The sequence below is a fragment of the Streptomyces sp. I05A-00742 genome (genome assembly GCF_013055795.1).
In the GTDB taxonomy this organism is placed as follows: Bacteria; Actinomycetota; Actinomycetes; order Streptomycetales; family Streptomycetaceae; genus Streptomyces.
Map to the genome: position 1 here is coordinate 111,058 of NZ_JABETO010000009.1, position 106,123 is coordinate 217,180.

Genomic DNA, 106,123 nt, shown 5'->3' on the forward strand with positions numbered 1-106,123 from the left:
GCCTGTGGGCCGTGCTCGTCCTCTACCTGACGCGCGACCTGCACTTCTCGCCCGTCACCCTGGGCGTGGTGATGGCCATGACCGGCATCGGCGCCTTCCTGGGGAGCCTCGTCGCCGGGCGGCTGGGCCGCCGGTTCGGCATCGGCCGCACCGTCATGGTGACGATGGTGATCGCCTGCGCCGCGCCCCTGCTCATCCCGGCGGCCGGCGGCGGGAAGGTGCTCACCGCGACCGTCGTCGCGCTGGCGCTGATGACCAACGGCATGACCGTGGTCATCAGCAACATCCAGGTGATGAGCCTCCGGCAGACCGTCGCGCCGCCGGAGATCCTGGGCCGGGCGAACGCCGGCTACCGCTTCCTCGTCACCGGCACCGCCGCCCTGGGCGCCCTCCTCGGCGGCTGGCTCGGCGGCTTCATCGGCCTGCGGGCCACCCTGGTGGTGACCGGCCTGGGGACGTTCCTCGCACCGGTCTTCCTCACCCGCTCCCCGCTGCCGCGGCTGCGGGACCTGTCCGAGGTGGTGCCGGACGGCGGCGAGGGGCGTGCGGAGGCGCGGGCCGTCGGCCCCGCCGCCGCGGCGGAGGCGGGAACGGCCGCCTGACCCGCGCCCGGGCCGGTGCGGACCGCGCCCTCCGCCGGTGCCGACCGCGTCCTTCGGGGGAGGCCTGTGGCGGGAGACCTGCCCGGCCATGCCCGGAACGCGGTGGTGTGGGCGTACGTCCGTGTGATACGCACGGACGTGCGCCGCGGTCCGGACGCCCCGTCAGCACCGCGGGCGGACGGCCCGCCGGCGTCGCTCGGACGACCAGCACCGCCCGGAAGACCTGGAAGGGAACTTCGCCCGTGAACGACAACCACAGCACCACCGGCGACAACAGCCTCTGGATACGCAGGTTCCAGCCGCGGCCCGACGCCGACCTCCGGCTGGTGTGCCTGCCCCACGCGGGCGGTTCGGCGAGCTTCTACTTCCCGATGGTGAAGGCGCTGCCGGACTTCGCCGACGTGTTGTGCGTCCAGTACCCCGGCCGTCAGGACCGTCGGAGCGAACCGCTCATCGACAACATCCCCGAGCTCGCGGACCGGGTGTTCTCCGTCCTGCTGCCCTGGGCCGACCGGCCGCTCGCCTTCTTCGGCCACAGCATGGGCGCCTCGCTCGCCTTCGAGGTCGCCCGGCGCTTCGAGCAGGAGAAGGGGATCATCGCGACGGCCCTCTTCGCCTCCGCCCGGCGCGCGCCCTCGACCCACCGTGTGGAGACCGTGCACCTCCAGGACGACGACGGCATCATCGCCGAGACCAAGCGGCTGAGCGGCACCGACTCCCAGGTACTGGAGGACGACGAGCTGATGCGCATGGTGCTCCCGGTGCTGCGCGCGGACTACCGTGCCGCCGAGACGTACCGCTACGAGCCGGGGCCGCCGCTGCGGTGCCCCGTCGTCGGCCTGGTCGGCGACGCGGACCCCAAGGTGACGCTCGAAGAGGCGGCGGCGTGGGCCGGTCACACGGAGGGGACCTTCGACCTGCACGTCTACAGCGGGGGCCACTTCTACCTGACGCACCATCAGGATGCGGTGGTGCGCGAGGTCGTGGACAGGCTGCGGACGGCGTAGACACGGCGGCCGGGTGGTCCGGACCCGGTCACCCCGCGTCCGGACCACCCGCCACACCCTGCCTCGCCCTGCCCCGCCTCGCCCTGCCCCACCCCGGGCCGCGCGGGCCCGGGGCGAGGCGTTCACGCCGACGGAGCGGCGCTCCGGGTACGGCCGTCCTGGCCCGCCCAGGCGGTGAAGGGATACTTGCCCGTTGACTGGGTACGGGCGCTGCTCAGCTTCCCGTCCGTCCCCAGCACGACGACGGTCGTGCGCCCCCGGGCGTCCTTGGCGATCCCCGGCGTGGCACGGTACGGAACGCCTCCGCCCTGCCAGGGGCCCGGACGTCCCGACCCCTTCGACAGCCGCACGCGGCCCTTGTCGTCCCGGGCGGCGAGGACCACCGTCCGGCCGTCGTGGGCCAGCGCCACCCGGCCGTACCCGCCGATCGGCGGCAGCTCGGACGTCATCCGCCACTTGCCGCCCCCCGGGCGCTCCGCGACCAGCACCCGCGCGGTGCCGGGCTGCCGGGTGACCAGCCGCATGCCGCCCCCGGAGAGCGGGGCCAGCGACAGCGGGCCGCTCGCGGTCGGCAGCCGGGTCGGGCCGGTGGGCTGCGGCGGTTCGCCGTCGCCCTCGGACATCCAGTGGTAGACGGTCTTGCTGTCGGCGGCCACCACATGGACGCGGCCCTGGTCGTCCAGGGCGGCGTCCAAGCCGTCCAGGACGACCGGGGGCTGGCCCTCGTCCACCGCCAGGTGCTCCCAGTCCGTCCAGTCCTTGCCGCCCTCGCCCGTACGGAACATCACGCCACCGGCCCAGTCGCGGGCGAAGACGAACACCTTGCCGTCCTTGTCCGCGACGGCCACCGGGTAGCCGACCTCCATCGACCGCGCCGGGTCGGCCTCCGGCGAGCCGAGGGACTCCCAGCCGCCGAACGCCGGGGCGCCGCCGCCGGTCACCTTGCCGGTCTGCCGGGCCGTGACGATCTCCCGGCGGTGTGCCCTGCCGCGCCCGGGCAGCTCGGTGCGCATGCCGAACAGCTGGAGCGTGCCGTCGGCGTGGCGCAGGACCTCCACCTGGCCCTCCAGCATCGAACCGCCCACCGTGGCGGGCCGGGACCAGACGCCCGTCCCGGCCTTGGTCTCCGTCCAGCAGTGCACGGTCCCGTCGAGCAGGGCGAAGGCCGACAGCCGCCCGTCGGGCAGCGGCTGCACCCAGCGCTGGGTGCCCGGCGCCCGGTGCCGGCAGTTGTTCGACCAGCGGACGTCCTTCGAGCGGGCGCCGACCTTGCGGTCGCCGCAGCCCGACGGGTCGCCGCAGTCCTTGCCGTCGGCCCAGCCGTAGGTGTCGAGGATCTTCACCTTGTGCCGGGTGGTGGCCGCGTCGAGGTTGGAGGGCAGGAGGGAGACCTCGTACCCGACGAAGCTCTCGACGGCCGTGGGGCGGCTGTGCCGCCGACCCCAGTACTCGGCGAGCGCCGCCTGGGCGAAATGGGCGGAGGTGGTGTGGTCCTGGTGGTCGTAGTGGGATATGCCCGCCAGGTCGTGCGGCACACCGGGGAACTGCTGCTGGACCGCCCGGTGCGTCGGGTTCGGGTCGAGGGTGCGGACGACCGTCGGCCGGTACCGGTCCAGCACGGCGACCAGCGAGTCGATGACGTGCCGGCGCTCGTACAGGTAGGTGCGCTTGACCGGGCTGTCGGCCGGCACGAGCGTCGTCAGCTTCGGCGTCGCCCCCAGCCACAGCCCGCGCAGGCTCTCCTTGCGCGGCACCCGGATGAACCGGGCCTCCACCAGCTCCATGAAGATCAACTGGACCTGGGGGGCCGCCTTGAGCGTCTGCAGCTCGACCTGGAAACCGGGGATGAGCGTCGTCGTCTCCACCTTCCACGGGCTGAGCCAGTCACCGGTGGCCATCTGGGCGGTCGCCTCGCGCAGGCCGTTGATGCGCGCGCGGACGAACTCCGGCCGGCGCTCCGGCAGCCTCCCGTAACCGGGCGTCTGCGAGAGCGCGTTGCGGCCGTCCGACTCGCCGCCGGTGAGGCACACCGTGACGGTCGGGGCGCCGCTCCGGATGGACTGTTCCAGCTCGGGGTTCATGAAGTACAGCGAGTCGTCGGGGTGCGCGATGATGTGCACGAACGACTCGGTCGTCACGGCTCTCGCCGGCCGCACGGGGAACTCGCCCGCGTGCCCGCTGCCCTGTGCCGAACCCGGGGCCAGCCACTGCCAGGCCCCGACCGTGCCCGTCCCGACGACCAGGCCCGCGCCGCCGACCTGGAGCACCCGACGGCGCGACAGTCGTGATATTCGCCCCGGCACAGGGGTCTCCCATCTCCTGCGCCCAAAGCGCGGTAGAGCAAACGCGGACATGCTGGACAAAGTCGAACCAACCCCCCTTAGTTGACCGTAAGATCTTACGACTCGTGGGGCGCGGTTTTCCGTCTGTCGTGTAACAGCCGTGCCTCGGCGAGACATAGATTGCGATGCAATCGCGCGTCATGAGCACGGGGAATGGCTGTGGGGCGGCTGTGAAGCCGTGGGTTCAGTGCGGCGCCCGGTTGTCAAGAATCCTCTGAAAGAGGTAGTGATCGCGCCAGGCCCCGTCGATGTGCAAGTAGTCCCTGGCGGTGCCGATCCGCTCGAAACCGCACTTGGCCAGGACCCGCTGGGAGGCCGCGTTGGTCGTCACGGTCCCTGCCTCGACCCGGTGCAGCCCGAGCTCGTCGCGCGCGGCCCGGCAGACGGCCTCCACCGCGGCGGTCCCCAGCCCGCGGCCGGCCCGCCCCGCGGAGATCCAGTAGCCGAGTGAGGCGCTGTGGAAGGCTCCCCGCACCACGTTGTTGAGGTTGACGGCGCCGACGATGCCCTCCCGCTCGTCGACCAGCACCCAGGGCACCACCCGCCCCGCCCGGCTCAGGTCGAGTAGTTCGGCCAGCCGGGCCGCCTGCCCTCCGGCGGTGAAGAACTCCTCGCTCCGCCGCGGCTCCCAGGGCCGCAGGTGCGCGCGGCTCTCGGAGTACGCCCTGGCCAGGTCGGCCGCGTCGTCGGCGGCCACGAGGCGCAGAACGACGCCGGGGGTCACGGTGCGGGGCTCGATGATCATCCTCGTAGCCTAGGACGGCCGGGGCGATGGGGCGAACGCGTGTCCCGGGAGGGCGGGTACCGAGACCCTCCGTACCCCTCGCCCACGGAACCCCCCGGAACCACCCCCTACCCCGGTATGACCTCCGAGTTGGCCCCGGAGTGTGACGCCCGGCCGGACGCCGTCTCCTTAGCGTCCCCTCGCCACCGCACAGGACGAGGGAGAACCGATCATGCGCCGCTTCAAGCGCACACTGGCCGCCGTCGCACTCACGACGACCGTGGTCGCGGGAACGGCGGGCTGGGCCACCGCACACCACCAGACCGCGGTCACCGGCCCGCCGCCCGGCACCGCGGCCTGGCGCGCGGACCACTCCCTCCACCGCACCCTGCCCGACCCGGCCACCGCCTCCCCCGCCGAGGTCGCGCGCTTCTTCGCGGCCCTCCCCGAGGACGGCCGGCGGCGGCTCGTGCTCCGCCACCCCATGGTCGTGGGCAACCTGGACGGCGCCCCCGTGGCCCTCCGGTACGAGGCCAACCGGCGCGCGCTCGCCGCCGAGCGCGCCGAGCAGCGCGCCCGGGCCGACGACGCCGCGCTCCCGGAGTACGAGCGCACGCAGGCCGCCGGCCTCGCCGACCGCTACCGCGAGCTGCTCGCCCCCGGCCGGCAGATCCTGGCCTTCGACCCGCGCGGCCGCGGACAGCTCGCCGAGGTGTACGGGGACCTGGCCACCGCACGGCGGACGGCGGTCGTCGTCCCCGGCTCCGACATCGACCTGTCCTCGTTCGACCGGCGCACCGACCGCTACGGCACCCCCGCGGGCATGGCCACCTCCCTGCGCGAGGAGATGGGCCGTCAGGCGCCCGGCGCCCGTACCGCGGTCATCGCCTGGGTGGGCTACACCACCCCCGTCGGCATCGGTCCCGACGCCGCCACGGGCCGTCTCGCCGGGGCCGGCGCGCCCCGGCTCGACCGGTTCCTCGCCGGGCTGGCCGCCTCCGGGGCCGTGCCACCCGCCGTCTTCTGCCACAGCTACGGCTCGGTGGTCTGCGGCCTCGCCGCCCACGCCATCGGCCGCGGCGAGGCGTCGGACCTCGTTGTCCTCGGCAGCCCCGGCGTCCGGGCGGACTCCGCCGCCGGTCTGCGCACGACCGCCCGCGTCTGGGCGGTCCGCCGCAACGACGCCGACTGGATCGGCAACATCCCCAACGTCGAGCTCTTCGGCCTCGGTCACGGCACCGACCCCACGTCGACGGCCTTCGGCGCGCGCCCCGTCTCCTCGACGGGCTCCCACGGGCACACCGGCTACTTCGCACCCGGCACGGAATCGCTGCGGCACTGCGCCGAGATCGCCCTGGGCGTGTACGGCGCCGTGCGGTGACGGAGCAGGGGTGCGGGAATAGCCAAGAACTTCCTACGAACGCGTCCCCCGCCACCTCATGGGCCGCGTACGCGCCCTCGTCGGCGCCCTCGCCTGGGTCGGCATCCCCTTCGGCGGCCTGCTGGCCGGCGCGATGATCGCGGCCACGGGGCTGGTGCCGGCGCTCCTGGCGGCGGGGGCCGGGCACTTCACCGCGGTGATGGCGGGCGGGATGCGGCGGGAGTGGAAGGAGATGGGAGGGGCGGGGGAGAGGGCACGTAGGGCTCAACCCTGTCGATCTATCTACTTGTCGAGGGGAGAGAGCGTCGGTGCCCTTCCACTCCGCCGAGAGCCGCCGAGAGCCGCCGCGTGCTCCGCGAGGACGGCGAAGTCGCGGCTCCGGAGCCCGATCCGCGGGTCGACGTGGTGGAGGAGGGCGGAACCCTGGTGACGGGCGGTCACATACGCGTCGTCCGCGTCGGCCTGCGGGCGGGCAGAAGCGCCTCCCGGTAAGGCCCTTCCCGGCGTGGCCGGATGCGGTGGGCCCGGGTTCCCCCGTCGTTTCGGCGCCGGTTCCGGGCGGGCACAGGGCGGGTGGAGTGTGCCGACGGCATCATCCACCAGGGGAGGGCCCATGCCCGGTGACACCAGGATCCGCTTTCCCGACGGCTTCCGCTTCGCCGTCAGCCCGGACCTCGCGGAGGCGCGGGAGGGCAACCGGGAGTGGGCCAGGGCGTACGGGATCGCCGTCGGGCCCGAGGCCGTGGCCCTCTACGACTCCTGGGACCTCGCCAGGGTGTCGGCCTGCATGTACCCGTACGCGACCGGGTCCGATCTGCGGCTGGTGACGGACCACATGGGGTTCTGGTACCCCTTCGACGACCAGTTCGACAGCCCGCTCGGACTCGACCCGGCCGGGACCGCCCGGGCCTGCGAAGAGCTCATCGCCGTCGTCCACCTCGGATCCGCCGGCCTGCGCCCCCGGCCGACGGTCGTCGCGCGGGCGTTCGCTGACATTTGGGAACGCGGCGCCGAGGGCATGTCACCGGCCTGGAAGGCACGCGCCGCGCACAACTGGGAGTACTACTTCGCCTCCTACGCCCAGGAGTCGGCCGCCCGTAGGGAGGGGATCGTCCCCGATCTGCGCACGTTCCTGCGGCTGCGGATCGGGGTCAGCGCCATGAGCGTCGTGTGCGACCTCTGCGAGAGAACCGGCGGCTACGAGGTGCCCGCCGTCGCCTTCCACAGCCTGCCGCTGATCGAGATGCGGCGCCTGACCGAGGAACTGCCCTGCCTGGCCAACGACGTCTACACGCTGGACCGTGAGGAGCCGCGCGGCGACGTCGTCAACCTCGTCCTGGTCCTGGAAAAGGAAAGAGGCTGCTCGCGCGACGCGGCGATCGGCATCGCCTACGAGCTCGTCGACGAGCGGCTGCGGCGCTTCGACGCGCTCAAGCGGACCGTCCCCGCCCTCGGCCGCACCCTGGGCCTGGACGCCCGGCAGCGCGCCGACGTCGAACGGTACGCCCTGGCCCTGGAGTACCTCGTCTCCGGCTATATGACCTGGGGCATCGACACCGGCCGCCACTTCCCCGAGACCGTCGTGCCCCCGGACCGGCCCGGCTACCCGGAGGATCTGCTGCTCCCCGCCGGCCGGTGAACGTGCCGCCCCGGGGCGGCACGGCGGGCCGGCCGGGCGGCCTGAGGGTGTGGGACAGCGCCGAGGACCTGCGCAGGACGGGTCTCGCCCGGGACCCCGAGCCGTGGGAGGACGGCCTGCGTGAGACCCCGCGCCCGGGCACCTTCGAATGGTGGTACTTCGACGTCGCCTGCGACGACGGCACGTGCGTCGTCATCGTCTTCGAGACCAAGGCGCTCTCCGCGTCGGCGGGGCCCCTCGCACCACGGCTGTCCCTGACGATCCGCACGCCCGACGGGCACGTCCAGGCGAGCCGGACGCCCTACGGCCCGGGGCAGTTCCGCGCCTCCCGCGACCACTGCGACGTCGCCCTCGGCCCGCACCACGTACGGGGCGACCTCGACCGGTACCGCATCCACGCGCGGACCCCCCTGGCGGCCGTGGACCTCACCCTCACGGCGATCGCGCCGCCGTCGCGGGTCGGTACGGGGTTCGTCGGACTCGCCGGGGACCCGGGCCGGTACCTGGGGTGGCTGGTGGCCGTCCCGCGCGGCACGGTGGAAGGACGTCTGACGGTGCGAAGACGGAGCTGGGAGGTCCACGGGCTGGGGTACCACGACAAGAACTGGGGGACCCTGGACCTCGGCGGCGCCCTGGAGGAGTGGCACTGGGCCCGCGTCCACGCCGGCGAGTTCACCGTCGCCTGCGCCGAACTGCGCGCCCCGCCCGACCGAGGCCGGAGCCGCGCCCCGCTGTTCGTCCTCACCCGGGGAACGGAACGGCTCGCCGCCACGGCGACGGGGGCCGCCTTCACCCCTCACACCACCGCACACCCGCACCACGCGGAGATCCGGTGGGCCGACCGCGTCCGGGTCACCCTGGGAAGCCCCAGGGACCTGAACACCCGGAAGGGCGACGGGCCGACGCCCTACCGCAGGTTCTCCGCACCGGCCGAGATCACCACCGGGCTCGCCCCTGCCCGCCGGAAGGCGGTCGGCACCGCCATCGCCGAGCACGCGGTCTTCCACCCCACGGCGGGACGGCCGCCGGCCGCACCCCCGGAACCACCGGCCACCCCCTCCCCCCACGTCCCACGGCCCCGGCCGGGCGGATCCACCATGGAGGCACCGCGCATGACCGACCTCACCACCGCACCCGCCCGACTGGCCCACGCCTGGTCCTCCCCGGACTCCGGCGCGTTCGGCTCCCTGTTCACCCAGGACGCCACCTACGCCGACATCGGAGCCGGACGGACCCACCGGGGACGGGCCGCCATCACGGAGTGGCACCGGAGCATGCGCACCGCCGTCCCCGACCTCACCGCGCGCGTCGACGACAGCTTCACCACCGCCACCGGCGACGCCTGCGCCCTTCTGACCTGGACCGGAACCCACACCACGGAGTTGTTCGGCCTGCCGGGCACCGGACGACGCTTCACGGTCGGCGCGGCGTCCGTGTTCACCCTGACACCCGACGGCTCGATCGTCCGGTGCGCCGACTACTACAACCTGTCCGACCTCGAACGGCAACTGGGTCACCGGCTCGCTCCCCGGGGCCGGTGAGCCCTCGACGGCCGGCTCAGTGATCAGCTCCGGGGAGCCGCCGTCCCGGCCCCGGCGGCGCCGAGCCGTTCGAGGTGGTAGTCGAGGGTGCGGCGCACCTCGGCCACGCTGCGGCGGCCGTGGAGGACGTCGATGCCCAGGCCGGTGACCCCGGACACCAGCAGGTCGGCCTCGCGGCGCGGGTCGACCGGGGCCAGGTCCCGGGCGCCGGTGGGGAGTTGGGTGATGAGGGCGGTGACCAGATCCTCCATGGGCTGGGCGTCGTGGAGGAAGATCTCCGCGAGCGCGGGGTCGGTGAGACTCCGCGCGTAGTACGCGGCGTGGACACGCAGGGCGACGCGGCGTTCCTCGTCCAGGGGCAGGAACTCGTCGAGGAGCGCGCGCAGCACCACCCTCGGGTCGGACGCGTCGCGCAGCGCCTCGATACGGGCGCGGGCCTGGCGCTCGCTCCTCTCGTGGAGCATGCGCAGCGCGGTGACCAGCAGTTGGTGCTTGCTCTCGAAGTGGTACTGGACGACCCGCAGGGACACTCCCGCCTCGGAGGCGATCTCGCGCATGCTCGCGGCATCGAGCCCCCGGTCGGCGGCGATGCGCCACACCGCCTCGGCGATTTGCCGCCGCCGCCCGGACGGGGGAGCCGAGGGCGCGGTCCGCGGGGCGGGCCGCGGCGGGTTCTTCCGCCGCCGGTAGGCCCTGGCCTGGCAGCCGCGCGAGCAGTACACGGGTGGGCGGCCCTTGCCGGCCGGGGTCAGCCGGGCGCGGCACTCGCGGCACACCGACGGTGTTTCGTCACGCATCCTCTCAGCGTAGCTTCAAAGATGTGTGACGTTAAGCGTGGTTGACCTGCGGGACTCGGCTCTTTCGACGCGAGGCGACGTTACGCTCGTAACGTAAATCGCCAGAGAAAGCAGGGGAGTGGCAATGGATGAGGGCTGGTACCGGCTGGGCATGGTGGTGACGCTCGCGCTCGGTGTCTGGGAGGGTGCGCTGGCGATCGCCTTCCGCGCGTTCAGTGACAAGAAGCCCAATGTGATGACCGCGGTCAACTACCTGCCGAGCCCCTGGTGCTACGTCGCCGGAGCGGTCGTCGTCGTGGCGGCCGTCGCCGTGATCGTGGCGCTGGACGCCGGGCGGAAGCAGGTCCTGGCGCGGCGGAACGAGCCGAGCGGCGCCTGAGGCGCTCCAGGAACGGGATGGTGCCCGCTCCAACGGGCGCCATCCACCATCTCTCCGGTGCCGGACACCCGCCTCACCGCAGACGCCGGACCCGCAGTACGTGGTCCGTACGGATTCCCACCTGCCCCTCCGGTCCGGTCTCCTCCCGCCGGGGCGACTCCCGGACCTCGACGCGCCAGTCCGGCGACGGCAGGCCCATCGCCTCCATGAGCTCCTCCGGGGTGGGGTACCGCACGTCCTCGTGAGCGTGGCGCCGGCCCGGGAACTCCCCGTGGCCGACGAACAGCAGGACGCCGCCGGGCGCCACCGCCGCCGCGGCCGACCGCAGGATCCGCTCGACCGGCAGCTCCACGGGGGAGTGCAGGAACTGGAGGGAGACGAGGTCGTACGTGCCCGCGGGGAACGACGTGGACAGGTCGTGCCGACGCCACTCGATCCGGTCCTCGCACCCCGCCGCGACGGCGTGCTCGGCGGCCCGTTCGAGAGCCGTCGGCGAGACGTCCACCGCGGTGACGTTCCACCCCTCCGCCGCGAGCCACACCGCGTCGGCGCCCTCGCCGCACCCGAGGTCCAGGGCCGAGCCGGCCGGCAGGTCGGCCGCCTCCCGGACCAGCAGCGGATTGGGCCGCCCGCTCCACACGCGGCCGCTCCGCCCGTAGTACTCCTCCCAGAACGCCTGGGGCGTGGGCTGCTGCTGGATGTCGGTCATGACGGCCGTCCTTCTTCTCGCCGGGTCGCCGGCGCCGCTGCGCCCGCGCAGTCCGCATGGTCGGCCGACGCGGGCGAAGAAGGCAATCATCTTTGCCGGAACCGCAAAACGCCGGAGCGTGCGCCGGGGCCCGCCTCGGGCGCCCCCTGCCGGGCCGCGGCGGGCCCTGGTAACTTCTGGACAGTTGATCATCTGTGCGTCAATCGGACGTACGGCCGTCAACGGGTCACCCCTGACAGATCGTCACTTTCCTAAGGACGCACCTTGCTCCGCCGTTTACCCCGCCTCACCCGCTCCGCGACGGTCGCCGCCGTCGTCCTCGCCGTCCTGCCCGCCGGTCCGGCGCTCGCCGCCGGGGACGCCCCCGGCACCCCGCACCTCGACGCCGTCGAGCGGACCCTGCGTCAGGTGTCCCCCGGCCTGGAGGGCGACGTCTGGCAGCGCACCGAGGGCAACAGACTGGACGCCTCCGCCGCCGACGCCTCCGACTGGCTGCTCCAGACCCCCGGTTGCTGGGGCGACGACACCTGCGCGGAGCGCCCCGGGACGAAGCGGCTGCTCGCCAAGATGACCGAGAACATCTCCCGGGCGCGGCGGACGGTGGACATCTCCACCCTCGCGCCGTTCCCCGACGGCGCTTTCCAGGACGCCATCGCCGCCGGGCTCAAGGCGTCGGCCGGCGCCGGCCACAAGCTGGGCGTCCGCGTCCTCGTCGGCGCCGCGCCGCTCTACCACCTCAACGTGCGGCCGTCCGTCTACCGGGACGACCTCCGGAAGCGGCTCGGTGCGGCGGCTGACGCCATCACGCTGAACGTGGCGTCGATGACCACCTCGAAGACCGCCTTCTCCTGGAACCACTCCAAACTGGTGGTCGTGGACGGCGAGTCGGTGATCACCGGCGGCATCAACAACTGGAAGAACGACTACGTCGACACCGCCCACCCGGTGTCCGACGTCGATCTGGCCCTGACCGGGCCCGCGGCCTCCACGGCAGGCCGGTACCTGGACACCCTCTGGGGCTGGACCTGCCGGAACAAGGGCAACGTGGCCAGTGTCTGGTTCGCCGCCTCCGCGGGCGCGGGCTGCATGCCCGCCATGGAGAAGGAGGCCAACCCCCGCCCCGCCGGGCCGGCCGGCACGGTGCCGGTGATCGCCGTGGGCGGCCTGGGCGTCGGGATCAAGGACAAGGACGCCTCGTCGGCGTACCGGCCGGACCTGCCGTCCGCGTCGGACACCAAGTGCGTCGTCGGCGTGCACGACAACACCAACGCCGACCGCGACTACGACACGGTCAACCCCGAGGAGAGCGCCCTGCGCGCGCTGGTGAACAGCGCGGAGAAGCACGTCGAGATCTCCCAGCAGGACCTCAACGCCACCTGCCCGCCCATCGCCAAGTACGACGTCCGGCTCTACGACGCCTTGGCCGCGAAGATCGCGGCGGGGGTGAAGGTCCGTATCGTCGTCAGCGACCCCGCCAACCGGGGCGCCGTGGGCAGCGGCGGCTACTCGCAGATCAAATCGCTCTCCGAGATCAGCGACGTGCTCCGGAACCGGCTCGCCCGGATCACCGGCGGCCAGGACCGGGCCAAGTCCGCCCTGTGCTCGAACGTCCAGCTCGCGACGTTCCGCAGCGCCAAGAGCGCCAAGTGGGCCGACGGGCACGCCTACCCGGCGCACCACAAGCTGGTGTCGGTGGACGGCTCGGCGTTCTACGTCGGATCGAAGAACCTCTACCCCTCCTGGCTCCAGGACTTCGGCTATATCGTCGAGGACCGCGGAGCCGCCGCCCAGCTCGACGAGAAGCTGCTCGCGCCGGAGTGGGAGTACGCGCAGGCGACGGCGACGGTCGACTACCGACGCGGGGTCTGCTCCCTCTGACGCCGGGGGCCGCTCTGCCGCCGGGGCCCTTCCTTCGGATCCGAAGGAAGGGCCCCGCCATCCCCCCTGCCTCGCAAGCGAGTTCGGCTTCCGGAAAGGGGAGCGCTCACCGCCCTCACCCGTTCGTGGCGGGATTTCCCGTCCCCCGCGGCGGAGTGCGACCATGCGCTCGCCCCAAACCGATCAGCGAGGAATATTGGAGTTTCCATGGAGCGAAGTGGGGGAAGCACGGCCCGCCGCTGGGGAGCGGTGCTCACCGCGTCCACCGCGGCCCTGGCCGTCGCACTCCCGGCCACCGCCCACGCGGCCGCGGGCCCTTCGGGCGTCGGCGCCAAGGGCGCGTTCCTGCTCGACAGCGGTGCGAACAAGGCGCTGTGGGGCAAGGACGCCGACGGCCGGCGGCCGGTGGCCAGCACCACCAAGATCATGACCGCGGTGGTGGTGCTCGACGGTCGCCCCGCCGACCTGGACAAGCAGGTCACGGTCAAGCAGTCCTACCGGGACTACGTGGTGCGCCACGGAGCCAGCACGGCCGACCTCCGGACCGGCGACCGGCTGACCGTGCGGCAGCTCCTCTACGCCCTGATGCTGCCCTCCGGGTGCGACGCGGCCTACGCGCTGGCCGACGCCCTCGGCAGCGGGAGCAGCGAGGCCGCCCGGACCAAGTCGTTCGTCGCGAAGATGAACGCCAAGGCGGACCGGCTGGGCATGAAGAACACCAGGTTCGACTCGTTCGACGGCATCACGGCGGGCTCCGGCTACTCCAGCCCGCGCGACCTGGCGAAGCTCGCCCGGCACGCCCTCGGCAACAGCACCTTCGTCACCGTCGCCCGGGCCATGAGCACCCAGCAGAAGGCGCAGAACGTCAACCGCCGCTACACCTGGTACAACACCAACAAGCTCCTCGGCTCGTACGAGGGCGTGTTCGGCATCAAGACCGGCTCCACCCGGGCCTCGGGCCCCTGCCTGGTCTTCGCGGCCCGGCGGGACGGCAGGACCGTGGTGGGGGTCGTGCTCAACGACGCGGCGAGCCGCTACCCGGACGCCGCGAAGATGCTGGACTACGCGTACCACAAGCACACGCCGCTGAAGCTGCGCCGGCTGCCTCCTGCCGCTCACGAGGACTGAGCCCGCAGGCGGTTCGCCGCCCCTCGGACCGAGGGGCGGCGAACCGCCTTCTCAGTGCTCCCCGGCGGTGCGGGGCGACGGCAGCGCCGTGCGCGTCCGGAGTCCGACGCGCTCCACCGGGTGGCAGTAGTCGAGGCCGGTCAGCGGCTCGCCGCCGAAGAAGCGCAGCAGGAGGTCCACGACCTCCGCGGGGCGCTCCAGATGGACGAGGTGGTCCGCGTCCTTGAGCGCGGTGAACCGGGCGTCGGCGCACCGCGCGGAGACCTCGCGGCTGAGCGCCGGGGTGGTGAGGGGGTCGTGCTCGCCCGTGGTCACCAGCACCGGGACCTCCACCGCGGGACCGCCGGGCAGTTCGGCGTGTTCGAGCAACCGCCGTGAGTTCTCCCGGTACTTGTCCATGCCCTCGGTGGTCAGCTGGTTGAGGGCCTGGGTGAGGCAGCGGATCACGGCCGGGCGGCGCGCGACCGTGACACGGGGATCCCGGCAGACCATGGTGCCGATGACCTGGTCCACGAACTCCGCGTGGCTGCCCCGGTCCAGCATCCGGATGGTCAGCTCCACCTGGGCCCGGACATGGTCCGTCAGATGGGACATGGTGCCCACCAGCGCCAGCCGCTCGGCCCGGCCGGGGTTCCGGCGCACCCACTCGTGGGCCACGGCGCTGCCGTAGGAGGCGCCCACCACGTTGACCGGGTAGGGGGCGATCTTCGAGAGCAGCTGTTCGAGGGCGCCGGCGAGGAAGTCGATGCCGTGGTGGGCGGGGAGGCGGTCGGAGGTGCCCCAGCCCGGCAGGTCCACGGTGATCACACTGGCGGCCGCCAGGACCATGCGCTCCAGCCTGCCCCATCCGCCCTGGTGCTGGAAGGCCCCTCCGACCAGGACGACGGGGGCGATCCTCGGCTCCGGGTGGTGGACGATCCGGCCGCTGTACCCGAAACCGCCGTAAGTGAGCGGAATAACCTCTTCCGAGAGTGCGGTAGGCGTCATCAGGGCCGGTCTCCGTTTCACGATCGTGGCCGCGCGTCCGGGTTGCGTCCCCCGCGGCCCGCGCGGCCGGGATCTCGTGGGTGCCTTCACCAGTGGAACGAGAGCCGATAGGGGGACGTTACTGCTGCCGGGCGGCCGTGGCCGGTGCGGCTCCGCCGGTCATGGGCCCAGCGCCAGGATCTCGTCGCGGACGAGCGCGGGGAGCCGTCCGGCCAGGGCGCGGTGGCCGTGATCGGTCACGGCGGCGAGCGTCGCGCCCGTCGTGTCGCGCGTCATCGTCATGACCAGGGGGTGCCCCGGGCTCAACGGCGGCAGCAGCGAGAGCCCCGTCAGCCGGGCCGCCCCCAGGGCCAGCGGTCCCGTTCGCTCCGTCAGGCTGCTGCACAGCACCGAGGAGTACAGGGGCGAGTCCACGTAGTGGCCGAGCGCGTCCGTGAACGGCCCGTGGCGCCGGGGCGTCCCCTCGACCGCGAGCGCCTGGGCCCGTGCCCGCTCGTGCAGCGCCGCCCGGCGGGTGAAGCCGTCCACGGCCGCCAGCCGCCGCCGCGGCCCGCCGGCCGTCGGGAGCGGGACGCGGATCGTCGCGTAGTGGTTGCCGAGCAGCGACGCGTCCCGGCCCGCGCGGACGTCGACGGGGACCATCGCGCACACGCCGGGCAGGGACGGCCACCGTCCCGCGGCGCCCGCCGCCCGCAGCGCTCCGGCCGCCGCCGCGAGGAAGACGGCGTTGGCGGACGCGCGCCCGGCGGGGAGCGCGGCACGGGCGGCGTCCAGCTCCGCCGCGGTGANGTCCCGGCCCGCGCGGACGTCGACGGGGACCATCGCGCACACGCCGGGCAGGGACGGCCACCGTCCCGCGGCGCCCGCCGCCCGCAGCGCTCCGGCCGCCGCCGCGAGGAAGACGGCGTTGGCGGACGCGCGCCCGGCGGGGAGCGCGGCACGGGCGGCGTCCAGCTCCGCCGCGGTGACCCGGCTCCAGGAGACGGCCCTGCGGGGATCCACCGGCCCGTGGAACGGCAGCCGCCGCGCCCGGGGCAGGACGTCGGACAGGGCGTGGAACAGCGCGCGGCCGCCGCGCGGGGACGCGGCGGCCGACCGCTCCGGCCGGGGCGGGGGCACGGCCGGCGGGCCGTCGAGCAGATCGCGGACGAGGGCGAGCAGCGACCGGCCGTCGAGGAGGGCGTGGTGGGCGCGGAGCAGCAGCGCGAAGCCGTCCGCCCCGGTCAGCAGGTGCAGCCGCCACGGCGGGCGTGCCGGGCCGAGGGGATGGGCGAGCAGCCGGGCGGTGTGTTCCTCCGGCGTTCCCCCCGGCTCGGCGACGACGTGGTGGACGGGGTCGGCCTCCGGCCCGGCGGTCCAGCACGGCCACGCCGGGTGCGGGGCGGCGTCGGGGACGAGCCGCAGCCGCTCGTACCCCTGCCAGTGCTTCCCGGCCAGGGAACGGAGCTCGTCGAGGTCGGGGGCGGGACCTTCGAAACGGGCGAGCAGCCCGACCGTCATACAGACGGCTCCGCTGCTCTGGTGACGGTGGAGCCAGGCGTCGAGGGGCGGCATGAGAGTGCCGGGGTCCGGGGGACGCGTGGTGGGGGAGAGGGACATGGACGGCCTCCGTCCGGTGTGGGGGAACGGCGGGGCAGCGGGGCGTGCGGTGATGAAGGGATCGCGGCGGTGGGGGATCGGGGTGGTGGGGGATCGCGGCGACGGGGGATCGCGGCGGCCGCGCCGCGTCACGGAGCCATCGCCGCCACCGCCCGGGCGACCGCGCCCGCCCCGTCCTCCCGGGCCAGCCGGCCCGCCAGCTCCGTCGCCCGCCCGGCGAACCGGGGCTCCTCCGTCACGCGGGTCAGCGCGTCGGCGAGCCGCCCGGCGGTCAGGTCGGACAGCGGCAGCACCCCGGGGCTGACCCCGAGGCGCACCAGGCGCGCCGCCCACCAGGGCTGGTCGGTGAGGTGCGGCACCGGCACGGCCGGCACCCCCGCCCGCAGCCCCGCCGCCGTCGTCCCGGCCCCGGCGTGGTGCACGACGGCGGCCGTCCGGGGGAGCAGCCAGCCGTGCGGCAGCGGGCCGACCGTGATCACGTCGTCGTCGGTCACGGACAGCCCCGCCCAGCCGGCCTGCACGATGCCGCGCAGCCCGGCCCGGCGCAGGGCGCGGGCCGTGATGTCGCCGATCCGCTCCGGATCACCGGGCATCATGCTGCCGAAACCGACGAACACCGGTGGCGGTCCCGCGGCCAGGAAGTCGGCGACCAGGGCCGGGGGTTGCCACGACGGGCACTCGTGCGGCCACCAGTAACCGGCCACGCGCAGCCCCGGCCGCCAGTCCGGCGGCCGTGGGACGACCGTACGGCTGTAGCCGTGCCAGATGGGCCACTGGCTCTTCTCCCGCTCCCTGCGCAGCAGATGGACGCTCCGGCAGGTCAGGCCGAGGCGCGCGTGCAGCCGCCGGTTGGCCGCCGCGTAGAGGGCGTCGGTCACCGCGTTGACGGCCCGCGCCCGGAGCCGGTTGCCGTACCCGGGGGGCTGCCAGGGCAGGACGCAGGGCGGGAACGCCGAGGTGGGCGCGTCGGGTTGGAGGAAGACCCCCATGCTGCGCACCCGGTGGTACTGGGCCACCACCCGGCCGATGGGCGCGGCGATGGTGGACAGCAGGACGAGGTCGGCCTTGGGGTCGACGGCCGTCAGCATCCCGTCCACGAGCCGGACCGCCGCCCGTTCGGTGGCCCGGGCGAGATCCCGCAGGGCGCGCGGTGAACGGCGGCCGCCCTGGAACCTGTTGTGCGCCGCGAGCAGTTCCTCGAACGGGTCCGGCTCCAGGGGACGCGTCCGCAGTCCGCAGCAGGTGACCGCGTCGGCGAATTTCGCGTGGGTGACGATCTCCACGTCATGCCCCTCGGCGACGAGCCGGTGCCCGAGGCCGGTGTACGGGACGACGGACCCCGTCGTGCCCGCGGTGATGATGTCGATGCGCATTGTTCCGGCCTTCCCTGCTCCCCGGCCCTCCCGCCCGCCGGGACCGCCCGGCGTGTCGCGAGTCGTGTGCCGGTCGGAACAACGACGGGGCACCCGGCCGGATACGGCACGGGTGCCAACCTGGGCGCAAGTGTGCGGTTTACCGCTCGGCCGCCCCCGCGGGAACCGGCAGCGGCCTGCCGGGGCAGGTCATGTCCCGTGCGGGGATCCGGCCGTCGAGGAGGTAGCGGTCCACTACGCCGTCCACGCAGGCGTTGTCGTTCCGGTACTGGACGTGATCGCCGTCGGCCACCGTCACCAGGCGCGAGCCGCGCAGGGCCCGGTGCACCCGCTCGGCCACCCCCCGGGTAAGTGGTGGGCTCGTGCGCCGAGTTGAGCATGAGCACGGGCGGCAGCCCGGCGCCCGTCACCTTCACCTGCGGGGCCGGGGGTGCCGGCCACTGGGCGCCACACGGCGGCGAAGGCGAGGGCCCGGGCCCCGACGAGCGGGTACCGTGCCGTCTCCCGGGCGGAGTGCCGTATCCAGGACCGCGGGTCGCGGCCGCTGCTTTCGGCGATTTCCGGGTGAACTCATCAGGCGGTATCAGCCCTTTGCCTCCGGGACAGCCCGCCGCCGTCATCAGCACGCCGTGGTCGCCGGAGCCGGTCGCCCGGTGCCGGGAGACGGCGATCGAGAGGTCGGGACCGGCGTCCGGGTGGTGCCGGTCGCGGGGGACGGCCATCCGCGCGCGGTCCAGTGACGGCGCGTCGGCGCACGGCTGCCGGGCCGGTCGCCGCCGGGTGCAGCGGGCGGGCACGGCGGTTCCGCCGGCGTGTGCTCCGGGCGGTGGCAGGGCGGTCGCGGCGACCGCCGCCATCGCCGTGCCGGTCAGGGCGGCCGTCGGACGCCGTGATGTGCCGGACGTGAGCATCGAACCTCCGGGTGGAGTGCGGGGACGGAACGATCCTCCGCTCGGGAACGGCCGGCTTCGACGGTGCGGGGTTCCGCTCCCGGGGTGGTGCTGCGGCGCCCTCCCCGGTGACCGGCCGAAACGTATCGCCGGGGCACACCCCCCGCGCCGGACGTTCGAGCTGTCATGTTTGTATGACGTCATGCATGAGAATCAGGTTTTACCGCGGGCCGGGCGCACCTACATCGACCAGATCCTGGAGGTCTGGGAGCAGGACGGTGACACCGAGGCGCTGGTGCAGGGGGACCTGCGGATCAGCCGCTCGGAGGCGCGCGACATGTTGTTCCGCCTCGGCAACGCCCTGCTCGCCAAGGGCCTGCGGCCCGGCGATCCGGTGGGTCTCTTCCTGGCCAACCGCCCCGCCGCGGTCCTCGCCCAGCTCGCCGTGCACCTCGTCGGCTGCCGCGTCGTCTTCCTGCCCCCGGAGCCGGGGATGGGCGAACTCGCCGCGCTGGCGGACCAGGCCGAGGTGAAGGCCGTCGTCTTCGATCCGGTGTTCGCGGAGCAGGCCACCGCGCTGCCGGGGCTCATGGAGAGCACACCGCTGCTCCTGGGCCTGGGCCCGGTCGACGGCGCCGACGACCTCCTCGCGGCCGCGGACGCCGAGCCCGCGCACCGCCCGCCGGCCGGACCGCCCCTGGCGGCGGACGACGTCATCACCGTTCTCTACACCGGCGGCACCCTGGGCCGGCCCAAGCTCGCCGCGCACGGCCGCGGGCCCTACGACCGGCTGATACCGGCGGAGGGCGTGACCACGCCGTGGCCGATGGGCCCCCGCATCATGGTGGCCACCCTCATCACCCACGCCAGCGGTCACCTGACCTCCGTACAGGGACTCGTCTGGGGCTCGACCGTCGTGCTGCTGCCCGAGTTCGAGGCCCGGGAGGCGCTGACGGTGCTGCGCGAGGAGCGGATCAGCGCCGTCTTCTTCGTGCCGCCCATGCTGTACGAGGTCCTGGACCTGCCCGACTGCCGGCCCGGGGAGTACCCCCACCTCCAGGCCATCTATGTCGGCGGCGCGGCGTCGGCGCCCGGACGGCTGCGCCGGGCCGCCGAGGTGTTCGGGCCCGTCATCGGCGAGTTGTACGGCCAGTCCGAGGCCCTGGGCGTCAGCAGCATGACCGCCGACGACCTCCACGAGGACCACCCCGAGCGGTGGGCCAGCTGCGGCCGGCTCATCTCCGGGCTGGAGCTCCAGGCCCGGGACGAGGACGGGCGCGTGCTCCCCGACGGGGAGACCGGCGAGCTGTTCGTCCGCGGCGACACCGTCATGCTCCGCTACTACCGCGACCCCGAGCGCACCGCCGCCGCGCTGGACGACGGCTGGCTCCGCACCGGGGACGTGGGGTACCGCGACGCGGACGGCTTCGTCTACCTCGTGGACCGGGCGAAGGACATCATCGTCACCGGGCGCACCAGCGACAACGTCTACTCCAGGGTCCTGGAGGACTTCGTGACCACGCTCGACGGGGTCCGCAACGCCGCGGCGGTGGCGGTCCCCGACGACCGTTACGGGGAGGCCGTCCAGCTGTTCCTCGCCACGGACAAGGACGAGGACGTGGACCCGGAGGCCGTGCGGACCGCGGTGGTCGCCGAGTTGGGCGAGCTCTACTCGCCGCGCGAGATCGTTCAGTTGCGGTCCCTTCCGGTCACCCGCATAGGAAAGGTGGACAAGAAGGCCCTGCGGGCGACCGTCGTCGGCTGACCTGCGCCGGTACGTGACGTCCCGTCACCGGCCGAGGCGCCATCGGCCTCCTGCCGGCTGACCGGCCAGCACCCCGTCGAGCACGCGTGACAGCGCCCACGAGAAATCGGAGCGCGAGCCGTCGCCGTGCCGGCGGGGTGTGCCGGTGCGGCCTACGGGATGGGCGTTGAGCAGGTGGCCGAGCAGCAGGTTCCAGAGCACGCGGTGGGCGCGTGCGGCGTCGTCCGGGTCCAGCCCGGCCTCGGCCAGCGCGCCGAGCGCGCCGTCGGCGAACGCGGCGGCGGTGCCCACCGCGTGCTCGCCGTCCGCGATGACGCGGGCCGCCCACAGATGCCGGGCCAGATGGTCGTGGGCCGCCAGCCAGTGGTCCCGGAGGCGTTCCCGGGGGTCACCCCGGTCCGCGCAGAGCGGCAGCCGCAGGGCCACGTCCCCGGCCAGCAGGGACAGGAGTTGGCCGCGGTCCGTGATGTGCCGGTACAGGGACGCCTGCCCGGTGCCGAGCCGCCGGGCCACCCGACGCACCGTCAGGGAGCCGAGCCCCTCCTCGTCGGCGATGCGGCGCGCCTCGGCGACGATCAGGGCCCGGGAGAGCGGACGTGGGCAGGGGCCTGGTGGTGTCACGCCGTCACCCTACACAGCGGAGCGTAGCGGGCCCCGGGCGTCCGGAGTGGTCGCCGGGGCGAAACGAGAGCCGGCGAGACGGTCACTCCCCGGACGGCGGCCGGGGCCTGCCCCGTCCCGTTCCGGACCGTCGCCGCCGTGGCCGTGGCCGTCCTCGGCGCGCTGCCGATGCCGGCCGACGGGCGGGCGCGTCCCGGGGACGGGCCGGCCGCCCCCGGGGCGGCGGGAGCGGCCGGCCGGACTCACGCCGCCGCCGGACCGCCCGTCCGACCCAGCCCGTAGACCCGCCGCGCGTTGCCCGCGCCCACCAGCTCCGCCACCCGCCCGGCGTCCCCCGCCGACCAGGCGCCGTCGCTCACCCACCCGGCCAGCAGCCGGTCCAGGCCGCGCCGGAAGAGGGCGGCGCCGACCAGGTACAGCTCCGGGAGCCCGTAGGCGTCGGTGGAGAACATCAGCTTGCCGAACGGGGCGAGTTCCAGGGCCTCCGCCAGGACGGCCTCCGCGCGGGCCCCGCTGTAGGACAGGGCCAGCCCGATGTCGGCGTACACGTGCGGGAAGGCGTGGGCCAGGTAGGCGGCGCTCCGGTGGTACGGGTAGCAGTGCAGCAGCACCAGGACCGAACCCGTGGGGCGCACCGCGCGGGCGAAGTCGGTGAGCAGCGCCGGGTCGCAGCGGTGCAGGCGCAGGTCGGGGTCGCCGAAGCCGGTGTGCAGCTGGATCGGCAGGCCCGTCTCGGCCGCCGACCAGAGCAGATGACGCAGCAGGACCGGGTCGGTGAGCCGGCCGCCCGGGGTGCGGCAGGCGAGCCACCGGTCGGCCGCCGCCCGCACCTCCGTCTGGCCGGGCGGGTTGGGCGCGAAGTCGAGCCCGTAGCGGTACGCCGCGACGGACTTGAAGGCGACGGCCCGCCCGGCGGCCGCCTCGACCGCGTCGGCCAGGCCGCCGAGAAACTGGGCCCGGCTGCCGGCCGCGTCGGCGGTCCGTTCGGCGAGCCGCTCCAGCCGGACGACCTCGTGCCAGGCGGCACCGCCCATGCGGGCCAGTTCCTGAGGGGACGTCAGGTCGCCCGGGATGCCCGTGTCCACCACGTAGTCGGTGATCCCGGTGGCGCCGAGCAGCCGCCGGGTGGCTTCGGCCGGTCCCAGATCGCGGCGGCGGGCCAGGTACTCGGCGGGCGGGCAGTGCGGGTCGAGGCCCAGCAGCGGCGGGCACCAGCGCCGGACCGCGTAGCCGAGCTGGCTGTCGAAGAACGTCGTGCCGGGCGCGGCGGGCGCGTCCGACTCGGTGAGGAAGGAGACGAACGCGTCAGGGCCGAGGTCGGAACGGGCCACGCCGTGGCAGTGGTGGTCCACCAGGGCGGGCGACGGCGCGGCGGTGTTGGGTGCGGTCATGTCAGTACCGCCGCCTCGTCGCGTCGGCGACGTCCTGCGGGGCCGCCCCCTCGTACCGCCGGACCTCGCCGCGCCGGACGGCGGCGACGGCCTCGAAGAGCGGGTCGCCGAGCGCCTCGCGGAGCAGCTCCGAGCGGGTGAAGCGGTCCAGCGCCGCGCCCGGCGACTCGGGCAGGCGCTCCTGGCCGCCGCCGTCGGCGGGGTCGCCCGTCACCGGCGGCGGGAGGGTGAGCCCGGCCTCGATCCCGGCGAGCCCGGCGGCGATCACGGCACCGGTCACCAGATAGGGGTTGGCGGCGCCGTCGAAGCATTTCACCTCGGCATTGGCCTGGTCCTCGGCGTCCGGCGGACCCGGAACGAAGCGGATGGCGGCCTCCCGGTTCTCCGGCCCCCAGCAGGCGAAGACCCCGGCCCAGTGCGAGGGCCGCAGCCGCAGGTGGCTCGCGGGGGAGGGGGCGCCCAGGGCGAGCAGTGCCGGCAACTCCCGGAGCACACCGGCGAGGAACGCCGCGCACTCGCTCGTCATCCCGCAGGGACCGTCCCCGTCCCGGCACAGGTTCCGGTCCTCGCGCAGGAGACTGAGGTGAAGGTGTGCGCCGTTGCCGACGGCACCGGCGTCCACGACGGGCCCGAACAGGGCGTCGAGGCCGTGCCCGAGCGAGACCGCGCGGATGGTCTCGCGGACGAGTACGGCGAGGTCGGCCGCACCGACCGGATCGGCGGCGGCGACCGACACCTCGAACTGCCCCGGGGAGTACTCGGGATGGATCTGCAGCACCTCGACGCGCTGGGCGGTGAGCGCGTCCAGCACGTCGCGGAGGTAGTCGGACAGCTCGACCACCCGGGTCATGCCGTAGGCCGGTCCCGAGCACGCGTACCGGGGCTCGCCCCGCTCGGGTCCGTCCCGGGTGACGACGACCCACTCGGTCTCGAATCCCATGCGCAGCCGCAGCCCGCGTTCGGCCGCCCGGGCGGTCATACGGCGGGCGAACTGCCGCTGGCAGGCGGCGTACGGGCGGCCGTCCTGCTCGAACCGGTCGACGGGTGCCCAGGCCCAGCCGCGCTGTCCGGCCAGGACGGTCAGCCGGTCGAGGTCCGGGAAGAGGCGCAGATCGCCGTCCGGGCCGCCGATATGACGGCTCGTCACGGCGAAGTCGTCGGTGAGATAGACGTCGAAGACGGGCGACATCCCGACACCCCACCGCGCGGCGTGCGCGAGCCGGGCGGTGGGGACGGCCTTGACGCGGGTGATGCCGGCGTTGTCCACCCAGGTGAGGGCGACGGCCCGGACGCCCAGCGCGGTGAGCTGCGCGGCCTCCTGGCGTGCGGCCGACTCCGCGCGTTCCCGTTCCGGCCTGTGCATGCTGTGCTCCTCCGCCGGGGGTGTGGGGCGGCGGTGTGCTCCGGACGGCCCGTCCGCCCCGTCGCCCCTGGATTCTCGGCCGGATTCTTCCGCATCACACCGCGGCGCGGGGCCATTCGGGCGAAGCGGGCAGGGTGGCGGAGCCCGGCCGTCCGGGGTCGGTCGGCATCGGTCCGTACCGGTCGACACCGGTCGGCGCGGCCCGCCTCCGGAGCAACTAGCGCGCCCGTGCTATAAAGCCGCATGCCCAAAATCGTCGATCCGGAAGAGCGCCGCCGCGCCGTCGCGGAGGCCGTCCTGCGCGTCGTGGCCCGCGACGGGCTGGAGAGCGCGTCCCTGCGCAACGTCGCCGCCGAGGCGGGACTGGTGATCGGCTCGGTCCGGCACTACTTCGCCGACCACACGGAACTCCTCATCTTCGCCATGGAGGAGCTCGGCCGGCGCATCGGCCGCAGGATCGGCGCGCGCAGCGAGCCGCTCCTCGCCCTGGCGCCCGGCGAGGACGGCAGGGCCCTCACCGAGAACCTGTTCGCCGAGCTCCTGCCGCTCGACGAGACGCGGCACCGGGAGACGGTGGTCTGGCTGGCCTTCACCGCGGCCGCCCGCACCCGCCCCGAACTCCGGCCCTGCGCACGGCGGATGCACGACGGCCAGCGTTCCCTGGCCGCCCACGTGCTGACCGAGGCGCGGCGCGCGGGAAGCCTGCCCGACGGCCTGGACATCGCGACGGAGAGCCTGCGGCTGTCCGCGCTCCTCGACGGGCTCGCGCTCCAGGCCGTGCTCCAGCCCGACGACGTCACCCCCGAGGCGATGCGCGCGGTGCTCCGCCGCCATCTCGCCTCGCTGCGCGCGCCCCGGCCCTGACACCGGTCGGTCCGGACGGCGGACCCATCGGTTGCGGGACCGGAAACCTGCCCCGAGGCTGGTGCCAAGATCACCGATCAAGCTCGGGTGCTTGTCCCGGAGCGGGGCTTCTCCGCGCCTGTGGGCACCGGGCGTGAGGTGACGGACCGGCCGGCCGGTACCGGCCCGGCACCGTCGAGGAGTCAGCATGTCGGAAATCCGTGGCGTCCTCCGGCGCGGCCGCGGACGCCACCGGCGCCGCAAGAAGGTGCCGTTCAAGGCGGCCGCCGCCGCGGCCGTGCTGGTGGCCGGCTCCGCGTTCGCGGTGACCGCGATGGACGACCACCAGGAGTGCGAGCCCCGGGCCCGGGCGGCCGGCGCGCACGACGACCACCGGCGCGGCACGGCCATGGGCACCTGCGGAGCCCGCACGGCCGCCGCCCACGACCACCGGCCCGAGGGCCACGGCGCCCCGGAGGGCGCCGACCACCACCCGGCCGGCGGCCGCCAGGGACCGGCCGTGATGCCGGAACCGGAGGGCGGCTACGACCGGGAGCGGTGCGGGAACACCTCCGGCCGGGTGCTGCTGACCCTGGACGACTGGGCGTACAGCGACCCCGAACGCGCCACCCGGATCGGGGCCCAGCTCCAGGCACAGGGCGTGCGCGCCGCGTTCTTCCTCATCAACAAATACGCCTCGCAGTACCCGCAGATCACCACCGCCCTCCGCCAGCAGGGCCACTGGGTGGGCAGCCACACCTGGTCCCACCGCCAGCTCACCCGGCTGACCGACCAGGAACTCCAGGACGAGCTGCGCAACGGCCTCCCCGGCAACTTCCTGCGGCCCCCCTACGGCGACGTCGGCCCCCGGGAGACGGAGGTCGCCGCGAGCCTCGGGCAGCGCGTGTGCAACTGGACGCTCGACACCTACGACTGGCAGCAGTCCCAGGGGGCGTTCCGGGACGCCGAGGCCATCCGGACCACCGTGCGGGAGGCGTCGCCGGAGGAGAAGAACAGCGGGGTGATCCTCGGACACCTCTTCAGCAGCTTCCCCGACGCGCTCCCCGGCATCATCAGCGACCTGCGGGAACAGGGCTACCAGATGTGCCGCAACACCGGCCCGGTCACCGAGCAGGTCCCCTACCCCCTCCAGTGCTGACCCCCGGCCCCCGTCGCACGGACGACCGCGACAGGGCGCGCGACGGCTCCTTCCCCGTCCGCCGGGCCCGGCAGTCACCGCTCCCTGTCGTCGGTGCCGCGGCCACCGGTCACCCGCTCGGCCGCCGCCCGGCGGCGGGCGCGCAGCACCTCCGCGACGAACGGCAGCAGCGACAGCACCACCACGGCGGCGACGAGCGGCAGCAGGTACCGGTCGACGTCCGGCACGACGGAGCCCAGGGCGTACCCGGCCAGAACGAGTCCGGCCGTCCACACCAGGCCGCCGGCCAGCTGCCAGACGACGAAGGTGCGGTGCGGCACGGCGAGGGCGCCCGCGAGCGGATTGAGGACGGTCCGCACCACGGGCACGAAGCGGGCCAGCACGATGGCGCGGGCGTGCCCGTAGCGGCCGAGCAACTCCTCGGCCCGCGCCGCGCCTTCGAGCAGCCGGCGGTTGCCGGAGCGGGCCAGCAGCGGCCGTCCGCCGCGCCGCCCGATCGCGTACCCGCACTGGGCACCGGCCAGCGCCCCGGCCGCGGCGGCGGCCAGCACCTCCGCGAGGGCGAGGTGCGGCCCGGAGTGCGCCCCGGGCCGGCACAGCAGGCCGGCGGTGAACAGCAGCGAGTCCCCGGGCAGGAAGAAGCCGATCAGCAGCCCGGTCTCGGCGAACAGGACGACGGCGACGCCGATCGCCCCGAAGGACGACAGCAGGGAGGAGGCGTCGAGGAGGTCGACGGCGAGGGCGGTGGGAGGGACGGGCGGAGCGGGCGCGAACGACACGGGTGAACGGCCTCCGGCGGTCGAGGTCGGGACCCTGCCGCCGGGGCGGTGCGGGCCGGCCGTCCACACCGCGGCAGACGGTCCACGCGACTGTAGACGATCCGGGGGAGCGCCAACGGGTGCCCTGGCCGAGTCCCTACGTCGCACGGACGCGCGCCGGGGGCTCCGGCGCCCGTCCGGCGGGTCCGTCCGGGTGGTTCGCGCCGGTCGCCCGAACGGCCGAGGGCCCGCCGGGAAGGAGGCGGGCCCCGGTTTTCCGTCCGTCGCGTCAGCCGATCGTGATGTCGTCCGCGAGGACGGCGCCCTGCCCGAACCAGCCGTGCGTGTACACCGTGACCTTCCCGGTGGAGTCGGTGGTGAAGGGGACGGACAGCCGCGTCCAGTCGCCCGAGGACGCCCAGCGGCTCGCGGTCGCCCCGCCCGAGACACCGAGGAACGCGTAGTCCCCGCGCACCCAGCCGGTCAGCGTGTACGCGGTGGCGGGGGCGAGGGTGAGCGTCTGCCGGCACTCACCGGTGGCGCCGCCCGACGGAGCGGTCCGCAGCGCGTACGACCCGCCGTGCACCGGGCTCTTGACCACCGCGGCACCCGCCTCGCAGGTCCACGGGCCCGTCCCGCCCGACTCGAAGTCACCGTTGACCACGCGCCCCGGCGTGCCGCCGCCCGTGACGGTCAGGGCGAACGAGGTGGTGCGGCCGCCCGAGGGCGCCGTGCCCGTCACGGTCAGCGGGTGGGTCCCGGGCGCGGCGTCCCCGGCGACCGCGACCGTGAGCCGCGCCGACTCGCCCGCGGTCACCGACGACGGGCTGAACTCCGCGGTCACCCCCTTCGGGAGGCCGCTCGCGGACAGCCGCACGGTCTGCGCCGGGCCCGACACCGAGCGCGTCGCGACGGTCGCCGACGCCGAGCCGCCCGGCGGGACGGAGACCGCGCCGGGGGAGACGGCGAGGGAGAAGTCCGGCTCCGCGGGGCCGCCGCTCCCGGTGAAGGGGGCGAAGGCGCGGGTGAAGTACCAGGTGTCCTGGACGATCCCGGAGCAGGTGTCGGACCCCTTGGTACCGGGGCAGCCGCCGTTGTCCCGCTGGAGTGCCCAGAACGAGAGGGTGTTGATGCCCCGGGCGACGGCCCACTCGTAGACCTTGACCGCGTCCTGGGTGGTGAACGTCTCGGCGGGCCCGTAGTCGTCGATGCCGGGCATCTCCGTGACGCCGACCATCGCCCACAGCTGCGCGTCGCTCTTCCCCGGGTACAGCCGCGCCAGCTGGTCGCGCAGGCCCCCGGCGGCGGTGACCGTGTCGGCGGCCATGTCGTGCTGGGCGCCGTCGTAGTAGTCGAACGTCATGATGTTGACGACGTCCACCCGGACGCCGTTGTCGACGGCGTTGCGCAGCACCGCGAGCCCGCTGTCCGCCAGACCCCGCGTCGTCGTCGGCAGCGTGTAGGAGACCTGCACGGTCCGGCCGTCGGCGGCGGCCCGGTCCTGCACCTTCTTGAGCGCCTTGTTGCGGCGGTCGATCCCCGCGGCGTTGTTCAGCGAGTTGTCCTCGATGTCCAGGTCGAGCCGGGTGACGTCGTAGACGGTGATGACGTGCTCGAACGCCTCGGCTATCCGGTCCACGTCGGCGCAGCTGTCGGCGAGTTCGGTCCCGCCGTTGTCCGCGGCGTACCCGCCGAAGGACGGGATGACGTCGCCGCCCCGGGAGCGGATGGTCGCGATGTCGGCTCCGAAGACCGACCGCGCGACCGGCTTGCCGGTGTCGCCGTTCCAGTAGGGCGTACAGGAACCCTTGGCCTCGGTCTGGAGGAAGGCCATCGTGAGGTGCTTGGCCCCCGACCGCTCCGCGAGCTCGGCCGGGCTGTCGGAGCTGTACGTCTGGAAGTAGGGGGCGAAGACCCGGGCGGGCAGCGGCGCGGCGGCGGTCGCCGTACCGGTGCCGCCCAGGGCGAGTCCCGCACCGGCCAGTGCGGTGGCCAGCGCGGCCACCACGGCGCGGACGGACAGGCGTCGTCTCAACGGATGCTCCCGGTGACTGAGATGTGCACGGGGTGGGGGCGGTTGCGCGCTGAACATCGTTGGACTGGACCAGAGTTGCGTCAAGGGGCCGGGCGCCGGGAAGTTTCTTTTTGTCGGGAGAACCGAAAAGCCGGGTACTCGGACGCTCGGCACACAAGAAATCCCCCCGCACCGGCGAAGACGCCGGTGCGGGGGGATTCCCGCAGGACCGCGAGGCTTTCGTCAGCCGTTGGCGGAGCCGTTGCCCGAGATGATCGGGATGTCGTCGAGGATGTGCGACAGCTGGTCGTCGCCGTCGTTGATCGTCGAGTTGTCGGTGCACTGCTGCTGCTGCTGCGAGGTGAGGATCGGAACGTCCTGGATCCCGATGTTGAGCAGCGCGATGAGCGACTGCACGCCGGCCTTCCCGACACCGATGCAGAGCTTGTTCAGTGAGCCCTGGACCAGGCTCATCTGCGGGCTTTCCTTGCCGCCCGTGTGGGTGTTGCCGTAGCCGGTCTTCGCGCCGTTCGCGTTGTAGGTGTCCTGCTCGTCGCCGAATGCCATCGCGGGAGTGGCCATGGCGCCGATCGCAGAAGCCGTTACCGCGGCTGTGGCGATTGCCTTCTTGAGCACGTCTATGCCTTTCGATCGAAGAGGGTTTTTCCCGCTGGGAAGCGAACTGAGTAACTGTGACCCTTTTGGGAAGTTCCGAGATTTCACTCATTCGCGCCATCACCGCTTGTCGGAAGACCGGCGAAGGGGGGCCGCACGGCCGCTCGTGCGGTTTTGCCGGTCCGCCGGCCGGGCGTTGCCGAACACGGCGGGACGCCTGTGAGTGAAGGCGGCGGGCCGGTCCGCACCCGGCTGGTAGCGTGCGGTGCGCGGCGGGTCTTCCGGCCGTCGGCCCGCTCGGACGGCGCCCCCACGCGACGCGTCCGGGCGGGCCCTCCGCCCGCCGGAACCCATCGCCGCGAGCCCATCGCCCCCGGGTGTGACGGGACGGATGTGACGAGCGGGACACCTCGGATCGGCCCAAGGTCGTATACCCTCGTTCGTGTGAATCTGCTTGTAAAGCGACGCCACGTGGACTTCCTGCGCGTCACGAGCATGTCCTGTCGCCACTCCGGCTGACCTCGCGCCCCCTGCTGCCCGTCGTTCTTCCCGGGCCGGGGCGCTCACCGCGCTGACCTCGCGCTTCTTCACATCGCTCGTTCTTCGCACCAGACACGCGCCCGACCCCGCGCCGCCGTGCCCACCCGCACTCCGCCGGCAGCTCGGGGCGCCCGGAGACCCCGGGCGCGTCCGGGCCCCTCACGCTGTGGACACCTCATGAACAACAAGCTCCCCGTCATCGACCTCTCCGCCGCCTCCGGCAGCCCCGAGGACCGTGCCCGCCTCCACGAGACGCTGCACTCCGCCGCCCGGGACGTCGGCTTCTTCCACCTGACGGGCCACGGCATCACCGAGGACGAGACCGCCGCGCTCATGCGCACCCTCCGCGCCTTCTTCGCCCTGCCCGAAGCCGACCGGCTCGCCATCAGCAACCTCAACTCCCCCCACTTCCGCGGCTACACCCGCATAGGCGACGAGCGCACCGGCGGCAATCAGGACTGGCGGGACCAGCTCGACATCGGCGCCGAGCGCGAGCCGCACGTCCCGGCACCCGGCGAGCCCGGCTACTGGTGGCTGGACGGCCCCAACCAGTGGCCCGCGGCCCTCCCCGAGCTGCGCACCGCCGCGCTGCACTGGATCGAGCGCCTCAGCGCGGTGGCCGAGCGGCTGCTGCACGAACTGCTCACCTCGATCGGCGCCCCTGCCGACTTCTACGACGACGCCTTCGCCGACCGCCCCCACCTGCACCTCAAGCTCGTCCGCTACCCGGGCAGCGCCCCCGACGGGGCGGGGCAGGGCGTCGGAGCGCACAAGGACTACGGCTTCCTGACCCTGCTCCTCACGGACGAGGTCGGCGGGCTCCAGGTGGAGAGCCCCGACGGGACCTTCCTGGACGTCCCCCCGCGGCCCGGCGCCTTCGTGGTCAACCTGGGCGAACTGCTCGAAGTGGCCACCAACGGCTACCTCAAGGCCACCAACCACCGCGTCGTCAGCCCGCCCGGCGCCCGGGAGCGCTACTCCGTTCCCTTCTTCTACAACCCCCGGCTGGACGCCCGTATCGACCCCGTGCCGTTCCCCCACGCCGAGCGGGCCCCGGGCGTCACCCAGGACGCGTCGAACCCGCTGTTCGCCGAGTACGGCCGCAACGAGATCAAGGGCTGGCTGCGGGCGCACCCGGGCGTGGCCCGGCGGCACCACCCGGACCTGCTGGCCGCCGCCCCCGTGGGATGAGTTCTTGATCACAGCCAGGGCCCGTTCCGTCCCCTCCCTCGATTTGTAAGGTGATCGGACCGAATCACCCCGGGGCCGCAAGGCCCCGGGCCCTGGGGGTGGGGTCATGGACGTTCCGGAGAAGCTGGGGACGGGGATCGGCTGGCGGCCGGAGATCGCGGACGACATCGCGGCGCTGCCGGGCGTCGACTGGGTCGAGGTGGTGGCCGAGAACCACTGCCCCGGACATCTGCCCGAGCCACTGCGCCGGCTGCGCGCGGGCGGTGTGCCCGTGGTCCCGCACGGCGTCTCGCTCGGGCTCGGCGGCGCCGAGCGGCCGGACCTCGCCCGGCTCGTCGCCCTCGCGGAGCTCGCGGAGGCCCTCGGCTCCCCGCTCGTGACCGAGCACATCGCCTTCGTGCGCTCCGGCGGCGGGCTCCTCCCGTCCCACCACCGCCTGGAGGCCGGGCACCTGCTGCCCGTCCCCCGCACCCGGGACGCCCTCGAGGTCCTCTGCGCGAACGTCCGCATCGCCCAGGAGGCCCTGCCCGTACCGCTCGCGCTGGAGAACATCGCCGGCTATCTCGCCTGGCCCGACGAGGAGTTCACCGAGGGCCAGTTCCTCGCCGAGCTCGTCGCGCGGACCGGGGTGCGGCTGCTCGTCGACGTCGCCAACCTGCACACCAACCACGTCAACCGCGGCGAGGACCCGTCCCGCGCGCTGGACGAACTGCCGCTGGAGGCCATCGCCTACGTCCATGTGGCCGGCGGCCAGGAACGGGACGGGGTGTGGCACGACACCCACGCCCACCCGGTCGGACCGCCCGTGCTCGACGTCCTCGCCGACCTGTACTCCCGCGTCACACCGCCCGGCGTGCTGCTGGAACGGGACGACGACTTCCCCACGGCGGACGGCCTGGCCACCGAACTCGACGCCGTCCGTGCCGTGACCGCGCGGGCGGGCCGCGGTGTCAGCCATGTCCGATGACCTCGACGCGGCCCGCGCACGGCTCGCCCGCGCCCAGCACGGCCTGCTCTCCGCCCTCGTCGAGGGGACCCCGCCGCCACCGGGCTTCGACCCCGCGCAGCTGCGCGTGCAGCGCGGGGCGCTGCTCGCCAAGCGCGCCAGCGTCGTCGCCAAGGTGGCTCCCGGGCCGGCAGAGATCCTGGGGGACCGGTACCGGCCGCTCTACCTCGACTACGCCCGGGGCAGGCCCATGGAGCACGGCTACCACCGGGAGGCCCTCGACTTCGCCCGGCACCTGGTGAGCACCGCGGCCGTGCCCGACGGCCAGGCCCGGCGGCTGACGGAGTGGGCGGCCGGAGCCGCCGCGCCCGCCGCCCGGACCGGATTCCTCCGCCGCCTCCCGGCGGCCCTGCGCGGCCGGCGCGCGACGCGCCGGCCGGAAGGCGGTGACAGATGATCGTTCTCATTGTGGTGGCACTACTGGCCCTGGTCGCCCCCTCGCTCTGGGTCCTGCGGCTGTGGAGCCTGAGCCGCGGACCGGTGGCACCCGAGGCGCCGGTGGAGCTCGGCCTGCTGGACATGGCGTACCTGAACGGCGGCGCGGGCCGCGTCGCGGACACCGTGATCACCAAGATGCACCAGGACGGACGCGTCACCGTGGCCGACGGCACGGTCACGGCGGCCGGCGCGGCCTCGGACAACGCCCTGGAGCGGGCGCTGCTGCGGCACTGCGGTTCCGACTGGGCCGTGCCGCTGGGACGGCTCCGCCGGGAGCTGCGCCGGGACCACGCCGTGCTGACCCTGCACCGGTCGCTGGTCGAGCGGGGTGTCCTGCTGCGGCCGGAGGTCCACCGCTGGTGGCCCCGGGCCCTCGTCGTGCAGCTGGTGGGACTCGCGGTCACGGGCGTCGTCGCGGTCGTGGCGTTCGACGTCGCCTCGTTCCCCGTGCTCGCGCTGGTCGCGTTCGGGATCGTGGTGCAGGTCGGGTGCCGGCCCGGGGGGACGCGGATGCCCTTCACCTCCGAGGGACGGGAGATCGCCCGGCGGCATCTCCGGTCGCCGCACTGGAGCGTCACCAACCCGTACAGCCACCCGGAGGGACTCGCGGGCGTGGTCGCGGCCGGGGGGACCGCGGCGCTGCCCGACGGCGACCTGCGGGAGCAGTTCGAGCGGGCGGCCGCGGAGGACCCGGCCGCTTCCCCCAGCCGGAGGGACGAGGACTCTCCGGGCTGGTCGTCGTCCTCGTCCTCCTCCACGTCCTGCGGTGGAGGGCTGGTCGTCGGCTTCGCCTGTGACAGCGGTTTCGGCGGGGACAGCGGAGACTCCCGTGATTCCGGCGGTTCCGCCGGGCACACGGGAGGGATGATCTGCTCGTCGTCGAGTTGCTCGTCGTCCAGTTGTTCGTCGGGGTCGAGCTGTTCGTCCGGCAGCAGCTGCTCGTCGTCGAGTTGCGGCAGCAGCTCCTGAGCTACGGGCGGCGGCGGCCGAGTACCGTCACCGCCCCGCAGGTCAGGGCCGCCAGGACCGCGCCCGCGCCGAGCAGCGCCGGGGTGCCGACCGTGCCCGACAGCAGGGTGACGACGTACGGCGCGAACATGCCGAGGTAGGCGGCCGTCCAGAAGCGGGACGTGAGCGCCGCGAGCCGCTCGGGCGGGGCGATCGCCGCGACCTCGGTCAGTCCGAAGGTCAGGCACAGGCCATACCCGGCGCCCAGGACCGCCGCCGCGACCAGGGCCAGGACCGCGTGCCCGGCCGCCGCGGCGGGCACCGCCAGCACGAACCCCGCGGCGGACACGCCGAGCCCCGCGATCCCCGTGGCCGAGCGGTGCCGGGCGCTCAGGCGGCGGCCCAGCGGCTGGACGAGGAGGCCGGCGGCGGGGACGACGGCGGTGGCCACCCCGGCGTAGACGGTGTGCCAGCCGGACACGCCGTGCACCAGACCGGGCAGGGTGATGAATCCGACGGTCGGCGCGGCGAACACCCAAGGGGCGAGCGGCAGTACGACGCGCCGGAAGCGCTGTCGGCCGGGCACGGCGGCCGGGACTGCCGGGCCGGTGGTCCGGTCGGGCCGCGTCTCGGGGGCGCGGAACGCGAGGAGCCACGCGACGGACGCCAGCACCAGGTGCGGCAGGTACGCCGTCACCATCGGATGCGGTGCCCACTGGGCGATCAGTGAGGAGGCCAGCCCGCCGGAGGCGAAGCCCAGCGAGACGAAGAGCCCGGACCGCCGGGCGGCGGTGCCCGGTCCGGCGTCGGGGGCGAACGGCGGCGCGGACAGCTCCTTGACCCACGCGCTGCCCGCGGCCAGCAGGGCACCCGCGCCGACCCCGGTGAGCAGCCGCCCGGGCAGCAGCCACCAGGTGGCGGTCGCGCCCGCCATCAGCACACCGGTCGAGACGAGGTTCACCGCGAGCGCGGTGAGCGCGACCGGCCGCCGGCCCAGCCGGTCGGCCAGCGGACCGCCCGCCAGCAGCCCGGGGATCAGCCCGAGGACGTAGACCGCGACCAGCCCGGTGACGGCGGACTCGGTGAGCCCGAGTTCGGAGCGGTAGGCGCCGAGGAGGGACGAGAACTGGTTGGCGCTCCAGCCGGACGCCGTCATCATCCACGCCGCCCGCAGACCGTGACGCGGTCGGGACGGCGCGGCGGGTGCGGCGGCCGGGCTGGAGGGGAACGTGGTGGTGCTCATGGCGGCAGTTCTACGGGCCCTCGGACGGCCGGCGCCGCACACGTTCACGAATCGTGAACGGCCTTCCGGGGCGGGGTGCCCGTCCGCGTAGGCTGGCCGGCATGGATCTCCGTCTGCTGTCCTCCTTCCTGGCCGTGGCGGAGGAGAAACACTTCGGGCGGGCGGCCGCACGGCTCTTCCTCTCCCCGCCCGCCGTCACCCAGCACATCCGCCGGCTGGAGGCGGACCTGGGCGCCCCGCTGCTCCACCGCGGCCCGGTCTCGCTCACCCCCGCCGGGGAACGGCTGGCGGTGCACGCCCGGACGCTGCTCGCCGTCGCGGACGCCGCCCTCGTCGACGTGGCCGAGGCCGCGCGGGAACACCCGCCCGTCCGCCCGCTGCGCGTGGGCATCATGGGGCACGGTTCGGCGGAGCTGACCCCGGCAGCGATCAACGCCTACCGGCGCGCCCGCCCCGAGGTGCCGGTCGAGACCCGGCAGCTCGACTACACCGAGCACGTCAGCGCGCTGGTGGGGGACCGGGTGGACGTCGCGTTCATCCGGCCGGCCCCCGACGACGAGCGGATCACCACCGACGTGCTCACCACCGAGCAGCGCATCGTGGCCGTGCCGGAGAACTCGCCCCTGGCCGACGCGTGCGCCACAGGTGTCACCCTCGCGGATGTCGCGGGCCTGCCCTTCCCCCGGCTGCCCGGGCACACGCCGCGGGTCTTCGCCGACTACCTCTATTTCGGCGGCGAGGCCCCGCGGCGCGGCGGGCCCACCGCGCTGACCCCGCAGGACGTGCTCACCGGGGTGGTCACCGGACGGGGCGCCGGCAGCGGCCTGAAGTCCTTCGCCCGGTACTACGCCTGGCCGGGGGTCGTCTTCGTGCCGGTGCTGAACGCGCCCTGGGAGAGCAGCTACCTCGCCGTCCGCGCGGACGACACCGGCCCCGAGGTCCGGATCTTCCGTGCGCTGGCCCTCGCGCTCGCCCGGGACCGGGGTCCGTACCTGGCCGGCTGATCCGGGCGGGGGCCGGCTGATCCGGGCGGGGGCCGACTGACCCGGGCCGGGCCGACTGACCCGGGCCGGGCCGACCGACCCGGGCCGGGCCGACCGACCCGGGCCGGGCCGACCGACCCGGGCCGGGCCGACCGACCCGGGCCGGGGCCGATTGATCCGAGCCTGGGTCACAGGACGCGGTACGCGCTGTCCCGGACGTCCGTGACGAACATGTGCCCCGGCGCGTGGGTGATCGCGAAGGGCGGTGCCGAGGCCGTCAGCGCCGCCTGCGGAGTGACGCCGCAGGCCCAGAAGACGGGCACGTCGCCCTCGCGGGCCGTGCAGGGCTCGCCGAAGTCCGGCCGCGCCAGGTCCTCGATGCCGAGCTCCGCCGGGTCGCCCACGTGCACGGGCGCTCCGTGGACGGCCGGCATGAGCGCGGTCAGCCGCCGCGCCGTCCCGACGAGGGCGGCCGGGACGGGGCGCATGGAGACCACGAGCGGACCCCGCAGCCGCCCGGCGGGCCGGCACTGACGGTTCGTCACATACATGGCCACGTTGCGGCCCTGCTCGATGTGGCGCAGCGGGACGCCCGCCTCGCGCAGCGCCCCCTCGAAGGTGAAGCTGCACCCGATGAGGAAGGAGACGAGGTCGTCCCGCCAGACCCCGGTGACGTCGGTGGGCTCGTCCACCGGCTTCCCGTCGCGCCAGACACGGTACTGGGGGAGATCCGTCCGCAGGTCCGCGCCCGGGGCGAGCGGGGTCGTGACCGCGCCGGGGTCGGTGACGTCGAGGACCGGGCACGGGCGCGGGTTGCGCTGGGCGAAGAGCAGCACGTCGTAGGCCCAGTCGGCCGGGACGGCGATCAGATTGGCCTGCGTGTGGCCGTCGGCCCAGCCGGCGGTGGGCTCGCGGCGTCCGGCGCGGAAGGCGGCGCGGGCGTCGGCGGGGCGAGTGGTGGCGCGCGTGGTCGTTCCCATGGACACCTCGCTGAGGTGAGGGGTTGGCTGTGCGCCGACCCTAGGGATTGTTGAGCAACATGGCAAGAGAGTCTGCGGGCAAGGGAGTTCAGGATCCGGCTAGCTCCGGATCAACTGGGTCGCCTGCTCGTCCACTCCTCCCGCCGGTTCAGGTGCCGGTCTGCGGGCCGCGTCGCTGATCTTGAGGAGCAGGCCGACGAGCACCCAGGTGGCGACCTGGGACGAGCCGCCGGAGGCGAGGAACGGCAGGGCCTTGCCGGTGAGCGGGATGAGGCCGGTGACGCCGCCGGCGACCACGAAGACCTGGAGCGCGAGGGCGCCCGACAGGCCGGTGGCGAGCAGGGTGCCGAACGCGTCGCGGGCGCCGAGTGCCGCGCGGAAGCCGCGTGCGACGAGGAGGGCGTAGAGCAGCAGAACGGCCATCAGGCCGGCGAGGCCCAGCTCTTCGCCGATGGTGGTGAGGATGAAATCGCTGCGGCCGGCGAAACCGATGAGGTCAGAGTGGCCGTTCCCGAGCCCGGTGCCCAGGACGCCTCCGCTGCCGAAGCCGAACAGGGCCTGGGCCGACTGGTCGGATTTTATTTCCGGGGGGCGGGGGATGTCCCAGAACGCCATCGGGTGCAGCCAGGCGAAGACGCGGGCCTGCACGTGCCGTTCGAAGCTGCCGACCACCGCGGCGCCCACGGCGAACATCAGCAGGCCCGTCACCACCCAACTGCCGCGCTCCGTGGCCGCGTAGAGCACCATCACGAACAGCCCGAAGAAGATCAGCGACGTGCCGAGGTCCCGTTCGAAGATCAGAACCAGCAGGCTCAGCAGCCACACGGCGGCGATCGGCCCGAACTGGCGGCCCCGGGGCAGATGGAAGCCCAGGACGCGGCGGCTGCTCAGGGCCAGGGCGTCCTTGTGCTGGGTGAGATAGCCGGCGAAGAAGACGGCGATGCCGATCTTGACGAACTCGCCGGGCTGGAAGGAGAGCGAGCCCAGCCGGATCCAGCGTTTGGCGCCGTGGGTGTCCTCGCCGAAGAACGCCGGAGCCATCAGCAGCACCAGCGCACCGAAGATCATCACGTACATGTACCGCTGGAGATGGCGGTGGTCCTTGAGCAGGGCCGGGACCGCCACGCAGACGGCGAGCCCGATGGCGCTCCACATCAGCTGGTCGGGCTCGACCGGGTCGGCGTGGTGCCTGATGGCGTACGAGATGTCGAGCCGGTGCAGCAGCACCAGGCCCAGGCCGCTCAGGGCCGCGGCGATCGGCAGGATCAACGGGTCGGCGTACGGGGCGAATCTGCGCGTCATCGCGTTCCCGACACCGGCGGCGGCCGAGAGGCCCACCGCGTACCGGATCAGGTCGCCCGGTACGCGCTCCTCGATGGCCAGCCCCACGCAGACGTAGCCGGACAGGGTGAGGAACACCGCGAGGGCCAGCAACCGCAGTTCGGTTGCGCGTGCTTGTGGCACGGCAGGTCGCGCCACCCTCCTGTCTCCCGTGCCCATCGCATCCCTCGGTTCCCGTACGGCCGCCGTCCGGCGGTGCCTGTCGTCCGGCGGCGCACGGTGGTCGCGCGCCCCATTCGAAGAGTCCGGCGGGCTCCGAACGGTTGCGCAGCGATCACAACTTCCTTGGCAGCGGAGGGGGTTGGCGTGACGGCGATTTACGGTCGTTGTGCGCGGGGGCCGGACAGCTGCCGGAGGTCTGTGCCGGTGGCGGATGCCGGTTCCGGCCGGTCCTCGCGACCTTCGCGAAGAGCGCGCGGCGGCCGGACGCCGCGGGGTCGGCGGGCCGCCGCGGCGCGCCCTGGCGGACGTGGGTGAGGTGTCGAATTTCCCTTGGTTTCGGAGGCGTTGACGGGTGCTGTCTCTTGTGAGGCGGACCGAGGCGGTCCGATACTCGGTCCACGTTTGGCATGGACGCGACGATTTCGTTCGTTCGGTTCGGCCCGTTCGGCACGGTCGTCGCGACCGGCCCCTTGCGTCCTCCGGGCCCGCCCCACGGCGGGCACACCCCCCTCACAGGAGGCACGAGTTGAACAGAGCACGGATATCCACACGCCGCATCGCCCTCGCCGCGAGCGCCGCGGTGGTCATGACGGCGACCGCCCTCGGCGTCCAGGGCGCGGGCGCGGCACCCGCCCCGGCCCCCCGGGACCTGACGGGCACTCAGGCCGGTGCGCTGGCCCAGCGGATCACCGACGACCTCGGCACCCGGACCGTCGGCGCGTACTACGACGCCACGGCCAGGAAACTCGTCGTCAACGTGGTCGACGCCGACACCGCGGCCACGGTGCGGGCGGCCGGCGCCGAACCCAGGACGGTCGCCCGCTCGGCCGAGCGGCTCGCCTCGGCCCGCAGGACCCTGGAGTCGGACGCCCGGATCCCGGGCACCGCGTGGTCCGTCGACCCCCGCACCAACAGGATCGTCGTCAAGGCCGACAGCACCGTGCGCGGTGCGCGGCTGGCGCGGCTCGACAAGGTCGTCGCCTCCCTCGGCGACGCCGTCACCCTCAAGCGGACCTCCGGCACCTTCCGGCCGACCCTGGCCGGCGGTGACGCCATCTGGGCGCCCAGAGCGCGCTGTTCCCTGGGGTTCAACGTCACCAAGGGCGGCCAGCCGCACTTCCTGACCGCCGGGCACTGCGGCAACATCTCGACCACCTGGTCCGACCGGCAGGGCGGCGCCGCCATCGGCAGGACGGCCAAGTCCGTCTTCCCCGGCCACGACTACGCCCTCGTCAAGTACACCGCGAACATCGCCCACCCCAGCGCCGTCAACCTCTACAACGGCCGGCAGCAGAACATCACCGCGGCCGCCGAGGCCACCGTGGGCGAGCAGGTGCGGCGCAGCGGCAGCACCACGCAGGTCCACGACGGCGAGGTCATCGGCCTGGACGCCACGGTGAACTACGCGGAGGGCACGGTCACCGGAATGATCGACACCACCGTCTGCGCCGAGCCCGGCGACAGCGGCGGCGCCCTCTTCGACGGTTCCTCCGCCCTCGGCATCACCTCCGGCGGCAGCGGCGACTGCTCGTCCGAGAGCGAGACCTTCTTCCAGCCCGTCACCGACGCCCTGCGCGACCTCGGGGCCCAGCTGCCCTGACGCCCCGCGCACCGCGACCCGGCCCCCGGACGTCTCCCTTCCCGCGTCCGGGGGCCGTCCGCACGGAGGCGGTCAGATGGTGGCGGTGTCGATGACGAACCGGTAGCGGACGTCGCTGGCCAGCACCCGCTCGTACGCCTCGTTGACGCGGGCGGCGTCGATCACCTCGACCTCGGCGGCGATGCCGTGCTCGGCGCAGAAGTCCAGCATCTCCTGGGTCTCGGGGATGCCGCCGATCATCGAGCCGGCGAGGGACTTGCGGAGCGTGATGAGGGCGAACGGCGAGACGGTCAGCGGCTGCTCCGGACCGCCGAGCTGGACCATGGTGCCGCCCGTCCGCAGCAGGCCCAGATAGCTGTCCAGGTCCAGGTGGGCCGAGACGGTGTTGATGATCAGGTCGAAGGTGCCCGCCAGCTCCTCGAAGGTCTCCGGGTCGGAGGTGGCCCGGTAGTGGTCCGCGCCCAGCCGCAGCCCGTCCTCCTTCTTGCGCAGCGACTGGCTGAGGACCGTGACCTCGGCGCCCATCGCGTGGGCGATCTTCACCCCGAGGTGGCCGAGGCCGCCCAGGCCGACGATCGCGACCTTCTTGCCCGGACCCGCCTGCCAGTGGGCGAGCGGCGAGTAGAGCGTGATGCCCGCGCACAGCAGCGGGGCGGCGGCGTCCAGCGGGATGCCGTCGGGGATGCGCAGGGCGTACCCCTCGTCCACCACGAGCCGGGTGGAGTAGCCGCCCTGCGTCTGCTCCCCGTCCCGCCCGGCGGCCGCGTAGGTGCCGACCATGCCGAGCTCACCCGTGCAGTACTGCTGGAGACCCGCCCGGCAGTTCTCGCACTCCCGGCACGAGTCGACGAAGCACCCGACGCCGACCCGGTCGCCGACGGCGTACCGGGTCACCTCGGAGCCGACCTCCGCCACCACACCCGCTATCTCGTGCCCGGGCACGATCGGGTACACCCGGTCACCCCAGTCGCCGTGGACGGTGTGGATGTCGGAGTGGCAGATACCTGCGTACTTGATGTCGATGAGAATGTCGTGCGCGCCGACGGCACGCCGGGTGATCGTGGTCTTCTCGAGCGGGGCCTTCGGGGCCGGTGCGGCGTACGCGGCGACGGTCGTGTGGTTCATGCCCCCGATCCTGCGCCCCCGCGCGGGGCGCAGCCAGCACCCCGCTCAACCTACGCTCGCGGTGCCTACCACTGGCAGGACCACGTTGCGCCGCGGGTCACCGCGCTTGGCGTCGTCGCCGTCCACTCAGTTCGGCGATGGCCTACTTCTGCCCGACGATCCGGACGGTCGCACCGGGTGCGACGTCCACGGCCTTCACGCCTGCCGCACCGGTCACCAGTTGTCGCAGCGCGTCCAGCTGGGCGGTGTCCAGGGAGAGGTTGAACGGCACCCTCTCCTCGGGAGCGGAGTCCGCCGTGACGGGGGCGAACTCGTAGACGTCCCCGGGATTCACGAAAACGAGGGTCACCTTCTCGCCGACGTTGAGCTTGTCCAGCTTCACACCGTTGAGAGCCTGACCGACAGGCGCCAGGAGTTCGGGAGCGAGACCCAGCTCCGCAACCCTGAACCGGTCCTCGGTGAACTGGCTGACGACGATCAGCCCTGCTTGCACGCTGATCGTCTCGACGTCCGTCTGCGGCGCGGTCATGGTGCCCCTCTCACTGCTCGCGGTGGAGTTCGGTGACGATCTTTACGCCGTTCTTGACCACGTTCTCGTACAGCCGCTGCGGTACGTCGGTGCCGGGGCGGCAGTCCATCGCCGACAGGGAGAAGTCGATCAGGTGACGGATGGCGCGGGCGGTGGACTCGCTCTGCTTGTGCTTGTTGTAGTCGTCCACGTACTTGTCCGGGTCCGAGTTCGAGTAATGGATGCGGGATTCCTGCGTGCGTGCGTGGAACTCCGCACGTGCGGGTTTGTTCCGCAGGTTCAGACCGAATCCGCACACGTCGGTGTACGGCTTGGCCCCCGGCTCGTGCTTGAGCGTGGTCACCTCCACGAGGCGCTGCCAGCGCTCGTCCATGTAGAAGCGGGCCGTGACGTCGAAGCTCTCGGTCGCCGCCGCCTGGGCGCTGCCGAGCAGAGCGTCCGCGAGGATCGACCCGCCATCTCCGGCGGACCCCTTGGATCCGAATACCGCGCGGCTGAGGGAATCCGCCTTGGACGTCATGTAAGCCCTGGCCATGTCCCACTGGGTCCTGCCATGCGCGTCCCGGACCGGCTCGGCCTTGTACGTCCCCTTGTACGTCCCGAAGTAGGACTCGAACCTCTCGCCACACTGCTGCTCCACCACAGACCCCAACCCCTCCTGGTTTCCAAGGTGTTGGCGCGGCCTTCCTTGGCCGAGCCGCAGAAGACCTACCCCTGCCGCATCGCCTTAGGCACTTCGCTTCCGTGAGTAGACGCGAATGAGCCACTCACTCAAGCTCCGCACCGGGGCGGGTGCTGATCGAGTGGTTACTCCGGGTGAAACTCCGGCTTTGGCTAGGGTGGGGGACGTGGCAACCAAAGTGACAGAGCTCAGCGAGTTCCTCCGCTCCCGTCGCGCCCGGCTGCGGCCGGAGGACGTCGGGCTGACGCCCTTCGGCGGTCGGAGGCGGGTGCCGGGGCTGCGGCGGGAGGAGCTGGCGCAGGTCGCGGGGGTGAGCGCCGCCTACTACACACGGCTGGAGCAGGGGCGGGGGCAGAATGTGTCGGCGTCGGTGCTGGACGCCATCGCCGACGCGCTCCGGCTGGACGGGGCCGAGCGGCACCACCTGCACAAACTGGCCCGCCCGGCGAACAGGCCACGGCGTCCGGCCGACCGTCCGCAGCGTGTGCGGCCCGCCGTGCAGGACCTGCTGGACTCGATGGAGAACGTGCCCGCGCATGTGCTGGGCCGGCGGCTGGACATCCTCGCGTGGAACCGGATGAACACGGCGCTGCTGGGCGACTTCGGGGCGCTGCCGCCGCAGCGGCGCAACATGGCGTGGATGGTCTTCCTCGACCCCGCCACCCGGGAGCTCTACGCGGACTGGGACGGCAAGGCGGCCGACATCGTCGCGCTGCTGCGGACGCACGCCGGGTGTTATCCCGAGGACCCCGCCCTGGCCTCGCTGATCGGCGAGCTGTCGATGAAGAGCGAGGAGTTCCGGGGGCTGTGGGCCGCGCACGACGTCCGGGACAAGTGCTTCGGGATCAAGGAGCTGCGCCACCCCGTGGTGGGGCCGCTGACCCTGGCCTGCGAGACGCTGGTGCTGCCCCTGGACCAGGACCAGCGCCTGGTCACCTATCACGCGGAGCCCGGTTCGCCGTCGGCCGAGTCGCTGCGGCTGCTGGCCAGCTGGAGCCTGGAGGCGGCCGGTGGCACGGCGGCGCCCGCGGACGGGCGCGACGCCGTGTCGGGCGAGCGCTGACCGGTCAGCCGGCCCACTTGCCGGAGGTGAAGACGAGGGTGAGCACGGTCGCCAGCGGCGCGGCCACCCCCAGGTAGGCGCTCCGGATCCATGGGCGGCGCACGCTCCACACGGCGAGCGCGACCCACAGCGGCCACCACAGCAGGGTGGCCCGGGGCACGGACATGTACCAGTACGAGGTGCCGAGCGCCCATAGGCTCAGCGCCATGTACACGACCTCGGGCCACTGCCGCCGGCGGATCAGCAGGGCCAGCAGCAGTACGCCGACCACCATGGCGACGAGCTCCGCCTGGAACATCGCGGCGTAGTTGGTGGGGTGGAGGTGGGAGAAGGCCCCGTCCCAGGTGTGCAGCCAGGCTTCCCACGGGGTGTGGAACTGGCGGTACCAGCCGCGTTCCTGCGCGTGCTTCCAGGCCATCCAGTCGCCGGTGTGTGCCTGGAGGTACCAGGAGTAGGCCAGGGCGGGCAGGGCGGGGACGGCCAGCCAGCCGGCCGAGCGCCACCGGCGGCGCTCCCGGCCGGCGAGGAGGAACTGCACGGCCAGCGCCGCGGCCAGGAAGAGGCCGCTGATGCGGACGGTCGTGGCCAGGGCGCCCAGTGTTCCGGCGAGGGCCCAGCGGTCCTTGCGGGCGGCGAGCCAGGCGGGCAGGGCGAAGGCGAGGAAAAGGGCCTCGGTGTAGCCGGCGGCCAGGAAGACCGTGCACGGGGACACCAGCAGGAACAGCGCGGCGCGGGGGCCGACGCGTTCCCCGGTCGCCGCCGGCAGGTGGAGCCGGGCGGTGCGGGAGAGGGCCACGGCGGCCACGGCGCCGGCGGCGAAGGAGATCAGCAGTCCGGCCAGCGTCCAGCTGGGCACCACGGTGTGCACGGCCCGTAGGGCCATGGGCAGGCCGGGGAAGAACGCCTCGCGGTTGTCCGGACGGGCCGAGCCGGGGGCCCCGGGTTCGGCGAAGTAGCCGTTCTCCGCGATGCGCTGGAAGAAGCCCCAGTCCCAGCGGGCCCACAGGGAGAGGAACGAGGGTGCCTGCTTCGCCTCCGGGTCGGGCGTGAACATCCAGGCGGCGCAGTACACGGTGAGCAGGATGCCCACCCGGGTCAGGAGGTACAGCCCGAGTACGGTCCGGTCCGTGGCGTCGAGCCGGTCGAGTCTCAGGAACCGGGCGACGGGGGCGGGGAAGGAGAAGGAACGACCCGGTCCGCGTTCCAGGGGAGGCTCGTCGGGAGCCGCCGCGTCCGCTGGGCACCGCTTCCCCGACGGTGCCTTCGGTATCGGTATCCGGGCCATGCTGGGGCGCCTCCCTGATGTGCGGGTCGAGCGAACGGGACGCCACAGCACATCACAGACGTCGCAGCCCCCCAAAGCCGCGGGTGCCGCCGGGATCGCGGCGGGCTCAGCGCGGTCCGGCCGCCCGCAGGGTCTCCAGCCCGTCCAGGAGGCGGGCCAGCCCGAACTCGAAGCGGCTTTCCATGTCAGGTGCGGTGAGTTCGTCGGCCAGCTCGACGAGGTGGGGGTAGCGCTCGGCGGGCAGGGCGACCAGCCGGTCCCGGGCCAGGGCGGCGGCCTCGGCGGGGGTCGCCCCGCGTTCCTCGGCGGCCGACATGGGGACGGCCTCGTGCAGGACGAAGCCCTGCACCCAGATCATCACCGTGTAGGAGGCCAGGGCCGTGTCCGACGGGCCGAAGCCGAGGCGGCGCAGCAGCCCGAACGTCTCCTCCAGCGGCCCGAAGGCCCGGGCGCCCGGGGCGAAGCGGCCGGCGAGCACCCGTACGGCGGAGGCGTGCGCCAGCAGATGGGTCCGCAGCCGGCGGGCGGCGATGGCGACGCACTCGCGCCAGTCGCCGGGCGTCGGTACGCGGCCGGGCGGGAGCGGCACGTACCCCTCCCAGAGGGCGTCGCCCGCCAGGTCGAGCAGCTCCTCCTTGTTCTGGACGTGCCAGTACAGCGAGGCCGCCTGAACGCCGACCTCGGCGGCCACCTTCCGCATGGACAGCCCCTTGGAGCCCTCCCGCTCCAGCAGCCGCAGCGCGGCATCCGCCAGGTCCTCCCTGGTCAGAGCGGTGGTGGTGGCCGTCCGGCGCGCTGCCATCGTCCTCTGCCCCCTGTGGGTTCCCTTCCGGGCTTGCAATCTAACACCGTTAGTTCGAAGCTAACGCCGTTAGGGAAGTGTCTGACGCGAGCCCTCGCCGTCTTCGGCGCTGGTTCCGCGCTGTGCGCGCTCGCCGGGGGTCCGGCGCGGCTCGTCGCCGGCCGGGCCGTCCAGGGGCTCGGGGCGGCTCTGCTCACGCCGGCCTCGCTCTGGTGCTGGCCTTCCGGGTGCTCCCGGACGTGCCCCGGTCCGGCGCCCGGCCCGACCCGGGAGGTCAGGTCAGCGTCGCCCTGGGCGCGGTCCCGCCCGAACGGGCGGGTATGGCATCGGCCACCGTCACCATGACCCGTGAGGTGGGCGGAGTGGCCGGAGTCGCCGTCATGGGCGCGGTACTGACGGCCCGTTTCGAGTCCGTGCTGCGCGAGCGGCTGCCCTCCGGCGGCGCCGCGGACACCTCGGCGCTGACCCACGCCGTCACGGCCGGCGGCCCGGCCGGTGGACTGCCGGAGCGGACCGGACGGGTCGTCAACCAGGCCTTCGTCATGGGCCTTCACCTGGCGGCACTGGTGTCGGCGGCCGTGCTGTGCGCGACGGCCGCGGCCGTCCTGCTCCTCATGCGACCGCCGCGGCGGGACACCGCGGCCGAAGCGGCCGGGGCGCTGGTGCGCCGCTCCTGACGGCCCGCTAGTGTTCCCCGAACGGAAGCCGGGACCACACACGTTCACCCCTTCTCGGGGCCGCGGGAGAGAACGTGTGGTCCCGGGCGCGGCGGAGGGAACCCTCAGCGGGGGAACTCCCTCTCCCCAACCGGAAACGTGCAGAGGTGGACACAACCCGAATGCGGGGACAGTTGATGACAGGAAGAGTCGCACAGCGACGGTCGTCGGGCGTGCGGAAGGCGGCCAGGGGCGCGGCGGTGGCGCTGACGGCCGGGGTCGTACTCGCGGGCACCGCGTGGTCGGCCGAGGCAGCTCCGGCGGTGCGGACCGCCCCGGACCGAACCGATTGCGGCGGGTTCCGCGCGGCCGCCGCCCCGGCCGTGCCGGCCGCCGACCGTGACCAGGCGCCCGAGGTGCCGCCCACCGCGGCGGGCACCCGCGCCCTCTCCTACTCCGTCGCCTCCGCCCAGGCCCCCATCGGCCTGTGGTCCAAGGCCGGCCTGACCCTGCGCACCCCCGTCACCAAGGGCACCGCGCGCCTCGACCTCAGCAGCCGCGGCTTCAGCACCGACTCGGTGGCGGTCCAGCGCTACGAGCCGGCGAAGCACGCCTGGGTGGACCTCGACACCAAGCCGGGCGGGGGCAGCTGGCCGCAGCGCGGCACCTTCACGTTCCCGGTCTCGGCCCCGAAGGCGAGCGCACGCAACCCGTACGCCGTCGCCCTGCGGTTCCAGGACCTCGACCGTCCCGGCACCCTCACCGTCGACGCGTCCGTCGCCGACGGCCGCGGCCACACCTACCGGGCGCCGTCGCGCACCGTGACCGCCACCCGGCCCAAGGTCGCCGTCACCGGCTGGACGGGCGGCACCGCCACCCTGCGGCGCGGCGGCGAGGCACGGCCGTTCACCATCACGGTCCGCAACACCACCAACCGCAGCTACCCGGCGCTGAACGTCAACTACTTCGCCTACGGCGCCGGAAAGCAGCACGCCCTCACCCCCAAGGACCTGGTCCTCCAGCAGTACCGGCCGGGCCACGGCTGGGAGAAGGTCGCCCTGACGGCCGGCGGCTGCGACCCGGGGATGGGCGCCTCGCTGCGCCCGGCCAGGACCGCCGTCGCCCCCGGCGCCACGGTCGTCTACCGGCTGCGGCTGGCCGTCGCGGCGTCCGCGCCCCGCGACGTGGTCAAGGCGGACAGCGGCTTCTCGGTGAGCAACGGCGACCAGGCGTTCTTCTCCAAGCGGCTGCCCTTCACGATCCGCGGCAAGTAGCAGGACCGCGCGCCGCGTCGGCGTACGGCAGGGGAGCCGCCCGGGACGACCCGGGCGGCTCCACCGGTTTCCGGCGGACAAAAGGTAGCGTTCTGGGCGCTACGTCCGAAATACCCGACTCCAGGAACCGGTTTATGCTCAAGGGATTCAAGAACTTCGTCATGCGCGGCGACATCATCGTCGTCGCGGTCGGCCTGACCATCGCGCTGGCGCTGAGCACCCTCATCAAGGCGTTCACGGATTTCGTCATCAATCCGCTCATCACGAGCATCCAGGGTGATCATGCCCTGGGGCTCGGCTGGCAGCTCGGCCGGGCCGGGAACAAGGCGACCTACCTCGACCTCGGCGCCTTCATCTCCGCGGCCGTGTACTTCCTCATCTTCATGGCCGTCGTCTACTTCGCCATCGTCCTGCCGTACCGGCACATCCAGACCCGGCGCGGCGTCACCGTCTTCGGCGAGCCCGGACCGCTCCGCACCTGCCCGGCCTGCCTCTCCGAGGACCTGCCCGCCGCCGCCTCCCGGTGCCGTCACTGCTGCGCGGACCTGACGGCGGCGGGTGGGCGGGGACATATCTGACGGCGGGTGGGCGCGGGCACCTCTGACGGCGGGTGGGCGCGGGGATCCCTGACGGCGCGTCACGGCCCCGCCCGGGGCCGTGCGGTCACTCGCCCCGCGCACCCGTCAGGTTCCGGCCGGGGCGGGACGGTCCGGTCCCGGCGGTGTGGGCGCGGCGGGCGGTGCGCCGCGCCCGGTCGCCCGTGACCAGGGCGCCCAGCAGCATCACCACCGCCCCGCACGCCCCCATCAGCCACCAGGCGGGCCGCGCGGCGTCGGCGAACGCGGTGACGCCCGGAGCGGTGCCGCCGGGCAGGCCCGCGGAGAGGACCGCGCCGATCGCCGCGACGCCCAGGGACACCCCGACGCGGCAGCTCGTCGTGCTGATGCCCGAGGCCACGCCGGCCCGGGCGGCCGGCATGCCGTCGACCGCGAGGTGCGTGGCGGGGACGTCCACCAGGCCGATGCCGGCCCCGATGCAGGCGTAGCCGGCGATGGTCGCGCCGACGCAGCAGTCCGTTCCGCACACCGCGAAGAGCAGCGAGCCCGCCGCCAGGGCCGCGCCCGCCAGGACCAGGGGGGTCCGTGACCCCAGGCGGCCCTGCAACCGGCCCGCCAGGGGAGCGGCGGCGACCGTCGCGGCGGGCATCGGCAGCGTCCACAGCCCGGCGACGAGCGGCGAGAGCCCGCGGGCGTCCTGGAGGTAGAGGGTGCTGAGGAAGAGGAAACCGCCGAGGACGGCGAAGGCGCTCAGGGAGATGACCACCGCCCCGCTGAACGGCACGCTGCGGAAGAACCTGGGGTCGATGAGGGGCTCGGCCCGGCGGCGCTCGTACGCCGCGAGACCGGCGAACGCGGCGAGGGCGACCGCGGCGGCGGCGAGCACCGGCGGTGCGAGGGCACCGCGGTGCGGGGCGTCGATGACGGCGTAGGTGAGCGGGCCCAGCAGGGCGATGACCAGCAGCTGGCCGACCGGGTCGGGCCGCCGGGGGACGGCGGCGCGCGACTCGGGGAGGCCGCGGAAGGCGAACGCCAGCGCGGCGATCCCCACCGGCACGTTGATCCAGAAGACGGACCGCCAGCCGCCGCCCGCAACGAGCAGACCGCCGAGCAGCGGCCCGGCCGCCATGCCGACGGCGAAGGACGCGGTCCAGGCACCGATGGCCCGGGCCCGGCGGGCCGCGTCCGGCGCGATGTGGGTGATGACCGACAGCGAGACGGGAGCGAGGACGGCGCCGCCGAGCCCCTGCACCGCCCGGAAGGCGATCAGCTCGCCCGTCGAGGACGCCAGACCGCACAGCGCGGACCCGGCCGTGAAGAGGGCGAAACCGAGGAGGAGCATCCGGCGGCGGCCCGCCCGGTCGGCCACCGACCCGGCGAGCAGGATCAGCGACGCGACCATCAGGTTGTAGGCGTCCATCGTCCACTGCATCCCGGCCACGGACGCGTGCAACTCCCGCTGCACGGCGGGCAGCGCGACGTTGAGCGCGGTGGAGTCGAGGCCCGCCATGAACACGGCCAGACAGCACACCGCCAGCGCCGGCGCCCGGCAGCGGCGGCCCGCGGCGGCGGGCACGGACGCCTCGGTCACCGGCCGCCTCCCCGGACGCGGTGTGCCGCGCGGCGGCCGGCGGCCGGTGCCCGGCGGCCCCCGGTGGAAGTCCCCGCGCCCCGTCCGGCGGAACTCCCGGAATCCGTTCTCCTGATCCGGAGCGGATTGGCGCAGGAATGGCGGGCATCGATTTCACTGCGATGGAGCCGGAAATTCCGCGAGGAAGTCACGATTTCTCCCGAGGGGATTATGGGGTGCGGGCGCGGCGTTCGGCCCGCGCGTCCCGGCCCAGGCTACGAAGCCCGACGGCCCTGCCACGTCGGGCGAAAGACCGATCCGGAGGGGGACCCAGCCTCCCCCGATCGGCGGAGCGGAATTCCTACGACGGGCCGGTACCGCGGCCGGACGCTTAATCGCCGCGACCCGCGGGAACAATCAGTCCGGCCTCGATTCGTGCGGTCCGCCGCACCGCACCGAGAAACGGGATGAATCCTCATGGACACGAATGCCGCACCGGATGCTCCGGGACCGCCGCCGGACGCGGCCGCCCTCGGGGAATGGGCGCTCGCCCAGTTCCCGATCGGGATCGCGGTGTACGACCGCGACAACCGGCTGGTGAAGGCCAACGTCGAGATGCTCCGCCTGAGCGGCCTGGACGGTGAGGGGCTGGCCGGGCGCCGCCTCGACGAACTGCTCCCCGGGCCGCCGTTCGAGGAGTTCGCCCGGATCGGCGACGAGGTCCTGCGCACCGGGCAGGCGGTCCGCGCCGACAACTACTTCGTGTCGCCGGGGGACGGCCGCGAACGCGCCTGGGCCAGCTTCTTCACCCCGCTCAAGGACGCCGAGGGCCGCACCCACGGCCTCTCCCTCGCCGCCCTCGACGTCACGGCGGAGTACCGCGCCCGGCAGCGGCTCGCCCTCGTCAACGACGCCGGCGCCCGCATCGGCACCACCCTCGACATGGACCGCACCGCCGCCGAGCTCGCCGAGTCCACCGTCGGCCGGTTCGCCGACTTCGTCGCGGTCGACCTGCTCGCGGAGCGGGAGGCCGGTGATGCCGGCGGATCGGCGGGGGCGGGGGAGGGGGACGGCGGACGGCCGGCCCCGGGCGAGGCCGTGGTGCTGCGCCGCACCGCGCGGCGCTGGGTGGCCCACGAGGGCCCGCCCGTCCCCGCGGCCGCGCACGACGGCACGTACCGCTGCCCGCCGGACTCACCACCCGCCCTCGCCCTCGCCGCCGGCAAACCCGCCCGGCACCGCGGCGACGAACCGGCCGTCCGCTCCTGGGCCGAGGGCACCCCGGGCCTGCCGTCCGCCGTACGGGCCCGCGGCGTCGGCTCCCTCCTCGCCGTGCCGCTGACCGCGCACGACACCGTGTCCGGCATCGCGCTGTTCGTCCGGCATCCGGGCACCGAACCGTTCGACGACCACGACCTGCTGCTCGCCGAGGAGATCACCGCCCGGGCCGCCGTATGCGTCGAGAACGCCCGGCGGTACGCCCGCGAACGGGCCGTCGCCCTGACCCTCCAGCGCAGCCTGCTGCCGGCCCGGCTGCCCAGCCACGCGGCCGTGGAGGTCACCTCCCGCTATCTGCCCGCCACCTCGCAGGCCGGGATCGGCGGCGACTGGTACGACGTGATCCCGCTGTCCGGCGCCCGGGTCGCCCTGGTCGTCGGCGACGTCGTCGGGCACGGCCTCCAGGCGTCCGCCACCATGGGCCGGCTGCGCGCGGCCGTCCGTACCCTCGCCGACATCGACCTGCCCCCCGACGAACTCCTCACCCACCTCGACGACCTCGTCGTCCAGCTCTCCCAGGACCGTGCGGCGGAGGTGCGGGGGCAGGACGCCGACGCCGATCCGCGCGAGATGGGCGCGTCGTGCCTCTACGCCGTCTACGACCCGGTCTCCCGGCACCTCGTCCTCGCCGGCGCCGACCATCCGGCCCCCGTCCTGGTGACCCCCGACGGCACCGCCCGCTTCCTGGAGCTGCCCTCCGGCCCGGCGCTCGGCGTCGGAGGCCTGCCGTTCGAGTCGCTGGAGGTGGAGCTCCCGGAGGGCAGCCTGCTCGCGCTCTACACCGACGGACTCGTCGAGGGGCACGGGCCCGGCACCGGCGACGAGGGCGGGCGGCTGCTGCGGCGGACGCTGGCCCGGCCCGCCGCGCCGCTGGAGCGCACCTGCGACGACGTCCTCGCCGCGCTCCTGCCCGAGCGGCCCGCCGACGACATCGCCCTGCTCCTCGCCCGCACCCGGGCCCTCGACGCGGACCAGGTCGGCTGCTGGGAGCTGACGGACCACCCCGCCTCGGTCGCCGACGCCCGCAAGCGCGTCGCGGCCCAGCTGGCCGAGTGGGGACTGGAGGACCTGACCTTCACCACCGAGCTCGTCGTCAGCGAGCTGGTGACCAACGCCATCCGGCACGCCGAACCGCCCATCCGGCTGCGGCTGATCCGCGACGGCGCGCTGATCTGCGAGGTGTCGGACGGCAGCAGCACCTCCCCGCGCATGCGCCGGGCCCGGGCGTTCGACGAGGGCGGCCGGGGACTGCTGCTGGTCGCCCAGCTCTGCCGGCGGTGGGGGACCCGGTTCACCGCCGCAGGCAAGACCATCTGGGCGGAGCAGTCGCTGTCGGCCGCGGCGTAGCCGCCCGCCGGTGCCGGCGTTTTGTGTCCTGCTCCGCCGTGGACGCGGGTGTCAGGCCGCTCGCGGGGCCTGTCGGAGGACAGAGACCATGCAGCGCGTCCGCTGAGGGGAGACGGGCCCCGGCCGCTGCGGCCGGGGCCCGCGGGTCGTCAGCGGCGGGCGGACGGGGTGTTGGCCTGGGTCACGTTGACCGCGGCCCACGCCTTGTCGACGGCCTTGTACTCCGCGCTGTCGGCGCCGTGGATGTCCGCGGCGGCCTTGAGCGTGGCCGTCCTGGCCTCGTGGAAGTCAGTCGTGGAGACCATGTACCGGGTGAGGGCCCGGTAGAAGATCTGCTCCGCCTTGTCCCGGCCGATGCCGGTCACCGTGGAGCCGTCGTAGGTCGGGGAGTCGTAGGAGAACTTCCCGATGGTCTTCTTGCCGCTGCCCTCCGCCAGCAGGTAGAAGGCGTGCGAGGAGACGCCCGAACCGGCGTGCACCTCACGGTCGTAGGACTCGGGGTCCCAGTGGTCGACCGTGCCCTCCAGCTTGTCCAGCGAGGGCTTGTCGAGGCGGCGCAGGAACTGCTGGTCCAGGCCGAGCTTCTCGCCCAGCAGGTAGTTCGGAGGGTTGCCGGCGTTGTTCGTGCGGAACTCCATGCCGGTGCCGAAGATGTCCGCGAACGACTCGTTGAGCGAGCCGGCCTCGCCGAACTGGTTGCCTGCGGAGTCCACCCGGGTGGGCTGGAAGCCGGCCGTCGCCTCGATGACGCCGTGGGTGAGTTCGTGGCCGGTGACGTCGAGCGCCACCAGCGGCTGCTTGAACGTTTCACCGTCCCCGTCGCCGTAGAGCATGCACCAGCAGTCGGGGGACCAGAAGGCGTTGCCCACCTTGTCGCCGAAGTGCACGAGCGCGTTGGGGCCCTTGCCGTCGTTCTTGATGCCGTTCCGGCCGAACGCGTTCTTGTAGTAGTCGAAGGTGCTGGTGATGCCGAACTGGGCGTCCACGGCCGCGCTGGCCGGGTCGGAGGCGGTGCCGTTGCCCCAGCGGTTGGTGCTGTTGGTGAAGGCCTTGCCGCGGGAGAAGACGTCGAGCTCCTGGCCGCCCGCGGTGCGGGTCTCGGCGCTGCCGCGGCTGAGGTCCTTGAGGGTGAAGGAACCGCGCGCGGTCTGGGTGGTGGTGAGCGGGACGTCGCCGTCGAAGATCGAGGCGCCGGTGCCGGTCGCCCGGGCGGGGTACGTGGCGGCGGACCCGGCGCCGGCGGTCCGCGGCGCGGCGGCCGCGCCGAGGCGCGGGGCGGCCGTGCGGCCCTTGGCGCGCAGGGTGTCCTTCAGCTTGGGCGAGATGAACGCGTCGGTGAGCGGTGTGCTGCCGATGACCTTGCCGGAGACGGCGTCCACGGTCACGGCGCGGAGGGCGCCCTTCTCGTCCGCGCGGCTGCCGGTGACGGTCACCCGGTAGGCGAGGACGGACCTGCCGCCGGTGGCGTCCACCACCAGCTCCGTCCTGCCGGCCGTTCCCTTGGCCGACTCGGCGGCCCTCGCGGCGGCCTGACGCTCCGTCAGTTCGGGCTTGACGGAGGCGACGGCGACCTGGTGGCGGGCGGCCCTGGTCACGCCCGCGTAGCCGCCCTTGGCGTCGAGGTGGACGACGAGGTCGCCGCCGACCACCGGAACGCCCCGGTGGGCGCGCTCGAAGCGGACGTGGCGCTTGCCCTCGGGGTCGACGAGGGAGTCCTTGACGGTCAGGGTGTCCTGCTTGCCGACGCCGGTGTCCTCGGCGTGGGCGACGGCCGCGGAGCGGGCCGCCTTCACCACGTCGGCGCCCGCGGCCTGCGAGGCTCTGGCGTCCGGTCTCGCGGCGGCGGCCGTGGCGGTGGCCGTGCCCGTGGCCGGGGCGGCCAGGGCGGCCCCGGCCGTCGTCGCCGCCGCTGCCACCGCGACGGCGACGATGAGTATGCGGCCGGGGGTTGTGGGGGATGTACGCACTGTTCAGCGCCCTTTGCGTCATGACGGCCCGGGGTGCCGGGCCGCTGGCGGGGGGCGGTGCTGTCACTCGTGCACCGCGGGAACCTGTGGTCCCGCGCAGACTGTGCAGTGCTTGGCATGCTCATGAAAAGAGCGTTTACACGGTGTTCACAACAGTTGATCAACATTTGACACTGCGTCAACTGAGGGTGAACAACAGGAAACTGGCCGTCCACTTGACCGGAAGGAGCGGCTGACAGACCGTCAGGTTGCCCCGGTTCGGAAACCGTTCAGCATGTGGGACGGCCGGTGACGTGGCGCACGGCCGCCGTCACGCGCCGCGCGGCCAGGTGCCGTCCGGGATCGGCGTGCCCTCCGCACGCAGCCGCCGGGCGATCCGCTCCGCGGCCAGGTACACCCACGCGCGGGCGGTGCCGCCCCGCTCCGTGCGCACCTCGCGTACCACCCGGTCGTAGAGGCTTCCGGGGTCGCCCGGTACGCAGTCCTCCAGCACGTCGAGGGCGCGGAGCACCGCGGCGTGCCCGGCGGGGGCCAGGACCATCAGTTCGCCGTGGATCTCACCGCGCGGCGCGGCGACCGCGTACGGGTAGCCGGGGCCCTCGTACAGCAGCGCGCCCGCCAGCCGGGCCGGGACCTCCTCGGTCGTGCGGCCGCGCAGGAACGCGTCGTAGTTGTGCCCGCCGCGCCGCAGGGTGCCGTAGACGAAGACGGGCAGTGGTGTTCCGTCCGTCGTCGCCTCTGCCGTGTCCGCCATGTCGCCCCCTCCGGCCGTGCGCCGTCACCTTATCCGGCGGCGCTCCGGGGACACCCGGGCGAGCACCCCGCCCAGGGCCCCCGCCACCAGGCCCCAGAGCGCGCCGAGGCCGAGCAGCAGCGGCAGCCGGGGGCGGAGCCGGACCTCCCCGCCGAACGCGTCGAGTTCGCCGAGGCCGATGAGGGACAGGCCGTAGCGGGCCGAGATCCGGGTGAGCAGTCCGGCGGCGACCAGGGCCACGGCCAGGGCGGGTGCGAGGCGGACGGCCTGCCGCCACCACGGCGCGGGGAAGCGGCGGGCCATCAGGAACCCGGTGGCCGCGAGCGCGAGCGCCGCGACGACGACCAGGACCCAGGCCCGGTCGTCGTACCGCCCCAGCGACGCCAGGTCCACCGTCGCCGAGCCGCCGCCCGGCTCCCGCAGCACCGCGGCGAGGGCGTGGGGCACCGGCAGCCCGATGGAGTCGGGCACCCTTCCGTCCCAGGCGCCCCCGAGACCGACGCCGAGGGCCATCCAGGCGAGGTTGGGCAGGCCCAGCAGCAGGACGGCCGCGGTCTCCGCCGAGTGGCCGCGCGTGATCAGGGTGACGACACCGACCACCAGCCCCAGCAGCACGTACCCGAGCAGCAGTCCCACCACGGCCCGGACCGGGGGCCGTACCGCCTCCTGGACGCGGCGCAGCGGCGGGGGCAGCGGAGTGCGCCGGGCGGCGAGGACGATCACCACGTACAGCACCACCAGCCACAGCAGCCCACGGGCCAGGGTGGCCGGCACGTCCGTGCGGAAACCCGCCTCCGGCTGGACGCCCAGGGCGTCGCCGAGCTCGTCGAGCAGCGAGTCCCCGAGACTGATCCGGAACGTGTGGTGCGCCGTCAGGGCGAAGGGCAGCAGCGCCAGGACCCAGAGGACCGCCGTGCGGGCCGCCCGGGCCAGCAGTTCCCGGCCGTCCGGCGCGGGTCCGTGCCGCAGCGGCAGCAGCAGGGCGGCGGCCGCGGCGAGCGCCCCGGACAGGGTCACCGAGAGCGGGACGACGGCGAGCGTCGCACCCGTACGGCCGAAGGCCCCCGCGCCCCCGGTCAGTTCCACCGTTCCGCCCACGCCGGCCACCACGGTCGCCGCCAGCACGCCGGGGAACGCCCCCGACGGCAGGTCGTCCGCCCCCGCGGCCCACAGGCCCAGGGCGGCGGTGACGACCATGGCGGCCACGGCCGCGGCCACCGCGCCGAACGCCTCCGCCCAGGCGCGCGCGGACTCCCGGGGACGGGACCTCGACAACTGGCTCACGCGGACCTCGCACCTCTCGTTCGACGGGCGGCTGACCTCGCCGTATGGCTCGAACCGTATGCCCGGGGAGCGCATGTCACCCGTCCGTCGGGGCACCCGGGGGAAGCGAACGGCCCACTTGCGGGGGACGAGGTTCCGGTACACACAATGAAGCCTGGGGTGGCGCGAAGATGAACGACGGCACTGACAGCAGTTGCCTCGACCACGGGAGGAAGGCCCTGTCGTCCGAACCGTCCTCCCCCGGCCGCTCGCGGACCGCGCTCGCGCCCGCCGGGCCCCGGCGCGTCCCGCCGCCCGCCCCGCCGCGGGGCCGCGAGCTCGCACGGACCGTCGTGGCGCCCCTCCTGCTGGTCACGGCGGCCGTCGTCTACAACGACTGGCTGCTGGAGTTCCTGCTCCCCACCGGCCTCGACCCGCGCCACTCCTACGTCAGCGAGCTCTTCGCCGCCGACCAGCGCTTCCACGTCCTGTTCACGACCGCGGAGCTCGTCGCCGCCACTCTCGTGGTGGCCGGCGCGCTGCTGGCCCGCGACCCGCGAGCGGGTGCGCCGGCGGAGGGCGGATGGTGGTGCCTGGTGGCCTTCGGGGTGTGTTCGGTGGCCGACGTGATCGTCCCCATGCGGTGCGCCCCCTCGGTGGAACCCGGCTGCGAGGCCGTCAACCCCTGGCACACCGCCACCAGCGGCCTCGTGCACGCCGCCCTCTTCGGCTCGATGTTCCTGCTCACCGTCGCGGCGGCACGGACCCGGTGGCCCGTGCCGCACCGGTGGGCCCCCTGGGTGCCGGCCGCCGCCCTGGCCACGGCGGTCGCCACCGTGGGACCCCTGTTCGGGCACCCGGGCTGGCACGGCGTCCCCCAGCGGGCCCACCTGGCGCTCGTGGGCGCGTGGTTCGTCCTGCTCGCCGCCGGCCTGCGCGGCTCGGCCCGCGCCTCGGGGCCGTGACCGGGCGCCGCGCGCTGCTCCGCGGGGCGCTGGGCGCGGTCCTGGTTGCCGCGGGAGCCGCGGGCTGTGACAGCCGGGAATCCGGGGCCGGACCCGGGGGGACGGGCACGGCGTCCCCCACGGCCCTCCCCGCCACCACCGCGTGGCGCCCCGACGCCACCGACGTCGCCCCCGAGGTGAAGCTGCGCGCCGTCCGGCTCGTCGAGGCCCTGGGCGCCTGGTCCGCCGGGGGCGGCGGCCCGGACCGCGCCCGCGAACGGCTCGCCGCGCTCGGCCTGCCCGCCGGCCTCGCCGCACAGGCCGGCGCCCTCCGGCCGCCCGCGGACCGGGCCGCGCTCCAGGTCGTGTACGCCCAGTACGGCGGGATCACCGACGACGCGGCCAGCGTCCTGGTCGTCTGCCGCCAGTGGACCCGCACCGGCACCGGGCCCGTCGTCCCCGGCGGCACCACGGTGGACGTCCGCCTCACCCGGAGCCGCCCCGACCCCACGGTCACCGCCCTGCACCCCGCCGCGCCCGTCCGGCCCGCGGCCGACCTGTCCGCGACGGCCCGTCAGGTGCTCGCCGACCGGCGCGTCGTCCTGCCGCCCGCCGCCGAGGCGGACGTGCGCGGCGGCGGCGTGCACGACAGCGTGCTGCGGACCATGCTGCGGCTGGGGCGGACGTACCGGCTGGACGTGAGCGTCCTCCGCTCCGGCCACCCCCGGAACGTCTTCGACACCGACCGGCCCAGCGACCACCCTCCGGGCCGGGCCTTCGACGTCTGGGCGATCGACGGCCGGGCGGTGGCCGCCCCCCGGACGCCGCGCGCGCTCGTCGAAGCCTTCATGCGGGCCGCGGCCGACGCCGGCTCCTACAACGTGGGCGGGCCGGTCGCGCTGCCGGGCGGGCTGTTCTTCTCGGACGCCACGCATCATGACCATGTGCACGTGGGCTTCGACCGCTGAGGGCACCGCAGTCCGTGACCGAATGAGACGCGGCTCACAGCCGAGAGGATGTCACGCCGAGGGCACCCGTGCCCCTCTCAGGAGTGGAAGCACCGAGAGGGAAGGCGTACTCCGGAGACCGCACGGCCCCGTCGGAGTGACGGCTCGCTCCGTGGTCAACGGTGGTCCGTGCAGCCCCGCCCGCCGCCCGTGCGCCGGGAATCCCCCGTGCCCGTGTGCGGGGCGGTGGGCGGGGCGTTGTCCGGGCCTTTCTCTCGGTGGGCCGGCCGGAGTCGTCAGTGTTCTCCGGAGGGGCGGGAGGGTGGTCCGGCCGCGGCGGTGTTCATGATGTCCATGATTTCGGCGAGGTCGTACAGGGCGCGCTGGGTGCTTCCGTACCGGGTGATTCGGCCCCGGCTCGCCCATTTGCGGACGGTGGCGGGGGAAACGTCGGCGGCCAGTGCCGCGAGTTCGGTGGTGACGAGCCGGTCCTCTCCGTCGGGTGGCATATTCATGCGACGCCTTCGGCGGGGTGCCGGCTCTTCCGGAGTTCCCGTAGGAGCTCCAGCCACTGGTGCGGAAGCCAGGTGTGTCCGGCCGCGCACCTCACGTGTGTCGTGTTCCGGTGTTCCCCGGTTTTCCGGTTTCCCGCGGCCCGGTCGGACGCGGGGGCGGGGGAGAGCGGTTCCTCGCATCCCGGGAGGACGCACCGGCCGAGACGGACGGTGGCGAGGGACGCCTTGACGCAGGCCGAACGCCGGGCGTTCTCGGTGGTGTCGAGAATCTCCTCCATGAAATCCTTGGCGGCGGTGTGCGCCAGTAACCAGTTCAGGTGGGTGAGGAGGAACGCGGCGAGCGCGTCCGGGCGTCGGCGCGGTGCTCCGGTTTTCCGTTCGTCCGCCACGAGCGCCGCCCAGGAGGACAGGATGCCCAGGATGTCCGAACGTGTCGCCATGGCCTCCTCGTCGAGGGGCGGGCCCGAGGTGCGCCGCGTGCCGCAGCCGACCGGCCGGAGCAGGCTCTGCCGGCGGGGGAGCAGGGCGGCCTCGCAGTCGGCGTAGATCTCCGGCAGTTCGCCGAGGGCGAGCTGCACCGTGCGGCGGCACGCGGCGCACGGCCGGGGTCCCGGTCCCGGGGTGCCGGGAGGCGCCGGTCGGCGCGGGTGGCCGTGACGGCCCGTGATGCATTCCGAAGAGCTCATTCCCTCTCCCGAGGCTCGTGGTGGCGGACCGGTTCAAGGGCGCACACGGAGAGCACGGTGTCCGGAGGGTGGCGTCGGTGACCGGCCGCGGGACCGCGCCGGGACGGTCGGAACGGATTCCGATTCCGCTTTTCCGGCGAATGAGATCTCCCGTGCCCCGGAAATACCCGGTCATGAAGGAAGAAGAGCATGCGACGTACCGCGCCAGATTTCTGATCATGAAATCTGGAACCCCCGTTTCTGGCCCCCGTGGCATCGCGCCCGACTGATCGTGCGGAGAACGCCCCGCCGTCCCGAAACATGGGGGCAGAGTGGGCGTTTCTCGCGATGCAGGTGTGGACCTTACAAGGGTCTCGCGGGTGTTGTCTACATGTATTCGTGCGGAAAGCAGGGATCCGTTCGCCGTTCGCCACGAGATCATTCAGCGATGATGATCCGGGATCGGCGGAAATGATCGGACGGGTCTTTCGCCGAGTTGTCCGGGACCGGTAATTCGCGTTGTGAGCAGGACTGTTTGACAGCCGGTCAACGGGAATGTCACGCTGGGGTCCAGCGGCCGATCTGTGTCCGCGTCCGGGGCCCGGTGCTTCCCTCGCACCGATGTGCCCCGCCTTTCTTTCCGGGGCCGGTGACAGCGATTCTTCGCTCCCGGCCTGCCCCTTTCCAGATTCTTCACCACGTCTTCCCCTGCCCCGGCCGTGGCCCGTCGCCACGCCGCGCACGGGCCAAGGAGACAGCATGGATGTTCCGGTGATCGTTGTCGGCGCCGGTCCCGCGGGGCTGTTCCTCGCCGCCGAACTGCGGCTCGGCGGCGTCGACGTCCTCGTCCTCGACGAACTCGACCGGCCCTCCGGCCAGTCCCGAGGGCTCGGCTTCACCGCCCGCACGATGGAACTCTTCGACCAGCGCGGGCTGTTGCCCCGCTTCGGAGCCGTGGAGACCAGCGCGCTCGGGCACTTCGGCGGCCTCCCGCTCGACTACGGCGTGCTCGACGACGCCCACTTCGGCGCGCGGGGGATTCCCCAGGCGCGCACCGAGGCCGTACTCGGCGCGTGGGCCGCGGAGCTGGGCGCGGAGATCCGGCGCGGCTGGCGGGTCGACCGCCTGGTCAACGGCCCGGACGGAGCCGAGATCGAGGCCGCGACGCCCACCGGGCGGCGCCGGCTGCGCTGCCGCTACCTGGTCGGATGCGACGGCGGTCGCAGCTTCGTGCGCGGCGCGGCCGGGTTCGACTTCCCCGGCTCAGCCGCGACCCGGGAGATGTTCCTCGCCGACGTGTCCGGCTGCGCCATCCGGCCCCGGCAGATCGGGGAGCGGCTGCCCGGGGGCATGGTCATGTCCGCCCCGCTCACCGACGGCGTGGACCGCGTCATCGTCTGCGAACACGGCACCCCGCCCCGGCGGCGCGACGGCCCGCCCGCGTTCGCCGAAGTCGCCGACGCCTGGCAGCGGTTGACCGGCGAGGACATCCGCGGGGGCACGGCGCACTGGGTCAGCTCGTTCGGCGACGCCACGCACCAGGTCACCGAGTACCGCAGGGATTCGGTGCTCCTCGCGGGTGACGCCGCCCACACCCATCTGCCCGCGGGCGGACAGGGGTTGAGCGTCAGCGTGCAGGACTCCATGAACCTCGGCTGGAAGCTCGCCGCGACCGTCCGCGGCTGGGCGCCGCCGGACCTGCTGGACACGTACCACACGGAGCGCCACCCGGTCGGCTCCCGGCTGCTGACCAACACGCGGGCCCAGGGCCTGCTCTACCTGAGCGGCGAGGAAGTCCAGCCGCTCCGCGAGGTGTTCGCGGAGCTGATGGAGCTCCCCGAGGCCGGCAGGCACCTGGCCGGGAGGGTCAGCGGGCTGGACATCCGCTACGACGTCGGCCCCGGCGACCACCCGCTCCTCGGCCGGCGGCTCCCTCCTCGGGAACTCACCGGCGAGCAGGGCGCGACGAGCACGGCGGAACAGCTCCACCCCGGCCGCGGCGTCCTGTTCGACCTCGCCGACGACCCCGGGCCGCGGCGCGCCGCCGTCCCGTGGGCGGACCGGATCCGCGTCGTCACCGCGGCGCCGCGCGAGGCCCCCGGGAGCGGCCCGTTCACCGGGACCACCGCCCTGCTGGTGCGGCCCGACGGCCATGTCGTGTGGACGGCACCGGGCGGCGGGGACCTGCCCTCCGCCCTGCGGCGCTGGTTCGGACCGGCCCGCTGAACATCACTTCGGACGTCAGGAGAGACCGATGCACAGTTCCCTGATCGTGGCGCGGATGGACCCGGCCGCACAGGGCGACGTCTCCCGCATCTTCGGGGAGTTCGACCGTACGGAGCTCCCGGAGGCCATGGGCACGCGGCGCCGTCAGCTCTTCCGCTACCGGGGCCTCTACTTCCACCTCCAGGACTTCGACTCCGACGACGGCGGCACCGCCATCGAGCGGGCGCGCAGCCACCCGCTCTTCGTCAAGGTCAGCGACGACCTCAAGCCGTACATCGCGGCGTACGACCCGGCCACCTGGCGGTCGCCGGCCGACGCGCTGGCCACGCGCTTCTACCACTGGAGCAGGCCGTGACCGGCGATTCCGGGCGCCGCGTCGTCATCACCGGCATCGGGGTCGTGGCCCCCGGGGCCATCGGCACCAAGGACTTCTGGGGACTGCTGAGCGCCGGCCGGACCGCGACCAGGGGCATCACCCTGTTCGACCCCGCCGGATACCGGTCCCGGGTGGCCGCCGAGGTCGACTTCGACCCGGCGGAACACGGGCTGGGCCCGCAGGACGTCCGCCGCATGGACCGGGCCGTGCAGTTCGCGGTCGTCGCCGCGGCCGAGGCGATGGCCGGCAGCGGCCTCGGCCCCGGGGACCTCGACCCGTACCGGACCGGGGTCACCATCGGCAGCGGCGTGGGCGCGACCATGGCGCTCGACCGCGAGTACCGCGTCGTCAGCGACGGCGGGCGGCTGGAGACCGTCGACCACACCTACGCGGTCCCGCACCTGTACGACTACTTCGTGCCCAGCTCGTTCGCCGCCGAAGTGGCCTGGGCGGTGGGGGCCGAGGGGCCGACGGCGGTCGTCTCCACCGGCTGCACCTCCGGGCTCGACTCCGTCGGCTACGCCACCGGGCTGGTACGGGAGGGCAGTGCCGACGTCGTGATCGCCGGTGCCGCCGCGGCCCCGATCTCCCCGATCACGGTCGCCTGCTTCGACGCGATCCGCGCCACCACGGTCCGCAACGACGACCCCGAGCACGCCTCACGGCCGTTCGACCGCAGCCGCGACGGATTCGTGCTCGGCGAGGGCGCGGCGATCTTCGTCCTGGAGGAGTACGAACGGGCGAAGGCGCGGGGGGCCGTCGTCCACGCCGAGATCGCCGGGTTCGCCACCCGGAGCAACGCCTACCACATGACGGGCCTGCGCCCCGACGGCCGGGAGATGGCGGAGGCCATCACCACGGCGCTCCGGGAGGCGCGGATCGGCCCGGAGACCGTCGACTACGTCAACGCGCACGGCTCCGGCACCCGCCAGAACGACCGGCACGAGACGGCGGCGTTCAAACGCAGCCTCGGCGAGCACGCCTACCGGACGCCGGTCAGCTCCATCAAGTCGATGATCGGTCACTCGCTCGGCGCGATCGGCTCCCTGGAGATCGCCGCGTCGGTGCTGGCCATCGGGAACGACGTGGTCCCGCCCACCGCCAACCTGCACGAGGCCGACCCGGAGTGCGACCTCGACTACGTGCCCCTGGAGGCACGTCAGCACCGGACCGACACCGTCCTGACGGTCGGCAGCGGATTCGGCGGCTTCCAGAGCGCCATGGTGCTGCGGAGCGCGGCATGAGCGCCACCGCCGTCGTCACCGGCATCGGGGTGGCCGCACCCAACGGCCTCGGGACCGAGGCCTATTGGGAGCAGACGCGGCGCGGCGGGAGCGGCATCCGCGAGATCCGCAAGTTCGACACCTCGCGCTATCCGGTCAAACTGGCGGGCGAGGTCCCGGACTTCCACGCCGAGGACCACCTGCCGGGGCGGCTACTCCCGCAGACGGACCATATGACCCGGCTGGCCCTCGTCGCCGCCGACTGGGCCCTCGCCGACGCCCGGATCGACCCCGGGGAGTGGGACCCGTTCACCATGGGGGTGGTGACCGCCAGTTCCTCCGGGGGCTTCGAGTTCGGCGAACGCGAACTGCGGAATCTCTGGGCCAAGGGCGGCCGGCACGTCAGCGCCTACCAGTCCTTCGCCTGGTTCTACGCCGTGAACACCGGCCAGATATCGATCCGGAACGGCATGCGCGGGCCCAGCGGCGTCGTCGTCTCCGACCAGGCGGGCGGGCTCGACGCCCTCGCGCAGGCACGGCGGCTCGTCCGCAGGGGGACGCGGGTCGTGGTCTCCGGCGGCGTCGACGGGTCGATCTGCTCCTGGGGACTGGTCGCCCAGATGGCGAGCGGACGGCTCAGCGCCGGCACCGACCGGGACCGCGCCTACCTGCCGTTCGACGCCGCGGCGGCCGGGCACGTGCCGGGCGAGGGCGGCGCGCTGCTCACCCTGGAGGAGGCGTCCTCGGCACGCGAGCGCGGCGCGCGGGCCTACGGCGAGATCGCCGGGTACGGCTCCACGTTCGACCCGAAACCGTTCAGCGGACGGGAACCGGGGCTGCGGCGCGCCATCCTGCTGGCCCTGGACGACGCGGGCTGCGCTGCCGCCGACGTCGACGTGGTCTTCGCCGACGCGGCGGCCCTGCCCGAGCTCGACCGCGTCGAGGCGGACGCCCTGGAGGCCGTGTTCGGCCCCCGCGGGGTGCCGGTCACCGCGCCCAAGACCATGACCGGGCGGCTGCTGTCCGGCGCCGCCTCGCTGGACGTGGTCACCGCGCTGCTCTCCTTCAGGGACGGGGTCATCCCGCCCACCGTCAACGTCACACCGCTGCCCGGGTACGGCCTCGACCTCGTGGTCGGCGTGCCGAGGCGCGCGCGCCCCGCCACGGCGCTCGTCGTCGCCCGGGGGTACGGCGGCTTCAACTCCGTCATGGTCGTCCGGCGCGCGGGGGCGTAGCGGACGGTCCGGGCAACGAGAACCGAGGACTCATATGACCACGCACGCGTTCACCCTGAACGACCTGAAACGGATCCTGCGCGAGGCTGCCGGGGAGCAGGAGGGGAGCGGCCTCGCCGGCGACATCCGCGACCTCACCTTCGAACAGCTCGGCTACGACTCGCTGGCCCGGCTGGAGGCCGGCGGCCGCATCGAGCGGGCCTACGCGGTCGCCCTCGACGAGGACTGCCTCAACGACACCACGACGCTGGGCCAACTGCTCGTGGCGGTCAACGAGCGGATCACCGAGGCCCGCGCGGCCGGCTCCGGCACCGCCCGGCCATGACCGACCCGCCCGTCCTACCCGCCTCACCCGTCCTACTGAGGAGGAACATGTCGTCCCACGACAGGCGTGTCGCCCTCGTCACCGGAGCCACCTCGGGCATCGGCCTCGCGGTGGCACGGCGACTGGCGGCACAGGAGCACAGCGTGTTCGTCTGCGCGCGCTCGAAGGACACCGTGAACACGACCGTCGAGCGGCTGCGGGCCGAGGGCCTCGACGCCGACGGCACCGCCTGCGACGTACGGTCGGGCGACGCGGTCCGCGCGTACGTCCGCGCCGCCGTCGACCGGTACGGCGCGGTGGACGTCCTGGTGAACAACGCCGGGCGCAGCGGCGGCGGGATCACCGCCGACATCGACGACGAGCTGTGGCACGACGTCATCGACACCAACCTCAACAGCGTCTTCCGCGTGACCCGCGAAGTGCTCACCACCGGCGGCATGCGGCACAAGGAACGCGGCCGCATCATCAACATCGCCTCCACCGCGGGCAAACAGGGCGTGGTGCTCGGAGCGCCCTACTCCGCCTCCAAGCACGGGGTCGTGGGCTTCACCAAGGCCCTCGGCAACGAACTGGCGCCCACCGGCATCACGGTCAACGCCGTCTGCCCGGGCTATGTGGAGACGCCGATGGCCCAGCGCGTACGCCAGGGGTACGCCGCCGCGTACGACACCACCGAGGACGCGATCCTGGCGAGGTTCCGGGCGAAGATCCCGCTCGGCCGCTACTCGACCCCGGAGGAGGTCGCGGGTCTCGTCGGCTACCTGGCCTCCGACAGCGCCGCCTCCATCACCGCGCAGGCGATCAACGTCTGCGGCGGCCTCGGCAACTTCTGAGTGCCGGGACTCCTGAACCGGAACGATCCGGCACCAACCGGCAACCGAAAGGAGACCACCCATGACGGAGCCGGGCACCCGCGAGGCCGAACACGAGATCACCGTGGACGCGCCCGCGGCCGACGTCTTCACCCTGCTGGCGGACGTGGAGAACTGGCCCCTCCTCTTCCCGCCCACCGTCCACGCCGAACGGGTCGAGCGCGTCGGCGCGTCGGAGCGGATCCGCCTCTGGGCCACCGCCAACGGCACGGCCAAAACGTGGACGTCGCTCCGCCTGCTCGACCCCTCGCGCCGGCGGATCGAGTTCCGCCAGGAAGTGTCCGCCGCGCCGGTGGCGGCCATGGGCGGCACGTGGCTGATCGAGCCGCTGTCGCCCGCCCGGTCCCGGGTCCGGCTGTCGCACCACTACCGTGCCGTCGACGACGACCCGGAAGGGCTCGCCTGGATCGAGGCGGCCGTGGAGCGCAACAGCGGGTCCGAACTGGCGGCGCTCAAGGACCGCGCGGAGGCCGCCACCGGGACGCCGTCCGGACTCACCCTGTCCTTCGAGGACTCCGTGCGCATCGACGGCGAGGCCAAGGACGTCTACGACTTCCTCGACCGGGCCGACCGGTGGCCGGACCGGCTGCCGCACGTCGCGCGGACCGAGGTCACCGAGGACACCCCCGGACTCCAGCTGCTCCGGATGGACACCCGGGCCCCCGACGGCTCCACGCACACCACCGAGTCCGTGCGCGTGTGCTTCCCGCACCGCCTGATCGTGTACAAGCAGACCGCGCTGCCCGCCCTGATGACGCTCCACACCGGCCGCTGGCTGCTGGCCGAGGACGTGAGCGGCGTCACCGCCACCTCGCGGCACACCGTGGTCCTCGCCCCCGGGAACATCACCCGGATCCTGGGCGCGGACGCGGGGATCCCCGAGGCCGGGGCGTACGTCAGGAACGCCCTGAGCGCCAACAGCCGGGCCACCCTGGACCGCGCCAAGGAGTATGCGGAAGGCCGGCGGTGAACCATGAACACCCACGCCACCGATGTCGTCGTCGTGGGCGCCGGGCCCGTCGGCCTGGCGCTCGCCGGGGAACTGCGCCTGGGCGGCGCCGAGGTCACCGTCCTGGAACGGCTGTCCGCGCCCACCGACGAGTCCCGGGCCTCGACCCTGCACGCCCGCACCATGGAGCTCCTGGACCAGCGCGGCCTGCTGGAGCCCCTGGGCACCCCGCCGCACGAGCCCAGGGGCCACTTCGGGGGGCTCCCGCTCGACCTGACCGGCCAGCGCTCGCCGTACCCCGGCCAGTGGAAGGTGCCGCAGGCACGCGTCGAGGCCCTGCTCGCCGAGTGGGCCTGCGCCCTCGGCGCGGACGTCCGGCGCGCCCACGAGGTGTGCGGACTGCGCGAGGCCCCCGAGCACATCGAGATCGAGGCGACGACCCCCGCCGGGCGGACGAGGCTCACGGCCGCGTACGTCGTCGGCTGCGACGGCGAGCGGAGCACCGTGGCGGAGCTGGCCGGGATCGCCTTCGCCGGCCAGGACGCCCGGCGCGAGCTCCTGCGCTGCGACCTCACCGGGGCCGCCGTCCGCGACCGCCGCTTCGAGCGGCTGCCCGGCGGACTCGCCGTCGCCGCCACCCGGAACGGCGTCACCCGGATCATGTTCCACGAGCACGGCCGGGAGCCCGCGGCCCGGGCGGGGGAGCCGGAGTTCGCCGAGGTGGCCGCGGCCTGGTCACGGCTGACGGGGGAGGACATCTCCGGCGCCTCCCCGCTCTGGGTGAACGCCTTCGGCGACGTCAGCCGGCAGGCCGTCCACTACCGGCGGGGCCGGGTGCTGCTGGCCGGGGACGCCGCCCACCGTCAGCTCCCGGTCGGTGGACAGGCCCTCAACCTCGGCCTCCAGGACGCCGCGAACCTCGGCTGGAAGCTGGCCGCCGAGGTCACCGGTCGCGCCCCCGCGGGGCTCCTGGACACGTACCACGAGGAGCGCCACCCGGTGGGACGGAGGGCGCTCGCCCACATCCGGGCCCAGACCCTGCTGCTCCTCGGCGGCCCGGAGGTGGACGCCGTGCGCACGGTCGTCGGCGAACTCCTCGGCCACCGGGCCGTCCGCGACCGGCTGGCCGGCCGGGCCGGCGGCCTGGACGTCCGGTACGGCCCCGACGGCGGACACCCGCTCCTCGGGACGCGGCTCACCCCCGCCGACGTGGCGCGGGCGACCGGGACCACCGGCGCCGCGGCGCCGCTCCGCGCGGGCCGGGGCGTGCTCCTCGACCTCTCCGGCGACGCGGGGCGGCGGACCGCCCTGGAGGCACTCGTCGCCGGGTGGGCCGACCGGGTGGAGGTCGTCGCCGCGGCCGCCCCTCCCGAGGAGGAGCCGGGCGCGGAGACCGTGCTGCTGCGCCCGGACGGTCACGTGGGCTGGGCGGGGGACCGCACGGCGGATCCCCGCCCCGGCCTGGAGCGGTGGTTCGGCGGAGCCGGGCGGGCCACGGCGCGGAAGGCGCGGAAGGCACGGAAAGGCGATGTCGACGACGACAGGAGAGGCGGGGCGATGCCCAGCAAGATCAAGGAACCCGGCCGGCCGGCACAGCCCGGTCCGGTGCACCACTGCGACGTCGTGATCCTCGGATCCGGCCTCGCGGGCTCGGTCAGCGGCGCGATCCTCGCCCGGCAGGGAGCGCGCGTGGTGCTCGTCGACGCGTCGCAGCACCCGCGGTTCGCCATCGGGGAGTCGATGACGCCCCAGCTGGTCGAGTGGCTGCACATCCTCAAGTCCCGGTTCGATGTACCGGAGTTGGGACATCTGCTGAACACCCGCGCGGTGCACCGCGGTATCGGACCGCGGCACGGCAGGAAGCAGAGCTTCGGCTTTGTCCACCACGAACCGGGCGCGGAACCGGATCCGGAGGAGGCGACGATGTTCGTCATCCCCAGGATCCTCACCGAGGCCAGCCACCTCTTCCGGCAGGAGACGGACCAGCACTACTTCAACGTCGCCGCCAAGTACGGCTGCGTCACCCGGCAGAACTGGCGGGCCCGGGACCTGGACTTCGACGACGACGGGGTCACCGTCACCGGCCAGAACGGCGAGGTGTTCCGGGCCCGGTACCTGATCGACGCGAGCGGCTTCCGCTCACCGCTGGCCGAGAAGTTCGGCCTCCGGGACGACCCCTGCCGTTTCCGGCACCACTCGCGGTCGCTGTTCACGCACTACATCGGTGTCAAGCCGTTCGACGACGTCTCCCACCACCCGCGCAGCCTGCGCCCCCCGGCCTCCTGGCACGGCGGCACGCTGCACCACATGATCGAGCGCGGCTGGTTCTGGATCATCCCCTTCGACAACGTCGAGGGCTCCACCAACCCCATGTGCAGCGTGGGGCTGACCATCGACCCGCGCCGCTACCCCAAGCCGACGGACATGACGCCCGAGGAGGAGTTCACCTCCTTCCTGGACCGCTATCCCGCCGTCCGGCGCCAGTTCGTGGGGGCCAAGCGGGTCCGCGAATGGGTGTCGACCGACCGGCTCCAGTACTCGTCGAAGAAGTCGATCGGCCACCGCTGGTGCCTGATGTCCCACGCGGCCGGCTTCATCGACCCGCTGTTCTCCCGCGGCCTGTCCAACACCTTCGAGGTCGTCTACTCGCTGTGCACCCGCATCGTGGACGCGCTGCGCGACGACGACTGGTCGGAGGAGCGCTTCGCATACGTCGAACAGTTGGAGAGCGGCCTCCTGCGGCACAACGACGAGCTCGTCAACAGCGCGTTCATCTCCTTCGAGCACTTCCGGCTGTGGAACGCGGTCTTCCGGGTGTGGGGCGGCTGGCTCACCCCGGGCGCGATGCGCCTCTACGACGCCCGCGCCCGGTACGAGGCGGACGGCGACGAGCGGCACCTGCGCCGCCTGGAGCGGGTCGCCGACCCCGGACTGTGGTGGCCGGAACCGGAGTTCAAGCACGTCCTGGAACTCACCGCCGAGGTCTGCGAGAAGTACGAGTCGGGGACCATGACCGGCGACGAGGCCGCCGACGCCATCTTCGCCGCGCTCGACCGCAGCGAAGGACTCAACCCCGTCTTCGGCTTCCGGGACGACGAGTCCACCCGGTTCATCTACCCGAGCACCGCGATGGTGGCCCGCTTCGTCCACTGGGCCGCCCGCAAGGGGCCCGCCGGCGAACTGCGCACCGTCAGCCGCTCACTGGCCACGGGCGCCGCGCGCTCCCTCCTCAAGGGCAGGAAACCGCTGTAGTACCCGGAAAGGAAGCAGACCCATGCCGGAGAAGCTCACCCCGTGGGCGCGGGGCAGGCCGACACTGGAGGACACCAATGTGTTCATCCGGTCGTTCACCCGCCTGAACGTCTACCTCTACTCGAAGCCGCCGTCGCGGACGGCGAAGAGGATCAACAGGGCCTTCATGACCCTGAACATCCAGCTCTACCGCAGGTCCGGGGGCAGGATCCTCGGCCGCTTCGGCCGCCTCGACGCCATGCTCATCACCACCACCGGACGCAGGACCGGCAAGGAGCGCACCAACCCGGTCGGCTACGTCTACGACCGCGGCCGGTACATCGTCTGCGCCGCGCCCGGCCACTTCGACGTGCCGGGCGGGCCCACGGCGACCCAGCCGGCCTGGTACCTCAACCTGACGGCCGATCCCCGGGCCACGGCCGACATCGGGCCGGAGCGCCTGCCGGTGACCGCGCGGATCCTGGAGGGCGACGAACGGGAGCGGATGTGGCGCCGGTTCACCGACGTCTTACCGTTCATGAACGAGTTCCAGAAGCGGGTACAGCACCGGCTGCCCGTCGTCGAGCTGACCCCCGACGACCTGACACCGCGTCCGCTGTGACCCCGTGCGACCGAAGGAAGGAAGAGACGCCGTGAAACTCCAGGACCATGACCCCACGACCCCCTTTCTCGCCCAGCTCCAGGAGCGGACGGGACCGGTCACCCTGGTCAACACCTTCGTCGTGCCGGAGGAGGCCGCGGAGCGGTTCGAGAAGACCTGGCGCGAGGACGCCGGGTTCATGAAGGCGCAGCCGGGGTTCATCTCCACACAGCTGTACCGGGGCACGGCCGGGAGCCGGCTGTGGCTGAACGTCGCCGTCTGGGAGTCGACCGACGCCCTCCGCGCGGCCTTCGGCAGGCCGGAGTTCCAGCAGGCCAGGGCGAAGTACTCCGACGCGATCACCGCCGCGCCGCACGTCTACACCAAGGTCGCAGTCGAGGGCATCTGCGTGGCCTGAACAGGGGGTTGTGCCCGGTCCCCACCCCTCGCCAAGGTCGTACCCCCGTTCCGTCGGCAGTGAGGAGACGTTCCGATGTCAACCCGGAGGGCAGCACTCGTCACCGGAAGCTCACGCGGCATCGGCCGGGCCGTGGCGGAACGGCTGGCCGCCGACGGCACGGACGTGGTGGTCAACTACCACGCCGACCAGGAGGCGGCCGCGCGGGTCGTCGACGGGATCGCGAGGGGCGGGGGCCGGGCCGTCGCCGTACGGGCGGACGCCACGGACCCCGAGGAGCTCGGCGCCCTGTTCGACGCCGCCGAGCGGGCCTTCGGCGGTCTCGACGTCTTCGTCGGCAACGTCGGCGTCAGCCGTTTCGGCCCGCTGGCCCGGGCCACCGACGAGGACTTCGACCTGCACTTCACCGGCAACACCCGGGCGACGTTCCTGGCCCTGCGCGAGGCGGCCGGCCGGCTGCGGGACGGGGGCCGGATCGTCGTCGTCTCCACCGGCATCACCCGTACCCACCGACCCGGAGCGGGCGTCTACGCGGCCAGCAAGGCGGCGTGCGAGGCCATGACGCTGGTGCTCGCGCGGGAACTCGGGCCCCGGGGCATCACGGCCAACTGCGTGCTGCCGGGCCTCACCCGGGACACCGGCGCCCCGCTCACCCGCGAACTGACCGAGGAATACGTGTCGCAGACCCCGCTCGGCCGGCTGGGCGACCCCGGGGACGTCGCGGACGTCGTGGGATTCCTCGCCTCCGACGCGGCGCGCTGGGTGACCGGACAGATCGTCGGGGCCGGCGGCGGCCGCTTCTGAGTGCCACACCCGCGCTGGATGTCACACCCGCGCCCGCCACACCACTCCTGGGATCGGACGGCCATATCTCGTGTTGAAGGGGAAGACTTGTGTTCCGGAAGTGGAAAGGCAATCCGTGGGCGATCCTGACGGCCCTGTGCCTCGGGTTCTTCATGACGCTGTTGGACCTCACCATCGTGAACGTCGCGATCCCGGACATCACCGATGACCTGGACACCTCGCTCGACGTGATGTTGTGGATCCTGAACGCCTACACGCTCGCGCTCGCCACACTGATCATCACCGCCGGGCGCCTCGGCGACCTGCGGGGCAAGGGGAACCTCTTCCTCGTGGGCGTGGCGGTGTTCACCGCCGCCAGCCTCGCCTGCGGACTGGCCCAGAACGTGGGCGAGCTCATCGCCTTCCGCGCGGTCCAGGGCGCGGGCGCGGCCATGCTCATCCCGCAAACCCTGTCGATCATCGCCGAGGTCTTCCCCAAGGAGCAGCGCGGCAAGGCGCTGGGCATCTGGGGCACGGTCGCGGGCGTCTCCGGCGCCGCCGGGCCGGGGCTCGGCGGGGTGATGGTCACCCACCTCGACTGGCGGTGGGTGTTCTACATCAATGTGCCGATCGGGCTCTTCGTGCTGGTGAGGGGCGCCTCCGTGATGCCGAAGGCCGGGCGGAGCGTCCGGCACCGCTTCGACCTGCCGGGTGTCCTGCTCGCCTCCGTCGGGCTGTTCGGGCTCACCTACGCCCTCACCGAGGGCGAGCGGTACGACTGGAACGGCTGGATCTGGGGCGCGGTCGCGGCCTCCGTCGCCCTCCTGGCCGTCTTCCTCGGCTACGAGCGGGGGCGTCAGGACGCGGAGCCGCTGCTGCCGTTCACCCTCTTCCGCGACCGCAACTTCTCCGTCGTCAACTTCGTCGGCGTCGCCGTGTCGTTCGGCGTCATCGCGATCCTCCTGCCGACCACGATCTACCTCCAGTCGGTGCTCGGCTACAGCGCCCAGAAGACCGGTCTGGTCCTCATCCCGCTGGCGCTCGGCTCCATGGTCACGGCCGGTCCCGCCGGGGTGCTCTCGGAGAAGTTCGGCGGGAAGTACGTCCTGACGGCCGGGCTGACCATGTTCGGCGCGGGGGTCACCTGGATCCTGTTCGCCGCCGACCCCGAGGGGAGCTGGGGGCCCATCGCCGGTGCCCAGTTCCTCGCCGGGCTCGGCGCCGGCTGCACCTTCGCCCCCATGGGCTCCGAGGTCGTCCGCAACGTCCCCGGGCGCCTCGTCGGCGCCGCCTCCGGCGTCAACAACGCGCTGCGGCAGGTCGGTTCGGTGCTCGCGGCGACCATCGTCGGGGCGGTCCTCCAGGGGCAGCTCGTCTCCGCCCTCCGCGACCAGGCGGCGAAGCACGCCTCCGCGCTGCCGGAGGAGTACCGCGCCGGCTTCGTGCGGGGCTTCGCCAAAGCCGGCGAACAGGGACTGAACGTGGGCACCGAGCAGACGACGCAGGTCCCCGCCGGAGTACCGGAGGACACCGCCCGCACCGTCGGCGAACTCTCCGCCAAGGTCTTCGGCAACGGCTTCGTCGACGCCCTGCAGCCCACCCTGTGGGTCTCGGCCGCGGTCCTGTTCGTCGGCGCCCTGACCTGCCTCCTGCTCAAGGGAGGACCCGCGCCGGCGGGCAGCGCGCACGGCCTCCCCGTGGGCGAGGAGGAAACCCCGCGGGGCGCGGCCGTCCACGGCTGACCGGCCGGAAGCCCGCGGGGGCCACCACCGCGTGCTCAGCCCGGGAGCGCTGCCGGGCGCGGCCGTCGTGGCTCCCACCCGGTGCGGGAGACCTACCAGACTTCGAGAAGGGGGCCGTCATGACGGTGAGGCCGGAGAAGGTCGTCCACAGGGACGACGTGGAGCCGATCACCTGGGGCGGCGAGGAGTCCGCCCGGTTCCTGCTGCGCGCCGCCGACACCGGAGGCCTCTACTCGTACTACGAGGTCTCCGTACCCCCCGGCGAGGGTTCGCTGTACCACCTGCACCACCACATGGACGAGTCCTTCCATGTGACGGAAGGCGAGTTCGCGATCAAGGTCGGCGACCGGACCCACACGGCACCCGCAGGGACCGTGGTGTTCGGCCCCCGGGGAGTGGCGCACTCGTTCCACAACACCGGCGAGGGAACGGGCCGGATGCTGTGCACCGCGACCCCCGGCGGCATCGAGGCCTTCTTCGAGGACCTCCGGGATCTCATCGCCTCGGACCCGCCACCGCGGTGGGCCAACCTGCACCAGCTCGCGGCCGTGCACGGAATCCTCGCCCACGCGCCCCGGGGCGCCACCGGCCCGCACTGACGACGCCACCGCCGCGCGCCGGCCGTCCGCCCCCCGACCGGGGACGGGCGGCCGGCGCGCCGTCGTCCGGGGCAGCGACCAGTTCAGACCCGCATCGGAAAGGCAGGGCACCATGACACCCCGGGAGAACCCGGCCGTCCACCGGACCGGACCGGTCGAGGCGAGGATGCTGCGCACCGTCTGCGGCCTCTTCGTCACGGGCGTCACCGTGATCACCAGCGGCAGGGGGGACGCCGTCGGCGGAACGACGGTCAACTCCTTCACCTCCGTCTCCCTCGACCCGCCGCTGGTCCTGTTCTGTCTGCACAAGCGGTCGCGGCTGCGGGCCGTGGTCGAGGACAGCGGGGCGTACGTCGTCAACTTCCTCGCCGGGCAGCAGGAATCGCTGGCACGGTCCTTCGCGGCCAGGGACACCAGCGCGATCCGGAGCGTGACCAGCCACCCGTCCATGACCGGGGTGCCGGTGCTGAGCGACGCCCTGGCCTTCCTCTCCTGCGAACTGGCCGACACCTTCGACGGCGGCGACCACGCCATCTTCCTCGGCCGGGTCGTCCAGCTGGGCGTGGACCGCGAGAACCAGGAACCCCTCATCTTCTTCCGCGGCGCGCTGGGCGCGCTGGAGGAGGAGCCCCGCGGCCTGGACCCGATCTTCGACGGATGACGGCCGGCGCCCGGCCCCGCAGAACGGACCACCGACCCCGGCAGGAGAGGAACAGAACCGTGGCCACACTGGAGAACCTGGACCCCACGACGCCGCTCCCCGCCCAGCTCCGGGAGAAGACCGGACCCGTCGTCCTGGCCGAGACCTTCCTGGTGCCGGCGGAACGCACCGAGGAGTTCCTCCGGCACTGGCGCGCCATGGCGGCGTTCATGAAGGAACAGCCGGGATGTCTCTCCCTCCGGATGCACCGCGGCACCGCGGGCAGCCGGCTGCTGATGAACATCGCCGCCTGGGAGTCCACCGAGGCGATCGCCCGCGCCCAGCAGGCCCCGGAGTTCGGACGGCTGGCCGCGGCGCTCCCCGACGACGTCGTCGTCCACCTCCACCTCTTCGAGAGGATCGCCGTCGACGGCATCTGCGACGCCGCGCCGGACGGACCAGGGCAGCGCGCCCGCCCACCCGCCGGCCGACGGCTCGCCCGGTTCAACCGCGCCTACGCCAACCGCGTCGTCGGCCCCGTCCTCACCCGGATGCCGGGATTCGGCACCGTCCTCCACCGGGGCCGCACATCGGGACGGACCTACGGGACCCCCGTCAAGGTCTTCCGCTCCGGCGACCGCTACATCATGGCCCTGCCGTACGGACCGCGCTCGGACTGGGCGCGCAACGTGGTGGCCGCCCAGGGCTGCGAACTGGTCGTCCGGGGCCGCCGGGTGCGCCTCGCCGAGCCCCGGATCTACGTCGACAGGGAACAGGCCGGGATCCCCGTGCCCATCCGTGCCGTCCTGAGACGGCTCGGCTGCTTCGACTTCATCGAGCTGCGCCCGGCGGAACGTCGGGCGCACGCCGCCGAATGACCGTCACTCCGGGCCGGGCGTCTCCGGTTCCCCCTCCGCGCGGGGGATCCGGGACAGCTTGTCGGGGTTGGTGACGGCGTAGATGCCGCGCACCCGGTCGCCCCGCGTGCTGAGGTCGAGGACGAGGACGACGAAGGGGGAGTCCTCCGAGAACACCACGGCGGCCGGGTCGCCGTTGACCGCGCGGTAGCGGACGTCCAGGTCGCCGGGGCGGCGGTCGGCGTACCCGGCGAGGAGCCGTACGACCTTGTCGCGCCCGGTGACCGGCCGCAGCCCGGCGGCCCGCACCTTGCCCCCGCCGTCCGTCCACATGGTGACGTCCGGCGCCAGGATCTCCAGCAGACCGGAGAGGTCGCCGCCGAGCGCGGCGGCCAGGAACCGCTCGGTGACCTGCCGCTGGACCTGCGGGTCGGCCTGGAAGCGCGGGCGCCGGGCGTGGACGTGCTCGCGGGCGCGGTGCGCCAGCTGCCGCACGGCGGAGGGGGAGCGGTCGAGGATGGCCGCGATCTCGGTGTGGGCGTACCCGAACACCTCGTGGAGGACGAAGACGGCCCGCTCCAGCGGGCTGAGCGTCTCCAGGATCACCAGCAGCGCCATGGACACGGACTCGGTCCGCAGCGCCCGGTCCGCCGCGTCCACGGTCTCCGCCGACTCCGGCGCGTGGGTGAGCAGCGGCTCCGGCAGCCACGCGCCGACATAGGTCTCCCGGCGGTGGGTGAGCGTCGCCTGCCGGGCCAGCGCCTGATTGACCGCGATCCGCACCAAGTAGGCGCGGGGGTTGTCTATCGCCTCGGCCTCCGCCTTGCGGCTCCGCCGTTCCCACGCCAGCCAGGTCTCCTGGAGCACGTCCTCGGTGTCGGAGACGCTGCCGAGCATGTTGTAGACGATCGAGAACAGCAACTCCCGGTAGCCGACGAACGTTTCGGTCGTCTGGTCTGCCGCGGGGGCGCCGAAGCCGGCGGCTCCGGACGTCGGCCTGTCGGACATGCGCGGACCTCCCGTGTGACGCGTTCACCGACTGGGATGCCGTCCGCCGCCCCGGATGTGACATCCCCGCGGGAACTGTGGCGTGCGTCACAGACCCGCCCGGCCATGTCACATCCGTCCGTGTCCCACCCCTCATCCCCATGACGAACGTGCGACGAAAGGCACTCCACACCATGGCAGTTGATGAGAAGACCCCGCTGGACTTCACCAACATGTACGCGACGCACGACGCGTTCCGACGTGACCTCGACAGGCTCGTGACGGTCGTGGAGGCGGGCCGGGCCGGGTCTCCCGGAGTACGCGCGGGCTGGGAGAACTTCAAGAAACAGCTCCACATCCACCACACCGTGGAGGACGCCGAGCTGTGGCCGCGGGTGAAGGGCGCGGTGGCCGGACGGCCCCGGGACCTCGCCCTGATGGCGGAGATGGAGGCCGAGCACGCCGAACTGGACCCCCGGCTGGACGCCGTGGACGGCGCGCTCTCCCGACAGGACGCGCACGGGCTCGCCGAGCTGGTCGCGGCGCTGTCCGCCGTCCTCCGCGACCACATGGAGCACGAGGAGAAGAGCGCCCTGCCGCTCATCCAGGAGGTGCTGACGGAGAAGGACTGGGACGCCTTCCGCCGCGGCATGGCCCGCGCCCAGGGCCCCCGCGGCGCGGCCGTCTACGTCCCATGGGTCTGCGACGGCATACCGGACGAGGCGCGTCACACCTTCCTGTCCGGCATGCCCGCGCCCGTGCGGCTGCTGAACCGGGCCTTCTGGGAGTCGAACTACCGGAAGAAGAGCTTCTGGAGCATCTGAGTGATCAGCGGAACGGTGATGGTCGGCGCGGGCACCGCGCTCTCCGCCCTGCTGGCCGAGGCCGCGTACCCGCCGCGGGCGACGGTCGTCGCGCTCCACGGCGGAGGCATGAACGCCGGCTACTTCGACTGCCCGGCGGATCCCGGCCTCTCCCTGCTGGCGCTCGGCGCGCGCCTCGGCTACACGGTGCTCGCCGTCGACCGGCCCGGCTACGGACGCTCCGCCGAGCGGCTCCCGGAAGGGCAGACGCTCGCGGAGCAGGCGGTCACGCTGCACGCGGCGCTGGAGGACTTCGCCCGCCGCCACCCCATCGGGGCGGGGATCTTCGTCGTCGCCCACTCCTTCGGGGGCAAGGTGGCGCTGGCCGCCGCCGCGGACGACCCGAAGGGACGGCTGCTCGGCCTCGACATCTCCGGCTGCGGGCACCGGTACGCCGTCGACGCCGGGGAACTGCCCGTCCCGGGCGGCGCCTGGCCCTGGTCGAAGCAGTGGGGACGGCCCGGCCTCTATCCCCCGGGGGTCTTCCGCGCCGTCGCGGCGCTGACCGCCCCGCTGCCGCCGAGGGAGGCCCGGGAGGCCGCCCGCTGGCCCGCGGTGTTCCCCGCCCTCGCCCGGCGGGTCCGGGTGCCGGTCCGCCTCACGTTCGCGGAGCACGAGGCGTGGTGGCGGCACGACGAGGAGGCGCTCGCCGACCTCGCGGCCCACTTCACGGCCCCCCGGGTGCTGATCGACCGTCAGCCGGAGGCGGGCCACAACATCAGCCTGGGCACCGCGGCCCGCTCCTACCACCTGCGGGCGCTGGCCTTCCTGGAGGAGTGCGTGGCCCGGCAGTCGATGTGAACCGCCGGAGTGTGTCCGGTTGTTGTCGCCTTGCTCCCCGGTCGCCCGCGGCCCCCTGGCACGGCGGAAGGCCGACGGCGTACGGTGCGGTACAGGCGGAGACGGGCACCCCCGTGGTCCGTCTCCACCCGGAATCCGGTGGCGTACGACGTCGGCTCGTTCCCAGCATGGCGCGGAGCGGCACGGTGGGGATTGGACGGATGCGCACCCCCGGGCGGACCGTCATCCGTGAGGACTGAGGGGATGGCACTGAGCACGCGGCAGGCCGAACTGCCCTGGGGCAGGGTCCGGGTCGCCTCACGGCTGCCGCACCCCGCCCTCCGGCGGACGGTGGTCGAGTACCGGGCCTTCGCGATCCGCACGGCGCACGCGCCGGCGTGGCTGGAGACCCCGATGGCGCTGCCCGCCTTCTTCATCGGCGTGGGCGAGACCCCGGCGTCGCCCGACGCGTCGATCCCGCCGACCGCCGTCTACGCGGCCAGGACCAGCGCCCTGCGGTTCAGCCCGCCGGGCCGGTTCCAGGGCATCCAGGTGATGCTGACGCTCGACGGCGCGACCCGGCTGCTCGGGCCCCGTCTGTGGGAGTTCGCCGACGCGCTGCCGGACACCCGGGACGTGCTCGGCCGGCGCTTCGGCGACCTCCACGAACGGCTCACCTGCGCCGGAAGCTGGGACGCGCGGTTCGCCCTGCTCGACGAGACGTTCCTCGCCCTCGACGACCCGGACGGGGACCGGGTCCCCCCTCCGCTGGCCTGGGCCTGGGAACGGCTGCTCCACGCCGACGGACCCCCCTGCATCGCGGACCTCGCCCGCGAGACAGGCTGGAGCCCGCGCAGGCTCCAGCAGGCGTTCCAGCGCCACGTGGGCGTCGCGCCCAGAACCGTGGCCTCCATGACGCGCTTCCGGCGCACGCTCGAAACGCTCGTCACGACACCGGCCGAACTGCCGCACGCCGACCTCGCCGTCCGCTGCGGCTACTACGACCAGTCGCACCTCATCCGCGAGTTCAAGGCCGTGACCGGCCTCACCCCGCGCGCCGTCCGCGCCGCGCCGGTGGTCCTCCACTCCGCCGTCCGCGGCCCCGCGTTCCAGCACGCCTCGGTCGTCGTCCACGGACAGTGAGGCCCCGGACGCGGCCCGACTCCGGGGCGGGACAGTGGCGTTCCGCCCCGGAGTCCCGTTCCCGCCCTACCGGTCCGCGCCCCGGCCCGCCGCCGCGCCGGCCGTCTCCCCGAGGGGCGCGGGCGGGCCCGGACGGCGTCGGCCGCGCGCCCCGATCAGCGTGAGCAGCGGTCCCGTCATGGCGGTGGTCACCAGGGCCATGACGACCATCAGGGAGTACAACGAGCCGTCGAGCAGGCCCAGTTCAAGACCCACGCCCAGGATGACCAGCTCCGTCAGCCCCCGCGTGTTCATCAGCGCCGCCAGCGTGGCCGACGCCTCGCCGGGCAGACCCTGCGACCGGGCTCCGGCGTAGGTGCCGAGGAACTTCCCGGCGATCGCGACGAACAGGATGACGAACAGCTCGACGATCCCCTCCGCGCCCACGCCCCGCAGGTCGACCTTGAGCCCCGCCACCACGAAGTAGACGGGCAGCAACAGGGTGGTCAACTGCTCGGTGCGGCCCGCCAGTTCCTCCCGGATCCGGTCCTGGCCCTCCCGGGGCAGCGCCGCCCCGAACAGGAACGCCCCGAAGATGTAGTGCATGTCCATGGCCTCGGTCGCCGCGGCCGAGAGCAGCGCGCCGGTCACGGCGACCGCGAACGCCCGTGAGGTGAGCGCGCCGTCGGGCCCGGCCGGGCCGAGGGCCCGGCGCAGCACGGGACGCAGGAGCAGCAGCCCCCCGGCGAACGGGAGGATCAGCGCCGCCCGCCAGTGCTCGCCCGAACCGCCGACGGCCGCCTGGACGGCCGCCAGCGCCGACCAGGCCACGACGTCGACGACGGCCGCGGCCGCCAGGGCCAGGCCCCCGATCTCCGTCCGGGACAGCCCCCGGTCGGAGAGGATGCGCGCGAGGACCGGGAACGCGGTCACCGACACGGACAGCCCCACGAACACCACGAACGCGGTCCGCTGGTCGCTGTGGTGCCCGCGCAGCAGATAGAAGGCGAGCCCGACGCCGAGGGCGAAGGGCACCAGCGTCGAGCCGAGCGAGGCGCCGGCCGTGACACGGGTGCGCCCGCGCAGGGCCCGGTGCTCCAGCTCCAGCCCGACGGTGAACATGAACAGGGCGACGCCGATGTTGGCGAGCGCGGTGAGGAACGGCCGCACGTCCGTGGGGAAGAGCCGCCCGGCCGGGCCGTCGCCCAGCAGGCTCGGCCCCAGCATCACCCCGGCGAGGATCTCCCCGACGACGGGCGGCTGCCCCACGCGCGCGGCGACCGCGCCGAGGGCACGGGCCAGCACCAGAATCAGGGCGAGATCAAGAAATAACCATTGAATGTGATGGCTCGTCATGCTACGTCCCCCATCGTGATTTCCGCGCGGCATGCGGCGCTCGGTTCGCGGGCCAGGCTACCGGCGTCCGGCAGCGCGGAGAATGCCTCTCGCCGTGACAATGGCGAAACGGCGGCACCGGTTGAGGGAAAGGCAATGTTCCGGAGCGGACAGAGGCCCTGTGGAGGCCGTCGGAGCAGTCGTGCCATGGGGGTACCGGAGTCACCGCAAAGATGGGGAACCGCTATGGACCGCCGGGAAAGAAAAGCAGGGAACGCGCGCGGAGGGTGGCCGTTCGTCACCGCCGCGGAATAGTTCTCCGGGAAAGCGGAATTCGTCCGGGCGGTAATGGGAAGGGCGTCCGGGGAAGTCGCTCCGGCCCGGTCGGCAGATGTTTACGCCACGGTCGGCGGCCGGACATCCGGTATCCGGATGCGCACCCCGCGTCGCCTCGGCGGCCGGTTCCCGGCCGGTAACGGAGGCCGCACCCCCGCGGCCCGCCCGGCTCCGGTCTCCCGTCCCCGCGAGGGCCGGTGCCTACGCTGGAAAGTGGCGGGCCGGAGGTTTTCGCCGGTCCTGTCCGGAAAGGCGCGGGAACCGGCGATCCCCCACCGCGGGGAGAGCCTGGTGATCAAGAACCCCCGCCGGAAAGGAACGCACGGCCATGCAGCGGCAGAGCGACAAGCACAGCCCGAAGAGGGACGACCAGCTCAAGAAGGAGCTCCGCGCCCAGGCCCGGTCGGGGCGGCCCACGCGGTCGGAGGAGTGGCGCGACCCGGAGGCGTGGACCCGGGACGAGGAGACCCCTCGCGAGCAGCGCCCGGACCGGAGCACCTGAGCACGGCGCCGCCTCAGCCCGCCGTCACCAGCCGGGTGACGGCGGTCGCGGCGGCCGCCAGGGCGATCACGAGGAGCGTGGGCCACCGGCGCCACAGACCGAGGGCGCCCACGGCCAGCCCGACCGCGCGTTCGTCGACGACGACGGCCCGGTGGGCGCCGAACATCTGGGTGGCGATCAGCGCGGCGAGCAGCGTCGGGGCCATCAGCGTGACCACCCGACGCAGAGGAGGCGGCAGTTCACGGCCGCCCAGCACCACCGGTCCCGCCGCCTTCATCACCACCGACACGGCGCCCACCAGGAGCACCGCCAGCCACACACCGTTCATCGCTTCAGTCCCAGCAGGCAGGCGGCCGTGGCCGCGATCAGTGGCACGCCGGGCGCCACGAAGGGCACCAGGGTGAGGGCGACGGCGGTCCCGAGCAGGGCGGAGACGAGCGCCCTGCGGTCGGTGACCTGCCCCTTGAGAAGGGCGAGGAAGAGCACCGGGGAGACCACGTCGAGGCCGAAGCGCTCGGGGTCGCCGAGGTAGCGCGCGCCGAGCAGGCCGACGGCCGTGCCGAGCACCCAGCCGCCGTAGATCAGGGCCCCGGCCCCGAGCAGCCGGCCGCGGGAGTAGCGCCCGCCGCCGAGGTGGCCCACCGCCCAGGACTCGTCGACGACCAGCTGGGCGGAGAGCAACCGCTTCAGCAGCCCGCCGGTGAGCGCCGGGGCGACGCTGATGCCGATCGGCAGGTACCGGGAGTTCAGCAGCACCGCCGCCACGATCGCCGCCGCCACACCGCCGCCGGTGCCCAGCACCGACGCCGCCGCGAACTGCGCGGACCCGGCGAAGGTGGTCGCCGACATGACCAGCGGGGCCGATATCCCCATGCCCGCCGCGCGGGCCACGACGCCGAAGGAGACGGCGAACCCGAAGACGGCGACCGCCAGCGGGACGGCGGCACGCAGCCCGTAAAGTGCTTCCTCCCGGAGACCGGGGGAAGGAGGCCGGGCCGGTGCCATGACGGCGGCCGCCGGGGGCGGGTCATCGGCCGGCGCGGCCGCCGCGGGCAGTATGGAGCTCTCGGGTCCGGGGGACCGTGCGCTGTGCGGATCCATCGATTCCCCCGTTCCGGGGCAGAGTGGCAGTCAACGACGACGAGCAGGGCCGGGCCGCCCGCAGCGGGTGCGGGAGCGCCGACAATGAGCCATAGTACGGAGTCATAATGAGGTTTACTAGTTACTCGGAGCCTTCGGTGACGCTCGCCGAGGATCTGGTCAACACCTACAACACCGTGCGCGACGTGGAGAAGCTCCCCGATGTCGGCGCACTCTCCGCGCTGCTCGTCGACCACGGGATACGGCTGGACGCGGTGCCCACCGGCGCCGACCTCGCCGCCGCGCGCCGCCTCAGACCGGTGTTCCGGGAGGTCTTCGCCGCCGGGGACGCGGGCGCGGCCGTCGCGGTGCTCAACCGGGTGCTCGCGGACCACCACGCCGTACCGCACTACACCGATCACGACGGCGGCTGGCACCTGCACGTCGCGCCGCCCGGGGCGACCCCGGTCGACCAGTACGCCGTCAACGCCGCCATGGGCCTGCTGGGAGTGATCACCACGAGCGGGACCGAGCGGCTGCACGTCTGTGCGGGGAACCGCTGCGGGGAAGTGTTCGTCGACACCTCGCGCAATCAGTCGCGTCGCTACTGTTCCCCGCTCATCTGCGGCAACAGGGCGCACGCGGCGGCCCACCGGGCCCGGCGCAAGGAGGCGGGGGCGGGGAGCGGCTGACCGGCCGGGCCGCCGCCGGGGACCGTCAGGTGCCCGTCCGGGCGCGGACCAGCGGGTGGTCGGGGTCCTCCTCCCGGCCGGGACCGGGCAGCGGGAGCAGTTCGTCGGCCGGCAGGCCGTCGCCGCAGTGGCCGCAGACCAGCCGCGGCGCCGCGTCGTGCCCGCACGCGGTGTGCACCACGCGGGTGGGCGGGCCGCCCTCGGCCGGCAGCCAGCGGTCGCCCCAGTTCTGGAGCGTCAGGAGCACGGGGTACAGGTCGCGCCCCCGCTCGGTGAGCCGGTACTCGCTGCGGGCGCCGCTCGGCCCGTAGCCCCGGCGCTCCAGGATGCCGGACTCCACCAGCCGGGTCAGACGGGCCGTCAGGACGTTGCGGGCGATGCCCAGATCGCGCTGTATCTCCTCGAAACGGCGGCGGCCGAGGAAGATCTCGCGCAGGACGAGGGGCGTCCACCACTCCCCGATCACATCGAGCGTCCGGGCGATCGAACAGTCCAGGCCGGCGAGGCTGGCACGTTTCATGTGGGCAGCCTAACAGGGGGAGTTGCGTGATGATACGGAGAGTGGCCCGGCCATCACCCGCCCCCGGCCCCGCCGGCGCCGCTCACCCGGACGGCGTGCAGCGAGGGCGCGGGACCGGCGGCCGGGGTCAGATGAGGGCATGTCCTCCCCGGCACCCCCGCCGCCCGCCGGCCCGCCCCCCGTCGGTCCCCCCGGACTCCCGACCCGGCTGTGGGCGCGCTGTCTCCTCGGCGGACTGGCCCTGTGGCTGCTGGCCGTCCTGACCACCGTCACCACCCAGAACACCAATCTGCTGCCCACCCTGATCCTGCTCGGCAGCTTCCTCGTCCCGGGCTGCTATGTGCTGTGGGCGTGCGAGCGGCACGGCGGGGAACTCGGCATCGGGCTGCTGCTCGGCTGCTTCGTGGTGGGCGGGGTGCTGGGCGTCCTCGGTGCCTCCGTCCTTGAGTACTACCTCCTGTATCCCTCGGCCACGCTCTTCCTCGGCGTCGGCCTCATCGAGGAGGCCGTCAAGGGCCTCGCCCTCGTCCTGCTGGTGCGGCGGCACCGCGGCATCCGCGGCGTGCGCGCCGGGCTGGTGCTGGGCGCGGCGGTCGGCTTCGGATTCGCCGCCTTCGAGAGCTCCGGCTACGCGTTCAACGCCCTGTTCACCGTGCGGGGCACCATCTCCCTGCGCGGTCTGGTCGAGACCGAGGTCCTGCGCGGACTCCTCGCCCCGTTCGGGCACGGCCTCTGGACGGCGCTCCTCGGCGCCGCGCTGCTCGGCGCCCGCCGGGACGGCCGGTTCCACCTCACCGGACGGGTCTGGGCGACGTACCTGGGCGTGGCGGTGCTGCACGCGCTGTGGGACGCGATGAACGGCATCGCCGTCTGGCTCGTCTACCGGCTCACCGCCACCGGCGCGGACCGGACCCTCTTCGAGTACGGCTACCTGCCGCGCCCCACCGACCGGCAGAAGCACCTCTACACCCTGTTCTCCGACGGCGGCCTGCTGCTGGTGGCGCTGGCCGGGGTGGTCTGGCTGCTGTGGTGCGCCCGGGAGGCCCGCCGGCCCGGGTGACCACCCCGCCTTGCGACTTTCGCGGACCGGGTGCGCGACCTTCGGCGTACGCGGGGGCCGGGCGGCCCTGCCTAGGCTGCCCGTTATGCGTGTGACCAGTGAGGCCCGTGATCTTTGGGTGCGGTTCATCGAACCGAGCCGGTGGAGCCGGCGGCGGGTGGTGGGGGAGAGCCTGCTGGCCGCCGTCATGGCGCTGCTGGCCGGGGTGCTGGAGTACGACACCGGGCACGGTGTGCTCCTGACGGCCCTGGTCGCGGCCGCGACACTGGTGTTCTCCGCGGCCCGGCGGGTGCTGCCCGCCACCTCCCTGATCGGCGTGGCGACGCTCTGCGGGATGACCGATGCCGGGCTGCTGCCACTGCTCGCGGTGGTCGCCTGGTCCGCCGGCCGCAGGATCGAAGGGGCCCTGCGGGCCCTGGCCGCCTGGGCGGCGGCCCTCGTCGCGTTCGGGGTGCTGGTGCTGTGGGACGAGCACCTGTTCTCGTTCGTGGGCCTGTTCGTCACCCTGCTTTTCCTGGTCACCACGGTCGTCCCCGGGCTGGCCGGCCGCTACTGGTCCCAGCGGCGCGCCCTGCTGGACACCCTGCGCGAGCGCCACGTCCAGCTGCTGCGCGAGCGCCGGATGGTCGCGGGCCAGGCCCGGCTGCGCGAGCGGCAGCGGATCGCCCGGGACATGCACGACAGCCTGGGCCACCAGCTCGCCCTCATCGCGGTGCAGACCGGCGCCCTGGAGGTCTCCCAGGGGCTGACCGAGCAGCAGCGCGAGGCGGTCGGCGTGCTGCGCGAGGCGTCCGTCGCCGCCATGCACGAACTGCGGGCCGTGGTCGGCGTGCTCAGGGACGGCACGGTGGAGGACGAGCGGCCCGGCGGGGTGGCGGGCGTCGGCGGCCTCGTCGAGGCGGCCGAGGCCGCGGGCAGACCGGTGCGGCTCGTCCGGTCCGGGGAGCCCCGGCCGCTGGGCGCACCGGCCGACCACGCCGCGTACCGGGTGGTGCAGGAGGGGCTGACGAACGCGTTCAAGCACGCTCCCGGCGCGGCGCTCACCGTCGGTCTGCACTACGAGGCGGACTCCCTGGTCGTGGAGGTCGCCAACGGGCCCGAGGGCAGCGCCAAGCAGCCGGCCGCCGTCAGCGGCGGCCAGGGCCTCACAGGGCTGCGCGAACGCGCCCGGCTGGCCGGCGGGATGGTCCACGCCGGGCCGGTGGAGGGCGGGGGATTCCGGGTCGCGGGCGTGCTCCCCTACGACCCGGGCCCGGAGGCGGTCGAGGCCGCCGAGGCGGAGGAGGCCGACGACCTGCGGCCGTTCCCCGGGGAGACCCCGGGCGACGGCGGGGCGGTCGTCGAATGGCCCGATCCCCGCGAGGAGTTCAGGAGCCTCATGGGGGTGCGCAGGAGCAGGGGCTGTCTGCTCGGCTGCGGCTTCGGGCTGGTGCTCGCCCTCGGGCTCGGCGCGCTGGCCCTGTTCGGGGCCGGGAAGCTCTACGAGGCCATGACCGAGGGGCAGCTGGAGCCGCGCGATTTCCAGCGCGTCAGGGTGGGAAGCCCCGAGTCCGAGGTCCGCGGCCGGCTGCCGTCCGGGGACTCGTTCCTGACCTCCGGGCTGAGGGGCAGGGGCCCCGCCGTGCCGGCCGGCGCCGAGTGCCTGTCGCTGCTGTCCACCGACGCCCCGAAGGCGCTGGACACCGACCGCGTGTACCGGTTCTGCTTCAGGGACGGGAAACTGATCGAAAAGCTTGAGTTCAAGGTCAAGAACGATCAGTGAGTATTCGATCAGTGAGCAGGAGAACCCCGTGATCCGCGTCCTCATCGCCGACGACGAGCCGCTCATCCGGGCGGGCATCAGGATGATCCTGACCTCGGCCGACGATATCGAGGTCGTGGCGGAGGCGTCCGACGGGCGCGAGGCCGTCGCCCTGGCCGGCCGGCACCGGGCGGACGTCGCGCTGCTCGACATCCAGATGCCGGTCCTGGACGGCCTCACCGCCCTGGCGGAGCTGGGCCGCACGGCGCCGGAGACGCGCGTCCTCGTCCTCACCACCTTCGGCGAGCGCGGGAATGTGCTGCGGGCCCTGCGGGACGGCGGCGCAGGCTTCCTGCTCAAGGACTCGGCACCCGCCGAACTGATCGGCGCCGTCCGCGCCGCCGCGGCGGGCAACGCCTACCTGTCGCCCGCCGCGGCCCGGCACGTGGCCGACTCGCTCGCGTCCGCCCCCGCCGAGGACCGTGCCGAGGAGGCCCGGACCCGCGTGGCGGCCCTCAGCGGACGCGAACGCGAGGTGCTGGCCCTGCTCGGCGAGGCGCTGTCCAACGCGGAGGCGGGGCGGAGGCTGCACATGAGCGAGGCGACGGTGAAGACGTACGTGAGCCGGATCCTGGCCAAGCTGGAGTGCGGCAACCGGGTGCAGGCGGCCCTGGTGGCGCGCGACGCGGGGCTCGGGCGGTAGGCCGCGCCGCCGTCGGCACATCGACGGCTCGGGCGGGCGGCAAGCCGCCCATGGCGCGGAGCACCGGAACAGCGAACGCGCCGGCGCCACCGCGGCGTACGAGGACGAGGACCACACCGCGCCCGGCCTGCGGACGACGGCCCGGACCACGGCGGAGAGGGCGGAGCAGGGCCCAGGCGATCTCCCAGGCCGTCGGACCGGCGGGCGACAGGGCGTGGAGTCCGGCGTGGAGAAGTGCGGACAAGGTGGCTCGAAATCGTCGTTGGGCAGGAAACGGGTCAACCTATACTGCACTCGCCCATGATCAATCCGACGCCACCTCACCAGTGGCGCGATTGCGAGGATCCGCATGCCGAAGCTCTCACTCCGGATACGTGGCAGGGCCCTCGGGCTCACCGCCGCCCTGGCACTCGGCGCGGTCGCCCTGGCCGGACCCGCGACCGCCGCACCCGTGGCGGAGCCGAAGGGGTCGCACCAGCGCACGCAGGAGGCCCTCAACGCGCTCAACGCGGCCGGGATGCCGGGCGTCGCCGCCGGGACCTCGACCCCGGACGGGGAGTGGTTCGGCTCGTCCGGTTACGCGGACACCACCACGAAGCGCAAGCGCACCGCGCAGGACCACATCCGCGCGGGCAGCATCACCAAGTCCTTCGTCACCGCCGTCATCCTCCAGCTGGAGGCCGAGGGCAAGCTGCGCCTCGACGACTCCGTCGAGCGCTGGCTGCCGGGCCTCCTCAAGGGCAACGGCTACGACGGCAACAAGGTGACCATCCGTCAGCTCCTCAACCACACCAGCGGCGTCCACGACATGGTGGAGACCCCGGAGTGGCAGGAGTACATGAACGGCCCCGGCTTCCTCGAGCACCGCTACGAGTACCGCTCGCCCGAGCAGATCGTGGCCATGGGCCTCAAGTACCCGCCCTACTGGGCGCCGGGCGGCGGCTGGCACTACTCCAACACCGGCTTCGTCATCGCCGGCATGGTCATCGAGAAGGCCACCGGGAACCCATGGGCCCGCGAGGCCGAGCGGCGCATCGTCAAACCGCTGGGCCTGCGGCAGACGACCTTCCCCGGCACCGACCCGAAGATGCCCGCCCCGCACGCCGTCGGGTACTCCAAGCTCTACGCCGCGAATCCCGGCCCCGAGATCCACGACGCCACCGAGTACAACCCGGCCTGGTCCGGCGCCACCGGTGAGGTCATCAGCACCACCGGCGACCTCAACCGCTTCTACAGCGCCGTGCTGCGCGGCAAGCTGTTCCCCAAGCGGCAGCTGGACGCCATGCTCACCACCGTGAGGACCGGGCAGCCCTTCGACTACGGCCTCGGCCTCATCGTGCGCAGCCTGCCCTGCGGCGTGAAGGTGTACGGCCACGACGGCATCGTCTGGGGCTCGCTCACCAGCACGGCCGGGACCCTGGACGGCAAGCACATGCTCACCTTCCAGATGAACGGCGACTGGCTGGAGGACGGCAAGCCGTACGACGACATGTTCACGGCGGAGTTCTGCCCGAAGGCATGAGGCGCCGGGCGGATCGGGCGGGATCCCGCCGGTCCCCCGACAGCAGCGACCGCGGTACCCGGGCGCCCCGGCGGAGCCGCCGGGTGGGGGCGAACAGCGCGGCCGGCGCCCCGGCCCGCTGCCGGCCCCGCACCGGCAGCGCGTGCTCGTTCCGTTCGCCGTCCTCGGTGACGCCGTACGGCGGTTTCCCGCCGTCGTCCTTCTCACGCGGCTTCTCCGTATGACGGGCGAGCATGACGGTGTCGGCGCGGGACGCGTCACCGCCGGTCGCGGCCCGGCAAGCGGCCTCCGCGCCGGACGCCGAACTCCCGCCCCTGCCGCACGCGTTGACCGCCACCACGCAGAGTCCCACCGCGGCGAGCGGCGTCGGGGCGATACGCCACCGCGCCCTACGGGCGGGGACGGTCCGCCGTCGTCCGTGGTCGGGCATCTGCCCCTCATGGCCGAGCGCGGGGCGGCACCGCCGGGGCGCGGGCCCGGACGGTCACGCCTTCCGGCCCAGCCGGGCCAGGAGCTTCGTCCAGTCGTCGGCGCCGGGCGGCGCCGGGAGCGGGGCCGCGAACAGGCCGGTCGGTGACATGTCGTCGCCGTACGAGCCGAAGACGCGCCCGGCGGCCTCGACGAGGGGCCGCGGCGGACGGTCCTCCGCACCGATGGCCCGGGACAGGTCCCAGGTGTGCACGACCGCGTCGGCGGTCATCTCCGCGCAGTACGCGTCCGCCGCCGTCTCCCCGTACGACAGCCCCACCGTCCGGCGGAGCGCGCCGGACGCGCCGAAGGCCGCGACGGCGGCCCCGGCCGCGGCGTCCCAGGCGGCCACCGGGTCGGCGCCGAGCACGTCCCCGTCCAGTTCGTCCCCGACGTCCTCGGCCGTCTCGCCGTCCAACAGCCGGGGCACCCACAGCTGTTCGGCCGTGAGGTGGTTCACCAGATCGCGCACCGACCACTCCGAACACGGCGTCGGCGCACCCCACCGGCGGGGCGGGACGGCGTGCACACGCTCGCCGAACAGGGCGAGCGCCTCCCGGTGCCGGGCGAGCAGCGTGCTCCGTGGGTCCTTGGTCATGTCTCCTATGCTCGGCGCGAACGCCGGCCGCCGCGAGCCCGCCGCCGGGTCGGCCGAACGGACCAGCCGTTTCGCGCCGGGGCCCGGGTGGTGCGAGGGTGCCAGGAGCGCGTACCTCGCGCGGTGAGGCGGTGACAGGCGATGGAGCTCCCCCTGGTCGTGGGCGTCGACGGATCCGCCGGCAGCCTGCAGGCCCTGGACTGGGCCGTGGACGAGGCGGGCCGGCACGACGCGCGGCTGCGCGTGCTGTACGCGTCCCTGTGGGAGCGCTACGAGAGCCGGCTCCCGCCCGAGGACGGGCTCTCCGCCGAGACGCGGGCCGAGGAGGCGGTCGCCGCGGCCGCCGCCCGGCACGCCCAGGAACGCGACCCCGCCCTCCGCGTCCACGCCGAGACGGTCGCCGAGGAGGCCGTGAACGCCCTGGTGGAGGCCAGCCGCCACGCGGCCGCCGTGGTCACGGGGCCCTCGGGGCGCGGCACCCTCGCCGGACTGCTGCTCGGCTCGGTCAGCCTCTCGGTGGCCGCCCGCGCCCACTGCCCGGTGATCGTGGTGCGCGGAACGGAGGAGAACGTGCGCGGGACGTCCGGACGGATCCTGGTGGGCGTCGGCGACGCCGAGGAGGCGCCCGCCGCCGTCCGCTTCGCGTTCCGCGAGGCCGCCGCCCGGGGCTGCGAGGTCCACGCGGTCCGCGCCTGGCGCCACCCCGCCCGGCAGTCCGTCGACCACTACCCGCTGCCCAGCAGCGGGCCCCTCGTCCACGAGGAACAGGCCGGCCGCGAGCTGACCGAGGCCCTGCGCGCGGCCGAGGCCGAGCACCCGCACATCACCGTGCACGGGACCACCGTCGAGGGCCCGGCCCACCGGGCCCTCGTCGACGCCTCGGCCGACGCCGACCTGCTGGTGGTGGGCGCCCTCCGCCGCCACCACGGGCTCGGCCTCCAGCTCGGCCGGGTCAGCCACACCGCGCTGCACCGGGCGGAGTGCCCGGTCGCCGTGGTCCCGGCGGGGTGACGGGCGCCGGCGCCCCCGGCAGGCCCGCCGCGTCCCAGTCCAGGCGGAGGATGGCGAGGTCGTCGGAGTGCCGGTCGGCGTTGAGCTCCCGGACCGTGCGCACCAGGCGGTCGAGGTGGCGGTCGGGCGGCTCGTGGTGCGGGATGCCGTTCACCAGGCCGACCAGCCCCTCGGCGCCCAGCCGGCCGGACCCCGGACCGTCGTGGCCCTCGATGAGGCCGTCCGTGTAGAGCGTCAGCGCGCCGCACCGCGGCAGCGCCAGCCGGGTGGACGGCCAGTGGCACAGCCCCGGCGCCAGGCCCAGGGCGACGCCGTGCTCCGCGTCCACCGGCCGGGTCGTCCCGCCGGCGGTCAGCAGCGGCTCGTGATGGCCCGCGAGGTGCAGGACGGCGGTCGCGTCCCGCAGGTCCAGGGTGAGCAGCGAGCAGGTGGCGAACATCTCCTGCCGGGTGCGCTCGGCCACCAGCATCCGTTCCAGCAGGGCCAGCAGCCGCTCGCCCCGGTGGCCGGCGAGGGTCAGGGCGCGCCAGGTGATGCGGAGGGCGACGCCCAGGGCGGCCTCGTCCGGTCCGTGCCCGCTGACGTCGCCGATGAGGGCGTGGACGATGTGGTCGTCGCTCTGTACGACGTCGAGGAAGTCCCCGGCGAGCAGCGCGCTCTCCCGGCCCGGCAGATACCGGGTGGTCGCGGTGACGGCGGGGGAGCCGAGCAGCGGAGTGGGCAGCAGGCCGCGCTCCAGCCGGGTGTTCTCCTGGGCCCGGAGCTGGGTGGCCTGGAGCTCGGCCTTGGCGCGTTCGGCCTGCTTGCGGTGTACGGCGTAGTGCACGGCGCGGAGCAGCAGTTCGGGCTCCACCTGCCCCTTGACGAGGTAGTCCTGGGCGCCCGCGGTGACCGCCCGCACACCGGCGTGCGACTCCGCCAGCCCGGTCAGCACGATGACCGCGACGTGCGGGTCGGCCTGCTGCACGGCGGTGACGGCGGCCGTTCCCGAGGCGTCGGGCAGGTGCAGGTCCAGCAGGACGCAGTCGGAGCCGTCCGCGGTCAGCTCCGCCTGGGCCTCGGCGAGCGTCTTCCGCCAGGTCAGAGTGTGGTCCAGGCCGGTGTCCGCGAGGAGTTCCTGCACCAGGAGGGCGTCGCCCGGGTCGTCCTCGACGAGGAGGACGCGGTAGCGCGGCGCGACGGCGGACTCCGGCGCGGTGCGGGCGCCGCCGGACAGCCCCGGGGCGCCGGACGTCGGCGCGGTCATGACGCCGGCCGTCCCGTCCCGGCCGCGGCGGCCGTCCCGGCGGCGGGCTCCACCGCGGACTCCGCGGCCGGCTCCTCCGAGGCCGGGGCCGTGCCGTCCGGTCCCGTCGCCGGGAGGGTGAAGACGACGCGGGCGCCGCCCGTGTACGAGGAGTCCACGCCGATCGTCCCGCCGTGGAACTCGACGATCTTGCGGCACATCGCCAGTCCGATCCCGGTCCCCGGATAGGCGTCCCGGGTGTGCAGCCGCTGGAAGAGCGCGAAGACCTTCTCCGTGTACTCCGGCGCGATGCCGATGCCGTTGTCGGTGACGGCGAACCGCCACAGGCCGCCGTCCCGCCCGGCCGTCACATGGACGCGCGGCACACGGTCCGGGGCGCGGAACTTGACGGCGTTGGAGACCAGGTTCTGCCAGAGCATGCCCAGCTGGGTGGCGTCGCCGACCACCGTGGGCAGCGGGTCGTGGGTGATCTCCGCCCCGGACTCCCCGACCGGCACGCTCAGCGCGTCCAGCGTGGCCGCGAAGGCGGTGTCCAGGTCGACGGTGTCGTGCTCGTTGTGCACCCGGCCGACGCGCGAGAAGGCGAGCAGGTCGTTGATCAGGACCTGCATGCGGTTGGCGCCGTCCACGGCGAACGCGATGTACTGGTGCGCCCGTTCGTCCAGGGTGTCGCCGTAGCGCCGCTGGAGGAGCTGGCAGAAGCTCGCCACCTTCCGCAGCGGCTCCTGGAGGTCGTGCGAGGCCACGTAGGCGAACTGCTCCAGCTCGGCGTTGGACCGGCGCAGGTCCCCGGCCTGCTCGTCCAGTTGCGTGAGCGCCTCCTCGCTGAAGGCCAGCTGGTCGACGAGGCGCCGCCGCATGGCCTCCACGTCCCGCCCCAGCCGCCGCAGGTCGGCCGGTCCCGTCGGGGTGACGGTGTGCGCGAAGTGGCCCCCGGCGACCAGCCGGGCGTCGGCACCGAGCTGCTCCAGCGGCTTGGTGACGCCCCGCCGCAGCCCCTCGAAGACCAGGGCGGCCACGAGGAGTATCACCGCCGCGATGGAGACGAACACCCAGTTCCGCAGCCGGCGGGTCCCGTCCAGGTCGGCCCCGGCCCCGGCCCGTTCGGCCGCCAGACGGCGCTGCTGCTCGTGGAGGGAGCGGCGGACCGCGTCGAAGGAGTCCTTGCCCGCCCCCGCGCGCTCGGCGGCCTCCGCGGCCGGGGCCCCCGCCGGCGCGGCCGCGATCGGACGGGCGACGCGTGCCTGCCACTCGCCGGCCCGTGCCAGCACCTGCTCCAGGTCGTCCCGGGCGCCCTCCTCGCCGCCCACCAGCGTGCGCAGCCGTTCGGCGGCCGCCTTCTCGTCCGCCAGGCCCCGGGTGTACGGCTGGAGGAACTCGCGCCGGCCCGTGAGCCCGTAACCGCGGACCCCGGTCTCCTGGTTCACCAGCGCGTTCTCCAGGCGGACCGCCTCGACCAGCGCCGGTGACCGGACGTCGACCAGGTGGTCAGTGATCGACGAGGTCCGGCTCAGCGCCCAGGTCCCCAGCACGCCGAGCACCGTGAGCACCACCAGGGCCGCGCTCACGCCCACCCGCAGCCACCGGCGCGTTGTCCAGCCCGACCGCCCGGCCGGTCTCGGCACTGCGTCGGAGCCGTCCTGCCGATGAGCCGTCTCGACCGCCACGTTCCCCGCCTTCCTTCTCGGTTCCCCCGGGCTGCTTCCCCGGCACCCCGGCGATCACACCGGATCGGCGCCCCGACAACCGTAGTTGTCGACGGATGGCCGGAGCGCCTAGGGTGTGCGCCATGCCCGGCACCCACTTCTCGCCCCGCCTCACCGAGGGAGAGATCTCCACGCTGGTGGAGGGATCGCTCGACGTCCTGGCCCATCGTCTGGCGCACCGGGCGTACCGCCCGTTGCCCGCGGGGGAACGGGCGGACGGCCCGGACGAGGAGGCGGCGGCCGGCGCGCGCGGGGAGGCCCTGGCCCACCTGCACATGCTGGTGCACATCCAGCGGGCGGTGCAGCGCCTGACGGACCGGGCGGCCGAGGAGGCCGCGCGGACCGGCGCGGGCTACCCCCAGATCGGACGGGCCTGCGAGATGAGCCGCCAGGGGGCCCGCAACCGCTGGCCCGGCATCGTGCACGGCACCACCCACCGTCCCCCGACGCACACCGAGCGGAGCCGATGATGATGGCCGCCCCCGCGCGCCCGTACGACGTCCTCCTGGTCGAGGACGACCTCGCGGACGCGATGCTCATCAAGGAGGCGCTCCTCGACCACGGAGCCGCCCGCAACCTCACCCAGGTCCAGGACGGGATCGCCGCCCTGGACCACCTGCGCGACCCCGGCCTGCCCCGGCCCGACCTGATCGTGCTGGACCTCAATATGCCGCGGATGAACGGCCGCGAGCTGCTGGCCGTCCTCAAGGAGGACGAGGAGCTGCGCACGATCCCGGTCGTAGTGCTGACCACGTCCGCCGCGCCGGACGACGTCACCGACGCGTACCGGCGCCATGCGAACGCCTACGTCACCAAGCCCGTCAACCTCGACGACTTCACCCGTGCCGTGCGCAGTATCGACGCGTTCTATCTCGACACGGCCACCAAGCTGCCGCGCGAGTAGGCGGCCCCGGTCCGGCGGTGGTGCTCCTCCCGTGCGGAGGGAGCGCCACCGTTTCGCCGTTTCCAGGGGACTTCGCCCCGGCTTTCCGGCCGTCCACACAATTCCTGCACAAATATCGCTTTCACCAGGAACCGCGGCGGCGTCCGGGTCATCTGTACAGAGTGGCGGGGGGGTTGTCGTACGGATGTCGAATCCGTCTCGAACCGGCAGCGAGGCCGGCCCGCCACGGATTCGTTGTCTTGGAGGTTGTTCACGTGCACGTCGGGTTGGGCCGTCGCCCCGTCCTGCTGATATCCGCCCTCATGGGCTCGTTGGCGCTGTCCGCCTGTTCCGGGGGGTCCGGGGGCGGGTCGGACGACGTCGGTCCCGCGGCCAAGGTGACCGTCAGTCCGGCGGCCGGGACCAAGGAGGTCAAGCTCGGCTCGCCCATCTCGGTCAAGGCCGACGGCGGGAAGCTGACCTCGGTGGAGGTGAAGGACGAGAAGGGGGAGAAGGTCGAGGGGAAGCTGTCCGGTGACGGGGTCACCTGGCAGTCGGCGGGCAAGGTCAAGCCGAAGACCACCTACACCGTCAAGGCCGCGGCGGAGTCGGACAAGGGCCGGAAGTCCTCCTCGACCGCGACCTTCAGCACCCAGCAGGCGCCGAAGGTCAACAAGCTGACCAACACCCCGCAGAACGGGCAGACCGTCGGTACGGGCATGCCGGTCTCGATCCTCTTCGACCACAAGATCGACAGGGACAAGCGGGCCGAGGTCGAGAAGAACTTCAAGGTCACCTCCTCCCCGCAGGTGGAGGGCGCCTGGGGCTGGGTGACCGACTACTCCGGCCAGGACCGCCTCGACTGGCGGCCCAAGACCTACTGGCCCAGCGGCACCAAGGTCTCCGTCAAGGGCTCGCTCGCCGGCGTGAACTCCGGCGAGGGCGGCTGGTTCGCCCGCGACTACGACTACGGCTTCACGATAGGGGCCGACCACAAGGCCGTCATCGACGTCCCCGCCCATACGCTGACCATGTACGAGGACGGCAAGCCCGTCGGCAGCGTCAAGGGCTCCGCCGGTTCCCCGGAGGCCCCGACCCGAGGCGGCATCCACACCGTCCGCAGCAAGAACGCGGACGAGACCATGGACTCGTCCACCATCGGCTACGGGAACCAGTGGATGCTGGACGCCAAGTGGGTCACCCACATGACCGCCTCCGGCACCTTCCTGCACTCCGCGCCCTGGAACAACTCGATCGGCGTGGTCAACAACAGCCACGGCTGCTTCGGCATGACCACCGAGGACGCCAAGCGGACCTACGACTTCCTGCCGATCGGCTCCACCGTGGAGGTCAAGGGCACCTCCAGCACCGTCAAGACCGATGTGGGCAACGGGCTGGAGGTCTGGCAGGAGACCTGGGAGCAGTGGCAGAAGCGCAGCGCGCTGAAGGGCTGACACGCGCTTGAACGCCTGACACGGGCACGCGCCGGACGGGGCGGCAGGGAGGGAGACCTCCCGGCCGCCCCGTCCGCGTTCCGCCTCCCCGGCGGGACGGCCCGCTCAGCCCCGGGCCACCGGCACCGGATCCGCCGCGCGCTGCCGCCGGCGGGCGTTCGGCGCGGCCATCCGCCACATCTGCGCGAGCATCACCTCCAGCTGCCCGCCCACCTGCTCGGGCACCTGCCGCCCGTCGGCGGCCACCTCCGTGTCACCGGACAGGGCCACCCCGAGCGGCGTCGGCCAGCCCCGCAGGGCGTGGGCGACCGTGCGCAGCGAGGTGAGGACGGCGGCCCCGCCCTGGTTCCCCAGGGAGACGGCCACACAGCCGACGGGCCTGCCGTCCAGGAAAGGCTGCGGGGCGGCCCGCAGGTCGTTCACATAGTCCAGCGCGTTCTTCAGCAGGCCGGACACCGCGCAGTGGTAGGCGGGCGAGGCCAGCAGCACCGCGTCGGCGCCGGACAGCGCGTCCAGGTAACGGGTGACCGGCTCGGGCCGCGGGCCCTCCGTCCGGTAGAAGGGGAAGTCGAGGTCGTCCCCGGTGAACAGGTCGCAGTGGCCGCCCTGCCGGGTCCACCGGCCGGCGAACCACCGCACGACGCGCTCGGTACGGGAATCGGGCGCGAGGGAGCCGCTCAGGCACACCACGCGCGGAGGGATCGCGGTCATCGGACGTCCTTTCGGATCACGGAGGCGGGGTGGCGGGACGGCTCGGACCGTGCGGCCTCACCCGCCCGCCGCCGAGGGCGCGTCGTCCCGCTGCACCTCGGGGACGCCGCGCCGCCAGGTCCGCTGGAACGACAGGGCGATGGCGCACCCCAGCCCGCAGCAGCCGGCCGCCAGCAGGAAGCCGCCGCCCGCGCCCGACTCCACCACCACACCGGCGACGGCCGCGCCGGCCGACGAACCCGCCGACCCCAGGGCGTTCAGCCAGCCGAACGACTCGGTCAGCGCCTCCTGCGGGGCGATGTCGTCCATCGTGCTGTACTGCGCGGTGATCGCCGGGTTGAGGGCGAGGCCGGCCACCACCAGGAGGCAGCCCAGCAGCCAGACGTTGTCGAAGACCGCCAGCAGCGCCCAGCCGGTGGCCAGCGCCGCCAGCAGGACCACCAGCTGCTGCCCGTGCGTTCCCGGCTGGCGGCGGCTGCCCTGGTAGAGGCCGCCGAGCACACCGCCGACCGACAGCACCGCGATCAGCGCCCCCGAGGCGTTCCGCTGCCCCGCGTCGTCGGCGAACGCCACCAGCGACACCTCGATCACACTGATGCTGCCCATCACCAGGAACCCGACCGGCAGCAGGCCGAGGACCGCGGGACTGCGCAGCGGCCCCAGCCAGTGCCCACCGGCACCGCCGTTCCGGTGCGCCTCGGCCACGTGCCGGCTGGAGGCCACCAGGACACAGCCGACGGCGGTGGCCACCGCGGCGCAGAACAGGGCGGACGTGGGCCCGGCGAGCGCGGCCAGCCCGGCCACCACCGACGGGCCGACGATGAACACGATGTCGACGACCACCGATTCGTACGCGAACGCCGCGGCCTTGGCGTCCGGCTCGTCGGCCAGCATCCGCGACCACAGCGCCCGCATGATCGCGCCCAGCGGCGGCAGCAGCACCCCGCTCGCGGCGGTGAGCCCGATCAGCACGACCCGGTTGTCCGTCCGGGCGGCCAGCACGGACACCGTCGCCAGCACCAGGGCCTGACCGGTGCCCGTCACCAGCAGTACGGCGCGCGGCCCGATACGGTCCACGGCCCGGCTCCACAGCGGGCCGAGGACCGCGGCGGTGAGCGTGTAGCAACCGGCCGCCGCACCACCGGCGCCGTACGAACCGGTGGCCTTGACCAGGGTGAGGACGAACGCCAGGCCCAGCATCCCGTTGGGCAGCCGGCCCACCAGGCTCGCCAGTGCCAGGCCGCCCGCCCCCGGGTGGCTGAACAACGCGCGGTATCCGCCTGTCACCTGGGCCTCCTCGGCACCGACTCGCGCACCACCGGCTCACGCACGCACGACAGCCGGAACTCGTGCATGCGCCCGCCCTGCCGGCCGGGGTCCGGCAGCATCTCCGTGACGGCGACCTCGGCCCCCGGCTCCGCGCCGGCCCCGGCCAGCAGCCGCGTCACCGCGTCCGCCAGCAGCGGGCTCGCCGCGTCGAGATGCACCGGTTTGGGCTCGCCCGGCGCACGGACGAATGTACGCCGGGGCAGGCCGTGCCCGCGGACGAAATCCCGGAGCCGGCGGTAGCGCACGGGTGCCCGGCCTCGCCCCAGCTCGGCCAGGCGCTCCGCCGGGAACCACCACGTCGCCCGCTGGAGCACCAGGCGCCCCACGGCGATGCGCGGCATCGCCGCGGCGCCCGGCAGCCGTAGCACCGGCAGCCGCGCGGCGGGCGGCGCCAGCGGGCTGAAGACGGTGCCGTCGCCGGAGGCGAGCATCAGCTCCACCGGCTCCCCGGAGCCGCGCAGCCGGACGTCCAGGCCGGCGGTCACCTCGACCGCGTCCACCGGAATCGGCTCGCGGCCGGGCGCCGCGGGGCCCGTCAGCTCCAGGGTGCGCGGCATCACCTCCAGGTGGCACACCTTCCCGTACCGCTGACCCATCGTCACGTTGACGAGCCGCGCCGCGTCGGGCGCCCGCCCGGTGAGCCAGCTCCGGGCCCGGGCGACGACGGCGTCCCGGTCGGGCAGGAAGCACAGCAGGTTGCCGAGGACCGTCAGCCCGGCGTGCACCTCGCCGACCACGACCTCCGGCACGGGGTCGCCGTCGCCGGGGGCGAGGAAGACGTCGGGCGAGGCGAGCAGGGTGTGCCCGGCGGCGGGCAGCCAGGCGGCGCACGCCGCGTCGACGTCCGAGGCGTCCAGCCGGACCGTGCCGGTGGCGTCCGGGCCGCGCCGGGCGACCGCTTCCAGCAGGGCCGTCACCGGCGCCGCCGCGCCGATGTCCACCGGGTAGCCGCCCGGCATGCCGCGCAGCACCTCGTCCAGACCCGCCCGGTCCCGGCCCGCCAGCAGCGCCGCGAAGTCGGCGGCCGCCCGCGCCCGGGCCTGTTCCCGCGCCCACACCCCGGTGGCCGCCGACAGCTCCAGGGCGGGCCGGAGCGCGTTCAGGACGGCGGTGGTCGCCGCGTGCGGCCAGCGGCGCGCGGCCTCCGGGTCGTAGTGCTCGGCGTAGAGCACGGTCCGGTCGGCGTAGACCCGGCCGGCGCCGCGGCGTACCTCCGTCAGGCCGCGGGCCGCCGCCCACCGTTCGGCACGCTCCAGCTCCGCGCGCTTCCGGTCGGCGTCGCCGTGCGCGTAGCCCTCGGCCGCCTCGGCCAGCACGCCGACGTCCAGGCCGGGGGCGACGGCCCGCGCCGCGCGCAGCGCGTCCGGTTCCGACACCGGCAGCACGGGCGCGGACCAGACGACGGCCCGGCGGTGCAGGGCGGCCACGGTCTCCCGGTCGGTCCGGCGGGCGGGGCGGCGTTCGGCGGCCCGGGCCCAGGTCCCGGCGCCGTCCACCAGCTCGTGCACCGCCCGCCGGGCGCGGGGCGGCAGCAGGGCGGCGGCGGGCCCGGGGCGCGGGCGGGCCGTCAGGTGGCGGTCCCCGCCCGGCCCCTCCGGTCCCAGGGCGTCCAGCAGGGCGAGTTCACTGAGCACCCAGTGCGCGACGAACCCGCGCCGCAGGGGCTCCCGCGGCACCAGGCCGGCGGTCTCCGGGGCGAGCGGCACGTAACCGACGGTGCCCGCGATCGCGTTGGTGTCGCACTTGGCCGTCAGGCGCTGGAGGAACAGGGCGAGCTTCCGCTCGTGCTTGTCGGGGTCGCCCGTGCGCGACGGCCGGCTCCGGACCCGCTCGGCGGTGAAACGCAGCACGTCCGGGGCGAGGACGGCGATGCCCTCCCGGACCGACGGATCGTCCAGCAGCGCCACGAGCGCGGCCCGGGCCCTCGCGCACGCCCGCGGGTAGCGCTCCTCCAGGTCGGCGTCGTCGTCCAGGAGCCCGGGGTCGGCCAGGGCCTCCAGCAGCGCGTAGTCGAATCCGGCGCTCCGCGCGACGGCGAGGGGGAACGCCGACCAGGAGGCGGGGGGCTGCTCACTCATGGGGGCCTTCCGGGGAGGGGGCTGTCGGGGGAGGCCGGAGAGGACGGACGGTCGTCGGGGTGTGCTCACCGTCCGGCGCCTCCGGCGTGCCGCCCCCGTCCGCCGGCGACGGGTCCACGCCGCGCAGGAACTGCACCCTCAGCTCACAGGAGTAACGGCCCCGCTCGTCCCGCAGCCACAGGTCGCCGGGCCCCGGCAGCATCTCCTCCGCCCGGCAGGACGACTCACCGGAGGCGGACGCGCCGGTGGCGAGGTGGCACAGGACGTCCGCGGCGAACGGCGACCGGGTGTCCACGAGGACGGGCTTGCGCTCGCCGCCCACCCGCACGAACAGCCAGCGCGGCAACCGCCGTTCCGACACGAGGCGGCGCACGGCGAGGAACGCGTCGGCACCGCGCAGCCCCGCGAGCGGCGCCGTCGGCAGCGTCCACGAGGCGCGCTGGTAGACCGCGCCGCCGACGCGCACCCGCCCGAGCGGCGCCTCGGCCCCGTCCGCCCGCCGTACCGGCCGGTGCAGCACGGGCGTGGGGGTCAGGGCGGCGAGGGGCGGGTAGGCCGTCAGATCGGCGAGCGGCGGGTAGAGCAGCACCGGCTCCCCGGACTCGTCCGTGACCCGCGGCAGCCCGTCGGGGCCCGGCCCCACCCACAGCCTGCTGGCGGGCACGAGGCCCGGACGGCCCTCGTGGTCCGCCGGCGTGATGGCGACCCGCCGCCCGGGGAACCGGTAGAAGCCCTTGTTGCGGCGGGTGGTGGCCAGTGCCCGGGTGATCCTCCCCTCGGCGCAGCCCTCCAGCCACTCCCGCACCTGACGGTCGAAGCGCTCCGGGGCCTCCGCGAAGGTGGTGAGCCAGCCGCGCAGCAGCAAGTGGTGGTGCACCCGGGCCAGCACCACCCGAGGCCCGGCCGCCACCTCCTCGGGGCAGGACCCGAGCAGACAGAGGTCGGGGAGGGCGTACCGGGAGAGGGGGCCGGTGTCGGCGGGGACGGGGAGGTCGATCTCCGCGACCCCGCCTGTCGCCATCGGCTTCACCAGCAGCGGCTCCGCCCCCGTCCCGAAGGCCGACCGGAGCTCGCCCGGCGGCCGGGCCGCCTCCGCGTAGACGACGAAGGTCAGGGGACGCCCCGCCGAACGCAACAGCCGTGCCGCCTGCTCCCGTTGGGCCCGCTGGGCCTGCGCCCCGGCCGCCGCGGAGAGGTCGAGACCGGCAGCGACGGCTGCCTCGATCCGCCGGGCGAGACCGGCGCCCACCCCGATCCGGAAGGGGGAGGACGCCTCCTCGAACAGCAGCAGGCGGTCCGCGTACACCTGGCCCGCGCCGCGCCGGGCGGCGGACCCGGTGAGCGCGGTGAACCGCTTCTCCAGGGCGGCCAGCAGGACGCCGCGCCGCTCCGCCGCGTCCTCGGCGTCACCGGCGTCCCGGAAAGCGGCGAGTTCGCGTGCCACGTCCCGGAGTTCGTCCGCCCAGGCCGTACGCGCCGGGACGGCGGGCAGCGCCGCGAGCGCCCGGCCCAGCCCGCCGAGCCCGTCGGTGTCCTCGGCGGGGAACAGCAGCCCGCGGTGGACCAGCCCGGCGGCGGCCAGGGACCGCAGGGCACCGGCCAGGGCGCGCGCCGGAAGGCCCGTCTCCGCCGCGAGGGCCGCCAAGGACGCGGCGCCCGCGCCCAGGTGCCGCCAGACGGCCGGGGCCTCGGGCGGCCACGGCCGCCCGTCCGGCGGTTCCGGCAGGGTGTCGTCCGCGAGCAGGCTGCGCCGCAGCGGTATGTGGGCACGGAGGCCCGGATCCCGGCCGATCGCGCGGGCCAGTTCCTCCAGCGCCCACCGGGTGAGCTGCACGCTGCGCCGCACCGGTACGCGTTCCACCCGCAGCCCGGTGCCGTCGTCCACCTCGCCGTACCCCATGGGACCGAAGGTGCTGGTCGTCTCGTTCTTGCCGCAGAACCGCTGGAGGTAGAGGTACGCCTGGCGCTCGACGCGCCGGAAGCGGGAGGTGTCGGGGACGTGCTCGCGGGCGAGCCACCCGGTCAGCATGCCCTCGTACATGCCCGGGTTGGACAGGAACACCGCGGCCCGGAACTCCGGGCGCGCGGCGGTCGCCCGCAGCATGCGCCGCAGCCGGTTCCGGGCGTCCCCGTAGGAGCGGACGAACTCCGCGCGCGCCGCCGTGTCCTCCGGCGTGCGCAGGACGCGGTCGGCGGCGTCCACGACGGCGTCCGGGACGCCCAGTTCCTCCAGCCACTCGAAGGGCATCCCGGTGTGCCGCAGAACGAAGACCGGCGACATCCGCCAGCTCCCGGCGGCGGGCGTGTCCGTCGTCATGGCACCTCGCCGAGGACCCCGCCGTCGCGCAGCGCGCGGACGGCACCCGGGGACAGGGGGCGCAGCGCCTCCCGCAGCGCGTAGCCGTCGCGGTACCGGTCGATGGCGTCGGCGATCCGCAGCGACACGTACGAACAGGCGCCCGTCCGCAGGTTGACGGCCAGGGCCTTGTCGGCGCGGGCGCTCCGGCGGCCGACGACGACGTCCGGGTCGAGACCGCGTACGGAGTCCGGGGCCGGACCCGGGGGCAGCAGGTACGCGCCGGCGACCCGGCCGGGGGCGAGCCGCCCCGCGCGGGCGAGGGGGCGTCCGAGGGCGGTGACGAGGGCGGCCAGCCGGTCCGGGGGCAGCGGCGCGGGGTCGAGGACGGCGCGCTGCCTCGGGAGGTCGGCGCCGGTGTCCGCCAGGGTCACCGGGCGGGAGGCCCAGTGCGGTACGGACCAGTCGGCCGGCCAGTCGAAGACCCGGAGTCCGATGACGCGGTCCACGGCGTCCTCCAGCCGGGCGAGCGCTTCCTCGGCCCCCTCCGGCGCGACACCGGGCGCACCGAGCCAGAGCTCGGCGACGACGGCCACCCCCTTCGCGCGCAACACGCGGACACAGGAGGCCAGTTGATCCCAGGGCAGCTCGGTTCCGCCGCGTCCCACCGCACGGTCAGGGGCGGCGCACACGCCGAGGACGACGAGCCGCGGGAACGCTCCGGAGCCCCACCGCTCCCCGCGGCCCGGTGCGCCGGCCGCCGGCCGGGCGGCGGTGGCGGGCGCGCCGGCCGCCTGGGGTCCGGCCGTGTCCCTCACGGGCGGCGGGGCCGTGACGGTGGTGGGTCCGGCGAAGCGGATGTCGTCCGGGGAGGCGGGGCGCCGCCTCGGGCGGCGGGTGTCGGGCGAGCACTTCGAGGAGTCGCCCGTCGGTACGCCGGCGCGGCGGAACCCGCGTCCGTCCCCTGCGCACACCGATGACCGTTCGCCGCTCCCGGGGGAGTTCCGGGGCGGGGGCGGCCCCGCGCACGGTCCCTCGGGGTCCATGAGTTCCCGCAGTCCGATCCGGCCGGCCCACGGCTCCGACGGCACCGGGTCGGCGGCACGTTCGCGCCAGCGCAGACCGTCGCCGGGGGCCGGGCCGAACGGGTCGGAGAGCTCCCAGGCCAGCCCGCGGGGAGCGGGCACCAGGCGGGCGTCCGCGAAGGGGCCGAGGCGGCCGAGCACCGGCCAGTGGGCCGTGGCCCAGCGGCCCGTGACCTCCAGGGACGGCACACGCGGGCCGAGCGCCCGCGCGACGGCCACCGCCGCGGGCAGCTGCTGGTCCCGTTCGACGACCAGCCGTACCGGCGTGTCCGGCGGCACGTCCGCGCATGCCGCGGCCAGGGCCTCGTCGTACGGTGCCGGGGCGGCGGCCGCGCGGAGGACGTCGGCGCCGTACTCCGTGCCGCCGTCCGTCAGTTCGAGGTCGTCGAGCCGGAGTCGCACCCCGTGCCCCGGCTCGTACAGCGCGCCCAGCAGGGCGCCGAGCCCGCGCAGCCGGTGCAGCGGCGGCCGGGAGGCGTCGGACAGGGCGCGGGCGCCGGCCGTCGCCATGAGCCGGTCGCCGGGGGCGCGGGAGCGGGTGCGCAGGGTGCCCCGGGTGGCCTGCCGGATGAGGCCGGCGACGAAGCGGCGGCCGATGTCGACGACCGTCGCCCCGTCGGGCACCGCGGTGAGCCGCAGCGTGGGGTCCCCGCCGGGCGGAACGATGATGATCATGTTTCCTCCGCTGCGGAGCGCACCATGGTGAGCCGGAGTTCACTGGTGTGCGGGCCGGTGGACCGGCGCAGCCACAACTCCTCCGGTCCGGGCAGCATTTCGACGAGGCGCACGGGACCGGCCCGGACGAGCGCGCGGAGCTGTTCGAGCGCGAACGGCGCGTCCAGATCGAGGCAGACCGGCTTGATCTCGGCCGGACTCGCCGCGAACACATGCCGGGGGACACCGAGTTCGGTACGGAGCGCGTGGACGGCCGTCCACAGTCCGGGCCCGGGGGCCGTCGTGAGGAGGGCCGTCCGTCCGGGGCCGGGATTCCAGGCGGCCCGCTGCGCGACGACCGGGCCGATCTCGATCCGCGGCGTCCGCACCCCGAAGTCCAGGCGGGGCAGTTCGACCTGGGCGGGGGCGAACACCCGCAGGTGAGGGTGGTCCTCCTCGCCGACGTACAGGGTCAGCGGGCCATCGGGGCCCAGGAGTTCGGGCTCGCCGTCGCGCAGCTCGGCCCACAGATCCGCCACGGCCGCCGGTCGTCGGCGCGCACCGCCCGTGCTTCCCGCGGCCACACCGGTGACCTCGACGAACGTGCCCGGGAACCGTTCGCTGAGCAGACCCTTGTGGCGGCGCCGGTGCAGGACGGTGGCGAGCCGGCCGGGCCCGCCCCACACCGGGAGCAGCGCCCGCAGCTCGTCGTCCAGGGCCGCCGGGTCGGGCGCGAACGCCCCTTGCAGGCCCCAGCCGAAGACGTACGGGTGGATCTCGCCGAGGACGGGCGTGCTGCCGTCCCCCGCGAGCATCACGTCCGGGCTGACGAAGGCGGCCCCGGGGCCGGGCCGGGCCAGGCCGGCGAGTGCGCGGGCGTCGAGCCGGGCGACGCGGCCGTCGGACGCGGCGCGCACCAGCCGCTCGTAGCCCTCGCGCAGCGCGGCCACCTCGCCCTGCCGGGCCCGGAGACCGCCGTCGCGGACGAACTCGGCGAGCCGTTCGGCGAACTCCAGATAGGGCACGGGCCCGGACTTCTCCAGGAGTTCGGCCGCCAGGGCGCGGTAGGAGCGGCGGACGGCCTGGCCGACGGCGAGACCGAAGTTGAGCACCGGAGCCAAGTGGGCCGTCAGCGCCGCGCGCCGCTCCTCGGTGAGGACGACCGGCTGCGCGTCGCCCGCGCAGTCCTCGAAGAGGACGGACCGGTCCGCGTAGGTGGCACCGGCGTTGCGCCGCGCCGGACGGCCCGTCAGACCGGTGAAAAGGGCCTCGATCCGGACCAGCGCCGAGGGCCGCCCGGCCGGGGCCAGCCGGGTGAACTCCTCCACGGCGTCCGCGAACCGCCGGACCTCCCGCCGGAACCCGTCGAGTTCCGGCACGTCCGGCAGCTGACGCAGGACGTCACCGAGCGGGTCGAACACCGTGGAGCTCGGCTCGCACCGGCGCCCCACGAACGCCCGGGCCTCCAGCGCGCGGACCGCGGCCCGTACCTCGTCGGGGCGGATCCCCGTGGCTGCGGCGATGCCCGCGGCGGTCAACCGCCCGTCGCAGGCGGCCAGGACGCGCTCCTCGGTCCCGGTCAGGGGGTGCGGCGGGCGGCCCGGCAGCAGGGCGGCGCCGTCGGCGGTCCGCAGGACGGGCAGCCGCCGCACGGGCAGCCCCTCGCGGACCCGGGCCGCCCGGGTGGCCGCCCGGCCGATCTCCGCCGCCGCCCAGAAGGACACGAAGGACCGCCGCTCGTACACCCCGTCGGGCGCCTCCGGCCCGCAATGGTCCGCGGCGCCCGGCGCGAACCGGCCGAACGTCACCGGGCCGAACGCGCTCGTCGTCTCGTTCTTGGCCGCGAGGCGCTGCGCGTAGGCGTACAGCCGCCGCTCCAGGGCCCGTCCGCCGGCCGTACCGCGGGGCGGCGACCGGTGGGTCACGGCGTCGTGGAAGTCCGGCGAGAGCTGGAGCAGCGCGTCCGCGACGTCCGTCCGGCGGGCGAACGCGCGCAGCCGGTCGGCGCACTCCTCCCGTTCGGGCCCGAGCACGGCCGCGAGCCCGGCGGCCGCGCCGTCGGCGGCCCGGCAGGCCGCCGCCCAGGCGGGGTACGAGGGCGGCAGCGGGCGGCCGGGCCCGGCG

General features: G+C 74.1%; 94 protein-coding genes and 1 pseudogene (1 of these 95 cut by a window edge). 52 read left to right on the forward strand and 43 right to left on the reverse strand.

The features are described 5' to 3' along the window. A protein-coding gene (locus HN013_RS11700) for an MFS transporter (RefSeq protein ID WP_171165921.1) crosses the window boundary here: on the forward strand, positions 1–602 show its 3' portion. It extends 742 nt beyond the left edge of the window; 602 of the gene's 1,344 nt are visible here — the last part of the coding sequence; its start codon lies off the left edge, out of view; its stop codon occupies positions 600–602. Positions 603–844: 242 nt separating this feature from the next. Next, positions 845–1,609, forward strand: coding sequence for a thioesterase II family protein (locus HN013_RS11705; protein WP_171165923.1), 765 nt, complete (start codon positions 845–847; stop codon positions 1,607–1,609). A 122-nt stretch (positions 1,610–1,731) separates the two neighbouring features. Here the strand turns inward: HN013_RS11705 and HN013_RS11710 are convergent, their stop codons facing one another. Both HN013_RS11710 and HN013_RS11715 read right to left on the reverse strand, forming a co-directional pair. Continuing rightward, positions 1,732–3,912: a PIG-L family deacetylase gene (locus HN013_RS11710; RefSeq protein ID WP_171165925.1), complete on the reverse strand. Its 2,181-nt coding sequence runs from the start codon at positions 3,910–3,912 to the stop codon at positions 1,732–1,734. A 223-nt stretch (positions 3,913–4,135) separates the two neighbouring features. After that, the gene (locus HN013_RS11715; protein WP_171165927.1) at positions 4,136–4,696 is read right to left on the reverse strand and encodes a GNAT family N-acetyltransferase; all 561 of its coding nucleotides are present in this window, start codon (positions 4,694–4,696) and stop codon (positions 4,136–4,138) included. Positions 4,697–4,907: 211 nt separating this feature from the next. Between HN013_RS11715 and HN013_RS11720 the strand changes: the two genes are divergently transcribed. The 4 genes from HN013_RS11720 to HN013_RS11735 all read left to right on the forward strand — a co-directional run bounded on the left by HN013_RS11720 (position 4,908) and on the right by HN013_RS11735 (position 9,236). After that, positions 4,908–6,056: an alpha/beta hydrolase gene (locus HN013_RS11720; protein ID WP_171165929.1), complete on the forward strand. Its 1,149-nt coding sequence runs from the start codon at positions 4,908–4,910 to the stop codon at positions 6,054–6,056. A gap of 348 nt (positions 6,057–6,404) precedes the next feature. Next, positions 6,405–6,548, forward strand: coding sequence for a hypothetical protein (locus HN013_RS11725; RefSeq protein ID WP_171165931.1), 144 nt, complete (start codon positions 6,405–6,407; stop codon positions 6,546–6,548). A 121-nt stretch (positions 6,549–6,669) separates the two neighbouring features. Further along, a complete protein-coding gene (locus HN013_RS11730; RefSeq protein ID WP_171165933.1) occupies positions 6,670–7,695 on the forward strand; it encodes a terpene synthase family protein in 1,026 nt (341 codons plus the stop codon). After that, the gene (locus HN013_RS11735; protein WP_171165935.1) at positions 7,692–9,236 is read left to right on the forward strand and encodes an ester cyclase; all 1,545 of its coding nucleotides are present in this window, start codon (positions 7,692–7,694) and stop codon (positions 9,234–9,236) included. The genes HN013_RS11730 and HN013_RS11735 overlap by 4 nt, the downstream gene beginning before the upstream one ends. Positions 9,237–9,259: 23 nt before the next feature. Here HN013_RS11735 and HN013_RS11740 read toward each other — a convergent pair whose 3' ends face one another. After that, the gene (locus tag HN013_RS11740) at positions 9,260–10,033 is read right to left on the reverse strand and encodes a TetR/AcrR family transcriptional regulator (RefSeq protein WP_171165938.1); all 774 of its coding nucleotides are present in this window, start codon (positions 10,031–10,033) and stop codon (positions 9,260–9,262) included. Between the two features lie 124 nt (positions 10,034–10,157). On the opposite strand from HN013_RS11740, the gene HN013_RS11745 reads away from it, so the two are divergent. Next, positions 10,158–10,412 (forward strand): hypothetical protein, encoded by a 255-nt coding sequence (locus HN013_RS11745; protein WP_171165939.1) that lies wholly within the window; start codon positions 10,158–10,160, stop codon positions 10,410–10,412. A gap of 73 nt (positions 10,413–10,485) precedes the next feature. On the opposite strand, the gene HN013_RS11750 is transcribed toward HN013_RS11745, so the two are convergent. Then, positions 10,486–11,121, reverse strand: a complete 636-nt coding sequence (locus HN013_RS11750; RefSeq protein ID WP_171165941.1) for a bifunctional 2-polyprenyl-6-hydroxyphenol methylase/3-demethylubiquinol 3-O-methyltransferase UbiG — start codon at positions 11,119–11,121, stop codon at positions 10,486–10,488. A 264-nt stretch (positions 11,122–11,385) separates the two neighbouring features. Here HN013_RS11750 and HN013_RS11755 point away from each other — a divergent pair, with 264 nt between their 5' ends. Both HN013_RS11755 and HN013_RS11760 read left to right on the forward strand, forming a co-directional pair. Continuing rightward, entirely contained in the window at positions 11,386–12,999 is a 1,614-nt protein-coding gene (locus tag HN013_RS11755) for a phospholipase D-like domain-containing protein (RefSeq protein ID WP_171165943.1), read from the forward strand. A 207-nt stretch (positions 13,000–13,206) separates the two neighbouring features. Then, complete coding sequence (locus tag HN013_RS11760) at positions 13,207–14,127, forward strand: D-alanyl-D-alanine carboxypeptidase family protein (protein WP_171165945.1); 921 nt, start codon at positions 13,207–13,209, stop codon at positions 14,125–14,127. Between the two features lie 51 nt (positions 14,128–14,178). On the opposite strand, the gene HN013_RS11765 is transcribed toward HN013_RS11760, so the two are convergent. The 4 genes from HN013_RS11765 to HN013_RS32935 form a co-directional block, all read right to left on the reverse strand. Continuing rightward, on the reverse strand, positions 14,179–15,114 hold the full coding sequence (locus HN013_RS11765) for an alpha/beta fold hydrolase (protein WP_171165947.1): 936 nt from the start codon (positions 15,112–15,114) through the stop codon (positions 14,179–14,181). Positions 15,115–15,273: 159 nt separating this feature from the next. Next, complete coding sequence (locus tag HN013_RS11770) at positions 15,274–16,713, reverse strand: wax ester/triacylglycerol synthase domain-containing protein (protein ID WP_171165949.1); 1,440 nt, start codon at positions 16,711–16,713, stop codon at positions 15,274–15,276. A gap of 128 nt (positions 16,714–16,841) precedes the next feature. Further along, a complete protein-coding gene (locus HN013_RS11775) occupies positions 16,842–18,086 on the reverse strand; it encodes a glycosyltransferase (RefSeq protein ID WP_171165951.1) in 1,245 nt (414 codons plus the stop codon). Positions 18,087–18,225: 139 nt separating this feature from the next. Next, entirely contained in the window at positions 18,226–18,426 is a 201-nt protein-coding gene (locus HN013_RS32935) for an alpha/beta hydrolase (RefSeq protein WP_312018573.1), read from the reverse strand. A 752-nt stretch (positions 18,427–19,178) separates the two neighbouring features. Between HN013_RS32935 and HN013_RS11785 the strand changes: the two genes are divergently transcribed. After that, positions 19,179–20,741: an AMP-binding protein gene (locus HN013_RS11785; protein ID WP_171165953.1), complete on the forward strand. Its 1,563-nt coding sequence runs from the start codon at positions 19,179–19,181 to the stop codon at positions 20,739–20,741. 24 nt (positions 20,742–20,765) lie between these two features. On the opposite strand, the gene HN013_RS11790 is transcribed toward HN013_RS11785, so the two are convergent. The 3 genes from HN013_RS11790 to HN013_RS11800 form a co-directional block, all read right to left on the reverse strand. Next, positions 20,766–21,362, reverse strand: coding sequence for a TetR/AcrR family transcriptional regulator (locus tag HN013_RS11790; RefSeq protein ID WP_171165954.1), 597 nt, complete (start codon positions 21,360–21,362; stop codon positions 20,766–20,768). A 242-nt stretch (positions 21,363–21,604) separates the two neighbouring features. Then, positions 21,605–22,753: an amidohydrolase family protein gene (locus HN013_RS11795; RefSeq protein WP_171165956.1), complete on the reverse strand. Its 1,149-nt coding sequence runs from the start codon at positions 22,751–22,753 to the stop codon at positions 21,605–21,607. Position 22,754: 1 nt separating this feature from the next. Next, the gene (locus tag HN013_RS11800; RefSeq protein WP_171165958.1) at positions 22,755–24,116 is read right to left on the reverse strand and encodes a glutamine synthetase family protein; all 1,362 of its coding nucleotides are present in this window, start codon (positions 24,114–24,116) and stop codon (positions 22,755–22,757) included. 243 nt (positions 24,117–24,359) lie between these two features. Here HN013_RS11800 and HN013_RS11805 point away from each other — a divergent pair, with 243 nt between their 5' ends. Beyond that, positions 24,360–24,980 carry a TetR/AcrR family transcriptional regulator gene (locus tag HN013_RS11805; protein WP_171165960.1) on the forward strand — a complete coding sequence of 207 codons (621 nt, stop codon included), beginning with the start codon at positions 24,360–24,362 and terminating at the stop codon, positions 24,978–24,980. A gap of 187 nt (positions 24,981–25,167) precedes the next feature. Further along, complete coding sequence (locus HN013_RS11810) at positions 25,168–26,118, forward strand: polysaccharide deacetylase family protein (RefSeq protein WP_171165962.1); 951 nt, start codon at positions 25,168–25,170, stop codon at positions 26,116–26,118. A gap of 74 nt (positions 26,119–26,192) precedes the next feature. Here HN013_RS11810 and HN013_RS11815 read toward each other — a convergent pair whose 3' ends face one another. The 3 genes from HN013_RS11815 to HN013_RS11825 all read right to left on the reverse strand — a co-directional run bounded on the left by HN013_RS11815 (position 26,193) and on the right by HN013_RS11825 (position 29,526). Next, positions 26,193–26,897, reverse strand: a complete 705-nt coding sequence (locus tag HN013_RS11815) for a DedA family protein (RefSeq protein ID WP_171165964.1) — start codon at positions 26,895–26,897, stop codon at positions 26,193–26,195. A 268-nt stretch (positions 26,898–27,165) separates the two neighbouring features. After that, on the reverse strand, positions 27,166–28,911 hold the full coding sequence (locus HN013_RS11820; protein ID WP_249374946.1) for a carbohydrate binding domain-containing protein: 1,746 nt from the start codon (positions 28,909–28,911) through the stop codon (positions 27,166–27,168). 222 nt (positions 28,912–29,133) lie between these two features. Further along, complete coding sequence (locus HN013_RS11825) at positions 29,134–29,526, reverse strand: rodlin (protein ID WP_171165968.1); 393 nt, start codon at positions 29,524–29,526, stop codon at positions 29,134–29,136. A gap of 696 nt (positions 29,527–30,222) precedes the next feature. On the opposite strand from HN013_RS11825, the gene HN013_RS11830 reads away from it, so the two are divergent. From HN013_RS11830 to HN013_RS11840, 3 genes and pseudogenes are all read left to right on the forward strand, one after another. After that, a complete protein-coding gene (locus HN013_RS11830) occupies positions 30,223–31,236 on the forward strand; it encodes an isopenicillin N synthase family oxygenase (RefSeq protein WP_171165970.1) in 1,014 nt (337 codons plus the stop codon). A gap of 106 nt (positions 31,237–31,342) precedes the next feature. Next, positions 31,343–32,639 (forward strand): annotated as a pseudogene (locus HN013_RS11835) (DUF692 domain-containing protein). Then, complete coding sequence (locus tag HN013_RS11840; RefSeq protein WP_171165972.1) at positions 32,636–33,649, forward strand: TIGR04222 domain-containing membrane protein; 1,014 nt, start codon at positions 32,636–32,638, stop codon at positions 33,647–33,649. The pseudogene HN013_RS11835 and the gene HN013_RS11840 overlap by 4 nt, the downstream one beginning before the upstream one ends. 1 nt (position 33,650) lies before the next feature. Here the strand turns inward: HN013_RS11840 and HN013_RS11845 are convergent, their stop codons facing one another. Further along, positions 33,651–34,871 (reverse strand): MFS transporter, encoded by a 1,221-nt coding sequence (locus tag HN013_RS11845; protein WP_249374947.1) that lies wholly within the window; start codon positions 34,869–34,871, stop codon positions 33,651–33,653. Positions 34,872–34,972: 101 nt separating this feature from the next. Here HN013_RS11845 and HN013_RS11850 point away from each other — a divergent pair, with 101 nt between their 5' ends. Next, positions 34,973–35,875 (forward strand): LysR family transcriptional regulator, encoded by a 903-nt coding sequence (locus HN013_RS11850; protein WP_171165974.1) that lies wholly within the window; start codon positions 34,973–34,975, stop codon positions 35,873–35,875. 167 nt (positions 35,876–36,042) lie between these two features. Here the strand turns inward: HN013_RS11850 and HN013_RS11855 are convergent, their stop codons facing one another. Both HN013_RS11855 and HN013_RS11860 read right to left on the reverse strand, forming a co-directional pair. Next, a complete protein-coding gene (locus tag HN013_RS11855) occupies positions 36,043–36,834 on the reverse strand; it encodes a putative hydro-lyase (RefSeq protein WP_171165976.1) in 792 nt (263 codons plus the stop codon). A gap of 99 nt (positions 36,835–36,933) precedes the next feature. Continuing rightward, positions 36,934–38,334: an FtsW/RodA/SpoVE family cell cycle protein gene (locus HN013_RS11860; RefSeq protein WP_171165978.1), complete on the reverse strand. Its 1,401-nt coding sequence runs from the start codon at positions 38,332–38,334 to the stop codon at positions 36,934–36,936. A 529-nt stretch (positions 38,335–38,863) separates the two neighbouring features. Here HN013_RS11860 and HN013_RS11865 point away from each other — a divergent pair. Then, positions 38,864–39,937 carry a S1 family peptidase gene (locus HN013_RS11865; protein ID WP_171165980.1) on the forward strand — a complete coding sequence of 358 codons (1,074 nt, stop codon included), beginning with the start codon at positions 38,864–38,866 and terminating at the stop codon, positions 39,935–39,937. Positions 39,938–40,009: 72 nt separating this feature from the next. Here HN013_RS11865 and HN013_RS11870 read toward each other — a convergent pair whose 3' ends face one another. From HN013_RS11870 to HN013_RS11880, 3 genes are all read right to left on the reverse strand, one after another. Further along, positions 40,010–41,062 (reverse strand): NAD(P)-dependent alcohol dehydrogenase, encoded by a 1,053-nt coding sequence (locus HN013_RS11870; RefSeq protein WP_171165981.1) that lies wholly within the window; start codon positions 41,060–41,062, stop codon positions 40,010–40,012. A gap of 142 nt (positions 41,063–41,204) precedes the next feature. Continuing rightward, positions 41,205–41,591, reverse strand: coding sequence for a hypothetical protein (locus tag HN013_RS11875; RefSeq protein ID WP_171165983.1), 387 nt, complete (start codon positions 41,589–41,591; stop codon positions 41,205–41,207). Between the two features lie 10 nt (positions 41,592–41,601). Next, positions 41,602–42,234, reverse strand: coding sequence for a hypothetical protein (locus tag HN013_RS11880; RefSeq protein ID WP_171165985.1), 633 nt, complete (start codon positions 42,232–42,234; stop codon positions 41,602–41,604). 115 nt (positions 42,235–42,349) lie between these two features. On the opposite strand from HN013_RS11880, the gene HN013_RS11885 reads away from it, so the two are divergent. After that, positions 42,350–43,336, forward strand: a complete 987-nt coding sequence (locus HN013_RS11885; protein ID WP_398979308.1) for a helix-turn-helix transcriptional regulator — start codon at positions 42,350–42,352, stop codon at positions 43,334–43,336. A 4-nt stretch (positions 43,337–43,340) separates the two neighbouring features. Here the strand turns inward: HN013_RS11885 and HN013_RS11890 are convergent, their stop codons facing one another. Both HN013_RS11890 and HN013_RS11895 read right to left on the reverse strand, forming a co-directional pair. Then, positions 43,341–44,621 (reverse strand): mannosyltransferase family protein, encoded by a 1,281-nt coding sequence (locus HN013_RS11890; protein WP_171165987.1) that lies wholly within the window; start codon positions 44,619–44,621, stop codon positions 43,341–43,343. 106 nt (positions 44,622–44,727) lie between these two features. Then, complete coding sequence (locus HN013_RS11895; protein ID WP_171165988.1) at positions 44,728–45,423, reverse strand: TetR/AcrR family transcriptional regulator; 696 nt, start codon at positions 45,421–45,423, stop codon at positions 44,728–44,730. Positions 45,424–45,662: 239 nt separating this feature from the next. On the opposite strand from HN013_RS11895, the gene HN013_RS11900 reads away from it, so the two are divergent. From HN013_RS11900 to HN013_RS11910, 3 genes are all read left to right on the forward strand, one after another. Next, a complete protein-coding gene (locus HN013_RS11900) occupies positions 45,663–46,100 on the forward strand; it encodes a hypothetical protein (protein ID WP_171165990.1) in 438 nt (145 codons plus the stop codon). A gap of 176 nt (positions 46,101–46,276) precedes the next feature. After that, positions 46,277–47,353, forward strand: a complete 1,077-nt coding sequence (locus HN013_RS11905) for a hypothetical protein (protein WP_212764242.1) — start codon at positions 46,277–46,279, stop codon at positions 47,351–47,353. A gap of 134 nt (positions 47,354–47,487) precedes the next feature. Then, on the forward strand, positions 47,488–47,931 hold the full coding sequence (locus tag HN013_RS11910) for an MscL family protein (RefSeq protein WP_171165992.1): 444 nt from the start codon (positions 47,488–47,490) through the stop codon (positions 47,929–47,931). Positions 47,932–48,016: 85 nt separating this feature from the next. On the opposite strand, the gene HN013_RS11915 is transcribed toward HN013_RS11910, so the two are convergent. Beyond that, positions 48,017–49,501: an MFS transporter gene (locus HN013_RS11915; RefSeq protein ID WP_312018576.1), complete on the reverse strand. Its 1,485-nt coding sequence runs from the start codon at positions 49,499–49,501 to the stop codon at positions 48,017–48,019. A gap of 456 nt (positions 49,502–49,957) precedes the next feature. Here HN013_RS11915 and HN013_RS11920 point away from each other — a divergent pair, with 456 nt between their 5' ends. Then, positions 49,958–52,105, forward strand: coding sequence for a SpoIIE family protein phosphatase (locus tag HN013_RS11920; protein ID WP_171165994.1), 2,148 nt, complete (start codon positions 49,958–49,960; stop codon positions 52,103–52,105). Between the two features lie 149 nt (positions 52,106–52,254). On the opposite strand, the gene HN013_RS11925 is transcribed toward HN013_RS11920, so the two are convergent. The 3 genes from HN013_RS11925 to HN013_RS11935 all read right to left on the reverse strand — a co-directional run bounded on the left by HN013_RS11925 (position 52,255) and on the right by HN013_RS11935 (position 56,110). After that, positions 52,255–54,072, reverse strand: coding sequence for a M4 family metallopeptidase (locus tag HN013_RS11925; protein WP_312018577.1), 1,818 nt, complete (start codon positions 54,070–54,072; stop codon positions 52,255–52,257). 310 nt (positions 54,073–54,382) lie between these two features. Then, entirely contained in the window at positions 54,383–54,826 is a 444-nt protein-coding gene (locus tag HN013_RS11930) for a gamma-glutamylcyclotransferase family protein (RefSeq protein ID WP_171165996.1), read from the reverse strand. A 24-nt stretch (positions 54,827–54,850) separates the two neighbouring features. Further along, complete coding sequence (locus HN013_RS11935; RefSeq protein ID WP_312018578.1) at positions 54,851–56,110, reverse strand: streptophobe family protein; 1,260 nt, start codon at positions 56,108–56,110, stop codon at positions 54,851–54,853. Between the two features lie 170 nt (positions 56,111–56,280). Between HN013_RS11935 and HN013_RS11940 the strand changes: the two genes are divergently transcribed. After that, entirely contained in the window at positions 56,281–57,054 is a 774-nt protein-coding gene (locus HN013_RS11940; RefSeq protein ID WP_212764243.1) for a DUF998 domain-containing protein, read from the forward strand. Beyond that, on the forward strand, positions 57,051–58,001 hold the full coding sequence (locus tag HN013_RS11945; RefSeq protein ID WP_312018579.1) for a hypothetical protein: 951 nt from the start codon (positions 57,051–57,053) through the stop codon (positions 57,999–58,001). The genes HN013_RS11940 and HN013_RS11945 overlap by 4 nt, the downstream gene beginning before the upstream one ends. A 275-nt stretch (positions 58,002–58,276) precedes the next feature. Here HN013_RS11945 and HN013_RS11950 read toward each other — a convergent pair whose 3' ends face one another. Continuing rightward, positions 58,277–58,489: a helix-turn-helix domain-containing protein gene (locus HN013_RS11950; protein ID WP_171165998.1), complete on the reverse strand. Its 213-nt coding sequence runs from the start codon at positions 58,487–58,489 to the stop codon at positions 58,277–58,279. A gap of 2 nt (positions 58,490–58,491) precedes the next feature. Beyond that, entirely contained in the window at positions 58,492–59,073 is a 582-nt protein-coding gene (locus HN013_RS11955; RefSeq protein WP_171166000.1) for a hypothetical protein, read from the reverse strand. Between the two features lie 846 nt (positions 59,074–59,919). Here HN013_RS11955 and HN013_RS11960 point away from each other — a divergent pair. The 15 genes from HN013_RS11960 to HN013_RS12040 all read left to right on the forward strand — a co-directional run bounded on the left by HN013_RS11960 (position 59,920) and on the right by HN013_RS12040 (position 75,258). Further along, positions 59,920–61,386 carry an FAD-dependent monooxygenase gene (locus HN013_RS11960; protein WP_171166002.1) on the forward strand — a complete coding sequence of 489 codons (1,467 nt, stop codon included), beginning with the start codon at positions 59,920–59,922 and terminating at the stop codon, positions 61,384–61,386. A 28-nt stretch (positions 61,387–61,414) separates the two neighbouring features. Next, positions 61,415–61,741 carry a TcmI family type II polyketide cyclase gene (locus tag HN013_RS11965; RefSeq protein WP_171166004.1) on the forward strand — a complete coding sequence of 109 codons (327 nt, stop codon included), beginning with the start codon at positions 61,415–61,417 and terminating at the stop codon, positions 61,739–61,741. Then, positions 61,738–63,006: a beta-ketoacyl synthase gene (locus HN013_RS11970; protein ID WP_171166006.1), complete on the forward strand. Its 1,269-nt coding sequence runs from the start codon at positions 61,738–61,740 to the stop codon at positions 63,004–63,006. The genes HN013_RS11965 and HN013_RS11970 overlap by 4 nt, the downstream gene beginning before the upstream one ends. Continuing rightward, positions 63,003–64,220, forward strand: coding sequence for a ketosynthase chain-length factor (locus HN013_RS11975; protein WP_171166008.1), 1,218 nt, complete (start codon positions 63,003–63,005; stop codon positions 64,218–64,220). Before HN013_RS11970 ends, HN013_RS11975 begins: the two co-directional genes overlap by 4 nt. Positions 64,221–64,254: 34 nt before the next feature. After that, on the forward strand, positions 64,255–64,545 hold the full coding sequence (locus tag HN013_RS11980; RefSeq protein ID WP_171166010.1) for a phosphopantetheine-binding protein: 291 nt from the start codon (positions 64,255–64,257) through the stop codon (positions 64,543–64,545). 47 nt (positions 64,546–64,592) lie between these two features. Then, on the forward strand, positions 64,593–65,378 hold the full coding sequence (fabG, locus tag HN013_RS11985) for a 3-oxoacyl-ACP reductase FabG (protein WP_171166012.1): 786 nt from the start codon (positions 64,593–64,595) through the stop codon (positions 65,376–65,378). A gap of 61 nt (positions 65,379–65,439) precedes the next feature. After that, positions 65,440–66,387, forward strand: a complete 948-nt coding sequence (locus HN013_RS11990; protein WP_171166014.1) for an aromatase/cyclase — start codon at positions 65,440–65,442, stop codon at positions 66,385–66,387. A gap of 3 nt (positions 66,388–66,390) precedes the next feature. Further along, positions 66,391–69,618 carry an FAD-dependent monooxygenase gene (locus HN013_RS33915; RefSeq protein WP_312018580.1) on the forward strand — a complete coding sequence of 1,076 codons (3,228 nt, stop codon included), beginning with the start codon at positions 66,391–66,393 and terminating at the stop codon, positions 69,616–69,618. A 22-nt stretch (positions 69,619–69,640) separates the two neighbouring features. Further along, complete coding sequence (locus HN013_RS12005; RefSeq protein WP_171166016.1) at positions 69,641–70,219, forward strand: nitroreductase/quinone reductase family protein; 579 nt, start codon at positions 69,641–69,643, stop codon at positions 70,217–70,219. A gap of 31 nt (positions 70,220–70,250) precedes the next feature. Beyond that, positions 70,251–70,616 carry an antibiotic biosynthesis monooxygenase family protein gene (locus HN013_RS12010; RefSeq protein ID WP_171166017.1) on the forward strand — a complete coding sequence of 122 codons (366 nt, stop codon included), beginning with the start codon at positions 70,251–70,253 and terminating at the stop codon, positions 70,614–70,616. Positions 70,617–70,691: 75 nt separating this feature from the next. Further along, positions 70,692–71,420, forward strand: coding sequence for an SDR family oxidoreductase (locus HN013_RS12015; protein WP_171166020.1), 729 nt, complete (start codon positions 70,692–70,694; stop codon positions 71,418–71,420). 89 nt (positions 71,421–71,509) lie between these two features. Continuing rightward, positions 71,510–73,141, forward strand: coding sequence for an MFS transporter (locus HN013_RS12020; protein ID WP_171166022.1), 1,632 nt, complete (start codon positions 71,510–71,512; stop codon positions 73,139–73,141). 119 nt (positions 73,142–73,260) lie between these two features. Further along, the gene (locus HN013_RS12025; RefSeq protein WP_171166024.1) at positions 73,261–73,740 is read left to right on the forward strand and encodes a cupin domain-containing protein; all 480 of its coding nucleotides are present in this window, start codon (positions 73,261–73,263) and stop codon (positions 73,738–73,740) included. A 112-nt stretch (positions 73,741–73,852) separates the two neighbouring features. Continuing rightward, positions 73,853–74,401 carry a flavin reductase family protein gene (locus HN013_RS12030; protein ID WP_171166026.1) on the forward strand — a complete coding sequence of 183 codons (549 nt, stop codon included), beginning with the start codon at positions 73,853–73,855 and terminating at the stop codon, positions 74,399–74,401. 59 nt (positions 74,402–74,460) lie between these two features. Beyond that, on the forward strand, positions 74,461–75,258 hold the full coding sequence (locus tag HN013_RS12040) for a nitroreductase/quinone reductase family protein (protein WP_312018581.1): 798 nt from the start codon (positions 74,461–74,463) through the stop codon (positions 75,256–75,258). 3 nt (positions 75,259–75,261) lie between these two features. Here the strand turns inward: HN013_RS12040 and sigJ are convergent, their stop codons facing one another. After that, positions 75,262–76,245 carry an RNA polymerase sigma factor SigJ gene (sigJ, locus tag HN013_RS12045; protein ID WP_171166028.1) on the reverse strand — a complete coding sequence of 328 codons (984 nt, stop codon included), beginning with the start codon at positions 76,243–76,245 and terminating at the stop codon, positions 75,262–75,264. A 173-nt stretch (positions 76,246–76,418) separates the two neighbouring features. On the opposite strand from sigJ, the gene HN013_RS12050 reads away from it, so the two are divergent. The 3 genes from HN013_RS12050 to HN013_RS12060 all read left to right on the forward strand — a co-directional run bounded on the left by HN013_RS12050 (position 76,419) and on the right by HN013_RS12060 (position 79,010). Continuing rightward, entirely contained in the window at positions 76,419–77,048 is a 630-nt protein-coding gene (locus HN013_RS12050; RefSeq protein ID WP_171166030.1) for a hemerythrin domain-containing protein, read from the forward strand. Positions 77,049–77,066: 18 nt separating this feature from the next. Further along, positions 77,067–77,888, forward strand: a complete 822-nt coding sequence (locus HN013_RS12055) for an alpha/beta fold hydrolase (RefSeq protein ID WP_171166108.1) — start codon at positions 77,067–77,069, stop codon at positions 77,886–77,888. A 243-nt stretch (positions 77,889–78,131) separates the two neighbouring features. Then, entirely contained in the window at positions 78,132–79,010 is an 879-nt protein-coding gene (locus HN013_RS12060; RefSeq protein WP_171166032.1) for an AraC family transcriptional regulator, read from the forward strand. Between the two features lie 66 nt (positions 79,011–79,076). Here the strand turns inward: HN013_RS12060 and HN013_RS12065 are convergent, their stop codons facing one another. Further along, positions 79,077–80,345, reverse strand: coding sequence for a cation:proton antiporter (locus tag HN013_RS12065; RefSeq protein ID WP_171166034.1), 1,269 nt, complete (start codon positions 80,343–80,345; stop codon positions 79,077–79,079). A 643-nt stretch (positions 80,346–80,988) separates the two neighbouring features. Between HN013_RS12065 and HN013_RS12070 the strand changes: the two genes are divergently transcribed. Further along, positions 80,989–81,162, forward strand: a complete 174-nt coding sequence (locus tag HN013_RS12070) for a hypothetical protein (RefSeq protein WP_171166035.1) — start codon at positions 80,989–80,991, stop codon at positions 81,160–81,162. Between the two features lie 13 nt (positions 81,163–81,175). Here HN013_RS12070 and HN013_RS12075 read toward each other — a convergent pair whose 3' ends face one another. Together HN013_RS12075 and HN013_RS12080 are read right to left on the reverse strand one after the other, a co-directional pair. After that, positions 81,176–81,490, reverse strand: coding sequence for an AzlD domain-containing protein (locus tag HN013_RS12075; RefSeq protein WP_171166037.1), 315 nt, complete (start codon positions 81,488–81,490; stop codon positions 81,176–81,178). Next, entirely contained in the window at positions 81,487–82,263 is a 777-nt protein-coding gene (locus HN013_RS12080) for an AzlC family ABC transporter permease (protein ID WP_171166039.1), read from the reverse strand. Before HN013_RS12080 ends, HN013_RS12075 begins: the two co-directional genes overlap by 4 nt. Before the next feature lie 107 nt (positions 82,264–82,370). Between HN013_RS12080 and HN013_RS12085 the strand changes: the two genes are divergently transcribed. Continuing rightward, the gene (locus HN013_RS12085) at positions 82,371–82,934 is read left to right on the forward strand and encodes a CGNR zinc finger domain-containing protein (protein ID WP_171166041.1); all 564 of its coding nucleotides are present in this window, start codon (positions 82,371–82,373) and stop codon (positions 82,932–82,934) included. Between the two features lie 25 nt (positions 82,935–82,959). Here HN013_RS12085 and HN013_RS12090 read toward each other — a convergent pair whose 3' ends face one another. Next, positions 82,960–83,454 carry a helix-turn-helix domain-containing protein gene (locus HN013_RS12090; RefSeq protein WP_171166043.1) on the reverse strand — a complete coding sequence of 165 codons (495 nt, stop codon included), beginning with the start codon at positions 83,452–83,454 and terminating at the stop codon, positions 82,960–82,962. Between the two features lie 139 nt (positions 83,455–83,593). Between HN013_RS12090 and HN013_RS12095 the strand changes: the two genes are divergently transcribed. The 4 genes from HN013_RS12095 (at position 83,594) to HN013_RS12110 (ending at position 88,480) form a co-directional block, all read left to right on the forward strand. Continuing rightward, on the forward strand, positions 83,594–84,514 hold the full coding sequence (locus HN013_RS12095; protein ID WP_171166045.1) for a PrsW family intramembrane metalloprotease: 921 nt from the start codon (positions 83,594–83,596) through the stop codon (positions 84,512–84,514). Positions 84,515–84,599: 85 nt separating this feature from the next. Further along, positions 84,600–86,276, forward strand: a complete 1,677-nt coding sequence (locus HN013_RS12100) for a sensor histidine kinase (protein ID WP_171166047.1) — start codon at positions 84,600–84,602, stop codon at positions 86,274–86,276. Between the two features lie 28 nt (positions 86,277–86,304). Further along, positions 86,305–86,958: a response regulator transcription factor gene (locus tag HN013_RS12105; RefSeq protein ID WP_171166049.1), complete on the forward strand. Its 654-nt coding sequence runs from the start codon at positions 86,305–86,307 to the stop codon at positions 86,956–86,958. A 349-nt stretch (positions 86,959–87,307) separates the two neighbouring features. Beyond that, positions 87,308–88,480: a serine hydrolase gene (locus HN013_RS12110; RefSeq protein WP_171166052.1), complete on the forward strand. Its 1,173-nt coding sequence runs from the start codon at positions 87,308–87,310 to the stop codon at positions 88,478–88,480. Here the strand turns inward: HN013_RS12110 and HN013_RS12115 are convergent. After that, the gene (locus HN013_RS12115; protein WP_171166054.1) at positions 88,452–88,910 is read right to left on the reverse strand and encodes a hypothetical protein; all 459 of its coding nucleotides are present in this window, start codon (positions 88,908–88,910) and stop codon (positions 88,452–88,454) included. The genes HN013_RS12110 and HN013_RS12115 overlap by 29 nt on opposite strands. Before the next feature lie 54 nt (positions 88,911–88,964). Beyond that, positions 88,965–89,546 (reverse strand): TIGR03086 family metal-binding protein, encoded by a 582-nt coding sequence (locus HN013_RS12120; protein ID WP_171166056.1) that lies wholly within the window; start codon positions 89,544–89,546, stop codon positions 88,965–88,967. 141 nt (positions 89,547–89,687) lie between these two features. Between HN013_RS12120 and HN013_RS12125 the strand changes: the two genes are divergently transcribed. After that, entirely contained in the window at positions 89,688–90,557 is an 870-nt protein-coding gene (locus HN013_RS12125) for a universal stress protein (RefSeq protein WP_171166058.1), read from the forward strand. On the opposite strand, the gene HN013_RS12130 is transcribed toward HN013_RS12125, so the two are convergent. Together HN013_RS12130 and HN013_RS12135 are read right to left on the reverse strand one after the other, a co-directional pair. Next, positions 90,499–91,803, reverse strand: coding sequence for a PP2C family protein-serine/threonine phosphatase (locus tag HN013_RS12130; RefSeq protein WP_171166061.1), 1,305 nt, complete (start codon positions 91,801–91,803; stop codon positions 90,499–90,501). The two genes, HN013_RS12125 and HN013_RS12130, sit on opposite strands and share 59 nt — an antisense overlap. Next, positions 91,800–93,470: an ATP-binding protein gene (locus HN013_RS12135; protein ID WP_398979340.1), complete on the reverse strand. Its 1,671-nt coding sequence runs from the start codon at positions 93,468–93,470 to the stop codon at positions 91,800–91,802. Before HN013_RS12135 ends, HN013_RS12130 begins: the two co-directional genes overlap by 4 nt. 122 nt (positions 93,471–93,592) lie before the next feature. On the opposite strand from HN013_RS12135, the gene HN013_RS12140 reads away from it, so the two are divergent. The 3 genes from HN013_RS12140 (at position 93,593) to HN013_RS12150 (ending at position 95,846) form a co-directional block, all read left to right on the forward strand. Beyond that, positions 93,593–93,979 (forward strand): hypothetical protein, encoded by a 387-nt coding sequence (locus tag HN013_RS12140; RefSeq protein WP_171166063.1) that lies wholly within the window; start codon positions 93,593–93,595, stop codon positions 93,977–93,979. Continuing rightward, positions 93,979–94,413 (forward strand): response regulator, encoded by a 435-nt coding sequence (locus HN013_RS12145; RefSeq protein WP_171166110.1) that lies wholly within the window; start codon positions 93,979–93,981, stop codon positions 94,411–94,413. The genes HN013_RS12140 and HN013_RS12145 overlap by 1 nt, the downstream gene beginning before the upstream one ends. 254 nt (positions 94,414–94,667) lie before the next feature. Beyond that, positions 94,668–95,846, forward strand: coding sequence for an Ig-like domain-containing protein (locus HN013_RS12150; protein ID WP_171166065.1), 1,179 nt, complete (start codon positions 94,668–94,670; stop codon positions 95,844–95,846). 105 nt (positions 95,847–95,951) lie between these two features. On the opposite strand, the gene HN013_RS12155 is transcribed toward HN013_RS12150, so the two are convergent. The 6 genes from HN013_RS12155 to HN013_RS12180 form a co-directional block, all read right to left on the reverse strand. Next, positions 95,952–96,557, reverse strand: coding sequence for an NADPH-dependent FMN reductase (locus HN013_RS12155; RefSeq protein ID WP_171166066.1), 606 nt, complete (start codon positions 96,555–96,557; stop codon positions 95,952–95,954). A 57-nt stretch (positions 96,558–96,614) separates the two neighbouring features. Continuing rightward, a complete protein-coding gene (locus HN013_RS12160) occupies positions 96,615–97,844 on the reverse strand; it encodes an MFS transporter (protein ID WP_171166067.1) in 1,230 nt (409 codons plus the stop codon). Then, positions 97,841–99,964 (reverse strand): hypothetical protein, encoded by a 2,124-nt coding sequence (locus tag HN013_RS12165; RefSeq protein WP_171166068.1) that lies wholly within the window; start codon positions 99,962–99,964, stop codon positions 97,841–97,843. The genes HN013_RS12160 and HN013_RS12165 overlap by 4 nt, the downstream gene beginning before the upstream one ends. Continuing rightward, positions 99,957–102,281, reverse strand: coding sequence for a lantibiotic dehydratase (locus tag HN013_RS12170; protein ID WP_171166069.1), 2,325 nt, complete (start codon positions 102,279–102,281; stop codon positions 99,957–99,959). The genes HN013_RS12165 and HN013_RS12170 overlap by 8 nt, the downstream gene beginning before the upstream one ends. Further along, positions 102,278–104,020, reverse strand: coding sequence for a hypothetical protein (locus HN013_RS12175; protein ID WP_171166070.1), 1,743 nt, complete (start codon positions 104,018–104,020; stop codon positions 102,278–102,280). Before HN013_RS12175 ends, HN013_RS12170 begins: the two co-directional genes overlap by 4 nt. Beyond that, a partial coding sequence (locus tag HN013_RS12180; RefSeq protein WP_171166072.1) for a lantibiotic dehydratase occupies positions 104,017–106,123 on the reverse strand: 2,107 nt, incomplete at its 5' end. The genes HN013_RS12180 and HN013_RS12175, both read right to left, overlap by 4 nt.

What these genes read in the sequence shown, in the direction of transcription:
- HN013_RS11890 (WP_171165987.1), bottom strand. Translation starts at nt 44,621, where the DNA reads ATGGCCCGGATACCGATACCGAAGGCACCGTCGGGGAAGCGGTGCCCA.
- HN013_RS11845 (WP_249374947.1), bottom strand. Translation starts at nt 34,871, where the DNA reads ATGAGCACCACCACGTTCCCCTCCAGCCCGGCCGCCGCACCCGCCGCG.
- HN013_RS11875 (WP_171165983.1), bottom strand. Translation starts at nt 41,591, where the DNA reads ATGACCGCGCCGCAGACGGACGTCGAGACGATCAGCGTGCAAGCAGGG.
- HN013_RS11720 (WP_171165929.1), top strand. Translation starts at nt 4,908, where the DNA reads ATGCGCCGCTTCAAGCGCACACTGGCCGCCGTCGCACTCACGACGACC.
- HN013_RS11870 (WP_171165981.1), bottom strand. Translation starts at nt 41,062, where the DNA reads ATGAACCACACGACCGTCGCCGCGTACGCCGCACCGGCCCCGAAGGCC.
- HN013_RS11910 (WP_171165992.1), top strand. Translation starts at nt 47,488, where the DNA reads ATGCTCAAGGGATTCAAGAACTTCGTCATGCGCGGCGACATCATCGTC.
- HN013_RS11850 (WP_171165974.1), top strand. Translation starts at nt 34,973, where the DNA reads ATGGATCTCCGTCTGCTGTCCTCCTTCCTGGCCGTGGCGGAGGAGAAA.
- HN013_RS11785 (WP_171165953.1), top strand. Translation starts at nt 19,179, where the DNA reads ATGCATGAGAATCAGGTTTTACCGCGGGCCGGGCGCACCTACATCGAC.
- HN013_RS11740 (WP_171165938.1), bottom strand. Translation starts at nt 10,033, where the DNA reads ATGCGTGACGAAACACCGTCGGTGTGCCGCGAGTGCCGCGCCCGGCTG.
- HN013_RS11905 (WP_212764242.1), top strand. Translation starts at nt 46,277, where the DNA reads ATGACAGGAAGAGTCGCACAGCGACGGTCGTCGGGCGTGCGGAAGGCG.
- HN013_RS11800 (WP_171165958.1), bottom strand. Translation starts at nt 24,116, where the DNA reads ATGCACAGGCCGGAACGGGAACGCGCGGAGTCGGCCGCACGCCAGGAG.
- HN013_RS12005 (WP_171166016.1), top strand. Translation starts at nt 69,641, where the DNA reads ATGCCGGAGAAGCTCACCCCGTGGGCGCGGGGCAGGCCGACACTGGAG.
- HN013_RS11765 (WP_171165947.1), bottom strand. Translation starts at nt 15,114, where the DNA reads ATGACGCCTACCGCACTCTCGGAAGAGGTTATTCCGCTCACTTACGGC.
- HN013_RS12025 (WP_171166024.1), top strand. Translation starts at nt 73,261, where the DNA reads ATGACGGTGAGGCCGGAGAAGGTCGTCCACAGGGACGACGTGGAGCCG.
- HN013_RS11840 (WP_171165972.1), top strand. Translation starts at nt 32,636, where the DNA reads ATGATCGTTCTCATTGTGGTGGCACTACTGGCCCTGGTCGCCCCCTCG.
- HN013_RS12030 (WP_171166026.1), top strand. Translation starts at nt 73,853, where the DNA reads ATGACACCCCGGGAGAACCCGGCCGTCCACCGGACCGGACCGGTCGAG.
- HN013_RS12060 (WP_171166032.1), top strand. Translation starts at nt 78,132, where the DNA reads ATGGCACTGAGCACGCGGCAGGCCGAACTGCCCTGGGGCAGGGTCCGG.
- HN013_RS11750 (WP_171165941.1), bottom strand. Translation starts at nt 11,121, where the DNA reads ATGACCGACATCCAGCAGCAGCCCACGCCCCAGGCGTTCTGGGAGGAG.
- HN013_RS12055 (WP_171166108.1), top strand. Translation starts at nt 77,067, where the DNA reads ATGGTCGGCGCGGGCACCGCGCTCTCCGCCCTGCTGGCCGAGGCCGCG.
- HN013_RS12120 (WP_171166056.1), bottom strand. Translation starts at nt 89,546, where the DNA reads ATGACCAAGGACCCACGGAGCACGCTGCTCGCCCGGCACCGGGAGGCG.
- HN013_RS11795 (WP_171165956.1), bottom strand. Translation starts at nt 22,753, where the DNA reads ATGACCGCACCCAACACCGCCGCGCCGTCGCCCGCCCTGGTGGACCAC.
- HN013_RS11775 (WP_171165951.1), bottom strand. Translation starts at nt 18,086, where the DNA reads ATGCGCATCGACATCATCACCGCGGGCACGACGGGGTCCGTCGTCCCG.
- HN013_RS11760 (WP_171165945.1), top strand. Translation starts at nt 13,207, where the DNA reads ATGGAGCGAAGTGGGGGAAGCACGGCCCGCCGCTGGGGAGCGGTGCTC.
- HN013_RS12090 (WP_171166043.1), bottom strand. Translation starts at nt 83,454, where the DNA reads ATGAAACGTGCCAGCCTCGCCGGCCTGGACTGTTCGATCGCCCGGACG.
- HN013_RS12165 (WP_171166068.1), bottom strand. Translation starts at nt 99,964, where the DNA reads ATGAGTGAGCAGCCCCCCGCCTCCTGGTCGGCGTTCCCCCTCGCCGTC.
- HN013_RS11950 (WP_171165998.1), bottom strand. Translation starts at nt 58,489, where the DNA reads ATGCCACCCGACGGAGAGGACCGGCTCGTCACCACCGAACTCGCGGCA.
- HN013_RS12175 (WP_171166070.1), bottom strand. Translation starts at nt 104,020, where the DNA reads ATGATCATCATCGTTCCGCCCGGCGGGGACCCCACGCTGCGGCTCACC.
- HN013_RS11940 (WP_212764243.1), top strand. Translation starts at nt 56,281, where the DNA reads ATGAACGACGGCACTGACAGCAGTTGCCTCGACCACGGGAGGAAGGCC.
- HN013_RS11855 (WP_171165976.1), bottom strand. Translation starts at nt 36,834, where the DNA reads ATGGGAACGACCACGCGCGCCACCACTCGCCCCGCCGACGCCCGCGCC.
- HN013_RS11965 (WP_171166004.1), top strand. Translation starts at nt 61,415, where the DNA reads ATGCACAGTTCCCTGATCGTGGCGCGGATGGACCCGGCCGCACAGGGC.
- HN013_RS12115 (WP_171166054.1), bottom strand. Translation starts at nt 88,910, where the DNA reads ATGCCCGACCACGGACGACGGCGGACCGTCCCCGCCCGTAGGGCGCGG.
- HN013_RS12140 (WP_171166063.1), top strand. Translation starts at nt 93,593, where the DNA reads ATGCCCGGCACCCACTTCTCGCCCCGCCTCACCGAGGGAGAGATCTCC.
- HN013_RS11895 (WP_171165988.1), bottom strand. Translation starts at nt 45,423, where the DNA reads ATGGCAGCGCGCCGGACGGCCACCACCACCGCTCTGACCAGGGAGGAC.
- HN013_RS11715 (WP_171165927.1), bottom strand. Translation starts at nt 4,696, where the DNA reads ATGATCATCGAGCCCCGCACCGTGACCCCCGGCGTCGTTCTGCGCCTC.
- HN013_RS11920 (WP_171165994.1), top strand. Translation starts at nt 49,958, where the DNA reads ATGGACACGAATGCCGCACCGGATGCTCCGGGACCGCCGCCGGACGCG.
- HN013_RS33915 (WP_312018580.1), top strand. Translation starts at nt 66,391, where the DNA reads ATGAACACCCACGCCACCGATGTCGTCGTCGTGGGCGCCGGGCCCGTC.
- HN013_RS11975 (WP_171166008.1), top strand. Translation starts at nt 63,003, where the DNA reads ATGAGCGCCACCGCCGTCGTCACCGGCATCGGGGTGGCCGCACCCAAC.
- sigJ (WP_171166028.1), bottom strand. Translation starts at nt 76,245, where the DNA reads ATGTCCGACAGGCCGACGTCCGGAGCCGCCGGCTTCGGCGCCCCCGCG.
- HN013_RS11860 (WP_171165978.1), bottom strand. Translation starts at nt 38,334, where the DNA reads ATGGGCACGGGAGACAGGAGGGTGGCGCGACCTGCCGTGCCACAAGCA.
- HN013_RS12070 (WP_171166035.1), top strand. Translation starts at nt 80,989, where the DNA reads ATGCAGCGGCAGAGCGACAAGCACAGCCCGAAGAGGGACGACCAGCTC.
- HN013_RS11960 (WP_171166002.1), top strand. Translation starts at nt 59,920, where the DNA reads ATGGATGTTCCGGTGATCGTTGTCGGCGCCGGTCCCGCGGGGCTGTTC.
- fabG (WP_171166012.1), top strand. Translation starts at nt 64,593, where the DNA reads ATGTCGTCCCACGACAGGCGTGTCGCCCTCGTCACCGGAGCCACCTCG.
- HN013_RS12075 (WP_171166037.1), bottom strand. Translation starts at nt 81,490, where the DNA reads ATGAACGGTGTGTGGCTGGCGGTGCTCCTGGTGGGCGCCGTGTCGGTG.
- HN013_RS12095 (WP_171166045.1), top strand. Translation starts at nt 83,594, where the DNA reads ATGTCCTCCCCGGCACCCCCGCCGCCCGCCGGCCCGCCCCCCGTCGGT.
- HN013_RS12125 (WP_171166058.1), top strand. Translation starts at nt 89,688, where the DNA reads ATGGAGCTCCCCCTGGTCGTGGGCGTCGACGGATCCGCCGGCAGCCTG.
- HN013_RS11745 (WP_171165939.1), top strand. Translation starts at nt 10,158, where the DNA reads ATGGATGAGGGCTGGTACCGGCTGGGCATGGTGGTGACGCTCGCGCTC.
- HN013_RS12085 (WP_171166041.1), top strand. Translation starts at nt 82,371, where the DNA reads ATGAGGTTTACTAGTTACTCGGAGCCTTCGGTGACGCTCGCCGAGGAT.
- HN013_RS12110 (WP_171166052.1), top strand. Translation starts at nt 87,308, where the DNA reads ATGCCGAAGCTCTCACTCCGGATACGTGGCAGGGCCCTCGGGCTCACC.
- HN013_RS11885 (WP_398979308.1), top strand. Translation starts at nt 42,350, where the DNA reads ATGAGCCACTCACTCAAGCTCCGCACCGGGGCGGGTGCTGATCGAGTG.
- HN013_RS11930 (WP_171165996.1), bottom strand. Translation starts at nt 54,826, where the DNA reads ATGGCGGACACGGCAGAGGCGACGACGGACGGAACACCACTGCCCGTC.
- HN013_RS12145 (WP_171166110.1), top strand. Translation starts at nt 93,979, where the DNA reads ATGATGGCCGCCCCCGCGCGCCCGTACGACGTCCTCCTGGTCGAGGAC.
- HN013_RS11730 (WP_171165933.1), top strand. Translation starts at nt 6,670, where the DNA reads ATGCCCGGTGACACCAGGATCCGCTTTCCCGACGGCTTCCGCTTCGCC.
- HN013_RS12130 (WP_171166061.1), bottom strand. Translation starts at nt 91,803, where the DNA reads ATGACCGCGCCGACGTCCGGCGCCCCGGGGCTGTCCGGCGGCGCCCGC.
- HN013_RS11810 (WP_171165962.1), top strand. Translation starts at nt 25,168, where the DNA reads ATGTCGGAAATCCGTGGCGTCCTCCGGCGCGGCCGCGGACGCCACCGG.
- HN013_RS11990 (WP_171166014.1), top strand. Translation starts at nt 65,440, where the DNA reads ATGACGGAGCCGGGCACCCGCGAGGCCGAACACGAGATCACCGTGGAC.
- HN013_RS12015 (WP_171166020.1), top strand. Translation starts at nt 70,692, where the DNA reads ATGTCAACCCGGAGGGCAGCACTCGTCACCGGAAGCTCACGCGGCATC.
- HN013_RS11980 (WP_171166010.1), top strand. Translation starts at nt 64,255, where the DNA reads ATGACCACGCACGCGTTCACCCTGAACGACCTGAAACGGATCCTGCGC.
- HN013_RS12065 (WP_171166034.1), bottom strand. Translation starts at nt 80,345, where the DNA reads ATGACGAGCCATCACATTCAATGGTTATTTCTTGATCTCGCCCTGATT.
- HN013_RS11830 (WP_171165970.1), top strand. Translation starts at nt 30,223, where the DNA reads ATGAACAACAAGCTCCCCGTCATCGACCTCTCCGCCGCCTCCGGCAGC.
- HN013_RS12155 (WP_171166066.1), bottom strand. Translation starts at nt 96,557, where the DNA reads ATGACCGCGATCCCTCCGCGCGTGGTGTGCCTGAGCGGCTCCCTCGCG.
- HN013_RS12100 (WP_171166047.1), top strand. Translation starts at nt 84,600, where the DNA reads ATGCGTGTGACCAGTGAGGCCCGTGATCTTTGGGTGCGGTTCATCGAA.
- HN013_RS11805 (WP_171165960.1), top strand. Translation starts at nt 24,360, where the DNA reads ATGCCCAAAATCGTCGATCCGGAAGAGCGCCGCCGCGCCGTCGCGGAG.
- HN013_RS12170 (WP_171166069.1), bottom strand. Translation starts at nt 102,281, where the DNA reads ATGACGACGGACACGCCCGCCGCCGGGAGCTGGCGGATGTCGCCGGTC.
- HN013_RS12080 (WP_171166039.1), bottom strand. Translation starts at nt 82,263, where the DNA reads ATGGATCCGCACAGCGCACGGTCCCCCGGACCCGAGAGCTCCATACTG.
- HN013_RS12050 (WP_171166030.1), top strand. Translation starts at nt 76,419, where the DNA reads ATGGCAGTTGATGAGAAGACCCCGCTGGACTTCACCAACATGTACGCG.